General features: G+C 72.8%; 96 protein-coding genes, 3 tRNA genes and 2 pseudogenes (1 of these 101 running past the window's edge). 21 read left to right on the top strand and 80 right to left on the bottom strand.

Annotation, left to right across the window (positions count from 1 at the left end):
- The 4 genes and pseudogenes from I6A81_RS43060 to I6A81_RS07405 all read right to left on the bottom strand — a co-directional run.
- Window positions 1-429, bottom strand: a pseudogene (locus tag I6A81_RS43060) (MaoC family dehydratase N-terminal domain-containing protein); its annotated part reaches 21 nt to the left of the window's first position; the annotation flags it as partial.
- 287 nt (window positions 430-716) lie between these two features.
- Complete coding sequence (gene rpmG, locus I6A81_RS07415) at window positions 717-848, bottom strand: 50S ribosomal protein L33 (protein WP_238428982.1); 132 nt, start codon at window positions 846-848, stop codon at window positions 717-719.
- 315 nt (window positions 849-1,163) lie between these two features.
- Window positions 1,164-1,237 (bottom strand) — tRNA-Met (locus tag I6A81_RS07410).
- Between the two features lie 123 nt (window positions 1,238-1,360).
- Window positions 1,361-1,433 (bottom strand) — tRNA-Thr (locus tag I6A81_RS07405).
- A 418-nt stretch (window positions 1,434-1,851) separates the two neighbouring features.
- Between I6A81_RS07405 and I6A81_RS07400 the strand changes: the two genes are divergently transcribed.
- Window positions 1,852-3,495 carry a GH25 family lysozyme gene (locus I6A81_RS07400; RefSeq protein WP_238428978.1) on the top strand — a complete coding sequence of 548 codons (1,644 nt, stop codon included), beginning with the start codon at window positions 1,852-1,854 and terminating at the stop codon, window positions 3,493-3,495.
- A 166-nt stretch (window positions 3,496-3,661) separates the two neighbouring features.
- On the opposite strand, the gene I6A81_RS07395 is transcribed toward I6A81_RS07400, so the two are convergent.
- The 4 genes from I6A81_RS07395 to I6A81_RS07380 form a co-directional block, all read right to left on the bottom strand.
- Window positions 3,662-4,207, bottom strand: a complete 546-nt coding sequence (locus I6A81_RS07395; protein WP_238428979.1) for a gamma-glutamylcyclotransferase family protein — start codon at window positions 4,205-4,207, stop codon at window positions 3,662-3,664.
- A 137-nt stretch (window positions 4,208-4,344) separates the two neighbouring features.
- Window positions 4,345-5,157, bottom strand: a complete 813-nt coding sequence (locus I6A81_RS07390) for a TIGR01458 family HAD-type hydrolase (protein ID WP_203002722.1) — start codon at window positions 5,155-5,157, stop codon at window positions 4,345-4,347.
- Between the two features lie 82 nt (window positions 5,158-5,239).
- The gene (gene pyrE, locus I6A81_RS07385) at window positions 5,240-5,782 is read right to left on the bottom strand and encodes an orotate phosphoribosyltransferase (RefSeq protein ID WP_307874520.1); all 543 of its coding nucleotides are present in this window, start codon (window positions 5,780-5,782) and stop codon (window positions 5,240-5,242) included.
- A gap of 285 nt (window positions 5,783-6,067) precedes the next feature.
- A tRNA-Tyr gene (locus I6A81_RS07380) sits at window positions 6,068-6,152 on the bottom strand.
- A 127-nt stretch (window positions 6,153-6,279) separates the two neighbouring features.
- On the opposite strand from I6A81_RS07380, the gene I6A81_RS07375 reads away from it, so the two are divergent.
- Window positions 6,280-6,768, top strand: coding sequence for a YajQ family cyclic di-GMP-binding protein (locus I6A81_RS07375; RefSeq protein ID WP_203002723.1), 489 nt, complete (start codon window positions 6,280-6,282; stop codon window positions 6,766-6,768).
- Between the two features lie 311 nt (window positions 6,769-7,079).
- On the opposite strand, the gene htpX is transcribed toward I6A81_RS07375, so the two are convergent.
- Both htpX and I6A81_RS07365 read right to left on the bottom strand, forming a co-directional pair.
- A complete protein-coding gene (htpX, locus tag I6A81_RS07370) occupies window positions 7,080-7,943 on the bottom strand; it encodes a zinc metalloprotease HtpX (protein ID WP_203002724.1) in 864 nt (287 codons plus the stop codon).
- Between the two features lie 389 nt (window positions 7,944-8,332).
- Window positions 8,333-9,277, bottom strand: coding sequence for a Rossmann-like and DUF2520 domain-containing protein (locus tag I6A81_RS07365; RefSeq protein ID WP_203002725.1), 945 nt, complete (start codon window positions 9,275-9,277; stop codon window positions 8,333-8,335).
- 677 nt (window positions 9,278-9,954) lie between these two features.
- Between I6A81_RS07365 and I6A81_RS07360 the strand changes: the two genes are divergently transcribed.
- From I6A81_RS07360 to I6A81_RS07345, 4 genes are all read left to right on the top strand, one after another.
- On the top strand, window positions 9,955-11,853 hold the full coding sequence (locus I6A81_RS07360; RefSeq protein WP_203002726.1) for a 2-oxoacid:acceptor oxidoreductase subunit alpha: 1,899 nt from the start codon (window positions 9,955-9,957) through the stop codon (window positions 11,851-11,853).
- Complete coding sequence (locus I6A81_RS07355; protein ID WP_203002727.1) at window positions 11,850-12,923, top strand: 2-oxoacid:ferredoxin oxidoreductase subunit beta; 1,074 nt, start codon at window positions 11,850-11,852, stop codon at window positions 12,921-12,923. Before I6A81_RS07360 ends, I6A81_RS07355 begins: the two co-directional genes overlap by 4 nt.
- 464 nt (window positions 12,924-13,387) lie before the next feature.
- The gene (locus I6A81_RS07350; protein WP_203002728.1) at window positions 13,388-15,028 is read left to right on the top strand and encodes a hypothetical protein; all 1,641 of its coding nucleotides are present in this window, start codon (window positions 13,388-13,390) and stop codon (window positions 15,026-15,028) included.
- Window positions 15,029-15,286: 258 nt separating this feature from the next.
- Window positions 15,287-16,897, top strand: coding sequence for a hypothetical protein (locus tag I6A81_RS07345; RefSeq protein ID WP_203010135.1), 1,611 nt, complete (start codon window positions 15,287-15,289; stop codon window positions 16,895-16,897).
- Between the two features lie 316 nt (window positions 16,898-17,213).
- Here the strand turns inward: I6A81_RS07345 and I6A81_RS07340 are convergent, their stop codons facing one another.
- From I6A81_RS07340 to I6A81_RS07315, 6 genes are all read right to left on the bottom strand, one after another.
- Window positions 17,214-18,572, bottom strand: coding sequence for a glycosyltransferase family 87 protein (locus I6A81_RS07340; protein WP_307874519.1), 1,359 nt, complete (start codon window positions 18,570-18,572; stop codon window positions 17,214-17,216).
- A 477-nt stretch (window positions 18,573-19,049) separates the two neighbouring features.
- Window positions 19,050-20,102: a WD40 repeat domain-containing protein gene (locus tag I6A81_RS07335; protein WP_203002731.1), complete on the bottom strand. Its 1,053-nt coding sequence runs from the start codon at window positions 20,100-20,102 to the stop codon at window positions 19,050-19,052.
- A gap of 65 nt (window positions 20,103-20,167) precedes the next feature.
- The gene (locus I6A81_RS07330) at window positions 20,168-21,298 is read right to left on the bottom strand and encodes a SecDF P1 head subdomain-containing protein (RefSeq protein ID WP_203010133.1); all 1,131 of its coding nucleotides are present in this window, start codon (window positions 21,296-21,298) and stop codon (window positions 20,168-20,170) included.
- 461 nt (window positions 21,299-21,759) lie between these two features.
- Complete coding sequence (locus tag I6A81_RS07325; protein ID WP_203002733.1) at window positions 21,760-22,203, bottom strand: hypothetical protein; 444 nt, start codon at window positions 22,201-22,203, stop codon at window positions 21,760-21,762.
- Between the two features lie 296 nt (window positions 22,204-22,499).
- Entirely contained in the window at window positions 22,500-23,453 is a 954-nt protein-coding gene (locus I6A81_RS07320) for a hypothetical protein (protein ID WP_203002734.1), read from the bottom strand.
- Between the two features lies 1 nt (window position 23,454).
- The gene (locus I6A81_RS07315; protein WP_203002735.1) at window positions 23,455-25,335 is read right to left on the bottom strand and encodes a protein kinase domain-containing protein; all 1,881 of its coding nucleotides are present in this window, start codon (window positions 25,333-25,335) and stop codon (window positions 23,455-23,457) included.
- A 332-nt stretch (window positions 25,336-25,667) separates the two neighbouring features.
- Here I6A81_RS07315 and I6A81_RS07310 point away from each other — a divergent pair, with 332 nt between their 5' ends.
- Window positions 25,668-26,654: a hypothetical protein gene (locus I6A81_RS07310; RefSeq protein WP_203002736.1), complete on the top strand. Its 987-nt coding sequence runs from the start codon at window positions 25,668-25,670 to the stop codon at window positions 26,652-26,654.
- A gap of 67 nt (window positions 26,655-26,721) precedes the next feature.
- Here the strand turns inward: I6A81_RS07310 and I6A81_RS07305 are convergent, their stop codons facing one another.
- The 20 genes from I6A81_RS07305 to I6A81_RS07210 all read right to left on the bottom strand — a co-directional run bounded on the left by I6A81_RS07305 (window position 26,722) and on the right by I6A81_RS07210 (window position 50,877).
- Window positions 26,722-27,723 (bottom strand): polyprenyl synthetase family protein, encoded by a 1,002-nt coding sequence (locus tag I6A81_RS07305; RefSeq protein WP_203002737.1) that lies wholly within the window; start codon window positions 27,721-27,723, stop codon window positions 26,722-26,724.
- Window positions 27,724-27,730: 7 nt separating this feature from the next.
- Window positions 27,731-29,305, bottom strand: coding sequence for an NADH-quinone oxidoreductase subunit NuoN (gene nuoN / locus I6A81_RS07300; RefSeq protein ID WP_203002738.1), 1,575 nt, complete (start codon window positions 29,303-29,305; stop codon window positions 27,731-27,733).
- Window positions 29,302-30,855 carry an NADH-quinone oxidoreductase subunit M gene (locus I6A81_RS07295; RefSeq protein ID WP_203002739.1) on the bottom strand — a complete coding sequence of 518 codons (1,554 nt, stop codon included), beginning with the start codon at window positions 30,853-30,855 and terminating at the stop codon, window positions 29,302-29,304. The genes nuoN and I6A81_RS07295 overlap by 4 nt, the downstream gene beginning before the upstream one ends.
- Before the next feature lies 1 nt (window position 30,856).
- Window positions 30,857-32,887: an NADH-quinone oxidoreductase subunit L gene (gene nuoL, locus I6A81_RS07290; RefSeq protein WP_203002740.1), complete on the bottom strand. Its 2,031-nt coding sequence runs from the start codon at window positions 32,885-32,887 to the stop codon at window positions 30,857-30,859.
- Window positions 32,888-33,079: 192 nt separating this feature from the next.
- Window positions 33,080-33,379, bottom strand: a complete 300-nt coding sequence (gene nuoK, locus I6A81_RS07285) for an NADH-quinone oxidoreductase subunit NuoK (RefSeq protein ID WP_203002741.1) — start codon at window positions 33,377-33,379, stop codon at window positions 33,080-33,082.
- Window positions 33,376-34,230 (bottom strand): NADH-quinone oxidoreductase subunit J, encoded by an 855-nt coding sequence (locus I6A81_RS07280; RefSeq protein WP_203002742.1) that lies wholly within the window; start codon window positions 34,228-34,230, stop codon window positions 33,376-33,378. The genes nuoK and I6A81_RS07280 overlap by 4 nt, the downstream gene beginning before the upstream one ends.
- Complete coding sequence (gene nuoI / locus I6A81_RS07275; RefSeq protein WP_203002743.1) at window positions 34,230-34,787, bottom strand: NADH-quinone oxidoreductase subunit NuoI; 558 nt, start codon at window positions 34,785-34,787, stop codon at window positions 34,230-34,232. Before nuoI ends, I6A81_RS07280 begins: the two co-directional genes overlap by 1 nt.
- A gap of 3 nt (window positions 34,788-34,790) precedes the next feature.
- The gene (gene nuoH / locus I6A81_RS07270) at window positions 34,791-36,107 is read right to left on the bottom strand and encodes an NADH-quinone oxidoreductase subunit NuoH (protein ID WP_203002744.1); all 1,317 of its coding nucleotides are present in this window, start codon (window positions 36,105-36,107) and stop codon (window positions 34,791-34,793) included.
- The gene (locus I6A81_RS07265; RefSeq protein WP_203010132.1) at window positions 36,104-38,632 is read right to left on the bottom strand and encodes an NADH-quinone oxidoreductase subunit G; all 2,529 of its coding nucleotides are present in this window, start codon (window positions 38,630-38,632) and stop codon (window positions 36,104-36,106) included. Before I6A81_RS07265 ends, nuoH begins: the two co-directional genes overlap by 4 nt.
- 40 nt (window positions 38,633-38,672) lie before the next feature.
- A complete protein-coding gene (gene nuoF, locus I6A81_RS07260) occupies window positions 38,673-39,998 on the bottom strand; it encodes an NADH-quinone oxidoreductase subunit NuoF (protein WP_203006893.1) in 1,326 nt (441 codons plus the stop codon).
- Window positions 39,999-40,000: 2 nt separating this feature from the next.
- Window positions 40,001-40,894: an NADH-quinone oxidoreductase subunit NuoE gene (gene nuoE / locus I6A81_RS07255; RefSeq protein ID WP_203010131.1), complete on the bottom strand. Its 894-nt coding sequence runs from the start codon at window positions 40,892-40,894 to the stop codon at window positions 40,001-40,003.
- Window positions 40,894-42,255 carry an NADH-quinone oxidoreductase subunit D gene (locus I6A81_RS07250; RefSeq protein WP_203006886.1) on the bottom strand — a complete coding sequence of 454 codons (1,362 nt, stop codon included), beginning with the start codon at window positions 42,253-42,255 and terminating at the stop codon, window positions 40,894-40,896. Before I6A81_RS07250 ends, nuoE begins: the two co-directional genes overlap by 1 nt.
- A 130-nt stretch (window positions 42,256-42,385) precedes the next feature.
- On the bottom strand, window positions 42,386-43,057 hold the full coding sequence (locus I6A81_RS07245) for an NADH-quinone oxidoreductase subunit C (RefSeq protein WP_203006887.1): 672 nt from the start codon (window positions 43,055-43,057) through the stop codon (window positions 42,386-42,388).
- Complete coding sequence (locus I6A81_RS46110) at window positions 43,054-43,824, bottom strand: NuoB/complex I 20 kDa subunit family protein (RefSeq protein ID WP_203006888.1); 771 nt, start codon at window positions 43,822-43,824, stop codon at window positions 43,054-43,056. Before I6A81_RS46110 ends, I6A81_RS07245 begins: the two co-directional genes overlap by 4 nt.
- Window positions 43,815-44,177 carry an NADH-quinone oxidoreductase subunit A gene (locus tag I6A81_RS07235; protein ID WP_203006889.1) on the bottom strand — a complete coding sequence of 121 codons (363 nt, stop codon included), beginning with the start codon at window positions 44,175-44,177 and terminating at the stop codon, window positions 43,815-43,817. The genes I6A81_RS46110 and I6A81_RS07235 overlap by 10 nt, the downstream gene beginning before the upstream one ends.
- Window positions 44,178-44,570: 393 nt before the next feature.
- Window positions 44,571-46,007: a geranylgeranyl reductase family protein gene (locus I6A81_RS07230; protein ID WP_203006890.1), complete on the bottom strand. Its 1,437-nt coding sequence runs from the start codon at window positions 46,005-46,007 to the stop codon at window positions 44,571-44,573.
- A gap of 772 nt (window positions 46,008-46,779) precedes the next feature.
- Window positions 46,780-47,499: a demethylmenaquinone methyltransferase gene (locus I6A81_RS07225; protein WP_203006894.1), complete on the bottom strand. Its 720-nt coding sequence runs from the start codon at window positions 47,497-47,499 to the stop codon at window positions 46,780-46,782.
- Window positions 47,500-47,573: 74 nt separating this feature from the next.
- A complete protein-coding gene (mqnC, locus tag I6A81_RS07220; RefSeq protein ID WP_203006891.1) occupies window positions 47,574-48,728 on the bottom strand; it encodes a cyclic dehypoxanthinyl futalosine synthase in 1,155 nt (384 codons plus the stop codon).
- 204 nt (window positions 48,729-48,932) lie between these two features.
- On the bottom strand, window positions 48,933-49,130 hold the full coding sequence (locus tag I6A81_RS07215; RefSeq protein WP_238430754.1) for a hypothetical protein: 198 nt from the start codon (window positions 49,128-49,130) through the stop codon (window positions 48,933-48,935).
- Window positions 49,131-49,215: 85 nt separating this feature from the next.
- A complete protein-coding gene (locus I6A81_RS07210) occupies window positions 49,216-50,877 on the bottom strand; it encodes a serine/threonine-protein kinase (RefSeq protein WP_407661268.1) in 1,662 nt (553 codons plus the stop codon).
- Between the two features lie 659 nt (window positions 50,878-51,536).
- On the opposite strand from I6A81_RS07210, the gene I6A81_RS07205 reads away from it, so the two are divergent.
- Window positions 51,537-52,538, top strand: a complete 1,002-nt coding sequence (locus tag I6A81_RS07205; protein WP_203003466.1) for an NAD(P)/FAD-dependent oxidoreductase — start codon at window positions 51,537-51,539, stop codon at window positions 52,536-52,538.
- A gap of 66 nt (window positions 52,539-52,604) precedes the next feature.
- Window positions 52,605-53,024, top strand: coding sequence for a sirohydrochlorin chelatase (locus tag I6A81_RS07200; protein ID WP_203003467.1), 420 nt, complete (start codon window positions 52,605-52,607; stop codon window positions 53,022-53,024).
- 91 nt (window positions 53,025-53,115) lie between these two features.
- On the opposite strand, the gene cobA is transcribed toward I6A81_RS07200, so the two are convergent.
- The 6 genes from cobA to I6A81_RS07175 form a co-directional block, all read right to left on the bottom strand.
- Window positions 53,116-54,912, bottom strand: coding sequence for a uroporphyrinogen-III C-methyltransferase (gene cobA, locus I6A81_RS07195; protein WP_203003468.1), 1,797 nt, complete (start codon window positions 54,910-54,912; stop codon window positions 53,116-53,118).
- 138 nt (window positions 54,913-55,050) lie between these two features.
- Window positions 55,051-55,722 carry a phosphoadenylyl-sulfate reductase gene (locus I6A81_RS07190; RefSeq protein WP_203003469.1) on the bottom strand — a complete coding sequence of 224 codons (672 nt, stop codon included), beginning with the start codon at window positions 55,720-55,722 and terminating at the stop codon, window positions 55,051-55,053.
- Complete coding sequence (locus tag I6A81_RS07185; RefSeq protein ID WP_203003470.1) at window positions 55,722-55,949, bottom strand: transposase; 228 nt, start codon at window positions 55,947-55,949, stop codon at window positions 55,722-55,724. The genes I6A81_RS07190 and I6A81_RS07185 overlap by 1 nt, the downstream gene beginning before the upstream one ends.
- Window positions 55,946-57,652 (bottom strand): nitrite/sulfite reductase, encoded by a 1,707-nt coding sequence (locus tag I6A81_RS07180; protein WP_203003471.1) that lies wholly within the window; start codon window positions 57,650-57,652, stop codon window positions 55,946-55,948. The genes I6A81_RS07185 and I6A81_RS07180 overlap by 4 nt, the downstream gene beginning before the upstream one ends.
- A 60-nt stretch (window positions 57,653-57,712) precedes the next feature.
- A complete protein-coding gene (locus tag I6A81_RS46010) occupies window positions 57,713-57,877 on the bottom strand; it encodes a putative leader peptide (RefSeq protein ID WP_311445648.1) in 165 nt (54 codons plus the stop codon).
- A 141-nt stretch (window positions 57,878-58,018) separates the two neighbouring features.
- On the bottom strand, window positions 58,019-58,474 hold the full coding sequence (locus I6A81_RS07175) for a response regulator transcription factor (RefSeq protein WP_307874517.1): 456 nt from the start codon (window positions 58,472-58,474) through the stop codon (window positions 58,019-58,021).
- A gap of 311 nt (window positions 58,475-58,785) precedes the next feature.
- Between I6A81_RS07175 and I6A81_RS07170 the strand changes: the two genes are divergently transcribed.
- A complete protein-coding gene (locus I6A81_RS07170) occupies window positions 58,786-59,928 on the top strand; it encodes a helix-turn-helix domain-containing protein (RefSeq protein WP_203003488.1) in 1,143 nt (380 codons plus the stop codon).
- Between the two features lie 15 nt (window positions 59,929-59,943).
- Here the strand turns inward: I6A81_RS07170 and I6A81_RS07165 are convergent, their stop codons facing one another.
- From I6A81_RS07165 to I6A81_RS07130, 8 genes are all read right to left on the bottom strand, one after another.
- On the bottom strand, window positions 59,944-60,795 hold the full coding sequence (locus I6A81_RS07165) for a menaquinone biosynthetic enzyme MqnA/MqnD family protein (RefSeq protein WP_203003489.1): 852 nt from the start codon (window positions 60,793-60,795) through the stop codon (window positions 59,944-59,946).
- Window positions 60,796-60,887: 92 nt separating this feature from the next.
- The gene (locus I6A81_RS07160) at window positions 60,888-61,157 is read right to left on the bottom strand and encodes a hypothetical protein (protein ID WP_203003472.1); all 270 of its coding nucleotides are present in this window, start codon (window positions 61,155-61,157) and stop codon (window positions 60,888-60,890) included.
- A 26-nt stretch (window positions 61,158-61,183) separates the two neighbouring features.
- Window positions 61,184-61,486 carry a hypothetical protein gene (locus I6A81_RS07155; protein WP_238429240.1) on the bottom strand — a complete coding sequence of 101 codons (303 nt, stop codon included), beginning with the start codon at window positions 61,484-61,486 and terminating at the stop codon, window positions 61,184-61,186.
- Between the two features lie 102 nt (window positions 61,487-61,588).
- Window positions 61,589-62,737: an aminofutalosine synthase MqnE gene (gene mqnE, locus I6A81_RS07150; protein ID WP_203003473.1), complete on the bottom strand. Its 1,149-nt coding sequence runs from the start codon at window positions 62,735-62,737 to the stop codon at window positions 61,589-61,591.
- A gap of 114 nt (window positions 62,738-62,851) precedes the next feature.
- Window positions 62,852-63,214, bottom strand: a complete 363-nt coding sequence (locus I6A81_RS07145; protein WP_203029735.1) for a hypothetical protein — start codon at window positions 63,212-63,214, stop codon at window positions 62,852-62,854.
- Window positions 63,215-63,409: 195 nt separating this feature from the next.
- Window positions 63,410-64,096 carry a UbiX family flavin prenyltransferase gene (locus tag I6A81_RS07140; RefSeq protein ID WP_238429246.1) on the bottom strand — a complete coding sequence of 229 codons (687 nt, stop codon included), beginning with the start codon at window positions 64,094-64,096 and terminating at the stop codon, window positions 63,410-63,412.
- 128 nt (window positions 64,097-64,224) lie between these two features.
- Window positions 64,225-65,124: a menaquinone biosynthesis prenyltransferase MqnP gene (gene mqnP / locus I6A81_RS07135; protein WP_203003475.1), complete on the bottom strand. Its 900-nt coding sequence runs from the start codon at window positions 65,122-65,124 to the stop codon at window positions 64,225-64,227.
- Between the two features lie 278 nt (window positions 65,125-65,402).
- Window positions 65,403-66,872, bottom strand: coding sequence for a menaquinone biosynthesis decarboxylase (locus I6A81_RS07130; protein WP_203003476.1), 1,470 nt, complete (start codon window positions 66,870-66,872; stop codon window positions 65,403-65,405).
- A 420-nt stretch (window positions 66,873-67,292) separates the two neighbouring features.
- On the opposite strand from I6A81_RS07130, the gene I6A81_RS07125 reads away from it, so the two are divergent.
- Window positions 67,293-67,703 (top strand): PLD nuclease N-terminal domain-containing protein, encoded by a 411-nt coding sequence (locus tag I6A81_RS07125; protein ID WP_203003477.1) that lies wholly within the window; start codon window positions 67,293-67,295, stop codon window positions 67,701-67,703.
- A 484-nt stretch (window positions 67,704-68,187) separates the two neighbouring features.
- Here the strand turns inward: I6A81_RS07125 and ccsB are convergent, their stop codons facing one another.
- Genes ccsB through I6A81_RS07100 form a run of 5 tightly spaced genes read right to left on the bottom strand, consistent with a single transcriptional unit; the run spans window position 68,188 to window position 73,334 of the window.
- Window positions 68,188-69,372: a c-type cytochrome biogenesis protein CcsB gene (gene ccsB / locus I6A81_RS07120; RefSeq protein ID WP_203003478.1), complete on the bottom strand. Its 1,185-nt coding sequence runs from the start codon at window positions 69,370-69,372 to the stop codon at window positions 68,188-68,190.
- Window positions 69,372-71,486, bottom strand: a complete 2,115-nt coding sequence (locus I6A81_RS07115) for a cytochrome c biogenesis protein ResB (protein WP_307874516.1) — start codon at window positions 71,484-71,486, stop codon at window positions 69,372-69,374. The genes ccsB and I6A81_RS07115 overlap by 1 nt, the downstream gene beginning before the upstream one ends.
- Window positions 71,483-72,505 (bottom strand): cytochrome c biogenesis CcdA family protein, encoded by a 1,023-nt coding sequence (locus tag I6A81_RS07110; protein ID WP_203003479.1) that lies wholly within the window; start codon window positions 72,503-72,505, stop codon window positions 71,483-71,485. Before I6A81_RS07110 ends, I6A81_RS07115 begins: the two co-directional genes overlap by 4 nt.
- Window positions 72,502-72,711 (bottom strand): hypothetical protein, encoded by a 210-nt coding sequence (locus I6A81_RS07105; RefSeq protein WP_203003480.1) that lies wholly within the window; start codon window positions 72,709-72,711, stop codon window positions 72,502-72,504. The genes I6A81_RS07110 and I6A81_RS07105 overlap by 4 nt, the downstream gene beginning before the upstream one ends.
- Complete coding sequence (locus tag I6A81_RS07100) at window positions 72,708-73,334, bottom strand: TlpA family protein disulfide reductase (protein WP_203003481.1); 627 nt, start codon at window positions 73,332-73,334, stop codon at window positions 72,708-72,710. Before I6A81_RS07100 ends, I6A81_RS07105 begins: the two co-directional genes overlap by 4 nt.
- Before the next feature lie 512 nt (window positions 73,335-73,846).
- Between I6A81_RS07100 and I6A81_RS07095 the strand changes: the two genes are divergently transcribed.
- The 4 genes from I6A81_RS07095 to I6A81_RS07080 all read left to right on the top strand — a co-directional run bounded on the left by I6A81_RS07095 (window position 73,847) and on the right by I6A81_RS07080 (window position 78,170).
- Window positions 73,847-74,890, top strand: a complete 1,044-nt coding sequence (locus I6A81_RS07095) for an ABC transporter ATP-binding protein (RefSeq protein ID WP_238429241.1) — start codon at window positions 73,847-73,849, stop codon at window positions 74,888-74,890.
- Window positions 74,887-75,741, top strand: a complete 855-nt coding sequence (locus tag I6A81_RS07090) for an ABC transporter permease (protein WP_203003482.1) — start codon at window positions 74,887-74,889, stop codon at window positions 75,739-75,741. Before I6A81_RS07095 ends, I6A81_RS07090 begins: the two co-directional genes overlap by 4 nt.
- Before the next feature lie 95 nt (window positions 75,742-75,836).
- Window positions 75,837-77,240 carry a sensor histidine kinase gene (locus I6A81_RS07085; protein WP_307874515.1) on the top strand — a complete coding sequence of 468 codons (1,404 nt, stop codon included), beginning with the start codon at window positions 75,837-75,839 and terminating at the stop codon, window positions 77,238-77,240.
- Window positions 77,241-77,504: 264 nt separating this feature from the next.
- On the top strand, window positions 77,505-78,170 hold the full coding sequence (locus I6A81_RS07080; RefSeq protein WP_203003483.1) for a response regulator transcription factor: 666 nt from the start codon (window positions 77,505-77,507) through the stop codon (window positions 78,168-78,170).
- 99 nt (window positions 78,171-78,269) lie between these two features.
- On the opposite strand, the gene I6A81_RS07075 is transcribed toward I6A81_RS07080, so the two are convergent.
- Together I6A81_RS07075 and hemL are read right to left on the bottom strand one after the other, a co-directional pair.
- The gene (locus I6A81_RS07075) at window positions 78,270-78,887 is read right to left on the bottom strand and encodes a histidine phosphatase family protein (RefSeq protein ID WP_203003494.1); all 618 of its coding nucleotides are present in this window, start codon (window positions 78,885-78,887) and stop codon (window positions 78,270-78,272) included.
- Window positions 78,888-79,024: 137 nt separating this feature from the next.
- Window positions 79,025-80,407 carry a glutamate-1-semialdehyde 2,1-aminomutase gene (hemL, locus tag I6A81_RS07070; RefSeq protein ID WP_203003484.1) on the bottom strand — a complete coding sequence of 461 codons (1,383 nt, stop codon included), beginning with the start codon at window positions 80,405-80,407 and terminating at the stop codon, window positions 79,025-79,027.
- Between the two features lie 195 nt (window positions 80,408-80,602).
- Here hemL and I6A81_RS07065 point away from each other — a divergent pair, with 195 nt between their 5' ends.
- On the top strand, window positions 80,603-81,523 hold the full coding sequence (locus I6A81_RS07065) for a TIGR03564 family F420-dependent LLM class oxidoreductase (protein ID WP_203003485.1): 921 nt from the start codon (window positions 80,603-80,605) through the stop codon (window positions 81,521-81,523).
- A 175-nt stretch (window positions 81,524-81,698) separates the two neighbouring features.
- On the opposite strand, the gene I6A81_RS07060 is transcribed toward I6A81_RS07065, so the two are convergent.
- The 7 genes from I6A81_RS07060 to I6A81_RS07030 form a co-directional block, all read right to left on the bottom strand.
- Window positions 81,699-83,024, bottom strand: a complete 1,326-nt coding sequence (locus I6A81_RS07060) for a glycosyltransferase (RefSeq protein WP_203003486.1) — start codon at window positions 83,022-83,024, stop codon at window positions 81,699-81,701.
- Window positions 83,025-83,099: 75 nt separating this feature from the next.
- The gene (hemB, locus tag I6A81_RS07055) at window positions 83,100-84,110 is read right to left on the bottom strand and encodes a porphobilinogen synthase (RefSeq protein WP_203003495.1); all 1,011 of its coding nucleotides are present in this window, start codon (window positions 84,108-84,110) and stop codon (window positions 83,100-83,102) included.
- A gap of 128 nt (window positions 84,111-84,238) precedes the next feature.
- Complete coding sequence (locus I6A81_RS07050) at window positions 84,239-86,089, bottom strand: bifunctional uroporphyrinogen-III C-methyltransferase/uroporphyrinogen-III synthase (protein WP_203010129.1); 1,851 nt, start codon at window positions 86,087-86,089, stop codon at window positions 84,239-84,241.
- Window positions 86,090-86,093: 4 nt separating this feature from the next.
- Window positions 86,094-87,164, bottom strand: a complete 1,071-nt coding sequence (gene hemC, locus I6A81_RS07045) for a hydroxymethylbilane synthase (protein WP_407661269.1) — start codon at window positions 87,162-87,164, stop codon at window positions 86,094-86,096.
- 164 nt (window positions 87,165-87,328) lie between these two features.
- Complete coding sequence (locus tag I6A81_RS07040; RefSeq protein WP_203006525.1) at window positions 87,329-88,771, bottom strand: glutamyl-tRNA reductase; 1,443 nt, start codon at window positions 88,769-88,771, stop codon at window positions 87,329-87,331.
- Window positions 88,768-89,715: a redox-sensing transcriptional repressor Rex gene (locus I6A81_RS07035; RefSeq protein WP_203006526.1), complete on the bottom strand. Its 948-nt coding sequence runs from the start codon at window positions 89,713-89,715 to the stop codon at window positions 88,768-88,770. Before I6A81_RS07035 ends, I6A81_RS07040 begins: the two co-directional genes overlap by 4 nt.
- A gap of 481 nt (window positions 89,716-90,196) precedes the next feature.
- The gene (locus tag I6A81_RS07030) at window positions 90,197-90,502 is read right to left on the bottom strand and encodes a glutaredoxin family protein (protein WP_203006527.1); all 306 of its coding nucleotides are present in this window, start codon (window positions 90,500-90,502) and stop codon (window positions 90,197-90,199) included.
- A 336-nt stretch (window positions 90,503-90,838) separates the two neighbouring features.
- Here I6A81_RS07030 and I6A81_RS07025 point away from each other — a divergent pair, with 336 nt between their 5' ends.
- Complete coding sequence (locus tag I6A81_RS07025; protein WP_203006528.1) at window positions 90,839-91,726, top strand: HAD family hydrolase; 888 nt, start codon at window positions 90,839-90,841, stop codon at window positions 91,724-91,726.
- A gap of 65 nt (window positions 91,727-91,791) precedes the next feature.
- Here the strand turns inward: I6A81_RS07025 and I6A81_RS07020 are convergent, their stop codons facing one another.
- The 14 genes from I6A81_RS07020 to I6A81_RS06955 form a co-directional block, all read right to left on the bottom strand.
- The gene (locus I6A81_RS07020; protein WP_203006529.1) at window positions 91,792-92,109 is read right to left on the bottom strand and encodes a hypothetical protein; all 318 of its coding nucleotides are present in this window, start codon (window positions 92,107-92,109) and stop codon (window positions 91,792-91,794) included.
- A gap of 579 nt (window positions 92,110-92,688) precedes the next feature.
- Entirely contained in the window at window positions 92,689-93,300 is a 612-nt protein-coding gene (locus I6A81_RS07015; protein WP_203006530.1) for a hypothetical protein, read from the bottom strand.
- A 149-nt stretch (window positions 93,301-93,449) separates the two neighbouring features.
- Window positions 93,450-96,137, bottom strand: coding sequence for a WD40 repeat domain-containing protein (locus tag I6A81_RS07010; protein ID WP_203006531.1), 2,688 nt, complete (start codon window positions 96,135-96,137; stop codon window positions 93,450-93,452).
- A 782-nt stretch (window positions 96,138-96,919) separates the two neighbouring features.
- Entirely contained in the window at window positions 96,920-97,885 is a 966-nt protein-coding gene (locus I6A81_RS07005; protein ID WP_203010128.1) for a CATRA system-associated protein, read from the bottom strand.
- Between the two features lie 88 nt (window positions 97,886-97,973).
- Window positions 97,974-99,425 (bottom strand): CATRA conflict system CASPASE/TPR repeat-associated protein, encoded by a 1,452-nt coding sequence (locus I6A81_RS07000; RefSeq protein WP_203006533.1) that lies wholly within the window; start codon window positions 99,423-99,425, stop codon window positions 97,974-97,976.
- 15 nt (window positions 99,426-99,440) lie between these two features.
- On the bottom strand, window positions 99,441-101,006 hold the full coding sequence (locus tag I6A81_RS43050) for a lysophospholipid acyltransferase family protein (protein WP_238438396.1): 1,566 nt from the start codon (window positions 101,004-101,006) through the stop codon (window positions 99,441-99,443).
- Window positions 101,003-102,043 (bottom strand): NAD-dependent epimerase/dehydratase family protein, encoded by a 1,041-nt coding sequence (locus tag I6A81_RS06990; protein WP_203006599.1) that lies wholly within the window; start codon window positions 102,041-102,043, stop codon window positions 101,003-101,005. Before I6A81_RS06990 ends, I6A81_RS43050 begins: the two co-directional genes overlap by 4 nt.
- Window positions 102,044-102,339: 296 nt before the next feature.
- Window positions 102,340-102,438: a 30S ribosomal protein bS22 gene (locus I6A81_RS06985; protein ID WP_003948845.1), complete on the bottom strand. Its 99-nt coding sequence runs from the start codon at window positions 102,436-102,438 to the stop codon at window positions 102,340-102,342.
- 309 nt (window positions 102,439-102,747) lie between these two features.
- Window positions 102,748-103,575, bottom strand: coding sequence for a pyrroline-5-carboxylate reductase (gene proC, locus I6A81_RS06980; protein ID WP_407661267.1), 828 nt, complete (start codon window positions 103,573-103,575; stop codon window positions 102,748-102,750).
- 169 nt (window positions 103,576-103,744) lie between these two features.
- Window positions 103,745-104,494: a class I SAM-dependent methyltransferase gene (locus I6A81_RS06975; RefSeq protein ID WP_203006601.1), complete on the bottom strand. Its 750-nt coding sequence runs from the start codon at window positions 104,492-104,494 to the stop codon at window positions 103,745-103,747.
- Between the two features lie 33 nt (window positions 104,495-104,527).
- Window positions 104,528-105,382 (bottom strand): sugar phosphate isomerase/epimerase family protein, encoded by an 855-nt coding sequence (locus I6A81_RS06970; protein WP_238430647.1) that lies wholly within the window; start codon window positions 105,380-105,382, stop codon window positions 104,528-104,530.
- A 518-nt stretch (window positions 105,383-105,900) separates the two neighbouring features.
- Window positions 105,901-107,139 (bottom strand): Ppx/GppA phosphatase family protein, encoded by a 1,239-nt coding sequence (locus tag I6A81_RS06965; protein ID WP_203006602.1) that lies wholly within the window; start codon window positions 107,137-107,139, stop codon window positions 105,901-105,903.
- A gap of 292 nt (window positions 107,140-107,431) precedes the next feature.
- Window positions 107,432-108,115 (bottom strand): response regulator transcription factor, encoded by a 684-nt coding sequence (locus tag I6A81_RS06960; protein ID WP_203006603.1) that lies wholly within the window; start codon window positions 108,113-108,115, stop codon window positions 107,432-107,434.
- 43 nt (window positions 108,116-108,158) lie between these two features.
- The gene (locus tag I6A81_RS06955; RefSeq protein ID WP_203006604.1) at window positions 108,159-109,412 is read right to left on the bottom strand and encodes a sensor histidine kinase; all 1,254 of its coding nucleotides are present in this window, start codon (window positions 109,410-109,412) and stop codon (window positions 108,159-108,161) included.
- 376 nt (window positions 109,413-109,788) lie between these two features.
- Between I6A81_RS06955 and phoU the strand changes: the two genes are divergently transcribed.
- A complete protein-coding gene (gene phoU, locus I6A81_RS06950) occupies window positions 109,789-110,427 on the top strand; it encodes a phosphate signaling complex protein PhoU (protein WP_203006605.1) in 639 nt (212 codons plus the stop codon).
- A gap of 300 nt (window positions 110,428-110,727) precedes the next feature.
- Here the strand turns inward: phoU and I6A81_RS06945 are convergent, their stop codons facing one another.
- Complete coding sequence (locus I6A81_RS06945; protein WP_203006606.1) at window positions 110,728-111,465, bottom strand: phosphoglyceromutase; 738 nt, start codon at window positions 111,463-111,465, stop codon at window positions 110,728-110,730.
- 433 nt (window positions 111,466-111,898) lie between these two features.
- Window positions 111,899-112,897: an aminotransferase class IV gene (locus I6A81_RS06940; protein WP_203006607.1), complete on the bottom strand. Its 999-nt coding sequence runs from the start codon at window positions 112,895-112,897 to the stop codon at window positions 111,899-111,901.
- Window positions 112,898-112,994: 97 nt separating this feature from the next.
- On the opposite strand from I6A81_RS06940, the gene I6A81_RS06935 reads away from it, so the two are divergent.
- The 3 genes and pseudogenes from I6A81_RS06935 to I6A81_RS06925 form a co-directional block, all read left to right on the top strand.
- On the top strand, window positions 112,995-113,468 hold the full coding sequence (locus I6A81_RS06935) for a Fur family transcriptional regulator (protein ID WP_203006608.1): 474 nt from the start codon (window positions 112,995-112,997) through the stop codon (window positions 113,466-113,468).
- Window positions 113,469-113,476: 8 nt separating this feature from the next.
- Window positions 113,477-114,655 carry a CAF17-like 4Fe-4S cluster assembly/insertion protein YgfZ gene (ygfZ, locus tag I6A81_RS06930; RefSeq protein WP_203006609.1) on the top strand — a complete coding sequence of 393 codons (1,179 nt, stop codon included), beginning with the start codon at window positions 113,477-113,479 and terminating at the stop codon, window positions 114,653-114,655.
- Between the two features lie 548 nt (window positions 114,656-115,203).
- Window positions 115,204-115,343, top strand: a pseudogene (locus I6A81_RS06925) (transcriptional regulator); the annotation flags it as partial.

Below are 115,343 nucleotides of genomic sequence, written 5' to 3'. Positions count from 1 at the left end.
GACCAGGCCGCACAGCCCGGTCGCCACCGGTTCGCCGGTGGTCGTCCGGAAGTCATAGCCCGCCGTCAGGACCTCGTTGGTCGCGACCGTGCGCAGGCCGGTGAGCGTGGTCACCGCGGTCAGCTCGTCGCCGGCGACTACCGGGCGCAGCAGGGTGAAGCGCTGCTCACCGTGCACGATCAGCGAGAAGTCCATGCCGAAGTCCGGGTCGTCGACGGGCAGCCCGAGCTGGCCCGGGATCGCCGCGACGAGGAACGTCGGCGGCGCCACCAGGTCCGGGTAGCCGGCAGTCCTGGCAGCCTCGAGGTCGTGGTACAGCGGGTTGGGGTCCCCGATCGCGCGCGCGAACTGCCGGATGTGCTCACGTCCGACCAGGAACGGCCTGGTGGCGACGATCTCGCGCCCGACGAACGCCTGGTTCAGCGGCATGCACGGCTCCGATCCCTAAAGCGCCCCGCCTGACCGGGCTCCGCCATCCTTACCACTACCACGGGACCCCACCCGGCGGCCCCGGGCCGCCGCGGCGCGTCCACGGGCGGACGACCCACGTGGGGCGTCGGGATCCGGAGCCCGGTGCCGCGGGGCCGGACAGCGACCGGATTCAGGAAACACGACAAGGCCGACGACTTCACGTCGTCGGCCTAGCCGCGGTAAGAAAGAGTGCCGATCGAGCAGGTCTCGACCGCGAGGAGGCCGCCCTGACGGCGGCCTCGGGACTAGCGAGTCTCGCGGTGGTCCGTGTGCTTCCGGCAGTTCGGGCAGAACTTCTTCAGATCGAGACGGTCCGGGTCGTTGCGCCGGTTCTTCCGCGTGATGTAGTTCCGGTGCTTGCACACCTGACACGCCATAGTGATCTTCGGACGAACGTCGGTGGCGGCCACGGCGTGAGCCTCTTCCTCTATCGGTTACTAAACGGGCAAGCGCCGCGAAGCCGTACGGTTCCCTCTTCCAGCGGAACCCCACCGCTCCACGGCCGGCCACCCGACGGTGACCCCCCAGCCCAAGAGGCCAGGACCCCCACCCCAGCCGATACGCGAAGCGCGAGCCACCCGGGGGGTGTCGGGGGGCGAAGCCCCCTGACACGGGGGTTCCAGGGGGTCGCCCCCCTGGGCAGACATCAAGTCAACGGGAAGCTGCCCGAAGGGCAGCGAACAGGTTGACCGTAGCGGTGGCCGGACTTGAACCGGCGACACAGCGATTATGAGCCGCTTGCTCTGCCAGACTGAGCTACACCGCCTTGGACCGCCACGTACGGCGGGCGTTCCGACCGACAGCGTACCGGCTGGGTACGGCACGCGGCACCGAAATGATCAACGATCTAGAGATCGCGACCAGTCGCCCGGTGACGGCCGGACCGTCGAGCCCCTTTACGGAATCGAACCGTAGACCTTCTCCTTACCATGGAGACGCTCTGCCGACTGAGCTAAAGGGGCGTGCTCTCGTGCTCGCGCGGGACACACGTTACACGATGACAGGGCAGGAGTGGGAAGCGGGTTCACCTGAACCCGAGATGCATCCCACAGCGGGTTAAAGATCGCGATCGAGACCGCGAGCCGCTCCGGGCCGGCCACGCTCGCCACGCCGACGGGGCTCCCGAACTGGAGACGATGGCACGTCGGTGGGCGCGAGGCCGCCCGCCGCGTCGGGAAACGTCGCGACATTCCGAGTGGCCGCGACTGGGGACGTCGACAAACTCGCCGCGACCCGCGAACCGATTGCGCTGTGTAGCCATGGTGACGCTTAGCGTAGTCGTCGGCCGTCGCTGCCTGCCGACGCACGTGATCCGGGCAGCACGGCCGCGCTCCTCAGTGAGCAGACCTGAGCCGAACCCGCGAGCAGCGAGGGTTGCCCATGCGCCTCACGCACCACCCCGGCCGGCACCACCAGGACCTCGCCGCCGCCGGCGCGGCGGACCCGCTGCTACCAGGCGCCGGCCTCTCGTGGGCCGAGGACGGCGGCATCCAGGTGCCCGCCGGCACACCACTACCGTCCGGCACACCACTACCGCCTGGCGCGGCCCTCGCCTCCCACCCGGACGCCATCCCCCACCAGCGTCGCGCGCCCGTCCGAGGACTGCCACCCGCGCGGCTTCCCGCGGGCGACCGCCGGCCGGGCGACCGCCGGCCGGGACGCCGTCCACCTGGGCACCGTCCGCCGGCGCACGAGCGGGCCGCCCGGCCGCTGAAGGCCCCGGCCGCCGCCCGCGGCGCGGGAGGAGCCGCCGCGCCAGCCGACGAGGCCGGGCCGGCGGTCCGGCGCCTCCCCCGGGTGGCACTGGTAGCCATGACGGCGCTCGCGCTGTCCACGACGGCCACGGTGGCGACGGCCGCGCCGAACCCGGCGTGGCCCCGCGGTGTCGACGTGTCCTCCTGGCAGCACCAGAACGGCGCCTCGATCGACTGGAATGCGGTGAAGGCGGCGGGCAACTCGTTCGCCGTGATCAAGGCGACCGAGGGCACGACCTACACCAACCCGCACTTCGTCGCCGACCGGGCCGGAGCCCAGGCGGCCGGACTGGTGGTCGGGGCCTACCACTACGCCAAGCCCGCGTTGCCGATCTCCACCGCCGTCGACCAGGCTCGCCACTTCCTCTCGAAGGTGGGCGACACGAAGACGCCCGGCCAGCTCGCGCCCGTGCTCGACCTGGAGATCACCGGCGGTCTCAGCCCGGCCGACCTGACCGCGTGGGCGCAGGCGTTCCTGCGCGAGGTCGAGAGCCTGACCGGACGGCCACCGATCCTCTACACCTACCGGTCCTTCTGGACCGACAAGATCGCCAACACCTCCGCGCTCGCCAAGTACCCGCTGTGGTTCGCGATCTACAACGAGAACCCCGACCCGGGCTGGCTCCCCGGCGGCTGGCAGAAGTGGCTGATCTGGCAGTACACCTCCAGCGGCTCGGTCCCCGGCATCAGCGGGCGGGCGGACGTCAACGCGTTCTGCTGCGGCCCCGCGGATCTCGCCGCGAGCGCCGACGGCACCCGCGACGAGATCGCCGCCCGGTACGCGGCCGAGCCGCTGCTGCACCTCTCGCTCGGGGCACCCGTCCGGGCGGAGGGGCCAGCCGGCGGTGGCGGCCGGTGGCAGCCCTTCACGAACGGCCTGATGTTCTGGTCGGTCGACACGGGGACCAGGGCGCTGTTCGGCGCGATCGCGCAGAAGTACCTGGCCTACGGGGGCAGCAACGGCTCGCTGCGCCGGCCGCTGGAGGACATCTCGTGGACGTCCGCGCCCGAGGGCCTGCAGGCCGTCTTCGAGGGCGGGCGGATCTACTGGCACCCGGCGCTCGGCGCGTGGGTCGTGCGCGGCGAGATCCTCAACAGGTACCTGGCGCTCGGCGGCTCCGGCGCCTGGCTCGGGCTGCCGGTCAGCGACGAGTACGACGTGCCGGGCGGGCGGGAGAGCGCCTTCCAGCACGGCAAGCTCCGCTGGAGCTCCACGACGAACCAGGTCACGGAGATCCGGGAGCCCGCTCCCCCGCCCGCCGTTCCCTGAGCGCCGCGTCAGCCAGGGTTCGCCCGGTCTCGGACCCGTACGCCGGCGCCCCGCGCGTACGCCGGTGCCCCGCGCCCGTCGGCCCTCCTGGCCGGGTGGGCAGCGGGACGGGCGGGGCGGGCGCGTGGCCGCCCCGCCCCGTCTCGGCGGCCAACCCGCCCTGTCGTCAGTCGTCCCACAGGCGGGCGGTGTAGCGGCTGAGCCAGTGGGTGGTGAACCAGTTGGGATCCCAGTCCTCGTCCTCGACGTCGGCCAGGTTCCGCCAGGTGTAGGTCAGCGCGACCGAGGCGGGCCGCTCCCCGGCGTCGAGGACCGGACCGCCGACGCCGCTGGCGCCGGTCCCAGCACCGGGGACGGGAGCAGGCACCCGGACGGGATCAGGACCAGCTCCGGACACCTCGACAGCGACCGTGCGCAGCAGGTATGAGTCGCCCTCGAACGCGTCGAGGACGGACCACTCGGCCGGGGTCAGCCCGGACAGCACCAGGCCCAGGGCCCGCCCGCCGGCCGCCGGCACAAGTCCCGGGTACACGCGCCCGGGCAGCCGAGCCGCCCGCCACCCCGCCGCCACAGCCGGGGCCGTGGGCAGCCGCCGCCCGACGAGCCCCTCGACCACCGCCTCGAACATCAACGTGCCGTAGGCGAACAGCCCAAGCCCCGCGCGCTCGCCGACCGGGGCCTGCCCGCCGGCCGCGCCCATCACGTCGCTCATCCGTTCCGCTTCGCCGCGCCCGCGCCGTCGTCCCGGCTCATCCGTCCCCGCCCATTGGTCTCCTGCTTCGCCACCGCCCCGCTTCGCCCGGCCCGCCGATCCGTCCCCGCTTCGCCCGGCCCGCTCGGCGGACCCTCTCAACCACCAGACCATTCGGCCGCGGTGTCGGCCGCGGCAGGGACGAGAAGCGCGGGGACGTCGGCGACCGAGTCGACGACGTGGTCCGGGGCGGCGTCAGCGGCGGCGAGTGTCTCCTCGCGGAACTTGCCGGTGCGGACCAGGACGCCGGTCAGGCCCATCGCCTGCGCGCCCAGCACGTCGTGCGCCACGTCGTCACCCACCATCACCGCCTCGCCGGGCTCGACGCCGACGAGCTCGAGCGCCGCGCGGAAGAACTCGGGCGCGGGCTTGCCGACCACGCTCGCCCGAACGCCGGCCGCCTGCTCCAGGCCGGCCAGATAGGCCCCGGTGTCCAGGGCCAGCCCGTCGTCGGTCGCCCAGTAGAGGTTGCGGTGCAGGGCGACGAGCGCCGCGCCGTCGAGCACGTGCCGGAACGCCTCGGTCAGGGCCTCATGGGTGAACTCGGGTCCGGCCCCACCGAGGACGACCGCGTCCGGGCGCTCCCCGGGACCCGCGATCGGCACTCCGTCGAGATCCGGCGCGACGTCGCCGCTGTTGAGCAGGTGCACCCGGCCGCCGGGGTGCCGCCGGCGCAGGTAGGCGGCGCCGATCACGGCCGCGGTGATGATCTCGTCGTCCGCGACGCCGACGCCGACCGACCGCAGCGCCGCGCCGATCGAAGCCCTGGACCGCGAGGTGGTGTTCGTCAGGAAGGCCACCGCCAGCCCGGCCTCCCGGATCCGGCGCACCGCGTCCGCCGCCCCTGGCAGGGCCTTCCACGAGACGGTCAACACCCCGTCGATGTCGAAGAACACCGCCCGGCATGCCATGCCCGCACCGTAGCCCCCGCCACGCCCGCGGGAACCCGGACGCCAACCCCGGAACCCAGCCGTAACACCTGAGCGGAACCTGCTAGGCCGCGGCGTCGAGTTGGGCCCGCGTCAGGGTGGGGTGCAGGGTCAGTCCGAGGGCGGCCAAGCGGTCGGCGCCCCCCTCCTGGCGATCGATGACACAGACGACGTGCTCGACGATCGCGCCCTGCTCGCGCAGCACCTTCGTCGCGTCCAGCACCGCGCCACCGCTGGTGACGACGTCTTCGACGAGGACGACGTGACGACCCGCGAAATCGCCGCCCTCAGCGATCTGCCGGGTGCCGTACTCCTTGGCCTTCTTGCGGACGAAACGGGCCGGCAGGCCGGTGCGAGCCGAAAGCAGGGTGGCGAGGGGCACGCCGCCGAGCTCCAGCCCGGCGAGCAGCTCAGCGTCCGCGGGCACCAGAGGGGCCATGGCGGCGACGATGTCGGCGAGCAGCACCGGGTCCGCCTCGAAGCGGTACTTGTCGAAGTATTCGGTGCTTGTCTTCCCCGATCGGAGCACGAAGCTGCCGGTCAGCAGGGCCGCCGCCCGAACCCGGGCGGCCAGCGTCGCGGTGTCTGTCAAGGAATCGTCGGCCACGCCTGCCGACTGTAGCGATCGGCCGTCCTCACCCGCGTCCGCTCGACACCCGCGTCCGCGCGACCCGCGAAAGATCACGTCGGGCGCCGTGTTCGAGGTACGCCGGACGGCTGGACGATCGGGCGACCATGGCGGCGAGGACGCGGCGGGCCCGAGGACGCGGCGGGCCGGTGGCGGCGGTGACCGGCCGGGACCGACCATGGGCGGAGAACGACCGTGGGCATGGAAAAGGCCCCGGTGATCGTTCCGGGGCCTTGGACCTGCTGCATCACAATTGCTGGGGGGTGGTGGCAGGTGTTGGGTTCGAACCAACGTAGGCTGAGCCGGCGGTTTTACAGACCGCTCCCTTTGGCCACTCGGGCAACCTGCCGTGTCCTCGGAGAGCATACCGGGCCAGGCGGGGGTAGTGCGCCGGTGAGGTCCCCCACGCGGGGACACAGCCCGGGGAGCGGCGGTCCGCGCCCCTCAGACCGACTCCCGACAGGAGGCTCCTCGCCGTGGCGGACCCCTCGTTCGACATCGTCAGCAAGGTGGACACCCAAGAGGTTGACAACGCGGTCAACCAGACCGCCAAGGAGATCAAGACTCGCTTCGACTTCCGGGACACCGGAGCCTCGGCGACGCACTCCGGCGACTCGATTTCGCTCGCCGCGAACAGCGAGGAGCGGGTCAAGGCCGTGCTCGACGTGCTGCAGGAGAAGTTCGTCAAGCGCGGCATCTCGCTGAAGGCGCTGCAGTATGACGAGCCGAAGCAGACCGGCAAGGAGTACCGCCTCGCGGTCACCGTGTCCCAGGGCATCGCCGACGACAAGGCCAAGGCGATCGCGAAGAAGATCCGCTCCGAGGGCCCGAAGGGCGTCCAGGCGCAGATCCAGGGCGACCAGCTGCGCGTCACCGGCAAGAAGCGCGACGATCTGCAGGCCGTGATCCAGATGCTCAAGGCCGAGGACTTCGACGTCGCGCTCCAGTTCGTCAACTACCGCTGACGCCGACGGGCCCAGCCAGTCCAGGGCTTGTCCCCCGGTTCCTGGTCGGGCTCCTCCTGGAGCGCCCCGCCAGCGCGCCCACGAGAGTCGCCCCCTGGCGGCGTCCCGGGCTTCGGCGAAGCCGCTCGAAGACCAGCGAGCGGGACCCGAAGGCCAGCGCCCCGCCCGCCTCGGCCGGCGCACCCCGCCCGTGGGGGTAGCGGGCGGGGTGCTCGGCGGGACCGCGGGGGATTCGGTTCCGCCGGGTCATGCCGGCGCCTATCCAGAGTTCCCCAAAATGAGCCGCCTATTCGCGCTATGGCGACCTTCTTCTATCGATAGGGGTTCAGCCGGGCCATCTCCTCGAGGCGGGCGATCCGCTGGTCCATCGGTGGATGGGTAGAGAAGAGCTGGACGACGCCGCTCGAGCGGAACGGGTTGGCGATCATCAGCGACGAGACCGGGGCGAGGCGTGAGCTCGGGGCGAGCGGCCGGACCGCGGTACCGGCCTCGAGTTTGCGCAGGGCGTTCGCCAGGCCGATCGGGTCGCCGGTGAGCGTGGCGCCGGACTCGTCGGCCTGGTACTCGCGGGCCCGGCTGATGGCCAGTTGGATGATCGTCGCCGCGATCGGGCCGAGAATGATCAGCAGCAGCAGCTCGAACATGCCGGGGCCGTCCTCGTTGCGGCCACCGAAGATCGCCGCGAACTGCGCCATGTTGGCCAGGTAGACGATCACGCTGGCCAGCGCGCCCGCCACCGACGCGATGAGGATGTCGCGGTTGTGGACGTGGCTGAGCTCGTGGCCGAGCACGCCGCGCAACTCGCGGTCGTCCATCAGCTCCAGAATGCCCTCGGTGCAGCAGACCGCGGCGTTCTTCGGGTTGCGGCCGGTCGCGAACGCGTTGGGCGCGCTGGTAGGGCTCAGGTACAGGCGTGGCATTGGCATCCTGGCCCGCGTCGCCAGGTCGCGGACGATCGCGTAGAGGCGTGGCTGCTCGACCTGGCTCACCGGGTAGGCCCGCATGGCACGCAGCGCCAGCTTGTCGGAGAAGAAGTACGAGACGCCGTTCAGCAGGACGGCGATGACAAGCGCGATGACGAGGCCGCTACGGCCGAAGATGGATCCCACCGCCAGGATCGCGGCCGACAGCACTCCGAGTAGCAGTGCGGTCTTGAGACCGTTGAGATGAGACATGGCGTCCCGTTGTCCTGTCGTGTCAGAAGATTCCACCCAGCTCAACGCCGGACGCGTCGCCCGGCGTTCCCGTCCGCGCCGTAACGTCCCCGGCGCCCGGCTTGCGCGGGTCGCCCGGCTCGCGGAACCCGCCCACGGCGCCGGGCCGCTCCGGCTCGCCGCCGCCCGGCGGTCCCGCCGCCCGGCCGACGGGTGCCGGCCAGGTCGGTGGGCGTCGGTGTACCCGCCGGCCTCCGTTTTCATCCTGCGCATGGCCGGCCTCACCCGCAGCTCGGACCCCGCGGACGGTTCGGCTTCGCTTGCCGCTCACCCCGCCAGCCGCTCGTCGCTCACTCCGCCCACCACTCGCCTCGCCCCCGCTCGCCTCGCCCGCCACGGCCAGGGCGCGGTCAGGCCTCGCCGGTGACATCGAGGGCGGCGCGGACGGCGGTGGTGGACGGGGCGGGCAGCAGCCCGGCCGCTTCCAGGCGGCCGACGGCGAGGCGGGCCAGGGCCACGTAGGCGGGGATGACGCCGGGATCGGTCACGCGCAGGGCCGCGAGGTGGGCGGCGACCGTGCCGGCGTCGCCACGGCGCACCGGGCCGGTCGTGGCCGCGTCACCATCACGAAGCGCGTTGTCCAGTGAGACCCGCAGCAGCGGGGCGAGCGCCGCCCGCGCGTCGGTGACCCCGGCGGCGGCGAGCAGGTCGGCCGAGGCGCCGGCGAGCGCGGCCAGGTAGTTCGCGCCGAGCACCATCGCCGCGTGGTACAGGGTCCGGGCCTCGTCCGCGACCTCGACGGGCCGGCCGCCCACGTCCGCGACGAGCCGCAGGGCAGCGGGCAGCGCGGCTGGGTCGGCGGTCACGCCGAACGTGGTGCCCCGCAGGTGGGCGGCGTCGGCGGCCGGGTCCAGACCGGCCAGGCTCATGATCGGATGGATGGCCGCGCGCCCGGCCGCGCGCGCCGTCACCGGGGCGAGCGGCGCGAGGCCGTGGCGTCCGCTCAGGTGGACGACGACGGTCCCGGGGCGCGGGCCCTCCGGGTCGGCGGCGGAGGCGACGGCGGTGGCGACTGCGGCCAGCGCGTCGTCGGGGACCGCGAGGACGAGCACGTCGACGCGGGCCGCGAGCTCGGTCGCGGGCAGCGGGGCGGCGGCGGGGAGGTGGCGGCGCGCACGCGTGGCCGCGGCCGCCGAGCGCGTCGCCACACCGACGATCCGGTGGCCCGCGTCGGCGAGCGCGACGGCGAGCGCCGCCCCGGCTCGGCCAAAGCCGACGAATCCAATGTCGAGCGGGTCCGCGCCGGCCGAACCGGTGGCCGACGCGCTCGCCCCGGCGGGGTTGTCCGCGTCCATCGACCGATTCTCCCGCTGGTCGTGTCCGCTCGCGGATCGGTCGCCCGGGAGTTCACCGATGCGTCGCGGAGTTCACCGTCGGGCCACGAGTTCACCGGCGGGCCATGGAGTTCGCCGACGGATCGCGCATCGGCGACAGCGGGCCGTGGCGCGGCGTGTCATGCCGTGGCGCGGGGCGTCGGCGCGGGTGCCGCCGCGGGTCTGTCCGGGCGTCTCCCGGAGGGTGCCGCCCGGTCCGCTTGTGGGGTGTAGTTGGCCGTCCCGACGGACTGAAGAGACGAATCCCACACTGTGGGCAATGTCATCCCGATGAACCATGGTTGAGACACCGTGAATGGCTCTGGGTGGCTTGCGCCGAGAAGTGGTCGCGCCGAACCAGTCAGTGACAAATACCCGACACTGGAGGCATCCGCAGGGACGACTTGCGCGATTTCGCGGAGCCCGTGGCCATGCCAGCCAGCGGGAGGGAGCCGGGAACGCGCCACGATGAGGCGACCATGCCCCAGTCCTAGGGCACGCGGGCACCACACCAGCACGTAGAGTGATAACCGTACCGGCGAGCGGGGGCCATCCGGACGTGGCGGACGGCACGCGCGCCTGTGGACCGGGCGCCGCGATCCGCGCGCCCAAAAGGGCCGACAGGTAGGCTGGTCCGGTACCTGAGGAGGTTACTGACGGTGTCTGAGCAGGTCCGCGAGCAGGTCAGGGAGAGGGAGACCCGCCGGCTCGACCGAGTCGTCGTGCGGTTCGCCGGCGACTCCGGTGACGGTATGCAGCTCACCGGTGAGCAGTTCACGAGCGAGACAGCGGCGTTTGGCAACGACCTATCGACGCTCCCGGACTTTCCCGCCGAGATTCGCGCCCCAGCCGGTACGCCGGCCGGGGTCTCCGGTTTCCAGCTGCATTTTTCCGACCACGACATCATGACGCCCGGTGATGCGCCGGATGTCCTGGTCGCGATGAACCCGGCCGCCTTGAAGGCTTACCTGAAGGACCTTCCGCCGGGCGCTGACCTGATTGTGAACACAGATGCCTTCACGGGTGGGAACCTGAAGAAGGCCGGTTATACGGCGGACCCGCTCACCGACGGCACGCTGGACAAGTACCGCGTTCACAAGGTCCCGCTGACCTCGATGACCATCAATGCGGTGAATGCCGCCGACGGCGTCGCCGGCGCGGTCAACAAGAAGGAGGCCGAGCGCGCGAAGAACATGTTCGCGCTCGGCCTGATGAGCTGGCTGTACCACCGGCCGACCACCGGCACGGAGGACTTCCTCCGGCAGAAGTTCGCCAAGCGCCCGGAGATCGCCACCGCGAACATCGCGGCCTTCCGCGCGGGGTTCAACTACGGCGAGACGACCGAGTCGTTCTCGGTGACCTACGAGGTCGCGCCGGCCCGGATGAAGGCCGGCCATTACCGCCGTGTGTCCGGGAACCTGGCGCTGTCCTACGGCCTGGTCGCCGCCGGCGAGCTGTCCGGCCTGCCGGTCTTCCTCGGCAGCTACCCGATCACCCCGGCCTCGGACATCCTGCACGAGCTGAGCAAGCACAAGCAGTTCGGTGTCCGGACCTTCCAGGCAGAGGACGAGATCGCCGGCATCGGCGCCGCGCTCGGCGCGTCGTTCGGCGGCGCGCTCGGCGTGACGACGACCTCCGGTCCCGGCGTGGCGCTCAAGTCCGAGACGATCGGTCTCGCCGTCAGCCTCGAGCTGCCGCTGCTCGTCATCGACATCCAGCGCGGCGGCCCGTCGACGGGCCTGCCGACCAAGACCGAGCAGGCGGACCTGCTGCAGGCGATGTTCGGCCGCAACGGCGAGGCGCCGGTGCCGATCATCGCCCCGCGCTCGCCGGCGGACTGCTTCGACGCGGCGATCGAGGCGGCCCGGATCGCGACCAAGTACCGCACCCCGGTGTTCCTGCTCTCGGACGGCTACCTGGCCAACGGCTCCGAGCCGTGGCTGCTGCCGCTCCGGGAGTCGCTGCCGGAGTTCAGCGTCGAGTTCGCCACCGCGCCGAACCACGACGGCCCGAAGGGGCCGGAGTTCTGGCCCTACCTGCGCGACCCGCAGACGCTGGCGCGCCCGTGGGCGATCCCCGGCACCCCGGGGCTGGAGCACCGGATCGGCGGCATCGAGAAGGCCGACGGCTCCGGCAACATCTCGTACGACCCGGCCAACCACGACAGGATGGTCCGGCTGCGGCAGGCGAAGGTCGACGGCATCGCCGCCGACATCCCGCCGCTGGAGGTCGACGACCCGTCCGGTTCCGCCCGGGTGCTCGTGCTCGGCTGGGGCTCGACCTACGGCCCGATCACGGCGGGTGTCCGCCGGGTCCGGGCCAAGGGCCTGCAGGTGGCCCAGGCTCACCTGCGCCACCTCAACCCGTTCCCCGCCAACACTGGCGAGGTGCTGCGGTCCTACGACCGGGTGCTGGTGCCCGAGATGAACCTCGGTCAGCTGCGCACCCTGGTCCGGTCCGAGTTCCTCGTCGACGCGATCGGTTACAACCAGGTCCGGGGCATGCCGTTCAAGGCGGCGGAGCTGGCGGGCGTCTTGGAGGATGTGATCAACCAGTGACCGTCACCACCAACGGCAAGGTTGCCGCCGGGCGGGTGACCAACCGGCTGCTGGACCTGGTCCCCGCCGCCGCGGCCCCGCAGACCCGCAAGGAATTCACGTCGGACCAGGAGGTCCGCTGGTGCCCCGGCTGCGGTGACTACGCCATCCTCGCGACCGTCCAGGGCTTCCTGCCGGAGCTCGGGATCGCCCGCGAGAACGTCGTCTTCATCTCGGGCATCGGCTGCTCCTCACGCTTCCCGTACTACCTGAACACGTACGGCATGCACTCGATCCACGGCCGCGCGCCGGCGATCGCGACAGGCCTGGCCACCTCGCGGCCGGACCTGTCGGTGTGGGTCATCACCGGCGACGGCGACTCGCTGTCGATCGGCGGCAACCACCTGCTGCACGCGCTGCGCCGGAACGTGAACATCAAGATCCTGATGTTCAACAACCGGATCTACGGCCTGACCAAGGGCCAGTACTCGCCGACCTCCGAGGTCGGCAAGATCACGAAGTCCACCCCGCACGGCTCGCTGGACCGGCCGTACAACCCGACGTCGCTGACGCTCGGCGCGGAGGCGACCTTCGTCGCCCGTTCGGTCGACTCGGACCGCCAGCACCTCACCTCGGTGCTGCGCGCCGCCGCGGAACACCCCGGCGCAGCCTTCGTCGAGATCTTCCAGAACTGCAACATCTTCAACGATGGCGCGTTCGACAGCCTCAAGGACCGCGACACTCGCGACGACGTCACGCTGCGGCTGGAGCACGGCCAGCCGCTCGCGTTCGGCGCCGACAGCGGCAAGGCGGTGCGCCGGGGCGCGGACGGCGGTCTGGAGATCTGCGCGGCCACCGACGCGGGCGTGCTCGTCCACGACGCGCACGCCGTCGACCCGAGCCAGCAGTTCGCCCTGTCCCGGCTGACCGGTGACACCCACGGCGTCACCCCGATCGGCGTCTTCCGGGACGTCGACGTGCCCAGCTACGACGAGGAGCTGAACGCTCAGATCGAGCGGGCCCAGCAGCGCCAGGGCAAGGGCGACCTGATGTCCCTGATCGCCGGCAAGGAGACCTGGACCATCGCCTGACCGTGAACTGAGAGAACCTCCGGCGACGGCCGGGGTCGGCGCACCCGCCGGCCCCGGCCGTCGCCGTCTCAGCCGTCCTCGTCTCGGCCGTGGCCGGCCCGGCCGTCGCCGTCTCCGCCGTCGCCCGCTGGGTCGCCACCGTCCCGGCCGCGCCGGGCCGGCGCGGTCCGCGAAACGCGACTCGCGAACCACGCGATCCCACCGGCCACCCGATTCATGGCGCGGCGGCACGCCGACTACGGGGAGGCCACGGACATCACGCACAACTCGCCCGTAGTGTCAAGGTCGCGTCGCTCCGGACGAACTAAGGTCGTAGTGGACCCGTCACGAGGCGACGGTGTCCCGGTCCACGGCGCAGCGCCGGGAATCGCCGCGACGGCGGGAACCGGCCCTTCTTCCGAAGGGTCTCGCGGCCTGTCCTGGTCCGGTCTTCTTCGGCGCGGGGACGCGGAGGCTTGCCGGTGATGAACGCCAACCCGGCCGACCCCATCGGCCCGGACGACGCCGATCCCGAGAACGACACGATCTGGAACGCCTCGGCCCGGCCCCCGTTGGCCGGCGGCTGGCCCGTTCCGCCTCGTTATCCGCCGGGCGCCGCCCTGCCCCGGGATCCCTCCCGGATCGGCGACCGGGCTCCCGGCGGATCCGGGGTTCCCGCCCAACCGGCCTCGCCGGCCGAGCAGGGCTGGAACCCGATCCCGACGGTGGGCGGTCCGGCAGGCCCGGACGGGTTCACCCCGAGCGACACCAGCCCTATCCCGATCGGCCCGCTGTACCTGCACACCCCCTACCGGGAACGGGCGGACGAGTCGCCGGCCCCGGTCGACCGGGCCCCCAGGCCGAGGGCCGACGCCGAGGTCCCACCCGGGCGCGCGGCGCCCGAGCACCCGGGCCCGCCTCAGCCACAGCCCAGGCCCTGGTCGTGGTTCCGACCCGCCGAGACCGCGCACGCGCCGCCGGAGAGCGCGCCACCCCCGCACCCGTCCCGCCCGGAGCCGATGAGTCCTCCTGGCGCGCCGTACCCGGGTGCCCAGGCACCCGCCCCGGCCAGTCCCTTCCCGGCCGGTCAGCCGGGCTATTACCCGGCGCCGGTCTACCAGCCGGTCTACTTCCAGCCGGTGTACCTCCCGCCGCCGCCGACTGTCGGTTTCGTGCCGACCGATACTGGGTCTATCCCGATCCCACCGTTTCCGGAGACCCCGCAGGCAGTGACGCCCTATCCGGGCCAAGCACCAGGCACGCCGTATCAGCAGCCGCCACCGAGCCTTCCCGACGGGTCAGGCCCGTTCTATTCCGGCCAGTCGACCGGCGGCCCGCACTACCCGGCCCCGGGTCATCAGCCGCCCTTCGGGGCCTACCAGTCGGCGGCGCACCAACCGCCGCGAGGGGGTGACATGGCGTTTCCGGATGAGCCCACCGCGCCGACCGGCGGTCTGCCGATCCCCCTCCCGCCGCCGTCCCCCGGCCCTGGCGGTCACGGGTCCTGGCCCGCCAGCCCGGGTGGCCACCCAGGCGCGCCGGCCGTACCGGCGCCGCCAGCCTCGGGGCAGGCACCGACTCCCAGCCAACCGCCGACTCCCAGCCAACCGTCGGTTCCAGGCCAACCGTCGGCTTCCGGTCAGCCGCCGGCGGTAGCGGGGTCGCCGGGCGCGCCGGCGGACGGCGCCGACGGCTCGCCGTCCATCGGCCCAGCCCCGGCGCCGGCCCTGGCGGCGGGCTCGACGGCGCCCGCCAACAGCGCGCCGGGCGACGCGGCGGGTGACGCGGCGGGCGGCACTGCCTCGCCGGGCGGCGGGGCGGCCACAGCCCAGGACAACGGCGAGGACGAGCGGCAGTGGCGCCGGCAGCGCGTCGCGCTGCTCGCGGCGGGCCTTGTCGCCGCCGCCGTGATCGTCGCGACCCTCGTGCTGACCCTGCTCATGGGCGGGGACGATGTGGATCCACGGACGCCGCCCCCCGGGCAGCCGAGCGCGACGAAGAGCTATCCCTTCCCGGTCTTCGATCTGACCCGCCGCGACGCCCCCGCGCCCCGGGCGGGCGGCGGCGCCTCCACGGCCGCGCCAGTGCCGGGCGCTCCGGGAGCCCCGCCCGCGCAGGGAGGATGACCCCCCTCGCGCGTCGCGCGGCGGTTATTCGGCTGGCGGCATCCAATGACCGAAGGGGGGTACGTCCGGTTGATCCGGATCCGGTATGGTCATGGTGCGCGTGGGGGTACGCGCGGTGTCGCCCGGGGGGGTACACACCATAGGCCGGAGGCTCCGTGCTTAGTCGCAGCTGGCACAGTCAGAACGTCCGACACCATGGGTCCTCGGATGGGCGTCGTATGGCGTCCGACCGTGGCACCGCGTCCGCCGGGATCCGCCGTGGCTAACCGCGGCTGGCAGCCGTGGCCCGAGGCCCGCGATGCCTACTCGGCCAGCCATGAAGGCTGGTCCTCCGCCGCCCTTCAGGAGAGCACCGTGACCGGGGTGCTGACCCCTCCGGGCATGCGGATCCCGCCGCCACCACCGGTGCTCCCGCCTGGCGAGCTGGACACGGTGACCGGCCCGATCTCGATGAGCGGCTCGGCGTACCGCCTCGACGGGCCTCCCGCCCCGGCCGGCGACCACCATGGTTACGGCGATCATCATGGCCACGGCGGCCACTACGGCTACAGCTACGAGGACTACCTCGGCTACGCCGGCCCCGCCGCCCACGGCTACCAGGACCCGGCCGTCGACCAGCACCCGGCGGACGGCGGCTACCCGGACTACGACTACGACTTCACGGGCCTGGACGACGCGCCCTACGACGACGAGCCGGATGGTGGGACCCCCTCCGCCCCGGCCGGCGGCCAGTTCATCGCCGCGACGCCGGCCGCGCGCGCCTCGCTCAGCGCGGCCGTCGGCAACCAGGCGATCCGGGACGCGCGGCTGCCCGGCGACCGGAGCCGCGAACCGCACGCCAAGGGCGACGACGCCCGCCGGGCGAACGGGGGGCAGCGCCCGCCCGGCGCGCACCGGGCCCCGGCGGGCCGCCCAGGGACCGCCCGCAACCGGCTCGCGATCATGAGCACGGCGTCGCTCGCGGGGCTGTCCGCGCTCGTCGGCACCGCGGTGCTGTCGACCGACACCGGGCCGCTCACCATCCCGACCGATCCCGGCGGCACGACGACCGACCAGTGGCCGTCCGCGCGGGCGACCGGCAGCCTGGACTCGTCGGCCACAAGTCCGACGCCGGTCAAGCCGGCGCTCGCCCCGGCCGCGCCCGACCAGTCCCCGGCCGGTGACCGGGACCAGCCGTCCACCACGGCCGGCGACCGCTCGTCCTTCGCTGACGACGACTTCGATTCGACCGGTTCCGGGTCGACCGCCGAGCGGACCTACCTGCCCGACGGCACCCCGATCCCGATCGTGCCGCTCCTCCCCCGGGACTCCGCGGCCGCCGAGGTGCCCGTGGACCTCACGGCCTCGCCCACGGCGCCGCAGGCGGCCCCGTCGAGCACGCCGAGCGACGACCAGGCCTACACCAGCTTCGACTGGTTCGGGCTTGGGAGCCTGGTCGACGAGGCCGAGGAGGAGCCCGCCACGACGGCTCCGTCCCAGCCGCCGACGACCGGGCAGGGGCAGCCGAGCGCCCCGACGAGCACGCCGACGACCGCGCCGCCCGCCGATCCCGGCACGCAGACCACCCCTGGCGCGCAGGCGACCCCCACCGCTCAGGCCCCCGCGGGGGCGCAGGCCGACACGGGCGCCCAGGCGGCCGGGAACGGCTCGGTGGCGAGCCAGCCGGCCGCGGAGCAGGACGAGGTCCAGGGACAGCCGCAGGGCTCGACGGCGGCCACGACCGAGCCGGCCACGACCGAGCCGGCGACCACGGAACCGACCGCGGCCGGCTCGCCGCCGCCGCCCGCGGACCCGTTCGTCGTGACCAGCCCGGACCCGGCGTCGGAGGACACGTCCCCCGACGCCGCGGTGCTCGACTGGATCTACTAGCTCCCAGACAGGCGAAGGCCCGGTCCCGCTCGCGGGGCCGGGCCTTACGCCTTTTCGGGCCGTTCTTACTGGCCGGACTGTCCGGGGGTTCCTCGCCGGTCACGCCACGCGGGCCGCGCCGGTGATGACGCGCGCCCGTGGGCGTCTGCGCGCGGCCCGGGCGGCCGGGCCCTGGTCAGCCGGTGCGGGCGATGACGATGTCGGCGAGGCTTCCAGCGCGGTCTGGGCCAAGTCGCCGGCCATCGACTCGCGCGGCCGGTCAGTGCGTCACGGCTGCGCCGCCAAGGCAACGGGCCGCCCGTCCGTGGCCGAGGTCCTAATCGCCAACCGGCTGACCTGCCCGACCGCGATGGTCCGGGTCGCCGACTGGGCCGCGGCGCGGGCGTCCGTGCTTCTCCGTTCCTGATCGGTATGTCTCGCCGGAGGCTCGGTGCGCGGCCCACCCAAGCAGGGCGAGGGCGGCGAGCAGCGTAAGGTGGGCGCCGGTCACCCGGCCTTCGGCGTCGCGGGCCCGCGACGCCGCCCAGAACGCTGCCCAGCCGGCGGCCGTGGCCAGGACCGCCCCCGCGCCCACGGCCAGGGCGCGCCACGACGGCCGGCTGGAGGCCACCCCTCGCGTCGTTGCCGCCAGCGGTTCGGCGGTGAGTGCGGCGAGGACCGCGACTGTGACGGCCAGGCGGGCCGCGGTGGTCAGGTGCGGTGTCACCAGGAGCCAGCTCGCGATGGTGGCGACCGCGGCGGCGGCGTCACCGCCGGGGTTGAGCACCAGCAGCGGGGCCGCGAGCAGGAGCAGGTAGTGGCTCCATACGATCGGCGAGGCCAGCAGCGCCGCCGCCACCGTCGCTGCGAACATCAGCCGCTCGTCCCCGGGCCACGAGGCCGCCGCACCTCCCGGCCCGTCCCGGCCGTCGTCGTCACCGCCCGGAGCCGCGGTCGGCCGCGCCGACCGGAGAAGGCAGGCGACCAGCAGGCCGCCCGCGACCGCGCGAGCGGCCCAGGAGGCCGCCGGGCCGAGGCCCGCGTTCAGGAGAAGCCCGGTGAGGGCCAGGCCATCGGGCGCCTCCTCTCGGGCCAGCGCGTCGAGCATGCCTACATAGGTGCCGAGACCGACCGGGCTGACCAGCTCGGTCACCGCGAACAGGACGACGAGCGCCGCCCCGCAGGTCGCCGTCGCCCGGTATCGGCCCGTGACCAGCAGCCACAGGGCCACCGGGAGGAGGAACAGCTTGCTGTAGGCGAGCAGCGCCGCGACCAGGCCCGCGGGCACGGGCTGGTCCCGTAGCCGCCACAGCATGGCCGACCCGGCGAACAGCAGCGGGCTGAGCGTCCCGTGCTGCAGGCCGGTGATCGCGCATGAGGCCACCGGCACGAGGGCGTAGACGCGCCATGAGCGCGCGCCGGCCAACCCGCAGCCCGCGAGAACGGCCAGCGTCGACAAGCCGACGAACAGCTCCGGCCCGCCGCTCGGGAGCAGGGCCAGCGGAACGAACAGCACGGCCATCAGATACGGGTAGACGAACGCGGAGCCCGAGTAGACCTCCTCCGTGCCCGGCGTTGGGTACGGGTCGCGGCCGCCCAGGACCGCGTCACCCGCCCGGAGGAAGACGTTGACGTCGTAGTGGGCCTGCGGGTCCACGTACACGAGCCAGTTCGCCACAAGCAGCGCACCGACCACCGGCACACCGTGGACGGGCCACCCGGCCGGCACCAGCCGGCCCAGGCGACGCGCCCACCCCATCAACGCCAGGAATGGTCCTACCGATATCACTGTCGTGGGTCAGCGCTCAGTCGCAGCCCCGCCACCGCAACCGGCTGCGAGGCCGACCCAGACCAGCCCGACGGCGACCAGGAGCACCCTGAGAGCCCGATTCCGGGTATGCGTCATCGACATTCTAGACCCCCCTTACTTTCTCTGGAATGTCACCCGACCGCGATCGGCGCGACCCCGGCCAGTAATTTCGCTCTTTATGATCACGGGCGGGTCGGGGCCAGTGCCCGGCCAGGTATTCCGGTTGTCAAGCCCCGGGGGATATTCCCTGGGCTTCTGCCGCGGGCGGCCGGATAGCTGCCTGGTGGGCGAATCAAAAGCGCACGGAGCTAGCCCCAGGTACCCCAAGGGCGTTCGTCTTGCGATTCCTCGGCCCGAGCCCGGTCAGCCGACGGTCGTGAGACGCACCTTGCCGTCTTCGCCACCACTGACGAGGGTGCGGCCGTCTGGTGTGTACGCCACCGAGGCCACGAATCCCTTGTGACCGGGGGCCGTGTCGCCGAGCCGCCGGCCGAACACCGGGTCGGTGACATTCCACAGCTCCACCATCCCGTCTTGGCTCGCACCCGCGAGAGTATGACCATTGTGGGTGAAGGCAAGGGAGTAGATCACGCCGTGCTGGCCGGCGGGGAGTGAGCCAAGCAGGCGAGGAGCTTCCGGAGCCGCGACATCCCAGAGCTGCACGACGTTCTCGCCGCCAACCGTGGCCAGAACATGACCCACGGGCGCGAATGCCATCACGCCACCGGGCACGGAGGAGCCCAACGGCCGGGCGTCGGCCGGGTCTGTGACATCCCACAGCCGCACCCCGTCGCGGTCCCGAACCGCGAGAAGGCGCCCATCTGGCGCAAACGCCACCATCGCGGTTCCGTTGGCATCGCTCGCCAGGGGAGAGCCGAGCTGCCGAGGGGCGGCTGGGTCCGCCAGGTCCCACAGTCTCGCGCCCCCGGCCCTGTCGCCGCTGGCAAGCATGCGGCCATCTGGCGCAAACGCAACCCACTCGATGCCACCCGAGCTACCGGTGAGAGCGGAGCCGAGCAACCGCGGAGCCGCCGGGGCCGTGACATCCCATAGCGTCACCGCACCCGTTCCCGTCGCGCCGTCAGAGCCGCCTGCGGCGAGAACCTGGCGGCCCGGCGCGAACGCAACCGACGACACATCAGGGATCTCCAGAGGCGAGCCGAGTTGACGGATGTCTCGTGGGTCGCTGGCGGCCCAAAGCCGCACCGCATTCTCGTAGTAGCTGGTGCTCGCGACGAGACCACCGTCGGACGAGACCGCCACCGACCACACCGGGCCGACCGTGGAGCCCCCTCCTCGAAGGCGCACGACCAGGACGACGAGCAGAACGACTATGGCGACGATCGTCGCCAGAAGTTGCAGGACGGCACGCGGCAGGCGCCGACGAGGAAGCACCTCTTCTTCGTTAACAATCATCAAGGATCCAGACCTGAGTAACAACGACTGTCACCGCGCCCTCCGATTCCTGGTAATTTCTGTCTTCAGGTTCCGAACCCGGAGGGCGCGGTGGTGGCCGGCGGGCCGGCCACCAGGTCGACGGCCAGGGCTCCCGCGTTCAGGACAGCGGCCAGATCGCGGGCCTCGGACTCGGTGAAGCTCCCGCTGATCTGGGCACTGCCGGGGATGCGGTCGTTCGTCGTCGGCGCCGACTGGACGACGCCGTCCAAGACGATCGCCGTCTGCTTACCGATGGTGTCCTCGGTCAGCTGGGTGAACTTCTTCTGGCCGGACCCGGTGAACTCGACGTTGACAACCCACTGACCGGTGTTGATGTTGGCGCCACCCGCGCTGGTCTGCGGCTGGCCGGCCGACGCGGACTTCACGTCGGCCCCGACCACCGCCGCCGGCTTGAGCAGATACGTGACCGCGCCGTCCTTGTCGCAGGCGACCGTCCAGTCCTGGGCCTCGGCCGGGCCGACGTTCGGCGCGGCGTCGCAGCTCAGGGCGCCGAACGCGTACATCACGTCGGCGGGCGGCGTCGCGTCGGCCGACAGGCTGGTGCTGGCAGTCGGCGTGGGCGTCGGCCAAGCCATCGCGGCCCGCGTAGGTGTGGCGGTCGGCGCCAGGGTGGCGATGGGCGTCGGTATCGGCACCGCTGCCGGCGATGGCACCGCGGGCGCCGCTGTCGGCTGCGGCCCCGGCTCCGCCAGGCCCGATGTGTACACCTCCCGGAACTCAAGCCGACCGGGCGCTGTCAGCGTGGCGATGAGTCCGACGTCGGCGGCAGGCAGGCCGAGCAGAAGGCTCTTACCGTCCGCCGCGGCCCGGACCTCGACATCGTCGATGCCCAGCCCAGCAGCCCGGTCCTCGAGCAGATCGATCGTCCCCCCGAGCCCCTGAGCCGTCAGCTCTCGCTGAGGTGTGAGGACCACATAGCGCATGTCGGCCGCGCCCCGGTTCCCAACGAGAACCCGGTTGACGAGGAGGAGAGGAATCGTCACTGCCAACGCGACGATGACGACCGCGGCCGGGAGCAGCCAGGCCAGCCGGCGCCTGGCACGGCGCCTGTCGGCGAGCACGCGGGCCGCCGGCGAGCGGCCCGCCACCGCCGACACAGCGGCGCCGGCTGGCGTGGCCTCCGTCAGTGGACTCGCCGCGGCGACCGACGACACCCGCGTGACGGCTGCTCCCGGCAGGGGAGCCCCAGCAGGGGCATCGCCCTGTATCCGCGGCCCTGCCGGCAGTGCCACGGCATCGCCGGCGGCCGGAGGCGCCGGGGTGCCGGGCATTGGTGGCTGGTCGGTCGGCCCGGCGATACCCAGCCCGGCCGGAACGGCGACCGTTGCTGTGCCGCCGGCGCTGACCGGACTCGTGTTGGCCGGCGCCAGGGCGGCGCCGCATTCGCCGCAGAAACGGTGCCGCTCCGCTGCCGGTGCGCCGCAGGACGTACAGAAACGCGCCATGAGCTCCCCCGTGCCGACCATTCGGATTCAAGTAATCAACTCACAGCGCCGGGGTACAGGACCTTCCCCGTCGGGAGAATTCCATCGTCAACACATCCGCCGACGCGGCGCGACCAGCAAGGATGCGATACGTCCACGGCCACGACGGCGAACCGCTCCGGGTCCACGCCTCAGCGGCGGACGAACTCACAGGGCACGTCGCCGTCCAGGGGGTCGAGCGTGAATGCGTCACTCGCCACGAACCGGTAGCCGAAGACCCGCTCGTTCCGGATCACCTGGAACCTGATCCGCCGCCCGTCGAGGACGGCATAGAACCCAGGGCTGCCGTCCCAGTAGATAGTCCCGTCCCACTCCTCCTCGCCGGGGAGAAGTCCGCCCTCCTCGAAGGTTATTGAAACGTCCTCGGCGCACCCCCTGCCGGCCCAGCTCCCGGCGAAGTCGCTGGCCGACGCGTCTCGGCCGGCCGGCGCGCTCGATGCCTGGGGCGACGACACTCCCACCGGCGGCTGGAACACCAACGACTCGTCGGAGCCACCGCAGCCCGCAGCGGTCGTCGCCAACATCCCCGCCAGGCCGGCGACGGCGACTGCCCGCGAAATTCGCAGGTATCTCACTGCAACCCTCATTTCCAGCTCCGGTTTCCGATGACGGTGAGGTCAATGATTGCGCGCTAGTCACGTCTGTTCGGTTCGTCGGCGGCCGGAATGGCTGCCGCCCCCTGTACGGCAGCCATTCCGACCTGGTCCTCGGCTTTCGGTACGGGCGACAGTTTTCGGCGCGGTGGCGCGGAGCCGGGGCGCCTGCTCCGGAATCCGGGACTTTCCTCCCGTACACGTCTACTCGGTTTCCATGCATTTCACGAAAGCACCGTCCCAGCGGGTCGGGGAAGCGCACGGGGCACGCTGGGGGGTCAGCCCCCCGGTTTCAGCCGAGGCTGGAGCAGCGGGCCGGGCCGGGGTAATTTCACCGTTTCCTGAGTCTCACCGCTGTCCCCGGCGCGCCTCGGTGCGGCGCCGCGCGCTGGCGGCGGCAGCCGGGCGGTGACTGGCGCGTCCAATTCCCGTAGGGAGTCGGCGAGGAGCGGGTGGTGGGCGACCACGTACTCGATGAACGGTGGAGTTCCCGCCTCGCCCGCGAGGTCAGCGCCCAGCCGCTCGCCCGCGTCCTTCTTCAGCCGTTTGAGCTGCTTGTCCAGCCACTTCAGGTTGGGCTGGTTCGCCGGCCGCCCCAGGATCAGCAGGGTCTGGGCCCGCCGCTCGCGCGGCCGGGGCAGGAGCCCGTTCAGCTCGGGGTAGCAGTAGGCGGCCAGCGTCCGCCGGTCCCCGTCGGTCCAGGCCGGCGGGTCGGCCGTGCTGGTCGACGGCGCGCCGGCCTCCCAGTCGCCCGTGCCCCAGTGCACCGAGGGCGCTCCATCGCCGCCAGCCGCGGGTCGGCGCCACCGGATGACCAGGTGGAAGCGGTGCTCGACGTTCCCGCCGCGGGAGCGCAGCGTCACCAGCTGCCAGTCCCGGACGAGTACCTCGGGCGGACTCTCCCTGGTGATCTCGCGGTACAGCCCCGGCGCGGTCAGGAAAAGCTTCGTGTTCCTGGTGGCGCAGTTCGTCAGTGCCCACCGGCCGCCCAGAACGGTGACCCGCCCGGCGAGCCGTGGGAGGGACGGGTCGGACTCACCGTCCTCAAACGTCAGCCGGACCGGGATGTCGACGCCGGCCACGGCGCGCCCGAAGCCGAGGGACCGCTCCGGTGGTACCAGCCAGCGGTCGTCGATCCGGACGATGTTGGCCCGGGGGTCGGACTCCGTGTCCAGCCCGGTGGCGCGCCGGTACAGGACCAGCAGCGGCAGTACGGTCGGCGACGCGGACATCTCACGACCCGGCTGGGGCGCCGGTGAGAACGGGATCACCCCACACCGCCCTGCTCTGCGCGCAGCCGTCGGTTGCCTGGCGCAGCACCTCCAGCCGAAGGCGCAGCCCGCCGGTGACGTCGAGGTCCAGGCGCGCGGTCTCCCCCAGCCGCAGGGAACGCACGTCGAGCGGCCGGCCGTCCAGGAACACCTTGAACTCGGTGTACAGCTGGGCGGTCTCGCTCTTGTCGTCGATCCCGGCCGTCAGGGTGAGCCTCTGATAGTCGCGGCTCAGGTTGAACTCGACGAACCACGGGTCGTCGTTGCAGTTGTAGTCGAAGATCAGCGACTTCGGGTGGGACTGGCCGTTGAGCTCCGCCTGCCGTGGCACGGACGCCCCGGCAGCCGCATCCAGATCGGCGAGGAAGACCTGGACGGGCCGTCTCTCGACGGTAAGGATGATCTCCTGACCGGGGGTGAGCCGGGCACCGACCGGAGGGGCCTGGGCGACGACGCGGTTGTCGCCCGCGGCGTCTACCACCAGGTCCGTCTCGACGGTGACCTCGAAGCCGGCGGCCACGAGGTTCTGCTGCGCCACGTCCACATCGACGTCGATGAGCTGGGGCATCCGGTCCAGCGTGGTCGGGCTCGGCGTCGCGGGGCTGGTGGGGGTCCGCCCTGGCGACCCGGCCGTACCGGTTACCCCGGCGGTGGGGAGGGACGGGTTGAGCGTGGCGTCGCCTCCGCCGCCGGGTTCAGGACCGAACAGTGCCCAGGCGCCGGCCCCGCCGAGGACCACGAGCACGGCGACAACGGCCACGACGACGAGACCGCGGCGCGCCGGCCGGCCGTCCGGCGCCGCGGGATCGGGCATCGGACCCGTGGCTGGCATGGTGGGCCGGGCGGCGGGAGCGGGCGCGGGGATGTGGGACGGTCCCGGGGGCCCGACCGTGCCGGACGTCTCCGTCGTCGAGCCGACGTCGGAAAGCCATCGGCTGAGCGACCGCGGGCGCTGGCCGGGGTCCGCGGCCAGGCCCGCGAGCACCAGGTCGGCGAGGAAGGGCAGGTGCACCAGCAGCGGGCTGCGGGCGAGCGCCTGACGGGTAGCCTCCCGGTCTACGTCGACCGGCCTGCCGGCGCCGTCCGCGATCTGCGCCGGTGCCTGGCCTGTCAGCAGGTAGACGATCATCGCGGCGAACGCGAACCTGTCGCTGTCGGGACTCGGCCGGGCGTCCGGTCCGGCCGCCAGCAGTTCAGGGGCCATGTAGCCGTAGGTCCCCATGCCGAGTCGGCCGGTGCCATCGGCGAGGTTGGCGAGGCCGAAGTCGACGAGCACGACGGTGCCATCGTCCTTGACCAGGACGTTGGCCGGCTTGATGTCCCCGTGAGCCACCGGCACGCCGTTCGTGTCGCTGCCGCTGTGCAGATAGTCGAGGGCTGAGGCGACCTGCCGGGCAAGCCGGAACCGCTCCTTGAGGCCCGCTGCCGGGTTGTCGTTGCACCACTGCGACAGCGACCGCGCATCGATGTGGCTCATGACCAGGTACCGGCGCGGGGTGCCGGTCGGGGGCGTCTCGCCGTACCAGTGGGGCGCCGGGGCGACAAAACCATCTAATACCCGGACGATATGCGTATGCTGCAGCGCCTGTAACAAGGAAACATGCCGCGACCAGGAAACCTCGAGACCCTGGTCGGCGGTCCCGGGGCCGTCCGCGCCCGAAAGGGCCACTGACGCGCGCACCGGGCCGAAATCCTTGACCGCCACCGTGCTGCGGCTCCGGCCCGCCTCAGACAGGGGACGGACCGCCCGCCACACTTCGCCTTCTCCGCCGCCGCCCAGTGATTCCACCAGCTGGTAGCGGTCCGACTCATTCGCGGGACCTACCCAAAGACCGTCGCTCATCGGCTTTCCCCCGTGCCAACCCGTCGCTGGCGCCGAATCCTACGCCCGAATCGGACGGATCGGGTGGTACCGCGGGGCGGGTTCGACAACCCCATTCCCACCGGGCCTTGGGCATCGCCCGTGCTCCTCGCCGCCACCGCCGCCGTCCCCCACCTGTCCGTCCCAGCCATCCTGGTTTGGGCACGGACCACGCGGAATACCCTGGGGAGAGTTGTCCCGTTTCTGTCACCCGACGGACAGGCTGTCCCTGGCCCCCGCGCCCTCGTTCTGGCACGATCTCCCCCTGATCAGACCGGCCGGGAGACAGGAACGAAGGACGGTGGCGGCCCGCGATGGACAGCGACGTGTCGGAGGCCGTCGCCGAGTTACGGGAACTGCGGCGGGGGCGCGGGCTGCTGGCCGACGATGTACATCGGCGCGTCGGGCCACGACTTCGCATTTTCTGCGGTATCGACGCCTCGGATCCCCCCGCCGCGATCCGACGAAAGCTGGTGCTCGCGCTCACCGAGCAATGTCGCCGGCTGCCCAGCGATCTGCGGCTTGCCGTGCAGGTCGCGCTCGCCTTGCATGAGACCGCCGACCACAAGTTTCTGCACGAGCGGCTGGAGTGGCTGGCCAGCCAGTTCGACCGGGACCCCCGCACCGCGCGCCGCCGGATCGACGAGGGACTGCGCATCCTCGCCGAGTCCGTCGTCGACCCGCGGGACGCCGCCCCGGCGGCCACACCGACCCCGTTCGCCGCGGACGGGTGGTTCGTCGCGTCGATGCGCGCGACGTTGCGGTTCGACGTCGACCCGCCTCGGCTGATCGAGGAGCGGCTGGTGGTGGCGACGGCCGACGACCTTGACGAGGTGGTCAGCTCGCTGAGCATCCCCCGTCGGCCCGGCCCGCCGGCGCCGTCGCCGAGCGGCCTGATGGCGACCATGCTCTACGGCGGTGAGATCGTCGAGACCCGGCGGCCGTCGCGCGGGCACGCCCGGTTCGTCGTCCGCCTGCCCCGGCCGCTGAACCTCGGGGAGCAGCACGAGTTCAGCATCGAGTACGTCGCGTACCCCCGCGCGCAGCTGCCGCCGTACTACGCCGTGGTGCCGCTGCGCCGCTACGACCACGTCCAGACCCGCGTCAGGTTTGGCACCGACCGACTACCCGCCAAGATCTGGCGGCTCAGCGGCGTTCACCCACGCGTCGTCGACGAGTTCACCCCCGGACCGGAGCGGGTGGCCATCGACTCGATCGGTGAGGTCCGCGTGGAGTTCTTCAACCTCCGCCAGGGCCTGAGCTACGGCCTTCAGTGGGAGCCGTCCAGCGAACCACCCTGACCGGCGAGGCGCGGGCCGGTGTTCCGTAAGGTCCGCTCCTGGCCCGGCCAGGCCCACCAGAACCGGGTCAGCCGGTGCGGACGACGATGAAGTCGGCGAGGCTTTCCAGCGCGGTCTTCGCGGGGCCGTCCGGGAGCGGGGCGAGGCACTCGCGGGCGCCGGACACCCAGGCGCGCAACTCGGCGCGGGCCTCACCCATTCCCGGATGGCCGCGCAGCAGCTCCAGCGCCTCGTCGACGGCCGCGTCCGTCGAGAAGCCGGCCGCCATCAGCTCGCGCAGCCGCTCCGCGGCCGCGTCGCGGGCCCGCAACGTGTAGAGCACGGGCAGCGTGCTCACCCCCGCCCGCAGGTCGGTGCCGGGGGTCTTGCCGGAGGCGACACTGTCCGAGGCGACGTCGATGATGTCGTCCGAAAGCTGGAAGGCGACCCCGAAACGTTCGCCGAAGGTGGCGAGGATGTCCGCCGTCACCGGGTCCGCGCCGGCCATCATCGCGCCGAGCCGGCCGGAGGCGGCGATCAGTGACGCGGTCTTGCCGCTGATCACCCGCAGGTAGTGCTCGATCGGGTCGTCGTCCGGCATCGGGCCCACGGTCTCGCGGATCTGGCCCTCGCACAGCGTCGCGATCGTCTGCGCGAGGATCCTGGTCGCCTCGGGGCCGAGGTCGGCGGTGATCTCCGAGGCCCGCGCGAACAGGTAGTCGCCGACGAGGATCGCCACCGTGTTCGTCCACCGGGCGTTGGCGGACGCGGCCCCGCGTCGCAGCGGGGCCTCGTCCATCACGTCGTCGTGGTACAGCGTCGACAGGTGGGTCAGCTCGATGGCGGTCGCCGCTTTGATCACCTCCGGCGCCGCCGGGTCGGCGAACTGCGCCGCGAGCAGCACCACCATGGGGCGGAAGCGTTTCCCGCCCGCGTCGGTGAGATGTCGCGACGCCTCCGTCACGAACGCGAACTCGCTGCGGACCGCGTCGCGCAGCAGCTTCTCGACGTCGTCGAGGCCCGCGCGCACAGCGGATTCGAGATCAGGGTCGGCCCTGATCCCCATGGTGTCCAGCCCGGTTCTGCTCATACCGCCATCAGCGTACGAAGCCTGAGGCCGCCGCGTGACTAGCGAGGTCCAACAAGGGCTGTGGCACGACGCCCAGGAGCAATGTCACAATCGCGCCGACTCCCGCGGTCGCGTAGGTCAGGCTCGGCTGGGTGACCACGACCGGGCCGTCGGCCGGCGGGTCGGAGAAGAACATCAGCACGATCACCCGGACGTAGAAGAACGCGGCGACGGCGCTGCACACCAGCGCGACGACCACGAGCGGGGTGGCGTCCCCGGAGATCGCCGCCTGGAACACCGCGAACTTGCCGGTGAAGCCGCTGGTGAGCGGGATCCCGGCGAGCGCGAGCAGCAGGAACGCGAAGATGCCGGCCAGCATCGGCGAGGTCCGGCCGAGGCCCTGCCACTGGGACAGGTCGCTGGCCTCCCCGTCGCCGGTACGCACCAGCGAGACGACGGCGAACGCCGCGATCGTGGTGAAGCCGTACGTGACCAGGTAGAACATCGAGCCCGACAGGCCGTCGGCGTTGGTGCCGGCGAGCCCGACGAGCAGGAAGCCCGCGTGCGCGATCGCGGAGTAGGCGAGCATCCGCTTGATGTCGCGCTGGGTGAGCGCGAGCACCGCGCCGACGATCATCGTGAGGATCGCCACGCCCCAGATGACCGGCCGCCAGTCCCAGCGCAGGCCGCCCAAGGCGACGTAGAAGACCCGCAGCAACGCGCCGAACGCGGCGACCTTGGTGCCGGCCGCCATGAACGCCGTGATCGGGGTCGGGGCACCCTGGTAGACGTCGGGGGTCCAGGAGTGGAACGGCGCGGCGCCGATCTTGAAGAAGAACCCGACGGCGAGCAGGGCGACGCCGAGGTAGAGGTAAAGGTCGTTCTCGCCGACGGTGCCCGTCGCGTCCGCGATCTCGCCGAGGCGGACGGTGCCGGCGAAGCCGTAGATCATGGCCACGCCGTACAGGAAGAACGCCGAGGAGAAGGCGCCGAGCAGGAAGTACTTCAGCGCCGCCTCCTGCGAGAGCAGGCGCCGGCGCCGGGCCAGGCCGCACAGCAGGTAGAGCGGCAGCGAGAGGATCTCGAGCGCGATGAACATCACGAGCAGATCGTTCGACCCGACGAACAGCAGCATCCCGGCGACCGAGAAGGCCATCAGCGGGTAGACCTCGGTCTGCATCGCCTTCGAGGTCTGCATCGCGGTCGATCCGGGCTCACCAGGGGTGATGGCCGCGGCCGCGACGATCGCGCCGCCGGAGGAGTCGAGCCGGCGTTCGGCGACCAGCATCACCGCGAGCACCGCGAACAGCAGGATCGTGCCCTGCATGAACAGGGTCGGGCCGTCGATCGCGAGCGCCCCCGAGACCAGCGTGGCCCGGCGGGAATGCAGCAGCACGACGGCGACGAATGCCGCGACGAAGCCGAGGACGGCCAGCACGGGCTGGATCGCCCGGCGGGCGGACGATGCCGCGAACGCCTCGACCAGGATGCCGACGAACGCGAGCCCGAGCACGATGAGGATCGGGCTGATCGAGGAGTACTCGACCGGCGGGGTCTGCGGCGGTGGGAGGGTCGCGGCGAGGACGACGGGAGCGGCGCTCACGAGTGGCCTCCGTTGTGGGCGACCTCGGCGGTCGGCGCCGGGTCGTGGTGGCCAACGTCGCTGAACGTGGCCGTGACCGACGGGCGGATGATGTCGATCAACGGCTTCGGGTAGATCCCGAGCGCGATGATCAGTGCGACGACCGGCGCGACCACGAGCTTCTCGCGGACGGACAGGTCGACGACCAGCTTGTTCTCCTCGTGGACGATCGGGCCCGTCATCGTCCGCTTGTACAGCTGCAGCACGTAGATGGCCGCCAGCACGATGCCGCAGGTAGCGACGATCGCGAGCGCCCGGTACTCGGTGAACGTGCCGACCAGGACGAGGAACTCGGAGACGAAGCTGTTCAGACCGGGCAGCGCGAGCGAGGAGAGCCCGGCGATCAGGAACACCCCGGCCAGCACCGGGGTGACCTTCGCCATGCCGCCGTAGGCGTCGACGTCCCGGCTGCCCCGGCGGGCGACCAGGAAACCGACCACCAGGAACAGCAGGCCGGTCGACAGGCCGTGGTTGACCATGTAGAGCACCGCGCCGGTGCCGGCCTGTGAGGTGAAGGCGAAGCAGCCCAGGGCGATGAACCCGAAGTGCGCGAGCGAGGTGTAGGAGACCAGCCGCTTCATGTCACGCTGCCCGATCGCGAGCAGCGCGCCGTAGAAGATGCCGATGACCGCGAGCGCGAGCACCAGTGGGGCGAAGTAGTCCGCCGCGTCCGGGAACAGCGGGATGCAGTAGCGGATCAGGCCGAAGGTGCCGACCTTGTCGAGCACGCCGACGAGCAGCACCGCGCCGCCGGTCGGCGCCTGGGCACCGGCGTCCGGCAGCCAGGTGTGGAACGGGAACAGCGGCGCCTTGATGGCGAAGGCGAGGAAGAAGCCGAGGAACAGCCACTTCTGGGTGTCCTCGTCGATGTCCATCTGCCGCAGCGCCGCGAAGTCGAACGTGCCGGTGCCCAGCGCGTTCGCCGAGACGACGTAGAGGCCGATGACCGCGGCGAGCATCAGCAGCCCGCCGAACAGGCTGTAGAGCAGGAACTTGACCGCGGCGTACGACCGCTGCTTCTGCTCGTTCGGCGACCCGTAGCTCCCGATCAGGAAGTACATCGGGATGAGCATCGCCTCGAAGAACACGTAGAACAGGAAGACGTCGGTGGCGGCGAACACGCCGACCATGCCGGCTTCCAGCGCGAGCAGCAGCGCGAAGAACGCGGGGACGCTGCGCTTGCCCTGCTCGGACTCGTGCCAGGAGGCCAGCACGACGACCGGCACCAGCAGCGTGGCCAGCAGGATCAGCACGATCGAGATGCCGTCCGCGCCGACCGAGTACGAGACGCCGAACTGCTTGATCCAGTCGTAGCTCTGGGCGAACTGGAAGCCGGGTGTCTCCGGCTCGTAGGCGATCGTGGCGAGCACCGCGATCACGAGCTCGGCGATCGTGATGGCCAGCGTCGCCTGCTTGGCGAGCAGGCCCGCCCGCTTGGGCAGCAGCGCCACCACGATCGCGCCCGCGATGGGCACGATCAGCAGGATCGTCAGCCAGGGAGCGGTGTTCACGTCAGCCCACCCTCACCAGCAGCAGGGCCCCGATCACGAGGATCGTGCCTCCCAACATCGACAGTGCGTAGGTCCGGACGTAGCCGGTCTGGGTGCGGCGCAGCCGGCCGGACAGGCCGCCGATGGCCGCCGCGGTCCCGCCCACCAGGCCGTCGACGATGATCTTGTCGAACCAGACGAGGAACCGGGTCAGGTAGTTGCCCGGGATCATGAACGCGGCCTCGTTGAAGGTGTTCGCGTACAGGTCGTGCCGGGCGGCGACGGTCAGCGGGCTGACCTCCGCGTCCGTCGGGGCGACCGCCGCCACGGGGCGCACCTGGTAGCGCAGGAACGCGCCGGCGAGGCCGCCGACGCTGACCACCAGCGTGAGCAGGGTGACGACCCACGGGTCGAGCCCGTGGTGCTCGCCGGCGTGGTGGCCGAGCACCGGGGCGAGGAAGTCCGACAGGGTGCCGCCGACGATGAACAGCGCGCCGGCGGCGACCGAGCCGACCGCGAGCACGATCATCGGGAGCGTCATCGTGGCCGGCGACTCGTGCGGGTGCTGGGCGTTCTCGCCCTCCGGGGTCCCTGCCGGATCGGCGGAGCCGATCCGGGAGGTCGACTCCCAGCGCGGCTTGCCGTGGAAGGTCATCAGGAACAGCCGGGTCATGTAGAACGCGGTGATCCCGGCGCCGAGCAGCGCCACGAGGCCGTAGATGGTGCCGGACGTCCCGCCCTTGGCGAACGCCGTCTCGATGATCTTGTCCTTGGTGAAGAACCCGGAGAACGGCGGGAGGCCGATGATGGCCAGGTAGCCGAGCCCGAAGGTCACCCAGGTGACCTTCATGTACTTCCAGAGGCCGCCGTACTTGCGCATGTCCTGCTCGTCCTTCATCGCGTGGATGACCGAGCCGGAGCCGAGGAACAGGCCAGCCTTGAAGAAGCCGTGCGCGAGCAGATGGGCGATACCGAGGGCGTAGCCCGCCGGCCCGAGCCCGACGGCGAGGAACATGTAGCCGATCTGGCTGACCGTCGAGTAGGCGAGCACCTTCTTGATGTCGTCGTACGCGCAGCCGATGACGCACCCGATCACCAGCGTGACCGCGCCGATGATGAGGACCACCGTGCGGGCGGCCTGCGTCTCGTTGAAGATCGGGGCCGCCCGGGCGATCAGGTAGACGCCGGCGGTGACCATCGTCGCCGCGTGGATCAGCGCCGAGATCGGGGTCGGGCCCTCCATCGCGTCCGGGAGCCAGGCCTGCAGCGGGAACTGGCCGGACTTGCCACAGGCGCCGAGCAGCAGGAGCAGCGCGATCGCGGTGAGGATCCCGTAGCCGAGGACGCCGCCGGCGGCCGCCGTGAACACGTCGTCGTAGTTGGTGGAACCCAGGGTGGCGAACATGAACATGATCGCCAGTGCCAGGCCGACGTCGCCGACCCGGTTCATGTAGAACGCCTTGTTCGCGGCCGTGGCCGCCGCCGGCTTGTACTCCCAGAACTTGATGAGCAGGAAGGACGAGAGGCCGACGAGCTCCCACCCGGCGTAAAGAACCAGGAAGTTGTTCCCCAGCACCAGCAGCAGCATGGAGGCGAGGAACAGGTTCATGTAGGCGAAGAACTTCCGCCGGTTCGGGTCGTGCGCCATGTAGCCGATCGAGTAGATGTGGATCAGCGTGCCCACACCCGTGATCAGCAGCACGAAGACGATGGAGAGCTGGTCGACCAGCAGGCCGACGTCCACCTGGAAGTCGTTGACCGGCACCCAGGCGAACAGGTGCTGCGAGAAGGCCCGCTCATCGCCGTTCTTGCCCACCAGGGCGAAGAACACCACTAGGCCGACGACGAAGCTCGCCGCGGCCGCCAGGGTGCCCACGATGTGGCCGAAGCGGTCGGTGCGGCGGCCACCGAGCAGCAGCACCGCCGCGCCGGCCAGCGGCAGCACGATCAGCAGCCACGTCAGCGAGAACGCACCGCTGGCGGCGGCGTAGTGGACCGGGCCACCGTGCTCCGGGGTCGCGGCGGCCAGCACCGTGGGAAGGCCCGCGCTCATCGCGCACCGGCCAACAGGTAGGACACCACGGCGCCGTCGGTGGGCGGGTCCATCGGCGGGTCCAGTGGCGTCGCCATCGCGTGCGGCGGCGTCGCGCTCGCTTCCAGCGTCACTGCAGTGTCGTCCGTTCTCGCTAGCGGGCCGGCGCTCTGGCCGTCAGGCAGCCATGCGTCCATCGGCCCGTGAGGCGTCTCAGTACTTCAGCAGGTTCACGTCGTCGATCGACGCGGAGCGACGGGTCCGGAAGATCGTCAAGATGATCGCCAGGCCGATGACGACCTCGGCGGCCGCCACCACCATCACGAAGAACGCGATGACCTGGCCCTCGAGGTTGCCGTGGATCCGGGAGAAGGTGACCAGCGACAGGTTCACCGCGTTGAGCATCAGCTCGACGCACATGAACACGACGATCGCGTTGCGCCGGACCAGCACCCCGACCGAGCCGATCGCGAACAGCAGCCCGGACAGCACCAGGTAGTTCGCCGGGTTCACAGCCCGCTCCCCTTCCCGGCGCCGACCGGCGCCGATCCGTCCGTCGCGCCGGGCGGGTCGTCGCCGTCGGCGTCACCGGTCTCGCCAGCGCCGTCACCCGCGGGCGACCCGCCACCCGGCTCCAGCGGCGCCGGGGCGCCGCCCGTGAGGCCGCGGCCCGCGCCGGGCAGCGCCGGCTGCTGGTCGGCAGAGTCGGCTCGCGCGTACACACCGGGGCCGGGCAGCGGGGTGAGCACCCCGCCGTCGGCGATCCGCTTGCGCAGGGTCTCCTTCTGCGACGGCTTCGGCCCGGTCCGCTCGCGGTGGCCGAGGACCATCGCGCCGACCGCCGCGATGACCAGCAGCGCGGACACGGCCTCGAACGCGAAGACATAGTCCGTGAACAGCAGCCGGGCGATGGAGTGGATGTTGCCGCCGCCGGCCTGGTTCACCGCCTCCAGGCCCGCCGCCGGCTGGTCCTTGATGACCTTCCCGAGCGGGAAGACCAGCAGGCCGGCGAACCCGAGGCCGAGCACCGCCGCCGCGAGCCGCTGCCCGCGCAGCGTCTCGACCAGCGACTCGGTCGAGTCGACGCCGATCAGCATCAGCACGAACAGGAACAGCACCATGATCGCGCCGGTGTAGACCACGATCTGCACGAAGCCGAGGAACGGGGCGTCCTGGAGCAGGTAGCAGACGGCCACACAGAAAAGGTTGGCGACCAGCATGAGCGCACCGTGCACGGCGCTGCGCGCCAGCACCATGCCGAGCGCGCCGATCACCGCGATCGGGGCGATGATCCAGAAGGTCAGCGCCTCGCCGGTGGACGTGCTGGTGATCGGCGCGGTCGCCGCGAGCAGAAGCGGGTCCATCAGTGCTCCGAACCGGACCCGCCGCCGCGCGCCAGCTCCTGGAAGGCGGGCAGCGGGGTGTTCGGGTCCCAGCGGTAGTAGTCCGTCTCCGTCTCGCCGAGGAACATCTGGTGGGGCGGGGCCACCATCCCCTCCTTCAGCGGCGCGAGCAGCTGCTCCTTGGTGAAGATCAGGTCCGCGCGGCTGTCGTCGGCGAGCTCGTACTCGTTCGACATCGTCAGCGCCCTGGTCGGGCACGCCTCGATGCACAGCCCGCACAGGATGCAGCGCAGGTAGTTGATCTGGTAGACGCTGCCGTAGCGCTCCCCGGGCGAGAAGCGCTCCTCCTCGGTGTTGTCCGCGCCCTCGACGTAGATCGCGTCCGCCGGACACGCCCAGGCGCACAGCTCACAGCCGATGCACTTCTCCAGCCCGTCCGGGTGCCGGTTGAGCTGGTGCCGGCCGTGGAAACGCGGCGCGGTCGGCTTCTTCTCTTCCGGGTACGACTCGGTGACCGGCTTGCGGAACATGTTGCCGAAGGTGAGGCCGAAGCCCTTGAAGAAATCGAAGGCTCCCATGGTTCAGCTCTCCTGACGCTGACGTGGGCCGGCCGGGATGACCGCCGGGTTGGCCGCGCCCGACTCCGCCGGCGGCGGCCACGGGATGCGGTCGAGGCTCGGCGGCGCCTGGGCGTACGGATCGTCCTCGTCGTCCTCGTCGTCCGTGGAGCGGCGGCCCCCCAGCGCGAACTCCGCGACGACGAACAGGCCGAGGATGACGGCGATGCCGATCAGCCAGGGCCGCAGACCGGCGGTGTCGTTGTCCCGCATGGTCCGCAGCGCGGCGATGAACAGCACCCAGACCAGGCCGGTGGGGATCAGGATCTTCCAGCCGAAGCTCATGAACTGGTCGTAGCGCAGCCGCGGCAGGGTGCCCCGCAGCCACACGAAGAAGAACATGACCGCCAGCAGCTTGATCAGGAACCAGATCAGCGGCACCCAGCCGTGGTCCAGCCCGGACAGCCCCGGGATGGGCGGCGGCTGCCAGCCACCGAGGAACAACGTCGTCATGATGGCCGAGACGGTGACCAGGTTGACGTACTCGGCGAGGTAGAAGAAGGCGAACTTGATCGAGCTGTACTCGGTGAGGAAGCCACCGACCAGCTCGCCCTCGGCCTCTGGCAGGTCGAACGGCGTGCGGTTCGTCTCGCCGACCATCGAGATCGCGTAGATCACGAACGACGGGAACAGCGCGATGTACCACCAGTCGGCCTGCGACTCGACGATGCCCGAGGTCGACAGCGTCCCGGAGTACATGAACACCGCGACGAACGCCAGGCCCATCGCGATCTCGTACGAGATGATCTGGGCGGCCGAGCGCAGCGAGCCGAGCAGCGGGTACGTCGACCCGCTCGACCAGCCGGACAGGATCAGCCCGTACACCCCGAGCGAGGCGGCCGACAGCAGGTAGAGCACGCCGACCGGCAGGTCGGCGAGCTGCAGCGTGGTGTGGTGGCCGAAGATCGAGACCTCGGGCCCGAACGGGATGACGGCGAACGCGATGAGCGCTGGGATGACGGACACCAGCGGCGCGAGGAGGAACACCGGCCGGTCGGCCAGCGCCGGGATGATGTCCTCCTTCAGCATCAGCTTGACGCCGTCGAAGAGGCTCTGCAGCCAGCCCTTCGGCCCGTGCCGGTTCGGGCCGAGCCGGACCTGCATCCGGGCGACGACCTTGCGCTCGAACACGATGCCGAACAGCGTCATCACCATCAGGAACGCGAACACCGCGACACCCTTGATGAGGACGAGCCAGAACGGGTCCGAGCCGAACCTGGTCAGGTCGGGGTCGGCGCTGCCCGCGGCGAGCAGCACGGTGGTGCTGGCCGAGCCGGTCATCGCGCACCTCCGGTGGTGGCCTCGGCCGGGGCCGGCGTGGCGGGCGCGGGCACCGGGGCGTCCAGTGCCTGGGCCGCGATCCGGACGAGCCCGCCGGTGGCGCCGGCGAGCGCCCGGCGGACGTGCGAGCCGGGCGAGTGCGTGGGCACCCAGACCACCCGGTCGGGCAGGACGGCGATCTCCAGCGGGAGGGTCACGGTCCCGCGGTCGGTGCTGACGGTCACCAGGCCGCCCTCGACCGCGCCGATCTCGGCGGCGGTGGCCGCCGAGAGCAGCGCCCGCGCCGGGCGGGCGGTGCCGGCGAGGTAGGGCTCGCCGGCCTGCAGCGCGCCGTCGTCGATGAGCTGGTGCCAGCTGGCGAGCAGCGCGTGCCCGGCGGGCGGGGTGACCGGCCCGGTCGCGGCGACCGCCGGGGCCGGCACGCGGGTGACCGCGGCGCCGGCCCGGCCGAGCGCGGCGAGCTCGCGGGCCGCGGCGCCGGCGTCGCCGACGCCCAGGTCGACACCCAGCCGGGCGGCGAGCAGGTGCAGCACGCGCAGGTCCGGCAGCGCGGAGGTCTCCAGCGCCCGCTGGAACGGGCGCAGCCGGCCCTCCCAGTCGACGAACGAGCCCACCTTCTCGGCGACCGGCGCGACCGGGAACACCACGTCGGCCACCTCGGCGATGGCCGAGCGGCGGATCTCCAGGGACACCAGGAACGGCACCGTCGACAGCGCCGCCAGGGCGGCGGCCGGGTCGGGCAGGTCCTCGACGTCGACGCCGGCGACGACCAGGCCGTCGAGGCCCGCGTCCTCCAGCGCCGCGGCGGAGAGGATCTCGGCGGTGCTCCTGCCGGGCGCGCCGGGCAGGCCCGCCCCCCAGACCGCCTCGATCTCGGCGCGGGCCGTGGGGTCCGCGACCGGGCGGCCGCCGGGCAGCAGCGACGGGAAGGCGCCGGCGGCGAGCGCGCCGCGCTCCCCGGCGCGGCGCGGCACCCAGCCGAGCCCGGCGCCGGTCGCCTCCGCGAGCCGCAGCACGGCGGTCAGCGCGCCGGGGGCCTCGGCGGCGCGCTCGCCGACGAGGATGACCGAACCCGGCTTGCGCAGCGCCTCGGCGACGTCGCCGGCCAGTTCGCCGTCGGGGCCGGGGCGCCCGCCGGCGAGCCCGGCGAGCAGGTCGGCCTCGCCGCCCGGCGCGACCGGCAGCAGCGTGCCGGCGAGCTTGCCGAGCGCCCTGGTCGCGACCGGGCCAACCGCGTACACGGCGGTGCCGAGCTTGCGGACCGCCTTGCGCAGCCGCAGGAAGACGATCGGCGACTCCTCCTCCGGCTCGAAGGCGACGAGCAGGACGGTCGGGGCGGCCTCCAGGTCGGCGTAGGTGACGCCGATGCCGGTACCGGCGACCGCGTGCCCGAGGAACGCCTCCTCCTCGGCCGAGTGCGGCCGGGCACGGAAGTCGATGTCGTTGGTGCGCAGGGCCAGCCGGGCGAACTTCGCGTAGGCGTAGGCGTCCTCCCTGGTGAGCCGCCCGCCGGCGAGCACCCCGACGCCGTACCGGTCGCGGGTCTCCGCCAGGCCCCTGGCGGCGTACTCGAGCGCCTCGTTCCAGCTCGCCTCGACCAGCTCACCGGTCGCGTCGTCGCGGATGAGCGGGGTGGTCAGCCGGTCGGGCTGGCGCGCGTAGGTGAAAGCGAACCGGCCCTTGTCGCAGTTCCACTCCTCGTTCACCGCGCCGTCGTCGCCGGCCAGGCGGCGCATCACGGTGCCGCGCCGGTGGTCGGTGCGCAGCGAGCAGCCCGACGCGCAGTGCTCGCAGGCCGTCGGCGTGGAGACCAGGTCGAACGGGCGGGCGCGGAACCGGTAGGCGGCGCTGGTGAGCGCGCCGACCGGGCAGATCTGCACCGTGTTGCCGGAGAAGTAGGACGAGAACGGCTCGTCGGCCGCCACGCCGACCTGCTGGTCGTTGCCCCGCTCGAACAGGTCGATGAACGGGTCACCGGCGATCTGCGCCGAGAACCGGGTACAGCGGGCGCACAGGACGCAGCGCTCCCGGTCGAGCAGGATCTCCGAGGAGATGGCGAGCGGCTTCGGGAAGGTCCGCTTCTCCTCCTTGAACCGCGACTCGCTGCCGCCGTTGGCCATCGCCTGGTTCTGCAGCGGGCACTCGCCGCCCTTGTCGCAGACCGGGCAGTCCAGCGGGTGGTTGAGGAGCAGGAACTCCATCGTCCCGGCCTGGGCCTTCTCGGCCACCGGCGACGTGAGCTGCGTCTTCACCACCATGTCGGCGGTGACCGTCGTCGTGCAGGAGGCGACCGGCTTGCGCTGGCCCTCCACCTCGACGATGCACTGCCGGCAGGCACCCACCGGGTCGAGCAGCGGGTGGTCGCAGAACCGCGGGATCTCGATGCCGAGCTGCTCGGCGGCCCGGATGATCAGCGTGCCCTTGGGCACGCTGACCGGCAGGCCGTCGATGGTCAGCGTGACGTGGTCGGGCGGCGGGGCGGGCGGCCCGCCCGGCCCGGCCGCGGCGTCAGTAGCGACAGTCATGATGCTCCGTGCGCTCTCATGATCGTGACGGTTCCCATGGTCAGTGCGCTCCCGCGAGGGCGTTGGTCGAGCTCTTGGCGACGCCGTTGCCCGAGGCGCCGCCGGGCGCGGCGGTGGCCGGGCGCGGCGTGGAGGCCGCGGCGAACTCCTCCGGGAAGTGCTTGATGCCGGACACGATCGGCGAGACCGCGCCGTCGGCCAGCGCGCAGAACGCCCGGCCGAAGATGTTGTCGCAGGCGTCGGTCAGGGTGTTGACGTCGCTCGGGTCGCCCTGGCCGTGCTCCATCCGGGTCAGGATCTGCAGCAGCCAGGTGGTGCCCTCGCGGCACGGGGTGCACTTGCCGCAGGACTCGTGCGCGTAGAACTGGGTGAGCCGGCGGACCACCGGGACGATGTCCACCGTGTCATCCATGATCATCAGCGCGGCCGTGCCGAGCAGCGAGCCGGCGGCCATGACGCTGTCGAAGTCCAGCGGGACGTCGAGGTGGTCGGCGGTCAGCATCGGGGTCGACGAGCCGCCCGGCGTCCAGGCCTTGAGCTGCCGGCCGCCGCGCATGCCGCCGGCCATGTCGAGCAGCTCGCGCAGCGTCGTGCCCATCGGCGCCTCGTACTGGCCGGGCCGGGTGACGTGGCCGGACAGGCTGTAGATCTTCGGGCCCGGCGACTTCTCGGTGCCCAGCGAGCGGAACCACTCGACGCCGTGATTGACGATGAACGGCACCGAGGCGATCGTCTCGACGTTGTTCACGACCGTCGGCGAGTTGTAGAGGCCGTGGGTCGCGGGGAACGGCGGGCGCAGCCGAGGCTGCCCGCGCCGGCCCTCCAGCGAGTCCAGCAGCGCCGTCTCCTCGCCGCAGATGTACGCGCCGGCGCCGGAGTGGATCACCAGGTCGAGGTCGAACCCGCTGCCGAGGATGTCCTTGCCGAGGTAGCCGGCGCGGTAGGCCTCGGCGGTCGCGTTGCGCAGCCGGCGGGCGGCGTGGATCAGCTCGCCGCGCAGGTACACGAAGGCACGGTTCGCGCGCACCGCGTAGGAGGCGACGATGATGCCCTCGATCAGCGAGTGCGGGTCGGTCATCATCAGCGGGGCGTCCTTGCAGGTGCCCGGCTCGCCCTCGTCGGCGTTGATGACCAGGTAGTGCGGCTTGCCGTCGCCCTGCGGGATGAAGCTCCACTTCATCCCGGTCGGGAAGCCGGCCCCGCCACGCCCGCGCAGGCCGGAGTCCTTGACCATCTTGATCAGGTCATCGGGGCTCGTGTTCAGCGCCGTGCGCACGGAGCGGTACCCGTCGTGGCGCTCGTAGGTCTCCAGGGACCAGATGCCGGGGATCTTCCAGCGGCTGGTGAGGACCGGGGTGACAGGCACGGTCACGCCCCCTTTGTCGGCGAAGCGGCAGGACCGGCCGGTGTCGCCGAAGCGGCGGGACCGGCCGGTGTGCTGGTCGGGGCGCCAGCGGCCGGGCTGGCGCCGGACCGGGCGCCGTCCGCGGGCGTCGTGTCCGGCAGCACGTCCCCCACGGGCGCCGGGCCGGCCGGGCCGCCGGCCGCCTGGGCGCCCGCGACCCCGCCGTCCCAGCCCGCCTGCTCGGCGACCGTGAGACCGGCCACCGACGGCTCCAGGAAGCCGGTCCCCGCGATGCCCTCGGGCCGCGGGTCCTCGAAGCCGGCCAGCTGCCGGGAGATCTCGGCGAACGTGCACAGCGGGCCACCGCGGGTCGGGGTGGGCCGCTCGCCGCGCCCGAGCGCGTCGACGATCTCCTCGGCCGCGCCCGGGTCCACGCCGTCGTAGAACTCGTAGTTGACGGTCATCACCGGGGCGTAGTCGCAGGCCGCCAGGCACTCGGCGTGCTCGAGGGTGATCGAGCCGTCGGCGGTCGTCTGGTCGTGCCCGACGCCGAGCTTCTTGGAGAGCCGGTCGTACACCTCGTCGCCGCCGAGCAGCCGGCACGACAGGTTCGTGCACACCGAGACCAGCCAGTCACCCACCGGGTGCCGCTTGTACATCGTGTAGAAGGTCGCGACCGCGCTGACCTCCGCCGCCGTGAGGCCGAGCTCCCTGGCGCAGAAGTCGACGCCCTCGGTGGTGACGCAGCCCTGCGCGGACTGGACCAGGTGCAGCATCGGCAGCAGCGCCGAGCGCTCCCGGCCCACCGGGTAGCGGGCGACGATCTCGCGGGCCGCGGCCCGGATCTCCTCCGTGAACGGCCCGCTGCCGGCCTCAGGAGAGGCCGGCCCGTACCTGGCCTCAGGAGAAACAGTCATCAACGATCAACTCCCCCGAGCACCGGGTCGACCGAGGCGACCGCGACGATCACGTCGCCGACCTGCCCGCCCTCGGTCATCGCGGGCACGGCCTGCAGGTTGACGAAGCTTGGGTCGCGCAGGTGCACCCGGAACGGCTTGGTCCCGCCGTCGCTGACGACGTGGCAGCCGAGCTCGCCGCGCGGGGCCTCGACGGCCGTGTAGACCTGCCCCGGCGGCACCCGGAAGCCCTCGGTGACCAGCTTGAAGTGGTGGATCAGGGCCTCCATCGAGGTGCCCATGATCTTGCGGATGTGGTCGAGCGAGTTGCCCATGCCGTCCGAGCCGACAGACAGCTGCGCCGGCCAGGCGATCTTCTTGTCCGCGACCATGACCGGGCCGGGGCCGAGCTTCGCCAGCTTGTCCAGGCACTGCTCGACGATCTTCAGGGACTCGCCCATCTCCTCCAGCCGCACCAGGTAGCGGGCGAAGGAGTCGGCCTCGGTCGCGGTCGGGACGTCGAACTCGTACGTCTCGTAGCCGCAGTACGGCATCGTCTTGCGCAGGTCCCAGGGCAGGCCAGCGGCCCGCAGGATCGGGCCGGTGACGCCCAGGGCGAGGCAGGAGGCCGCGTCCAGGTAGTTGACGTCGATCAGCCGGTTCTTCCAGATCGGCTGGCCGGTCAGCAGCCGGTGGTACTCCTTGATCCGCCCGGGCATGTCGGCCAGGAACTCCATGATCGCCTTCTCGGCGCCGTCAGGGAGGTCCTGGGCGAGCCCGCCGGGGCGGACGTAGGCGTGGTTCATCCGCAGGCCGGTGATCAGCTCGAGCAGGTCGAGGATCTTCTCGCGCTCGCGGAAACCGACGATCATCGCCGTGGTGGCGCCGAGCTCCATGCCCGAGGTGGCCAGACCCACCAGGTGCGAGGAGATCCGCTGCAGCTCCATCACGAGCACCCGGATGACCGTCGCCCGCTCGGGAACCTGGTCGGTGATGCCCAGCAGCCGCTCCACCGACAGGCAGAAGGCCGTCTCGGAGTACAGCGGCGAGAGGTAGTCGGCCCTGGTCAGGTAGGTGACCGCCTGCGTCCAGGTGCGGAACTCGCAGCTCTTCTCGATCCCGGTGTGCAGGTAGCCGATGACCAGCCTGGTCTGGAGGACCGTCTCGCCCTCGATGTCGAGGACGAGACGCAGCACGCCGTGGGTGGACGGGTGCTGCGGGCCCATGTTGACGACGATCCGCTCGGCGCCCTCCTCACCGGCGCCAAGCACCTGCTCCCAGTCGCCACCGGTGACGGTGTAGACCCGGTTCGCGCCGGACTCGGTGAAGCCGGCCTCGTACGGGCCGGGGCCTGAAGGCTGGGTGCGCGTGTCGGTGCTCATGCTGCGTCCCTAGTTCGCTCCGTCGCTTCGCTCACTCCGCGGGCGTCCTCGTACCTCGGACGACCACTCCGCTCGCTCACTCCTGCGCTCACGGTGTCCCTAGTTCGCTCCGTCGCTTCGCGCCGGGTCCTCATGAGTAGCTCCGGCGCTTCTCGGGCGGGGGCACCTGGGCGCCCTTGTAGTCGACCGGAATGCCGCCGAGCGGGTAGTCCTTGCGCTGGGGGTAGCCCTCCCAGTCGTCCGGCATCATGATCCGGGTCAGCGCGTGGTGGCCCTCGTAGATGATCCCGAAGAAGTCGTAGGTCTCCCGCTCGTGCCAGTCGGCGGTCGGCCAGACCGGGGTGAGGCTCGGCATCACCGGGTCCTCGGCCGACACGGACACCTCGACGCGGATCCGGCGCCGGTACGTGAGCGACGCCAGGTGGACGACGGAGTGCAGCCGGCGTCCGCTCGGGTCGTCCAGGTAGTCCGCCCCGGACAGCGAGGACAGCAGCTCGAAGCGCAGCGCCGGGTCGTCGCGCAGGGTGCGCGCGACGGCGAGCAGGTGCTCGCGCCGCACGTGCAGGGTCAGCTCGCCCCGGTCGAAGACGACCCGCTCGATCGCCTCCTCGAGCCCGGGGAACGCCCGCTCGAGCGCGTCGTAGACGGTGTCGGCCTGCTCGTCGCCGAACGGCCGCTCGCTGGACGTGAGCACGGGCGGCGGGGCGACCAGGCCGCCGAAGCCGGAGGTGTCACCGCTGCCCGACGCGCCGAAGGCGTCCCGTCGGCGGCCAGCGGCCCCGTTCGGTACCAGCTCGCTCATGGTTCCTGGACCTCGTTGGTTTCTGACTTTTCGACCTTCTCGACGACCGGCAGCAGCTTGCGGCCGAACACCGACGGCGGGGTGACGGCGGCCGGGCGGCGGGCGTCGAGCGACGCCGGCTCGACCGCGCCGCGGCCGACCGGCAGCGGGGCGTCGGCGGGCATCTTGAAGCGCTTGCGGTCGTTGACCGACAGCGTCCGGGTGTCGAGGCTGCCCTCGGGCAGCGCCGACTGGGCGGTGGCGACCTCGATCGGCTTCGGGTACGGGGAGTTGCCGATCTCGGTGCGGTCGAGCTTGCCGGACACCGGGCCCGTCTGGATCTTCCGGTGCAGCTTCATGATCGCGTCCATCAGCATCTCCGGCCGCGGCGGGCAGCCGGGGAGGTACATGTCGACCGGGACGATGTGGTCGACTCCCTGCACGATGGCGTAGTTGTTGAACATGCCGCCGCTGGAGGCGCAGACCCCCATGGCCAGCACCCACTTGGGCTCGGCCATCTGGTCGTAGATCTGCCGCAGCACCGGGGCCATCTTCTGGCTCACCCGGCCGGCGACGATCATCAGGTCGGCCTGGCGGGGGCTGGCCCGGAAGACCTCCATGCCGAACCGGGCAAGGTCGTACCGCGCGGCGCCGGTGCCCATCATCTCGATGGCGCAGCAGGCAAGGCCGAAGGTCACCGGCCACAGCGACGACTTGCGGCCCAGGCCCGCGAGCTTCTCGACACTGGCGAGAAGCACGCCGCTGGGCAGCTTCTCCTCTAGTCCCATTCCAGGCCTCCCCGCCGCCAGACGTAGGCGTAGGCGACGAACACCGTAGCCACGAACAGCACCATCTCGACGAGCCCGAATACGCCCAGGCCGCCGAAGGCAACCGCCCACGGGTACAGGAAGATGATCTCGATGTCGAAGATGATGAAGAGCATCGCGATGAGATAGAACTTCACCGGAAAACGGCGTGGCCCAGCCGGCACCGGCTCCGGCTCGATGCCGCACTCATAGGCGTCGAGCTTGGCCCGGTTGAACCGCTTCGGCCCGACCAGCATGCTGATCACGATCGATCCGGCCGCGAACGCCGTGGCGATCGCGACCAGGACGAGGATCGGCACGTAGTTGGAGAGCATGCCGATCTCCTCTCTCCAGAGAATGTGTGGCCGGCCCTGCGCCGGACTGCCTGCCCCGCCGCGGCTGGACGCTGCGCTTTCGCGCCGCCGCGAGCCTGTCCTGACCTCTGGCCGCCCGGCGCGCCGGTGATTTCCCGGCACGGCTGGGTGGGCCGTTTTCCTTGGTACCGCTTGCTGCACTCACGCACGCTTCCGGGCGTCAGCACCGCCGTGCCGCGGCTCGCCAAGCCGCCCCATCGAGCCAGCGCGCAGCGCAGCTTACGCCCCTGCGCATGCTGCCCTTCCACGGGTTTCCCCCGGTCGGCGCCAAACGTTTCCGTCGGCGCCCTGGCCCGGGCACGTCCTCGTCACCGGCGCGTACTGGCCGGGCACGAATGGTCCCGGCGGTGGTGCTTACGCGCTCGGCGCGAGCCGGCACAGCGCATTGATCATCCGGTCGTGCGCATCACCTCCCCGTGGGTCGGTAAGGTTTGCCATGATCTTCAACATGAACCGCATCAGCACCGGGTGCGGCAGGCCGTACTTCGTGGCCAGCCGCATCACGGTCGGATTGCCGATGAGGTTCACGAAGACGCGGCCGAGGGTGTAGTAGCCGCCGTAGCGGGCCCGCACCGCCTCGGGGTACTGGCGCAGCGCCCGCTCCCTGGCCGGGTCCGCCCGGCGGGCCAGCGCCTGGACGACGACGTCGGCCGCGATCTCGCCCGACTCCATCGCGTAGGCGATGCCCTCGCCGTTGAACGGGTTGACCATCCCGCCGGCGTCACCGACGAGCAGCACGCCGTCGGAGTAGTGCGGGGTCCGGTTGAAGCCCATCGGCAGCGCGCTGCCGCGCACCGGGCCGGTGGCGTTGTCCTCGGTGTAGCCCCACTCGGGCGGCAGCGCGGCGAGCCAACGGCGCAGCAGGTCCCGGTAGTCGGTGTTGCCGAAGGCCGGGGTGGTGTTGAGGATACCGAGACCGACGTTGCTGGTGCCGTCGCCCATCCCGAAGATCCAGCCGTAGCCGGGCAGCAGCCGGCTCGCGCCGGGCTTGCCCTCCCAGAGCTCCAGGTGGGACTCGAGGTAGTCGTCGTGGGTACGTGGGCTGCGGTAGTACCGGCGGACCGCGACCCCGAGCGGCCGGTCGTCGCGGCGGCGGATGCCCATCGACAGCGCGAGCCGCGCGCTGTTGCCGTCGGCGGCGACCACGACCGGCGCCCGGTAGGTCACCGGCTCCCGATCGCCGCCCGCCCGGGCGGTCACACCGACCACCCGGCCGGTGCGCTCGTCGCGCAGCGGGCCGGCGACCGTGGTGCCCTCACGCAGCCGGGCGCCCGCCTTCTCTGCGGTGCGGGCCAGCAGCTCGTCGAAGTCGGAACGCGGGCGGACCAGGCCGTAGTCGGGGAAGCTCGCCAGCTCCGGCCAGGGCAGCTCCAGCCGCAGCCCGCCGCCGATGATCCGCAGGCCCTTGTTGCGCGCCCAGCCGCTCGCGATGCCGGGCTGGGGGTCCGCGGCGGCGTGCGGCTTCGCCATCGTCACGCCGTCTCCGGCCAGGCCGGGCTGGGGGTCTCCGGCGGCGCGCGGCTGCGCCATCGTCACGCCGCCCGCGGCCGAGTCGGTGGCGATGCCCATCTTGACCAGGCTCGCCACGGCACGCGGGGTAAGCCCGTCGCCGCACACCTTGTCCCGCGGGAAATGGGACTTCTCCAGCAGCAACACGTCCAGGCCCGAGCTGGCCAGGTGGTAGGCGGCAGCGGAGCCCGCCGGACCGGCGCCGACGACGATCACGTCGGCATCGGCCTCGGCGCTCGCCGCGCCATCTGGCCGCGCTTCCCGCGCCGTCTCCTTCGTCACCAAATGCTCCGGTTCGTCCACCGCACGACCAGCGTCCACCACGCCCCCACCCAGGGGGCGCGCGGTTCGCCGGCCGTTGCCCGACAGTTCCGCGAGGCGCTCGTGAATTTCTTCACGAGCTTCCCGCTACGGCCGAGTGTAGGGGCTCACACGGCCAATGGCACCAACCAGGATGCTTCTGAGCGCTGACGAGCCCGGCCAGCCTCCCAACCCGCCACCAAGGGTGATAGAGCTGCCACCAGCAGCGGGCAATGATCGCGACGCTTCACCACAAGACCCCCACGACGGCACCAATCCAGCCACATGGCCGAGCGATCCCGGAACCGCCAATGGGCTGTTTGTCGGACATCGCCCGAGCGGAAACGCGCAGGTGGAGCGCTCAGCGCGATGGCCGGCCGCCCGCAGGGCGTGGTGACGGCTCCCGGCCGACCGCACAGCGACCGGGCCGGCACGGAGGCGACCCACACCGGTGGTGCCAGCGACCCGTGAAGGCGGTTCGACGACCCCACGATCCCGGCCACTGTGGAACCGAACACAACCTGTCCAGCACGACCGATCCCGGGATCGAGGGGACCATCTGGCCCGCCTCCGGCCCGGCCAGCACCAAGGGCCCAAGACCCGTCAGACCGACCGCCAGGGGTGCCGACGCACCCACCGGGCACCTCCGGTCACGACCTGTGGGGCACCCGGTCATGATCCCCGAGGTAGTGGTGCCGAGCACGGCGCTTTTCGGCACCACTGCCCCTGGCTCGATCCCAGGAACGGAACGCCGTCAACGGTCGCCGTGGTGCAGGGCGACGATGCCGCCGGTGAGGTTCCGCCAGCCGACGCCGGTCCAGCCGGCCTCGCGCAGGAGGTCGGCGAGCTCGGCCTGGCCGGGCCAGGCCCTGATCGACTCGGCGAGGTAGACGTAGGAGTCGGCGCTGCTGCTGACCGCGCGGGCCACCGCCGGCAGCGCGCGCATCAGGTACTCCAGGTAGACCCGGCGCATCGGCCCCCAGGTCGGCCGGCTGAACTCGCACACGACCAGCCGCCCGCCCGGGCGGGTCACCCGGCGCAGCTCCGCGAGGCAGCGCGGCACGTCCGCGACGTTGCGCAGCCCGAACGAGATCGTCACCCGGTCGAAGGCCTCGTCGGGGAACGGCAGCCGCAGCCCGTCGCCGGCGACGAGATGGACGGAACCGGCGGGCGGGGCCGCCGGCGGCCGGGTCTCGGCCGTCGCCTCGCGCGGCCGGCTGCCCGCCAGCGGTTTGCGGGCGAGCCGCGCCTGCCCGGCGCGCAGCATGCCGACGGAGAAGTCGCAGGCGACCACGTCGGTGCCCCGGGTGGCGAACGCGCGCGACGAGGTGGCGGTGCCGGCGGCGAGGTCGAGCACCCGCAGCCCCGGCTCCAGCCGCAGCGCCTCGGCCGTCGCCCTGCGCCAGCCCCGGTCGCGGCCGGCCGACAGGACAGCGTTGGTCACGTCGTACCGGCGGGCGACCTGGTCGAACATCGCCGCGACCTCGTCCGGCCGCTTGTCCAGCCCGGCGCGCACGCCGCCCCGGCTGGAGGCCTCCGTCGCGGGGCTCACCCCGCCTGGACCAGCGGGAGCGCGGTCGACGAGTAGTGCGAGGCCACCCGGTCGTCGGACGGGTCGTCGGCGGGGTCGCGGTGGACCACCAGATGGTTGTAGAGGGTGTCGCGCTGCGCGGGGATCCGGTCGGCGGCCCGAATCAGGTGGATCAGTTCGGAACGGTTGGTGCGGTGCCGGGCGCCGGCGGAGGAGACGACGTTCTCCTCCAGCATCACGGAGCCCAGGTCGTCCGCGCCGAGGTGCAGGGTGAGCTGCCCGACCTCCTTGCCGGTGGTCAGCCAGGAGCCCTGGAGGTGCGCGACGTTGTCGAAGAACAACCGGGCGACGGCCACGAGCCGCAGGTATTCAAAGATCGTCGCCTGTGTGCGCCCGCGAAGATGGTTGTTCTCCGGCTGGTACGTCCAGGGGATGAACGACCGAAAACCGCCGGTACGGTCCTGAACGTCACGGATCATCCGCATGTGCTCGATGCGCTCAGTGTTGGTCTCGCCGGTGCCCATCATGAACGTCGCGGTCGACTCGACGCCGAGGCCGTGCGCGATCTCCATCACGGACAGCCAGACGTGACCCGGCTCCTTGAGCGGGGCGATCGCGGCCCTCGGCCGCTCGGTGAGGATCTCGGCGCCGGCACCGGCGAAGCTGTCCAGGCCCGCGTCACGCAGCCGGATGATGACCTGCTCGTGGGTCAGCCCCGAGACGCGAGCGATGTGCACGACCTCGCTCGCGCCCAGCGAGTGCAGCGCCAGCCGCGGGTGGGCCCGCTTGATGGCCGAGAAGGCGGCCTCGTACCACTCGATGCCGAAGTCCGGGTGGTGGCCGCCCTGCAGCATGATCTGGGTGGCGCCCAGCTCGACCGCCTCGCCGCATTTGGCGACGATGTCGTCGACGTCGCGGACCCAGCCCTCCTGGTGCTTCGGCGCCCGGTAGAACGCGCAGAACCTGCAGGCCGTCACGCAGACGTTGGTGTAGTTGATGTTGCGGTCGATGATGTAGGTCGCGATGCCGTCCGGGAAGCGCCGCCGACGCACGGCGTCCGCCGCCAGCCCGAGCGCGTGCAGCGGCGCCTGGGTGTAGAGCAGCAGCGCCTCGTCAGGCGTGATCCGGCCGCCGTCGGCGGCCCTGGCCAGCAAGGATCGGATCTCGCTCACCGGCCCGATCCTAGTCTCCCGGTCATTGCGCGGGTTTTTCCTGGAGCGCCCAGCCCTGTGGCCTTGACCGCGATGTCGCCGATCGCGGCGCCGTCGGCCCCTGCGTGGAGCCCGCCCGGTCGGGATCCGTGCCTGCTGGCCGCTGCCCCGGCGCGCGGCGCGCCGAGGCAGCGATGGTGCGTGTGGTGGCCGACCAACTGGCGGTCAGTAGCCGGTACCGGGGCCGGTGCCGGGGCCACTACGGCTGGACGAGGACGAGGCCCGGTGGCGCAGCTTGTCCGCGAACTGCTGGATCTTCGCCTTGTTCTCCGGCTTGTTCGTCTGCGCCTTGACCTTGTTGATCATCTCCTGGGTCTTCGGGTTGTGCAGCATCTCCGAGACCCGCTGCGCGAAGTTCGCCATGACGGGGTTGTACCTGCCAGGCGCCTTCATCATGCACCCAGAACACGATCCGTCCAGGATCCGGTCACCCGCCGTGGGTGAGGACTCAGGGAGCTTGACCCGGTCCCGGCCCGCCTGTGGCCGGCCTGTCGTTGATCCGGTCGCCGATCTCATCCGTGAGCTGCCCGGGGACGTCGTTGACGGCGTCGCCCGCCTGGCCACGCCACTCGTCGATCTGCTGTTCCACCCGGTCGACGAGCCGGTTCCAGAGCGCCTCGCGCTTCTCGTTGACCGCGCTCGCGATCTGGTCGGCGGCCGACAGCAGCAGCAGAACCATCAGGACGAACAGGATCGTCTTCTTGAACGGGATCCGGAACCGGCGCCGGCGCCGGGCCCGGGGCGCGCGCTCGGGGCGCGGCGCCGGGGCCGGCGGTGGCGGTGGCGGTGGCGGCGCCGGGCGAGCCGCTGCCGGCGGAGCCGGCTGGTACGGCGGCCGGTAGGACGCCTGGTCCCGGCCCGCGGCCCGTCGCGGCGCGGGCGCGGGCGCTGGCTCCTCGAAGCGGATGTAGCCGCCGCCGCGCTGCCGGCGGCCCGCGTCCTGCCCGGCCCGGCCCGCGGCGCCGCCCTGGTAGCCGGCGCTCCTGCCGTAGCCGGCGTCGTAGCCGGCGTCGGCGCCCTGGGCGGGCCGGTCACCTCGGTAGTCGTTCCCGTAGCCGCCGGCCTGGCGCGAGCCCTGCCCACCCCGGTAGGCCGCCTCGCCGCCGCCGTGGCCAGCCCCGCCGCCGTGGTGCCCGGGGGCGGCCGTCGGCCCGCCGAGGCGGGTCGGGTCCAGGGCGCCCCCGCCCTGGCGGACACCCGGCCAGGTGCCGTCGATCACCCGGGTGGCGGCCGCCCGCACGTTGCCCCGCCCGGTCTCGCCGAGCAGGGTGAGCAGGATCTGCTCCGCGGACGGGCGCAGCCGCGGGTCGCGGCCCAGCGTGGCGGCGACGACCGGGCGCAGGTCGGCGGGGATGCCGGACAGGTCGGGGCTGCCCGTCAGGACCCGCTCGGAGATCTCGTAGAAGCTGCCCTCGCCATACGGGTGGACGCCGGTGGCCGCGTAGCCGATCAGCAGGCCCCACGCGAAGATGTCGGTGGCGGGCCCGACCGGGCTGCCCTCCATCTGCTCGGGCGCCATCCAGCCGAGCGACCCGAGCACGATGCCCGAGCGGGTGCGGCCGGCGACCGCGTCGAGCGCGCGGGCGATCCCGAAGTCGATCACTCGGGGCCCGGAGTACGACAGCATGACGTTGCTCGGCTTGAGGTCGCGGTGCACGATCCCGGCGCCGTGGATCGCGGTCAGCGCCGACGCGACGCCGACGGCGACCCCCTGCAGGGTCGACTTGCCGAGCGGCCCCGACTCCTCGACGGCCGTGTCCAGCCGCTTGCCCTCGATGAACTCGGTGACCAGGTAGGGGTTGTGGGCGTGCGGGTCGGCGTCGAGCACCTCGGCGGTGCAGAACGGCGCCACCCGCCGGGCCGCCGTCACCTCGTCGCCGAACCGCGCCCGGAACTCCTCGTCGTTCGCCAGCTCGCCGCGGATCACCTTGACCGCGACCCGGCGGCCGCTCGGGTCCTTGGCGAGGTAGACGGCACCCATCCCGCCGGCGCCGAGGCGGCTGAGCACCTCGTAGCGGCCGATCATGCGTGGGTCGGAGGAGCGCAGCGGCTCGCCGGGGACCGGCGGGCCAGCCGCCGAGCGCTCCGTCCAGACCGATCGTTCCGACACTGCCACCCCGCTCGTCGACCTCACCCTAATTGTCCCAGCGACCGGCATGTTGATCCAGGCCGCATCGTGATCCAGGCCGTTCCACCCACGACGCCTCGTGAGGCCGGCAAGACCGTATCCAGGAGGCCGCGGGTGGTCCTCGGCATGGGCCGGCTACCGGCGACGGTAACCCGCCGCGCGAGCGGGTCGGCTTCCTTGTCGAAGTTCTGACGGAAACCACAGTCGACCGGACGGCGCAGACCGGACGGCCGCCCGGCCGTCGCCGGCCGCCGCCGGCCGGCGGCGGCCACAGTCGGCCATGGCCGACCAATTCGACCACCAGTGTGTCATCGCCCCGTCGGGGAGGCCGCCGGCTCGGCGAAGACGGCGCCGGGCCGCGCCGCGCACCGGTAGGCGATGAAACACACGACGCTCCGACAACTCGGATCAGGGCACGTGACCCCGGCTTCCGGCAGTATGGAGTTCCAGGAGTACTCCAGTGGCATCGGACGGGAAGCCTGGGTCTTGACAGCCGTAGTCGACGCTGTCGGAGGAAGCTACCTGGTGCACGCCCCCACGGGGCACCGTCGGGCCATCGGCAGTACAGGCCCAGACGGGCCGACAGTGATCCAGGGTCAGGCCGGAGGGCCTCCGGGTGCCAGCGGATGGAGAAGAACACCATGGGTGACACGTCCATCGACCACTCGGTCGACATGCTCATCGTCGGCGCGGGCCCGGCCGGCCTGTTCGGCGCCTACTACGCGGGGTTTCGCGGCATGTCGGTCGCGCTCATGGACTCGCTGCCCGAGCCCGGCGGCCAGGTGACCGCCATGTACCCCGAGAAGGTCATCTACGACATCGCCGGCTTCCCGGCGGTGCGCGGCCGAGACCTGGTCAACGCGCTGGTCGAGCAGGTGGCACCGTTCAACCCGGCCTACCTGCTCGGCCACCAGGCCGCCGAGATCACCCACGAGCCGGACGCGATCCTGGTGACGAGCGCGCAGGGCCTGCGGGTACGCGCCAAGGTGATCGTGATCACCGGCGGCCTCGGCACGTTCACCCCCCGGCCGCTGCCGACCGGCACCGAGCACCTGGGCCGCGGCCTGGTGTACTTCGTGCCGCGGCTGGACGACTACCGCGACCTGGACATCGTGGTCGTCGGCGGCGGTGACAGCGCGTTCGACTGGGCGCTGGCGCTGGAGCCGCTCGCGAAGTCCGTCACCGTGGTGCACCGCCGGGACAAGTTCCGCGCCCACCAGCACACCGTCGACCGGGTGCTCGCCTCCTCCTGCGAGGTCCTCACCTTCACCGAGGTCGCCGCGATCAGCGGCGACGAGCGGATCGAGAAGGTCGAGCTGGTGCACAGCAAGTCCGGCGAGCGGCAGGTCCGGCCGGCGCAGGCGGTCGTCGCCGCGCTCGGCTTCACCGCCGACCTCGGCCCGCTGACCCGGTGGGGCCTGAACATCGACAAGCGGCACATCGTGGTCGACACGACGATGTTCACCGGCGTCGAGCGGATCTTCGCCGCGGGCGACATCACCGAGTACCCGGGCAAGGTTCGCCTGATCGCCACCGGCTTCGGCGAGGTCGCCACCGCGGTCAACAACGCCGCCCCGGTCGTCGACCCCTCCGCCAAGGTCTTCCCCGGCCACAGCTCCGACGACGGCACCCCGGCCGCCTGACCCGGCCGGCGAGGCGCCGCCAACGCCGCGCGCCGGGCGGCAGCCAGCCAGGCACACACTGGAGGCATGCGAGGTCTGCTGATCATCGGCCACGGGTCCCAGCGGGACGCGGCCAACGCGACCGTCCGGACGCTGGCCGCGGAGCTGGCGGCGGAGCCCACGGTGAACACCGGTACACCACCGGCGTGGGGCGCGGTGGAGCCGGCCTTCCTGGACGTGCTGCGGCCGAACATCGAGGACGGGTACGCGGCGCTCGCGGCGGCCGGCTGCACGGAGATCGTCGCGCATCCCTTCTTCCTGTTCGAGGGGAAGCACACGGCACGGGACATCCCCCGGGCGCTCGCCGCCGCGCAGGCAGCGCACCCGCACACCACCTGGTCGGTGACCGAGCCGCTCGGGCTGCATCCCGGCGTGGTCGCCACCGTCCGCGCTCGCATCGCCGACCGGCTGCCCGGCCCGCCGGGCAACCAGCCCAGCGCCGGCTGACGCCGCGCCCACGCGGGCAGCCCGGCGGATCTCGTGGGGACGACGCGCCGCGGAACGTGAAGATCCTCCAGCCGTCCGCGGCCCGCGGTCGTCAGCCGGACGGGTCGACGAGACGGCCCGGGGCCACCAGCTGACACAGTGCCGCGACGAGACCGGCGATACCCGGCTCCGCGGCGACCGCGTCGACCCGGATACCGGCCTCGCGGCAGGCGGCGACGGTGCGCCGGCCGATCGCGGCGACCAGCAGGCCGGCCGGGAGCGGGCTGTAGACGTGAGCGGTCATCCGGGCGGCGGTCGACGAGGCGAACGCGGCGGCGTGCAGGGCGCCGCGGCGCAGGTCGTCAGCGACAGCCGCGTCGGGGTCGGCGGGGATGTCGGTCTGCAGGGTGATCCGGCGGACGGTGCGCACCCCCATCGGGGGCGCGGCGGCGGCGCAGACGGCCACCCGCAGGCCGGTCACCGGGATCTCGGTGACGACGACGTGGGCGACCCGTACCTCGGCCGACGAGCGGACCGTGGCCAGGCCCAGCGCGTCGAGGGCGGCCGCGGCCGACTCGGACGCGGACACCAGGGTGAGGCCGGCCAGCGCGCGCACGTCGCGCCCCGACCCGCGCAGCAGCGTGACGACGGCCGCGACCTCATCCGCGTCGGCGAGCACCAGCGCGTCCGCGCCGGGCAGCGCCTCCAGGAGCTGGCCGGCGTCCGGAACCGGGGCGAGCGTCGACACGATCGTCTCGACGACCTCGGCGCCCTGGCGGCGCAGGTCACGCGCGAGCAGGCTCGGCCGGGCCCGGGTGCGCGGCACCAACACCCGCACCCCGGCCAGCGGCCCGCCGGCCACCGCGGGCCGAGGCGGGAGCGCCATCCGGTCCATCCGGGCATCCTCCTGGTCGGGCTGGCGAGGCGTGGGCGGGCCGGGGGCGGGCGGGGCACCCTCCCTCACGCCGTCGTCGCGGCGCCCGTCGTTCCCGCGCTCGCCGTCCTGCCCGGGGGCCTGGCCAGCGACCCACCTGGCGCCCCGGTCGGCGGCCGGCGGCCGGATCTGCCCCGGCGGCCCGGCTGGCGCCGGCCCCGGCGGTGACAGCCGGGGGCGCGCCGCGGCGCCTCGGCTGGGCGAGGCGGCGCCGCGGGCGTCGATGCGCGCCGCGACGTCGCCGACCACGATCACGGCCGGCGAGCGCACGCCGGTCTCGACGGCGTCCGCGCCCAACGACTCCAGCGTGGTGCGCAGCACCCGCTGGGCGGGGGTGGTCGCCCGCTCCACCACCGCGACCGGGGTGCCCGGCTCCCGGCCGGCGGCGAGCAGCGCGTCCGCGATCGCGACCAGGTGGGCGACCCCCATCATGATCACGACCGTCAGCGTGGGCGAGGCGAGCGCCGCCCAGTCGACGGTCGAGTCCGGGTGGTCCGGCGGCAGGTGGCCGGCGACGATCACGACGTCCTGGGCGAGCCCTCGGTGGGTGACCGGGATGCCCGCGTACGCCGGGCCGGCGAGCGCGGCCGACACCCCGGGCACCACCGTCACGGCCACGCCGGCGGCGGCGCACGCCTCGGCCTCCTCGCCGCCGCGGCCCAGCAGGTAGGGGTCACCGACCTTGAGCCGCACCACCCGGGCACCGGACAGCGCCCGGTCGACCAGCAGGGCGTTGGTCTCGTCCTGGCCCCGGATCTCACCATCCGGGCCGACCCGGACGATCTCGGCGCCGGCGCGGGCGTGGCCGTGCAGCGCCGCGTCCGGAGCAAGGTCGCTGACGATCACGTCGGCGCTGGCGACCAGCTCGGCACCGCGCACGGTGATCAGCCCGGGGTCGCCGGGACCGGCGCCCACCAGCCAGACATGGCCGCGGCGCGACGCCGCTCCGGGGCCACCCCGCCGCCCGATCGCCACCTACGGAACGTTACTGGCATAACGCCCGACAGCCGGCAACAGCCGGCACGGCAACGGGCAGGCGGCCCGCCGAGCGGCCCGTTCGGACTACACCGTGTGCCGAAGGGCATTGCTTCTGACTGACCACCGGCGGGGGAGCTAGTGGATGCCGCACTCCGTCTTCGTGCTGCCGGCCCAGCGGCCGGCCCGGCCGGCACCGCGCTGGGTGCACGGCCAGCAGCCGACGGAGTTGTAGCCGTCGGACAGCAGCGGGTTGACCAGCACGTTGTGCTCGGCGACGTAGCGGTCGACGTCCTCGTCGGTCCACGTGGCCAGCGGGTGGATCTTCACCTTGCCGCGCCGCTCGTCCCAGGCGACGACCGGCAGCTCACGGCGGCTGTCCGACTCGGCCCGCCGCGAGCCGGCCGCCCACGCCTTGTACGGGGCGAGCGCCCGGTCCAGGGGCACGACCTTGCGCATCCGGCAGCACAGGTCCGGGTCGCGCGCGTACAGGTCCTTGCCGTGGACGGCGTCCTGGCCGGCGACGGTCAGCTGCGGCCGGACGCTGATCAGCGGCAGGTTGTAGGTGGCGGCCACCGCGTCTCGGGTGCCGATCGTCTCCGCGAAGTGGTAGCCGGTGTCGATGAAGACGACCGGCACGTCCGAACGGATGCTCGCGAGCATGTCGACGAGGACGGCCTCCGCCATCGAGGCGGCGACGACCAGCTTGGTGCCGAACTCCTCGACCGCCCAGCGCAGCACCTCCTCGGCGGGCGCCTCGGCCAGGTCCCGGCCGGCCCGCAGGGCGCGGGTCTTCAACGCGGCGTCCATCAGGGGGTCTCCTCCGGAGTGGTCGGGACTGGCCCGTGGTTCGTCGGGGTGGTGGCCGTGCTGGCGCTGGCGAGCGCGGTGAGGCTCAGCCGGAACGCGCGCCGGCAGGAACGGCAGGCCCAGTGCCCGTGGCCCTCGCCGGTCGCGCCGGCCGGAACCTCGGGCACGAGGTCCTCCTCGCCGCAGTAGGGGCAGTAGAAGGGGACCGCGCGGCCCGTCGTACTCACAGCCGTGCCATGACCGCGTCGTGGGTCAGCGCTGCCTCGTCGGCCCGCTCCACCCAGTCGGCGAACGCCTCGCCGACGGCGCGGTCGGCCTGGTAGGCCTTCAGCAGGCCGACGACGTAGTCCACCAGCTCATCGGAGGTGATCTTGAGGCCGCGGGACTTGCGGCCCAGGCGCGACCGGCCGCCGAGGTGGCCGCCCAGGTGTAGCTGGAAGCCCTCGACCATCTCGCCGGCTGGCCCGGGCACGAGCGAGCCCTTCAGGCCGATGTCGGCGACCTGGAACCGGGCGCAGGCGTTCGGGCAGCCGTTGACGTTGATGCCGATCGGCTCGTCGAAGTCCGGGAGCCGCCGCTCCAGCTCCTCGATCAGCTTCGCGGCGTTGGCCTTGGTCTCGACGATCGCGAGCTTGCAGAACTCGATGCCGGTGCAGGCCATCGTGCCCCGGCGGAAGACGCTCGGGCGCACGACCAGGTCGAGCTCGGCGAGCGCGGCCTCCAGCGCCGGCACGTCGGCCTCGGTGACGTCGAGGATGACGAGCTTCTGCGACGTGGTCGCGCGGATCCGGCCCTGGCCGTACTGGTCGGCGAGGTTCGCGACGGCGGTCAGCGTCGTCCCGGTGAGCCGGCCGGCGCGCGGCGCGAAGCCGACCGCGAAGTTGCCGTCGGCCTGGCGGTGCGCGCCGACGTGGTCGCGGCCCTCGGAGCGCGGCGGCGCCGGCGGCGGGCCGTCCGGCAGCGGCGCCTCCAGGTACTCCTTCTCCAGGGTCGCCCGCACCCACTCGACGCCCATGTCGGCGACCAGGAACTTCAGGCGGGCGCGCGTGCGCATCCGGCGGTAGCCGTAGTCACGGAACAGCTGCGCGACGCCGTGCCAGACCTCGGCGACGCGCTCCGGCGTCACGAACGTGCCGAGGCGCACGCCGAGCTTCGGGTTCGTCGACAGGCCGCCGCCGACCCACAGGTCGTAGCCGGCGCCGAGCTCCGGGTGGACGACGCCGACGAAGGCGATGTCGTTGATCTCGTGCAGCGTGCAGTGGTCGGCGCAGCCGGACATCGCCGACTTGAACTTGCGCGGCAGGTTCGCCAGCGACGGGTCGCCGACGAAGCGGCGCACGGTCTCGTCGATCACCGGGGTGGCGTCGATGATCTCGTCGCCGTCGACGCCGGCGAGCGGGCAGCCGAGCATGACCCGCGGGGTGTCGCCGCAGGACTCCTGGGTGGTCATGCCGTTGGCCTCGAGCGCGCCCCAGATCGCCGGGACGTCCTCGATCCGGATCCAGTGCAGCTGGATGTTCTGCCGGTCGGTGACGTCGGCGACGTCCCGGCCGTAGCGGGTCGAGATGTCGCCGATGACCCGCAGCTGGTCGGAGGTCATCCGGCCGCCGTCGAGCCGGATCCGCTGCATGAAGTAGGAGTCCTCGATCTCCTCGGGCTCCAGGATCGCGGTGCGCCCGCCGTCGATGCCGGGCTTGCGCTGGGTGTAGAGGCCCCACCAGCGGAACCGGCCGCGCAGGTCCTGCGGGTCGATGCTGTCGAAACCGGTGTAGGGGTAGCGGTTGAGGATCCGGTCCCGGACCTCGAGGCCGCCCTGGTCCTTCTTCATCCGCTCGTTGGCGTTGAGCGGCTCGGAGTAGCCGAGCGCCCACTGTCCCTGGCCCTTCGGGCGAGCGGGGCGCGCGGAACGGGGCCGTGCTGGAGAAGTCATGTGCTCTCTCGCGACGCTGGAAATGCGGAGCGCCGCCGAGGCGACGGCGCAGGGCTGAGATCAGCGAGCGCGGCGACAGCCGGCGCTGGCCACCCGGAGCAGGTCGACGTGCAGTCGCGCGACCAGAAGAAGCTCCGGGACGCCCTCGGCGCCGGCGGCAAAGAGATCCACCGGGCGGACGCCAACGCCACCCCGAGGGGCGGGCGTCTGGCGGGGCGCGGTCATGCGGCCCATCGTTTCACAGATGTGACCGTGACGCCGGAGTTGTGGCGCAATCGATTCTCGGCACTCGGAGCTGCGTCGTGCTCGGTGCCATCACGTTAAGTCGACTATACCAGTCGAGATAGGGAGAGTTTGCCATCCGGGTCAGCCGGCGGGAGCCTGGCGCTGGCACACCGCGCGCAGCCGGGCGACCAGCGGCCCGGAGCCGACGCCCTTCTCCAGCACGTCGTCGGCGCCGAGGGCCAGAGCCTCGTCGCGCACCGTGTGCGCGGAGAACCCGGTGAAGATGACGACCCGGGCGGACGGGGCCAGCCTGCGAACGCGCGGCAGCGCGGCGATCCCGTCGAGCACGGGCATCGCGACGTCCAGGAGGACGAGGTCGGGGCCGGTCTCGGCGACCAGGTCGACCGCCTCGGCGCCGTTGGCCGCCCGGCCGACGACGGTGAAGTCCGGCTCCAGATCCAGCAGCAGGCAGATCAGCTCGCGCACGCCGTCGGCGTCGTCCGCGACGACCACGCGCAGCGGAGCCGAGCCCGCGCCGTTCGACGACCCAGGCCCACCAGCGACACCCAGGTCGTCGATGCGGCGGTCCACTCGCACCGTTCTACCGGAGCACGCAGGGTATGCCCATCGTCATTCGGGGTGGTATTCACGGATGACCCGGGCGAGCCCAACGCTCCGAAGGAGTCAGGAATGACGACCGGTCGAGGAAGGGATCGGCCTAGATACGGGCAGTTATTTGGGTAACCGTGCGCGTATAGGACCTTTGACCTCTAGCGGAGAAGGCCGCTCGACGCAATATTCTGACCACGAACAGTTACATGCGCGCGGGTCGTCGCACGATCGGCCGGTCAGCACGATCGGCTTCTCGGGCGACAGGATGACACGCCGCCGGGATCAGTGGGGTGCAGATGCGGCATTCGGGCGGCCGGCAGAGCAGCCGTGGCCCGGAAGAGACGGCCACCGCGGAGGAGGTCTTCCACCAGGAGGTCCGACGCCGCCGGTGCGCCCGCGGGCTCTCCCGCGATGACGTGGCCCAGTTGACCGGGTACAGCCGTCAGTACGTGAGCCAGTTGGAGCAGCCCAGCAGAGGGGTCCCGCCGCGGCCGGTGGTCATCGCCGTCGACGCGGCGCTGCGCGCCGACGGGGTGCTGATCGCGCTGCGCGACGAGGCCGCGGCCGCGCGGGACGCGCGGCTGCGCCGCCCACGCGACCCGGAGCGCGAGTCCCGCCGCCGGGTGCACGACCTGCTGCACAACCGGCGCTGCGACACCGACCTCGACTACCTCGACCGGATGGTCGGGGAACTGATCGCGATGGCCGACAGCCTCAGCCCGCGCGACATCACGGACCGGGTGCTCGACCAGCAGGAGTTCGTCGACGGCCTGCTGCGCACCCCCATGCTGCCGCACCAGCAGTTCCGGCTCTACATGATCGCCGGGCACCTGGCTGGCCTGTTGGCGATCGCGCTGCTCGACCAGGGTGAGCTGGCCGGCGCGGGCACCTGCTGCCTGGAGGCGGCGGTGTTCACCGAGCTCACCGGCCACGAGGGCCTGCGAGCCTGGACGCTCGCGGTCAACCGGCTGGTCGACGAGGCCATGCGGCACGCGGAGCTCGTCGCCCGCCACCACGCCGGCGCGCCCGGCGACCCGCTTCCCGCCGACGCGCCGCCGTCCCACGGCCCGCCGGGCCTCGCCGAGCCCGGCCCGCTGGTCCTCGCCGACGGCTACCCGGCCGACGGCCACTCTGCGGGCACGACCGGCGCGACCGGCACCACCGGCGCCGAAGGGTCCTCCGACCCGATCGTGCGGCGCGCCGACGAGCTGGCCGCCGGCCGGCTGGCGACGACGCAGGAACGGCCGACGGTCGACACCGAGCCGGCGAGCCCGCCGTGGCATGGCCTCGCGGACCTGATGACGGCCCCCGGCGGGCGGGCGAGCACCCCCCGCCTCGTCGCGCTGGTCAAGGGCCGGTTCGCCCGGTACGCCACCACCAGCGGCCGCCCCCACCGGCCCCCGTCCGGCCTCTCCCGCGCCTTCCACCCCCCGGTCTGACCTGGGGCGTCGGGGTCAGACGTCCGCGAAGGCGACCTCGGTCAGGGGCGGGACCGCGCCACGGGCCGCGGCTCGCCTGGCGAACTCGGTGAGTCCCGCCAACTGACGGGGGCCGAGGCGGAAGTCGAGAGTGGTGAAGTAGCGAACCAGGGAGGCCTGGTCGAAGACCTCCCAGCGCGACGCGCGGGCGGCAACCGTCTCCACGTCGGAAAGCGCGAGGTCGAGGCTGGCGCGGAACGCGCCGTGGACCTCCTTGACCAGCCCGGGGTGTGCCCGCGCGAACGAGCGGCGGGCCGCCCACACCGCGAAGACCATCGGCAGGCCGGTCCACTCCCGCCAGGCGGCGCCGAGGTCGAGCACCGTCGGCGACGGCGACTGCCCGCCCTGCTCGTACTCGTAGTAGGCCCGCAGGGCCACGTCGCCGATCGTCACCGCGGCGTCGGCCTCGCGCAGCATCATCGGCACGTCCGGCGGCATCGTGACGTACTCGGGCCGCGTCCCGAGGCGTTCCTCGAGCAGCATCCGGGCCAGCAGCACACTGGTGCGCGAGGTGGAGCCGAGCGCCACCGAGCGGATCTCACGGAGCGGCACCTGGGTGCTCAGCACCACCGACAGGACCGGCCCGTCGGAGCCGACCGCGAGGTCGGGCAGCAGAACCAGGTCCTCGGCGTGCCGCAGGTACTCGACCAGGCTGATCGGGCCGATGTCGAGATCGCCGGCGACGAGAGCCTCGCTGAGGCGGTCCGGGGTGTCCTTGAACAGGTTGAGGTCCAACAGCGCTCCGGAGTGGATCAGACCCCAGTAGAGCGGCAGACAGTTCAGGAACTGGATATGCCCGACCCGCGGCCGGGTGGGCGCGTAACCCAGTTCGGCGCCGCCGAGGGCGCCCTCTCCCCGGCCGGCGGGGCCGACCGGCTCGGTATGTGGACCGTCGGCGCCGTCGGGCCCCGCCAGGGCCGTCACATCCGGCCCTTGCGGATCTCGAACGCCCGCTGCGCGGCCTGGCGCTGACGCAGCGCCAGCGGGAAGCTCATGAGCCCGCTGACGACGACCGCGAGGAAGAAGGCGAGTACGCCGTTCATTCCGAGGAGGAGGACCGCGGTCAGCACCGCGCCGAACAGCACGGCCCGCAACGCGAAGTAGCGCAGGTTGATGGCGAGCAGCCCCGGTGGCTCCTTCGTCGGGGCGACCAGACCGGTCTCGGGGTTCGGCGGCATCGACTTGGCCATGGGTCCTCCGTCTTCGCTTCTTCCCGTTATCGCTTCTTCCGCGGCCGGCGGCGCACCCAGCCCAGGCGGACCAGCACGCTCGGGTACAGCGCCAGACAGACGATGACCGTCAGCAGCCCCAGCAGGGTGGACGGCGCGAGCCCAAGACCGAGTGCGTGCGTCACCAGGTACATCGCGATCCCGGGCACCAGGATCACCAGGAACGCCAGCACGAAGATCGACCCGATGCCTGCTCGGCCGGTCGGCCCGCCCGCTGGCCGTGAGTCGACGGGCGGACGGTCGGCGTCGGGCCGCGGTTCGGTCACCTTGGTGCCCTCGCTCGCTGTCACTGGTTCGCTCCCGGGGTTCCTCCCGGATCAGCTTGCCGACTTGGGAGGTTCGGTTCAATCATCGCTCCCGCCGACCACGGCCGCGGCCGGCGGGAACCGCGCTCACGCGTCGATTGGCTGGGGGATGTCGCGACGGGCCGGGTCCGGGCCGTCGTAAGTCCGGATCACGCGGTAACGGGTGTCGCGCTCGACGGGCTGGAAGCCGGCGTCACGGATCACCTCGAGCAGGTCCTCGCGGGTCATCGTGTTCGGCGTGCCAAACCGGTCCGCGTCGTGAGTGATCTTGTATTCGACCACGGAGCCGTCCAGGTCGTCCGCGCCGAAGTTCAGCGCGAGCTGAGCGGTGGTGAGGCCGTGCATCACCCAGAAGCACTTGATGTGGTCGACGTTGTCGAACAGCAGCCGGGAGACCGCGAACGTCTTGAGTGCCTCGGCGCCCGTCGCCATCGGCTGGTTCATCAGGCGGTTGCGCGGATCGCCGGCCGCGTCGTGCTGGAACCGCAGCGGGATGAAGACGGCGAAGCCACCCGTCTCGTCCTGCAGTTCCCGCAGCCGCAGCACGTGGTCGACGCGGTGCCGGGGCTCCTCGACGTGGCCGTAGAGCATCGTGCACGGCGTGCGCAGGCCCTTGGAATGCGCCAGCCGGTGGATGCGCGACCAGTCCTCCCAGTGGGTCTCATGGCCGACGATCTGCTGGCGGACCTCCCAGTCGAAGATCTCCGCGCCGCCGCCGGTCAGCGACTCCAGGCCCGCGTCGATCAGCTCGTCGAGGATCTCGTCAGCGGTCAGGCCGCTGATCTTCTCGAACCAGTGGATCTCGGTGGCGGTGAACGCCTTCAGCGCCACCCCGGGCAGCGCGGCGCGCAGCTCGCGCAGCGAGCGCGGGTAGTACCGCCAGGGCAGCGTCGGGTGCAGGCCGTTGACGATGTGCAGCTCGGTGATGCCGGCCGGCTCCATGTCCTTCGCCAGCCGGACGGCCTCCTCGATGCGCATCGTGTAGGCGTCGGCCTCGCCGGGCTTGCGCTGGAACGAGCAGTAGGCGCAGGACGCCGAGCAGACGTTCGTCAGGTTGAGGTGCCGGTTGACGTTGAAGAACGTCTGGTTCCCGTTCTTGCGGGTCCGCACCTCGTGCGCGAGGCTGCCCAGCCAGGCCAGGTCGTCGCTGGCGTAGAGCGCCTCGCCGTCGGCCCGGTCCAGCCGCTCCCCGGCGTGGACCTTCTCCTCGATCTCCCGCTTTCGACCGGCATCCATAGACCAGAAGCGTAGTCCCACCGACCCGGTGATCATCAACAACGGGATCGGCGCCACAGGGCCGCGAGCGGCCCACGGGAGCGCTCGCCACGCGGCGAGCGCGCCACCTACCCGTTACTTGCCTGGCTTGGCGGGCTTCGCGGGCTTGGCGGCCTTGTCTGGCTTGGCGGCGGCTGGCGTGTCGCCCTGACGGCGGGAGACGCGCTTCTGGATGCGGGCGATCGGGTAGGTCACCACCGCCGCCGCGGCCATCCCGAACAGCAGCGACCAGATGACGTTCACGCCGACGGCGATCAACACCATGGTGAGCACGACGAAGACCGCGATCCGGACGAGGAAGTACGGCAGCGCGGCTTTCAGGTCGGGCGGCTCTATTTCCGGCTTGCGCGCCTTCGCGGCGCTCTTCGCCGGGGTGGCGGCGACCTTCGGCTTGGCCGGCTGACCCTTCGGCTGGGCCGGCGTCTTCGGCTTGGCCACCCCGTTTCCACGCCCGCGTGCCATCGTCGCGTTCTCCCCGTTTCTTGGTCCGCAGTTCGTTGGTTCACAGATCTTTGGTTCACGGTTCGGTGGTCGGCCGCCGCCGTGATCCAGGAGGCCTCCGCTCCAGACAGGCCTCTGATCCGGCTAGGCCGGCCACGTCCGCGCCGTTCGCGCGCCACGCGCCGTTCTCGTCTACTGTGCCAGGCCCGGTCGATCCGCACGAGCCGCGCCCAGTTCGCCCGTCCAGCGCCGGAACAGGGTGTTCGCCACACCGGCCGCGTCGAGCACCCGCCCGGCGACGAAGTCGACGAGCGCCTGGGCGTCCACGGCGCCGGCGTAGAAGCCGGGGCTCGCCGCCGCCACCACGGCGCCCGCCGCGTGCAGGTCGACCAGGTGGCGCAGGGTGGCGCCGGTGAACGGCATCTCCCGCGGCACGACGACCAGCCGGCGGCCCTCCTTGAGCGTGACGTCCGCGGCACGCTGCAGCAGGTCCTTCGACAGGCCGAGCGCGATCCCGGCGATCGACGCGGTGCTGGCCGGGACGACGATCATTCCCCGGGTGGGGTAGGAGCCGCTGCTCGGTCCGGCGGCCAGGTTGTCGGCGCCGTGGACCCGCGCGAGCTCGGCGATCCGGGCCGTGATCTGGTCCCGGTCGGGCCGCCGGTCGCCGGCGAGCGTCGCGCCCAGCCAGTCGGCGAGCGCGCCCGGCCAGGCGCCGGCGCCGTCCCGCCAGGCGATCCCGGTCTCGTCGAGCAGGGTAAGCCGGGCGGCGCGGGAGACCACCAGGTCCACCGGCAGGCCGGCGGCGAGCAGCCCGCGCAGCACCGAGGCCGCGTACGGCGTTCCGCTCGCGCCGCTCACCCCCACCACCCAGGGCAGCCGGCGCGCCCCCTCGCCGTCCCGGCCGACGTCGGCATCGGCGTCCCAGCCGGCATCGCCGCCCCAGCTGGCACCGCTGTCCGAGCCAGGATCGCCGTCCCGGCCGGCGTCGGCGGCGCCGGGAGGGGTCACCAGGTCAGGCCGCGGGCGATCAGGTCGACGAGCGCGAAGCCGAACAGCGCGATGCCGACGAACCCGTTCGCGGTGAAGAACGCCCGGTTGACCCGGGACAGGTCGCTCGGAGTGACGATCGCGTGCTCGTAGCCGAACGCGACGGCCGTGAGCCCGAGCCCCACCCACCAGTAGGCGCCGAAGCCCTCGGCCAGCCCGAACAGCACGAACAGCACGAAGGTGACGACGTGGGTGACCCCGGAGGCGACGAGCGCGGCACGTACCCCGAACCGGGCCGGCACCGAGCGCACGCCGATCCGACGGTCGACCTCGGCGTCCTGGCAGGCGTAGATCAGGTCGAAGCCACCGATCCAGGTACCGACCGCCAGACCGAGCAGGACCGCCGACCAGGACCAGTGCCCGGTGATCGCGATCCAGGCGCCGATCGGCGCGACCGTCTGCGCGATCCCGAGGATGACCTGCGGGAAGTCGGTGAACCGCTTGGCGTAGGGGTAGACGACCAGCGGAGCCACCGCCGCCGGCGCGAGCGCCAGACACAGCCAGCCCAGCGCCGCCGCCGCGCCGAGGAACACGGCCAGCGCCACCGCCGCGCCGACGACCGCGGTACGCACCCCGACGGCGCCGGTGACCAGCTCGCGCCGCGCCGTGCGCGGGTTCCGGGCGTCGATCTCCCGGTCGATGATCCGGTTCGCCGCCATCGCGAACGTGCGGGCGGCGACCATGGCGACCGTGACCAGGGCCAGGTCGGCCCAGTGCACCGACTTCGACACCTCGAACCCGGCCGCGAGCGCCGCGACGTAGGCGAACGGCAGCGCGAACACCGAGTGCTCGATCATCACCAGCCGCAGGAACGCCCGCGGCCGCGCCATCGGCCTGGGCAACGCCGCCTCGGTCACAGCTTCATCCTCCGCTCCTAGTCATCCACTCCCCATCACCCGCTCCGCTCCCCGTCACCCGCTCCGCGCCACCCGCCCGCCCCTCAACGGGACGCAACCCGCCAACCCAACCCCCGCCTGCCCCTCAACAGGACGCAACCCGCCAGACCAACCCCCGCCCGCCCTCAACGGGACGCAACCCGCCAGACCAACCCGACCCCGACCGTTCTGAACCCGGCCCCGAGACCAACCCTGGGAGGGCGCTCAGCGCCCGACGGCAGGGCGGTGGGGAGGCGCCTCTAAGGCGCCGATTCCACCGCAATGCCGTATTCCTTCCACCGGGCCGTCACCAGGTCACGGGTCGCGGCGTCCATCACGCATTCCGCCGGCCAGCCGCCGTCCCGGCGGTAACCCTCGGTGGGCAGCTTGCGAGTGGCGTCGACGCCGGCCTTGCCACCCCAGAACTGCTCATAGGACGAGTGGTCCAGATGGTCGACGGGGCCGGTCGTGGTGACCAGGTCGTGGGCGTAGTCGACGTTGCCGAACGCCCGCCAGGCGACCTCGGCGTAGTCGTGCACGTCACAGTCGGCGTCGACGACGATCACGAGTTTGGACAGTGACAGCAGCCCGGCGCCCCAGACCGCGTGCATCACCTTCTGCGCCTGCTTCGGGTAGCGCTTCTCGATCGACACGATCGCGCAGTTGTGGAAGACGCCGGCCTCTGGCAGGTCGTAGTCGACGATCTCCGGGATCAGCATCTTGATGAGCGGCAGGAAGATGCGTTCCGTCGCCTTGCCCATCGGCCCGTCCTCCTGCGGCGGGCGGCCGACGACGATCGTCTGGTAGATCGGGTCCCGGCGCATCGTCATCACGTCGATGTGCAGCGCCGGGAACGGCTCAACGGGGGTGTAGAAGCCGGTGTGGTCGCCGAATGGCCCCTCCGGCAGGCGCTCCCCGGGCTCCAGCCAGCCTTCCAGCACGATCTGCGCGTTCGCCGGGACCTGCAGCGGCACGCTCAGGCAGTCGACCAGCTCGACTCGCTCGCTCCGTAGGAAGCCGGCGAACAGGTACTCGTCGATGTCGGCCGGCAGCGGCGCGGAGGCCGCGTAGGTGACCGCCGGGTCGCAGCCGAAGGCGATCGCGACCGGCAGCCGCTCGCCGCGCCGCTCGGCGACCGCGTGGTGCGCGTTGGAGTCCTTGTGGATCTGCCAGTGCATCCCGACGGTCCGGGAGTCATGCCGCTGCAACCGGTACATGCCGAGATTGCGGGCGCCGGTCTCCGGGTGACGCGTGTGGGTGAGCCCCAGGTTGAGGAACGCCCCGCCGTCTCCAGGCCAGGAGGTGACGGCCGGCAGCCGGAACAGGTCGACCTCGTCGCCCTTGTAGACGACCTCCTGGCAAGGGGCCGTCCTGACCTTCTTCGGCGGCATGTTCGTCAGCCGGGCGGCCTTGCCGAGCGCCTCCCGCATCCCGGAGAAGCCGTGCGGCAGCTCCGGTCGCAGCATGTCGGCGATCCGGTCGCCGAGCTCGTCGAGCCGTTCCACGCCGAGCGCCCTGGCCATGCGCTTCTCGGTGCCGAAGACGTTGATGGCCAGGGGCATGTCCGAGCCGGCCGGGTTCTCGAACAGCAGCGCCGGGCCACCGGCGCGCACGACCCGCTGGACGATCTCGGTCATCTCGAGCCGAGGGTCCACCGTCGCCTTGACTCGCCGCAGCTCACCGCGCTTCTCGAGATCGCTCAGAAACGCCCGCAGATCCGCCCATGCCATGGCGCCATCCTCGCAGTGCCTCCGCCTGGGCGTCGCCGTCTCCCCCGCCGTCCGCCTCCCCCGCCGTCCGCCTCCCCCGCCGTCCGCCTCCCCCGCCGTCCGCGCCGCGCGCTTCGAGCGCCGTCAACGGATCGTCGGCGTCGCCGGGTTGACATGTGTGGGTCTTGCCACCTTCAGGACGGCGCGGGTAACCAAGGAGCACACTGGCTGCTAGTGGGCGCTCCGGTCGGGGTGCTTGACGAACTGCCAGGTCATGGTCGCGGGGCGCGGCCGGGGGCGGTTTCGTCGGGACGTAGGGTGAATGTCAACGGTCCGGACCGCGACGGCGCGGTGACCGGCCAGCGTGACCGGGACCAGCCGCGACGGCGACCGGCCAGGGCGCGACGGCGGGCCGCGGGCACGATAGGAGGCGGCGAACCAGTGGGGCTCCTGCTCTTCCTCGTGATCATCGCGATGACGGTCTGGGGAGTCCTGGACGTCGCGCGTACTCCCCCGGAAGACGTGCGGCTGCTGCCGAAGTTCTTCTGGATCCCGCTCATCGTGGTCTTCACCACAGTCGGCTGCCTGCTCTGGCTCCTGTTCGGCCGGCCGAGGTCACCGATCGGCCTCGACCGCGGCCAGTCGGCGCGCCGCCAGCACCCGGCCTACGGCGGCCGTGGCGAATGGGGCGCGCCGTCCTTCGCCCGCGGCCCCGGTTCGACGCTCGGCCGGTTCCGCCGCTGGGACCAGCCGGAGGGCCCGAAGGGCCCCGACGACGACCCGGAGTTCCTGCGCGAGCTCTCCGAGCGCCTGCGCCGCCAGGACCCGGACGGCCCCGCGTCCCACGCCTGACGACGTCCGGCCTCGTTCTGGCGTCGTTCATTTCTTCCGCGAGTCTTCCGCGAGGCGCGAGCGCCGGCGAGCGCACGATCGCCGAACAGCGCACACAACCGAGGATCTCCGGTCCGTCCCGGCACTGACCGCCGTACAGATCGCCAGATCCGTACGGAATTCAGGGACGAAACGGACGGAAATCGCCGAACAGCGCACAGGTCTGGCGATCAGCACGTCCTTCCCACCTATCGGCCGCCCCTGATCACCAGATGCGTACGCACACCGGCGGTCGGGTCGGGCCGGAGCACGGATCCTGGCGCGGAAAACCGATCAACTCCCACGGCAGCCAGGTCCGTACCGGGACCGAACCAGAAATCAGCCCCAGAACATGGAACTGCACATCTAAAAAAACGACCGGCGCCGGGCATGGCTCGAAATCCGATCAGATGCTGTCCCGACGCGAATCCGGGCTCAGGGTCCGCAATCGCCATCAGGATGGCGATCAGACGCCGGCGTAGGAGTGCAGGCCGGAGACGACCAGGTTGACCAGGTAGTAGTCGACGAACAGGGCGCTGAAGGCCACCAGCGAGACGACCGCGGCCTTACGGCCGCGCCAGCCGGCTGTTGCCCGGGCATGCAGGTAGGCGGCGTAGCCGACCCAGGTGATGAACGACCAGGTCTCCTTGGGGTCCCAGCCCCAGTAACGGCCCCAGGCGGCCTCGGCCCAGATCGCGCCGGCGATGACGGCGAACGTCCAGATCGGGAACCCGAACGCGATCAGCCGGTAGGTGAGCGTGTCCAGCGCGCCCGACGACGGCAGCTTGGTGACAATGCCGCCCCGGTTGCGCATCGCGCCCGACACCTCGGCCCGGCCGGCGGCGACCTCCGCGAGCCGCTGCTCCCACCGGTCCCGGACCAGGTACAGCACGGTCGTCACCGCGGACACCAGGAAGATGCCGCTGGACAGGATCGCGGCGGCCACGTGGATCTTCAGCCAGTACGAGTTCAGCGCCGGCACCAGTGGCCCGGCGGGGGTGTACAGCACCGTGCCGGCGAACCCGAGGGACAGCAGCACCGGCAGGGTGACGAACACCCCGAGCCAGCGGACCGGGTAGCGGGTCAGCAACACCAAGAACGCCGTGATCGCGATGAGGCAGATCATCGACGAGAACTCGTACATGTTGCCCCACGGCACCCGGTCGGCGGCCAGGCCACGGGTCACCACGGAGCCGACGTGCAACGCCCAGGCGACGACCGTGAACCCGACCGCCGCCCGGCCGATCAGCCGCGCCCGGCCGGGGGGCGCCTCCCCGGCCTCCCCGGCCAGCCCGCCGTGGGCCGGCCTCACCGAGGCCACGCCGGTCGAGGCCACGCCCGGGGCGGCCGTGCCCGGGGCCGCCGCGGACCCGGATCCGGTACCCGTGGACACGTCCGCCGTGCCGGCGCCAGGGGCGGCCTCCGTGGCGAGGCCGGAGGCCCCGACGCCGGCGAGCGCCGGCTGGCGGGCCTTCTCGACGGTCGTCGCCTGGGTGGCCTTCTCCCGTTCCGCCGCGTCGACGGTGGCCGTGCGACCGAAGCGGTTGAACGCGAACTCGGCGGCGAAGGCGAGCATCGCGGCCGAGTACACCGCCAACCCGCCGTTGAACAGGTTGTCGGATAGTTGGGCGAGGCCCTCGTCGACGGCCATCAGGGCTCCCGTCTCGCACTGGAGGGGTTCGGGTCTTCGGGCTCGTCGGCCGTCGCCGGACCGCCGCTGTCGGCGGCGGGCGGCGTGACGGTGTCGGGCGGCGTGACGGTGTCGGCGGGGGCGGCGGCCGGACTGGCAACGGCCGGCTCCGGCCCGGAAGCCGCACCGGTGGCGGGGCCGGCGGGGCCAGAGCCGGCGGCGGACTCCGCGGAGCCGGACGGCGGTTCGGCGGGCCCGGCCGCGCCCTCGCCGGGCGTCGCCCGCTGGGACGGCGTGGACTTCTCCGGGCCGGGCTTCTCAATCTTGGACTTCTCGACCGCGGCCTGCTCGACCGCGGCCTGCTCGGTCGCGGCGCGGACCCGGCCGGTGAGGGCGGCGAGCTCGGCGGCGAAGCCCTCCGCGTCCGAGCGGGACAGGCCGCCGATCTCGACGGTGCTGCCGGCGGCGGCCGGGCGGGCGCGAACCCAGACCCGGCGGCGGCGGACCCTCAGGCTCGTCACCAGACCAATGATGAGTGCGACCGCCGCCCAGAGCACCAGCCCCTTGTACGGGTCGGACTTCGTCTGGAAGACGGCGTACTCGCGCACCTCGTCGACCTCCAGGCTCAGGCCGCCGGGCAGGCCGGTCATCGTGCGGTTCTTCGGGTCGGCCACGTCGAGCTTCTGGCGGATCATCCCGTCGCCGCTCGGACCGTTGGTGGTGACCTGCTTGAGGTCCTTCATGTCGAGCTTGAAGACGTTCTGTGGCTTGCCCTCGTCAAGGTGCAGGTTGCCGACGAAGCTGGTGATGAACACGCCGGGCGCGATCGCCTTCGGGAAGATCGATATGGGGCCGCCCGTGGGATCGACGACGGCGGTCGGAGCGAAGATCGCTATGAAGCCCAGCTGCTGCGGCGTCCGGAGCGGGCCCGTCGCCGGAAGACCGGTGTCGGGGATCTTGACCACGCAGTCCGAAGTCAGGTTGTTGTCCCGCCGCTCGCACTGGGAGTATGCCTCCCAGATGACCTTGCCGTCCTTGTCACGCAGGACGAAATGCGGCGCGTAGCCGTAGCTGAGCAGGTAGACCTTGTCGCCGCCGATCTCCAGTGGGTGGTTGACCCGGATCTCGGCCTGCTTCGTCGGACCGTCCAGGTCCTCCTCGTAGGACACGTGGGCGGCGAACTCCCTGGCCTGGCCGTTTTCCAGGTAGCTGGCCTCGAAGTCGTCGAGCTTGATCGAATAGGGCCGCAGCTCGGAGGTGTCGACCAGCTGGCCGGGACTGAACTGGTCATAGGAGATCAGCGTGTTCGTGTAGCCGTCCCCCTCGGTCACCATGACCTTGCCCTCGTAGCCGTTCCAGGCGCCGAGGCCGACCCCGAGCAGCACCGCGACCAGCGCGAGGTGGAAGACCAGGTTGCCGGTCTCCCGCAGGTAGCCCTTCTCCGCGGCGGCCGAGTGGTCGGGGGCGCCGTCCGGCCGGGTCGCGCCGGGCCTCGCCGCCGCGACCCGGAACCGCCGGCCGCGCAGCACCCTGGCCGCCGCCGCGACGGCCTCGTCCGGCGGCAGCGTGCTCGCCCACGACGAGCCGCCGGCCAGCCGCCCGGGCCGGGCCGGCGCCGACGGCGGGCGCCCCACCAGCGCCTTGGCGTGCCAGAGCACCCGCGACCACAGGCAGCCGATGAGCGAGATGAACAGCAGCAGGTAGACCGCCGCGAACCACGGCGCGGCGAAGACATCGAAACCCGACAGCTTGTTGAGGATCGGCGCCCACGTCGGGTGCTCGAGGTAGTAGTTCTGGACCTTGATCGGGTCGATGTCGCGCTGCGGGAAGTACGAACCAGGGATCGCGGCCAGCGCGAGCAGGAAGAGCAGGATCAGCGCGGTCCGCATGCTGGTGAGCACGCGCCACGCCCGCCGGACCGGGTCGAACGCGCGGGCCAGTTCGCTACGCCCGCCCACGCGCCGGGGCCCGTCGCCGCCGGTCGCGACCGACCGCGCACCGCTGGCCGCCGCGTCCTTCAGGGCTGGCTCGGGGGCGGCGAACTCGTCGGGCTGGGCGATGACCTCGCCGGGGGACGCCTCCGGAATGGTCGCGGCCGGCGCCGCCGGCACGGAGGTCGTCGAGGGTGGTGTCACAGCGGCGTCTCCACGAATCCGGGGGCGTAGGGGCGCAGCGTCGTGACCAGGTCCGCCCACTGGCCGGTCACCTGCAGGACCCCGACGGCGACGAGCAGCGCGCCACCCGCCATGGTCAGCAGCCGGGCGTGGGCGCGGACCGCCCGCAGCGCGCCGGCGGCCCGGCGGAAGGCGACGCCGACGACGATGAACGGCACTCCGAGGCCAAGGCAGTACACAGCCGACAGGAACGCGCCGCGGCCGGCGGTCGCGCTCTGCAGCGAGAGCCCGAGCACAGCCGCCAGGGTGGGGCCGAGGCAGGGCGTCCAGCCCAGGCCGAACATCGCGCCGAGCACCGGCGCGCCGAGCAGCCCGGGCGCGGGCAGCCGATGGAACCGGAACTCCCGGTTGGCCCAGGAGAACCGGGAGAACACCCCGGCGAACAGCAGGCCCATGACGATCGTGAGGGCACCCATCACCTGGGCGACCCCGGCACTGTGGATCTTGAGCCAGGTCCCCAGCCCGCCGACCGCGACGCCGTACAACACGAACACGGCCGTGAACCCGAGCACGAACAACCCGGTCCCGACGGTCACCCGTCCCACCCGGCGCAGCCTGCCCAACCCGCGCCAGGCCGACCCCGCGGCCCTGCCCGCCGGGAGCGCGCCCGGCTGGGCGCCGCCCCGCTGGGCACCGCCCGTCGGCGGGCGATCCCCGTGGCCGGCCGCGGCCAGCTCCCCGGAACCGGCCGAGCCGGCGCCCACCGCGACCAGAACCGTACCCGCGGGCATCGCCGCCGCGCCCCCGGCGGGCTCGGCGGGCGCCAGCTCGGCGGCCGCGGCCTTGGCCGGCCCCGCCGAGGCTCGCCGGGGCCGGGACTCCCCCTCCAGCTCGGCGCCGGACAGGCCGGTGACGTACGAGAGATAACCCGGAACCAGCGGCAGCACGCAGGGAGAGAAGAACGACAGCAGCCCGGCCGCGGCCGCGACCGGCGCCGCCAGCAGCAGCGGCCCGTCGGTGACCAGCTCGGTGACGCTCACGGCGCCACTGCCACGCCCGCGACCGCCGCGACCGCGCGGGTCGGCCAGACCGTCGAGATCGGCCAGACCGTCGAGGCCGGCCGGATCAGGTCAGACAGCCCGCGCCGCGCCACGCGCCGTGGCATCGTCGACGACCCGGAGCGCACCGGCGCGCCAGGCTCGGCGCCGCGCGCGCAGGGCACGCCCGCGCTGGTCGGGAGCGTCACGTCTCGGCCGTCACGCGGTCGAGCACGGGGGCGAGTTCCGCCTCGGTGACCCCGCCGGTGAACCGGGCCGCGATCCGGCCCTCCGGGTCGAGCACGACCGTCGACGGCAGGCCGACCGAGATCGGCCAGTGCGCGGTCAGCTTGCCGACCTCGTCGAAGAGGCTGGGAAAGGTGACCCCGAAGGTGCGGACGAATGCCCGGGCTGGGGAGACATCGTCCCTGGAGTTGACGCCGACGAACGCGATCTCCGGTCGCTCACCGGCCAGCTTGACCAGGGCGGGGGTCTCCGCGCGGCAGGGGGCGCACCAGGATGCCCAGAAGTTGATGACGACGACCTTGCCGCGCAGCGAGGCGACGTCGAGGTCCTCGTCGGTGAGGGTCTTGCCGGACAGGGCCGGCGCGGCCTTGCGGTCGCCAGGCGCCGCGTAGTCCTGGCCCGGGGCCTGCTGCACGAACCCGAAGTTGCCGCCACCGGTCGCGTCCACCGCGTCGGAGCCCCCGGAGCACCCGGTGAGCGCCAGCCCGACCGCCAGCGCCAGCGCCGGCAGCGCGAACCGCCGGCCGGGCCCGGCCACACCACGCGCCGCGCCGGCCGAACCCCGCCGCCGCCGCGTCCACCGCATGGCACCCAGTATGTGCGTCACTCTCGGCACCCCGACACCCCATCTACGACTGGTCGTAGAACTTCCCCTCCACAGTAAGCCGACCCGGCCGGCACGCGTCGCCCAGGGCCCCGGTAGCACTCTGCGGCCCACCCCATCCACAAACACGCACGGTATGGCCGACGCCGCCACGCCCAGTCCCGGCCTCCACATCTACCCGCCGAACACGCCCCGAGCGGGTCCGCCGACGTCGTGGTTCCCGTCACGATGCCCACCGACGGCGGGCCGGGACGCCGAGTACAGCCACACCGCCGGACAGCCATCGCGAATCCCGCCGGACGCGGCGGGCGCGCCGCCGGCGGAGCCGAGCCCGCGCGGGCGACGACAGCGCGCCGCCCGGCCGCGCGGGCACCGGCCCGCGCGATCAGGGAATCGACGATGGGTGGACCCGGCCTGGGTCCACCGATCGGTGGACCACCGGTACCACCGCGCGGTGGTTCCGGGCGGCAGCCGGCGGCGGAGATCATGCTGGCATGCCAGCGATTGAGATATCGGCACTGCGCAAGACCTACGACGGACGGGCCGTCGTACACGACCTCGACCTGACCATCGAGGCCGGTGAGTGCTTCGCCCTGCTCGGCCCGAACGGCGCGGGCAAGACGACCACCATCGAGATCCTGGAGGGCTTCCGCTCCCGGGACGGCGGCCAGGTCCGCGTGCTCGGGCACGACCCGGCCAAGGCCAACCGGCGGTGGCGCTCGCGGATCGGCGTGGTCGCGCAGTCGACCGGCGCGGCGCTCGACCTCAGCGTCGCCGAGGCCGTCCGGCACTTCGCCGCCTACCACGCGGCGCCGCGGCCGACCGACGAACTGATCGAGGCCGTCGGGCTCACCGGGAAGGCGGGCACCCGCATCGCCAACCTGTCCGGGGGCCAGCGGCGCCGGCTCGACGTCGCGCTCGGCGTGCAGGGCCACCCGGAGCTGCTCTTCCTCGACGAGCCGACCACCGGCCTCGACCCGCAGGCCCGCCGCCAGCTGTGGGAGCTGGTCGGCCAGCTGCGCGCCGAGGGCACGACGATCCTGCTCACCACCCACTACCTCGACGAGGCGGCGCAGCTGGCCGACCGGGTCGGGGTGATCGCGGGCGGGCGGCTGCTGCAGGTCGCCCCGACGGCCGAGTTCGGCGGCGAGCTGCGCGGCGGCGCGACCGTCCGCTGGCGCGCCGGCGCCCTGGTCCGGGAGGTCGTCACGCGGACCCCGACGGCCCTCGCGCGCCAGTTGCTGGCCGAGACGCCCGACGGCGAGATCGAGGACCTGGAGATCCGCCGCCCCACGCTCGAGGACATCTACCTCGAGCTGCTGGCCACCGCGAGCCCCGAGACCGCCGGAACCGCCGCCGGCGACGACACTGCCGGCGACGACACCGCCACCGACGACGCGGCCGCCGGCCGGGACGCGCGCGACGCCACGCCCGGCGGCGCGGCCGGATCCACCGCGCGAGCCGACGGCCCAGCCAACCGGTCTTCCGAACCCGAGCCGCCGCGCCAGCCGCGCGCCGTCACCAGGAGTGGGTCATGACCACCGCCACCGAACCAGCCACGAGCGCCACCGGACCAGCCACGAGGTCGGTCCCGGCGCCGCCTAGCGCGGCGCGGATCGCCCGCGCGCGCGCCGTGCTCGAGCTGCGGCTCTACGTGCGCGCGCGCCAGGCGATGATCTTCTCTTTCTTCTACCCGATCATCATGCTGGTGATCTTCGGATCGATCAGCCCGGCCGACACGGTCGAGGGCGGTGTCACCTACGTCCAGTACTTCACCGCCGGGATCGCGGCGACCGGCATCATCCTCAACACGTTCCAGCAGCTGGGGATCCGGATCGCGAACGAGCGCGACGCCGGCGAGCTCGCCCGGCTCCAGGCCCTCGGCACGCCGGCGATCTCCTACCTGGCCGGCAAGGCGGCGCAGGTGCTGGTCACGACCGTCGCCCAGCTGGCCCTGCTCGTCATGGTCGCGCGCTTCGCCTTCGACGTTCCTTTGCCGGTGGACGCGGCGCACTGGCTGACGTTCGCCTGGGTGACGTTGCTGGGCACGCTGGCCGGGACGGCGCTTGGCTTCGCCGTGTCGCTGCTGCCGAAGTCGGCGAAGAACGCCGACACGGTCATCGTCCCGATCGCGCTCATCCTGCAGTTCTTCTCCGGGGTGTTCTTCGTCTACAGCAGCCTGCCCGGCTGGATGCAGGCAATCGCGAGCGTCTTCCCGTTGAAGTGGCTGACCCAGGGGATGCGCTCGGTGTTCCTGCCCGACGCGGCCGCCAGCGCGGAGGTGGCCGGCAGCTGGGAGCACGGCCTGACGGCGCTCATCCTCGCTGCCTGGGTGGTCGTCGGTGTCGCCGTCTGCGCCCGGCGCTTCCGCTGGCGGCGCCCGGCGTGACGACCACCACCGACAGGACGCCGCCGCGGGAGGCACACTTCCCGCGGCGGTAGTTCACGAGAGGCACGCTTTCCCACCCGGACGAAGGACGGATCGTGGCGGTGAGTTCGCAGGCACCGGTGGCGGCGGGGACGACGGCGACGGCGGCACAGCCGTCGACGACACCAGTGACGACGGCCGTGACCGCCGGGCGCGCGGAACCCGCGACGGCGCGCTGGCGGCGGATCGCCGCCTCGTCCCTGCTGGCCGACCGGTCGGACTACGACGAGGCGCCCCTGGGGGCGCAGATCTGGCATCGGGTACTCGTCGGCCTGCACCTGGCCTTCGCGCTCCTCATGGCCCTCGCCGCGCTCGCGGTGCTGACCACCGAGAAGTCGGAGAGCTGGGCGCGGCCGGTGGCGCTCGGCGCGATCGGCGCGATCGCGGTCGCGTACGCCGTCGCCGGACGCGTCGGGATGGAGTCCGACGGGCGCTCGCGCCGCGCGTCCTACCTCGCGACGGCGTACCTGGTGGTGCTCGTCGCGGGCCTCGGGGTGCTGGCGAGGGCGGTACCGGACGCGCTGTTCATCCTGTTCATCGCCTACCCGCAGGTGTGGTCCCTCGTCGGCCGGCGCCTCCCCGGCGTCGTCTGGACCCTGCTGGTGCTCGCCACGAGCCTCGGCGGGCTCATCCTGCACCAGGTCCAGGCGCGCGAGTCGGTCGTCCAGGTGATCGGCGGCCAGCTGACCGGGGTCGCGTTCAGCCTCCTCATCGGCCTCTGGATCAACGTCCTGTTCGACCGGAGCCGGGTACAGGCCCGCCTCATCGAACAGCTCGAACGGGCGAAGGCCGAGGTCACGACGCTGGAGCGGGAGCGCGGCGCGCAGGCGGAACGCGAGCGGCTGGCCCGCGACGTCCACGACACCCTCGCGCAGGGCTACACCAGCATCCTCATGCTGGCCCGCACCGCGATGGCCCAGCTCGCGACGGACCCGGCGGCGGCGCGCGAACGCCTCGAGCTGGTCGAGGAGGTCGCCGGCGAGAACCTCGCGCAGGCGCGGGCACTGGTCGCCGCGCAGTCACCGGTGGAGCTGGACGGCACCAGCCTGCGCGACGCGCTCGCCCAGCTCGCCGCCCGGTTCACCCGCGAGACGGGCATCGAGGTCGACCTGTCCCTCACCGGCCCGGCGCAGGACGGCGATCCGCCGGCCGACGGCGGGCAGCTGGGGCTGCGCCCGGCCGAGGAGCTGGTGCTGCTGCGCGCCGCCCAGGAGGCGCTCACCAACGCCCGCCGGCACGCCTCCCCGCGCCGGGTGAGCCTCACGCTGGCGACCACGCGGCCCGGCGAGGTGACGATGCGCATCGTCGACGACGGGGTCGGCTTCGCCGTCGGCGCCGCGACGGGCAGCGGCCTGACCGGCCTGCGCCGCCGCGTCGAGGAGGCCGGTGGCGAGCTGGTGGTGACGTCGACCCCCGGCGCCGGCACCCAGGTCGTGGCCCGCGTGGTCAGCGGCCAGTGACCGGCGCCGCGGGCACCGGCCACTGGCGCGCGCCGGGCGGGCGGCATCGGGCAGGCGGACGGCGACGGGCGGCAGCCGACGTGGCGGCGACTGGCGGCCGACGGCTGGACCCGTGCGCGGACGGGCTCGCGGATCGTGGCGGCATCGATTGGCCGACGATTGGAGCTGGACCCGTGCGCGGACGGGCTCGCGGGCGCGAACGGCCCACGACACGAACGGTTCGAGCACGCCAAGGGCTCGAGCGCACGAGGAGGAGCGCGGACGGTGGCGGCGGTGGACGAGCGGGCGACGATCGGCGTGCTGGTGGCCGACGACCACCCGGTGGTGCGGTCCGGCCTGGTCGGGATGCTCGCCGGCGAGCCCGACCTGCGGGTCGTCGGCACCGCGGCGGACGGTGAGCAGGCCGTCGCCCAGGTCGGCGAGCTGCGCCCCGACGTCGTGCTGATGGACCTGCGGATGCCGCGGCTGGACGGCGTGGCGGCGATCGAGCGGATCAGCGCCGCCCATCCGGACGTCGCCGTGCTGGTGCTGACCACCTATGACGGCGACGCCGACATCGTCCGCGCCGTCGCCGCCGGAGCGGCCGGCTACCTGCTCAAGGACGCCCCGCTCGACGCGCTCGCCGAGGCGATCCGCGCGGCGGCGCGCGGCGAGACCGTGCTCGCGCCGCCCGTCGCCGCCCGGCTGGCCTCCCGGCTGCGCGCGCCCGAGCCGGTCGCGCTGACCCGCCGCGAGACCGAGGTGCTCGCGGCGGTCGCCCGCGGCGGGACCAACGCCGAGATCGCCCGCGAGCTGTTCATCGGCGAGGCCACCGTCAAGACCCACCTGCTGCGGATCTTCGCCAAGCTCCAGGTCGACGACCGCACCCGCGCCGTCACCGTCGCCCTCGAGCGCGGCCTCCTCCCGCCCATCACGCCCCGTTCCCAGTAGCTGGAACATCCGGGGCATGGGCGCATACCTCGTGGTCGTGGTCCGCCCGGATTCCGCGACCACGAGGTATGCGGCGACGCCGGCGCCCAGGCCTGGTGGTCAGGCTCCGACGGAGCCGGCGCCGCTGGCGGTGGGGCCGTTGGGCTCGGCGTAGTCGACGCGCAGGAGGGCGTCCCCGGCGCTGTAGACGGCCGAGGTGACGCTCGCCAGCGCGCACTGGCGCCGGTCGGGCCGATGGAAGAGCCGCTCGCGTTGGAGGGCGCGCCGCGCGGTCCAGACCGGCAGCTGGTGGCTGACCAGCACGACGTGCCGGCCGGGGTGCGCGTCGCGCCAGTCGGCGGCGGCGCGCAGCATCCGCTCGGCGATCTCGGTGTAGGGCTCACCCCAGGACGGGCGCAGCGGATTGCGCAGCACCGCCCACATCTTCGGGTCGCGCAGCAGCCGGGGGCTCGCCTCGAAGGTCCGGCCCTCGAAGTAGTTGCGGCTCTCGATCAGCCGGTGGTCGACGAGCACCGGCAGCCTGTGGGCGGCGGCGATCGGCGCGGCGGTCTGCTGGGCGCGCAGCAGCGGGCTCGCGACCACGGCGGCGACGTCGAACTCGGCGAGGAACTCCGCGGTGACCTTTGCCTGCCGCTGGCCGGCGTCGGACAGGCGGTAGTTCGGCAGCCGGCCGTAGAGGATCTTCTCCGGGTTGAACACCTCACCGTGGCGCACCAGGTGGACGGTGGTCGTCCCGGGCTCGGTGGCCGTCTCCGGTCTGGTGGTCGTCCCGGGCTCGGTGTCCGCCGCCGTCCGCCCGTCCCGTTCATCCGCCGTCTGGACGTCCCGCTCGGGCGCGGGGACCTCGCTCGCGTTCACGGCGTCAGCGCTCCGCCCGCGCCGGCGGCGCTCGGTGGATCGGCGACCGCGGCGGCGGCGCGGGCCGCGGCGGGGGCGGCCGCGGCGATCCGCTCGACGGCCTCGTCGTCGTGGGCCGCGGAGACGAACCAGGCCTCGAAGGCGGACGGCGGCAGGTAGATGCCGGCGTCGAGCATGCTGTGGAAGAACGCCCCGTACTGGGCCGCGTTCTGCGCGGTCGCGCCGGCGTAGTCGATGACGGCGGCGGCCTCGGTGAAGAAGAAGCTGAACAGGTTGCCCGCGCTCGACGGCAGATGGGCCACCCCCGCCTCGGTCAGCGCGGTGGAGACGATGCCCGCGACGTCCGCGGCGCGGGCGTCGACGGTGGCGTACACCTCCTCGGTGCAGGCCTTCAGCGTGGCGAGGCCGGCGGCCACGGCCAGCGGGTTCCCGGACAGCGTCCCCGCCTGGTAGACCGGCCCGGCCGGCGCCAGCCGGGACATGATCTCCGCCCGGCCGCCGAACGCGGCGGCCGGCAGGCCGCCGCCCATCACCTTGCCGAAGGTGAACAGGTCTGGCGCCCAGCCCTCCGCGACGCCCTCGATCTCCCACCAGCCGGCCCGCGACACCCGGAAGCCGGTCATCACCTCGTCGAAGACGAACAGCGCCCCGTGCTGGTCGCAGAGCCGCCGCAGCCCGGCGTTGAATCCCGGCAGCGGCGGGACGACCCCCATGTTCGCCGCGACGGCCTCGGTGATGACCGCGGCGATCTGGTCGCCCTGCTCGGAGAACACCGCGTCGACGAGGGCGAGGTCGTTGTACGGCAGGACGATCGTGTCGGCGGTCGCCGCGCCGGTCACGCCCGGCGTGTCCGGCAGGCCCAGCGTCGCGATCCCCGAGCCGGCCGACGCGAGCAGCGCGTCGACGTGGCCGTGGTAGCAGCCGGCGAACTTGACGATCTTCGATCGTCCGGTGAAGCCGCGGGCCAGGCGTACAGCGCTCATCGTCGCCTCGGTGCCGGAGTTGACCAGCCGCACCTGCTCCAGCGGGCCGACCCGGTTCACCAGCGCCTCCGCCAGCTCCACCTCGCCCGGCGTGGGCGTGCCGAAGCTGGTGCCGCTCGCCGCCGCGGCACGCAGCGCGTCGACGACGTCCGGGTGCGCGTGGCCGAGGATCATCGGCCCCCAGGAGCAGACCAGATCGACGTAGCGGCGCCCGTCCGCGTCGGTCAGGTAGGCGCCCTTCCCGGACACCATGAACCGCGGCACCCCCCCGACCGCCCGGAACGCCCGGACCGGGGAGTTGACGCCGCCGGGCGTGACCCTCCTGGCGCGGGCATAAAGGTGCTCGGAGGCCGGGGCCGCGGACGGGCCCACCGTGCCGGCTGCGGGAAGGTGCATGCCCCCGATCCTCGCAGGTTGGTCGGGCTCCACTCGCGACCCAGTGGCGCTCTTTACCCCGAGGAGGGCCGTGAGCCAACTCACAGAAGCGCCTCTGGGCGCACGGGCCCGCTCCTGACGACCCGTCAGCCAGAGCCGTGATAGTGACAGTCATCACGACAAGTTGTCACAAACTGCCGAACGATCGGAGTCGTCATGCGTATTGGGACGGTGCTGCCGGATCCCGGCGGCCAGGACGCGCTCGCGCGGGTGCGCGACGCGCTCGCCCGTGCCGCCGACGACGGGCTCGCGTCCGCGTGGATGACCAACATCTTCGGCCTGGACGCGCTGACCACGCTGGCCGTCGTCGGCGGCCAGGTGCCCGGGATCGAGGTCGGCACCGCGGTGGTGCCCACCTACCCCCGCCATCCGGTGGTGCTGGCGCAGCAGACACTGACGGCGGCGCTCGCCACCGGTGGCCGGCTCACGCTCGGCATCGGGCTGTCGCACCGGCTGGTGATCGAGGACATGCTGGGTTACAGCTTCGAGCGCCCGGCGCGGCACATGGCGGAGTACCTCTCGGCGCTGCTGCCGCTGCTCGACGGTCAGCCGGTGGACGTCAAGGGCGAGACGCTGCGGGCGGCGGCCGGCCTCACGACCCCCCGGCTGGGGCGGGTCCCGGTGCTGGTCGCGGCGCTCGGGCCGACGATGCTGAAGCTCGCGGGCCAGCGGGCCGACGGCACCGTGCTGTGGATGACCGGAACGGCGACCATCCGCGACCACATCGCGCCGACGATCCGGGCGGCGGCCGAGGCGGCCGGCAAGCCGGAGCCCCGGGTGGTCGCCGCGCTTCCGCTCTGCGTCACCAGCGACGCCGCCGCCGCGCACGCCCTGGCGAGCCAGACCTTCGCGGTCTACGGCCATCTGCCGTCGTACCGGGCGATGCTCGACCGGGAGGGCGCCGCCGGCCCGGCCGACGTGGCGATCATCGGCGACGAGCACGCGTGCGCGGCCAGGATCGCCGCCCTCGGGGTCGCCGGCGCCACCGACTTCGTGGCCGTCCCGTTCGCCAAGGCTGGCAGCGCCGAGGAGGAGCGCACGGGCGCCCTGCTGCGCACCCTGGCGCGCGGCGCCTGACCGGGCCGCGGGCCCGCGTCCTGCCCGGCGCCGCGCGCCCGGACGCCGGGCCGCCCGCAATGCCGGGCGTCCTGCGTGCCGGACTTTCTGCATGCCGGGCCTACTGGCCCGGCTACCCTCGCGCGGGCATTTGAAGGTGTTTTCGGGGGTCCCCGGTCGGTCCGGCTGACGACCCCTACCCGCGGGTGCCCGTCCCGGACGGCCGCGCTAGCGGGTCGTCGTCGGCCGGGCTCCGCGGCCCGGCCACGGCGGCGCCGGCGCCCTCGGCGTCGGTGGCACCGCTGGTGATCAGCGTGCGGTAGGTACGGCCCTTCCCGGTGGCGCCTCGGCCGGCGAAGTGGCGGCGGGCCGAGTCGACGATCATCCCCAGGTAGAACATCGCCGTGATCGGCAGCAGCAGCGCGGCCGGCAGCGGCTGGCGGTAGTAACGGATCATCGGGACGTAGCTGGCCGTGAGCAACAGCCAGCCGGCCCCGCCGAGCACGGCGAGCAGCGGCGCGCCGGCCGCGAGCCCGGTCACCGTGGCCGCCACCGGGACGGCGAACAGCAGCACCAAACCGGCGGCGGCCGCGGCGAGCAGCGGCCTGGAGTGCCGCGGCTGGGTGTAGGCGCCGCGGGCGACCATGTTCCACAGGTCGGCGAGCCTCGGGTAAGGCCGCACGCTGTCCACCCGGTCGGCCAGCCCCAGCCAGGTCTGCCCGCCGGCCTTCTTGACCAGCCGGGCGATCGCCACGTCGTCGATCACGGCGCCGCGCACGGCGGCGAGCCCGCCGGCCTCGAGCAGCACCCGCCGGCGGACCATGGAGCAGCCGCCTGCGGCCGCCGCGACCGCCGACCGCGGCCGGTTGGACCAGCGGAACGGGTACAGCATCGCGAAGAAGTACCCGAACGCCGGGACGATGAGCCGCTCCCAGCGGGTGGAGATGTTCAGCCGCGCCACCTGGGAGACCATGTCGAGCCGGTGCGTCGTCGCCGACTCGACGAGCGCCCGCAGCGAGCCGGGCCGGTGGGCGATGTCGGCGTCGGTGAGCAGCACGAACTCGGCCTCGCCGGCGAACTCCACGCCATGCTGCAGCGCCCAGAGCTTCCCGGTCCAGCCGGGCGGTGGCGAGGTGGACGACAGCACGGTGAGCCCGACGCCGCCGAGCGCGGCGGAGTCACCGGCGTCCCGGGCGGCGGCCCGGCGGGCGAGTTCCTGGGCGGCCAGGTCACGGGCGACCTCGGCGGTGCCGTCGGTGCTGCCGTCGTCGACGAGCACCAGCGTCACCGGGCCGGGATAGTCCTGGGTGAGCAGGGACGGCAGGGTCAGCGGCAGCACGTCGGCCTCGTCCCTGGCGGGGACGACGACCGCGACCGCCGGCCACCCGGCCGGCGCGCGGCGCGCCGGCAGCCGCTGGTCGGTCCGCCAGTAGCCGCCCCAGCAGGCGACCAGCCACACCCAGCCGGCGAGCGCGACGCCCGCCACGATCGTCAGCGCCGTCAGCGCTATCTGGCCCGTCACTCTCAGTAGCCTGCCACGGCGGCCGACTGGTGGCGCGCGCCGCCACGGCACGGCGGACGGGCGGACGGCTCCTGGTCAGCCGCGGGCGAGCCGGGTGGCGACCTCGGTGGCCCAGTAGGTGAGGATGATGTCGGCGCCGGCTCGGCGGATCGCCGTCAGCGTCTCGTCGATCACCCGTTCGCGGTCGACCCAGCCAGCGGCGGCCGCGGCCTCCACCATCGCGTACTCGCCGGAGACCTGGTAGGCGGCCACCGGGACGTCGACGGCGTCGGCGACCGCGCGCAGCACGTCCAGGTAGGCCAGTGCCGGCTTGACCATCACCGCGTCCGCGCCCTCGGCCAGGTCCAGCGCGACCTCGCGCAGCGCCTCCGCCGCCGAGCGCGCGGGGTCCTGCTGGTAGCCCGCCCGGTCGCCGAACTGGGGAGCGCACTCCGCGGCGTCCCGGAAGGGGCCGTAGAACGCCGACGCGTACTTCGCCGAGTAGGCCAGCACCGGCAGGTCGGTGAACCCGGCGCCGTCGAGGGCGGCCCGGATCGCCCCGACCTGGCCGTCCATCATCCCGCTCGGCGCGACCACCTGGACGCCGGCGCGCGCCTGCGCCAGCGCGATGCTCGCGTACCGCTCGAGCGTCGCGTCGTTGTCGACGTCGCCCGACTCGGTCAGCAGGCCGCAGTGCCCGTGGTCGGTGTACTCGTCCAGGCACAGGTCGGCCATCACGACGACGTCGCCGCCGACCTCGGCCACCAGATCGGCGATCGCGAGCTGCACGATCCCGTCCGGGTCGTCGGCGGACGAGCCACGCGCGTCCTTGACCGCGGGGACGCCGAACAGGATGATCCCGCCGACTCCCGCCTCGGCCGCCGCCGCGGCGGCCTTGCGCAGCGAGTCCCTGGTGTGCTGCGCGACGCCCGGCATCGAGGCCACCGGCACCGGCTCGGGCACGCCCTCCTTGACGAACATCGGCAGCACCAGGTCCGCCGGGTGCGGCCGCACGTCCGCGACCAGGCGGCGCAGCGCCGGCGTGCGCCGCAGCCGCCGCGGCCGCGCCAGCGGGAAGCCGGCGGCCGGGCGCGGGCCGGTGGCCATTACCGTGTCTCGGGTTCGCTCCGTCGCCGCACTCACTCCGCGGCCGTCCTCCGGGGTCCCTGCCGGATCGGCGAAGCCGATCTGGGAGGTCCGCCTCGGACGACCACTCCGCTCACTTGCTCCTGCGCTCACCGGCGGCCTCGGCGCGGCTTGGGCAGGCGGGCGGCCAGCGGGCCGACCTTGCCGAGCTCCTCGCGGTGCTCGGCGGCGAACTCGGCGAGCGCGGTGACCAGCGCGGGGATCGTCGCCTCCGACGCCTGCACGTCGACCCGCAGGCCCAGCTCCTGGGCGGTGGCGGCGGTCGCCGGGCCGATGCAGGCGATCACGGTCGTCTCGTGCGGCTTGCCCGCGATGCCGACCAGGTTGCGCACGGTCGAGGAGGAGGTGAACACGACGGCGTCGACCCGGCCGCCCTTGAGCGCCTCGCGGATCGGGGCGGGCGGCGGCGCGGCGCGCACCGTGCGGTACGCGGTGACGTCGTCGACCTGCCAGCCACGCTCCTTGAGCCCGGCCTCCAGCGTCTCGGTGGCGATGTCGGCGCGCGGCAGCAGCACCCGGTCAAGCAGGTCGAGCGAGCTGTCATACGGCGGCCAGTCGGCGAGCAGGCCCTCGCTGGACTGCTGCCCCGTGGGTACCAGGTCGGGCCGGATGCCGAACGTGCGCAGCGCCTCGGCTGTCGCCTCGCCGATCGCGGCGACCTTCACGCCGGCGAACGAGCGGGCGTCCAGGCTGCGCTCCTCGACCTTCTCCTGCACCGCCTTGACGGCGTTGACGGAGGTGAACGCGACCCACTGGTAGCGCCCCGAGACCAGGCCGGTGATCGCCCGCTCCATCGGGGCGGCGGTGCGCGGCGGCTCGACGGCGATCGTCGGCACCTCGAGCGGGCTCGCGCCGTGCGAGCGCAGCAGGTCGGACAGGATCGCGGCCTGCTCCTTGGTCCTGGGCACGAGCACGGTCCAGCCGAACAGCGCCCGGGTCTCCCACCAGGACAGCTTGGCGCGGGTCGCGACCACCGGGCCGATCGACAGGACCACCTGGGCGACCGGCTGGCTGGAGTTGGCCAGCAGCGGGGCGCAGTCCCCCTCGACCCGGTCGAGGGTGGAGCTGACGGTGCGCTGGTCGGTGGTGGTGCCGTCGACGGTCACGGCGGTCGGCGTGTCGCCGGGCCGGCCGTGCTCGACCAGCGCCGTGGCGACCTTGCCGATCTCGTTCGGCGCGGCCGTGATCACCAGTGTGCCCGGGGTCTGGGCGAGGCCCGCCCAGTCCAGGTCGGACACGCCCGCGACCGTGCCGCTGCCCAACCCCCCGAACCCGCCGCCCAGGCCGAGGCCGCCGCCGAGGCCACCCCCGAGACCGCCCAGCCCGCCGCCCCCGAGACCGCCGCCCAGGCCACCCCCGAGACCGCCGCCCAGGGTGCCGCCGAGCGGGCGGCCGATCAGCCGGTTCGACCCGAACGGCGACGAGCCGAGGCCGACCGCGTCGGGGCCGAACGGGGAGGCCGCGGGCAGCTCGCCGCTGGCGGAGAACACGCCGGTGGTGCTGGCGTAGGTCACGGGCAGGCCGGGAGCCACACCCGCGTAGGTGGCGACGGCGGCGCCGGTGGCCACACCGGGGATGACCTTGTAGGGGATCTTGGCCTTCGCGAGCGACTGGGCGTCGTTCGCGCCGATCCGGGTCAGCCACGGGTCGGAGGAGTACAGCCGCACGACCTTCTCACCGGCGCGCGCGCGACTGACCACGGCGGCCGTCGCGCTCTCCGCGTCGCGGATCGGCTTCGGCGCGTCCAGGTCGCCGATCTTGAGCACCTCGGCGGACAGTGGCTCGAGGATGGCGGGGGCCACGTCGGGGTCGGCGACGACGACGTCGGCGGCCTTGAGGGTCTCGACGGCCAGCACGGTCAGCAGGCCGGGGTCACGGGGCCCGGCGCCCACCAGGGCGACCGGGGACACGGGCTTCTTGGTTCGTCGAGGAGTGGCCATGACGTCAGCGGGTTCCCATCAGCGTGTGTGCTCCGGCGGACAGCAGGTCGTCCGCGAGGCGCTTGCCCAGCGCCTCCGGATCAGCGGTCGGACCGGTGAGCTCGCGGCGCAGGACGGTCCGGCCATCCGGCGACGCGACCACCGCGCGCAGGCGAAGCTCGCCCGCGCCGACAGCGACGCCGCCCGGGCCAGCCAGGTCCTGGTCAGCCGAGTCCACGTCATGGCGTCGCGATCGTTCGCCGACAGAGTTCTGTCCACGAGCGGCCGCGGCGCCACCGGCAACGGGCGTGAGCCGCGCCAAGGCGCCGACCGGGGCGGTGCATCCCGCCTCGATCGCCGCCAGGAAGGCACGTTCGGCCCTGACCGCCACGGACGACGGTGCGTCGTCGAGCACAAACCGTAGCAGCTCGGCAAGCGGAGCCCCAACTCCGCTTCCCCCGGTAGCCGCCCCGCCGACTCCCGTGACATTCCCGTCCGGGACCACCGGGCAGCCCGTCGTCAGCCCCGCCGGGGCCGTCGCCGCGGCCAGGCACTCGATGGCGAGCGCGCCCTGTCCCGGCGCCGGAAGCATCACCTCCGGCTCCAGGATCTCGGTCACCGCGTCGAGCCGGTCAAGACGGGCGAGCCCCGCGCGGGCAAGCACGACGGCGTCCACCTCGCCGTCGATCGCCTTCTTGATCCGGGTGTCCACGTTGCCGCGGATCGGCACCACTTCCAGGCCAAGGCCGAGGGCGAGCAGCTGCGCGGCCCGCCGCGGCGAGCCGGTGCCGACCCGGGCCCCGGGGCCGAGCTCGGCGAGCGTGCGGCCGGTCGGCGAGACCAGCACGTCCCGGACGTCCTCACGCGGCGGGACCGCGGCCAGCGCGATCCCGGCCGGAGCGGCGGTGGGCAGGTCCTTGAGCGAGTGCACCGCGAGGTCGATCTCGCCGGCGAGCAGCGCGTCGCGCAACGCGCTGACGAACACCCCGGTGCCGCCGATCTGGCTGAGGGCGGCCCGGTTCCGGTCGCCCTCGGTCACGACGTGCACCAGCTCGACCTCGACGCCGAGCCGGGCACGCAGCTCGTCGGCCATCATCCCGGACTGGGCGAGCGCCAGCGCGGAGCGGCGGGTCCCCAGCCGCAGGCGGGCGCGCCGCGCGCCGGGCACCGGGCCCGGCGCGGCCAGGGCCAGCTCCCCGGCGGCGAGGGACGCGAACGACAGGGGCGCCGGCCCGAACTTGGCCCCAGAGGACACAGACGTCACGGTTGCTCCAACAGATCGGGGGCCGACACCACGGCCGGGACCTCTCTGGGCAGGTCGAAGAGCTCTCGCAGCGCCTCGGCGTAGGAATCCCCGCCGGGTCCGTTCGCGAGCTGCTGAACGCGCACGGTCGGGGCATGCAGCAGCTTGTCGACGACCCGCCGCACGGTGCCCGTCACCATTTCCCACTCGCGCGCGTCGAGCCCTGGCAGCCGCCCACGCAGCCGGTCCAGCTCGTCGGAGGCGATGGCCGCGGCCTGGGCCCGCAGCGCCACGACCGTGGGCGCCACCCGGACCGCGCCGCGCCGCGCCAGGAACCCGGTCACCTCGGCGGAGACCAGCGCGCGCACCGCCTCCATGTCATGCGAGACCTGCGCGCCCTCGAGCGCGACCCGCAGCGACTCCAGGTCGACGAGGACGACGCCGGGCAGCTCGCGCACGGCCGGGTCGATGTCGTGCGGCAGCGCCAGGTCGAGGAACACCAGCGGGCGCCCGGACCGGGCGGCCAGTGCCTGCTCGACCATCTCGTAGGCGACCACCAGCCCGGTCGCTCCCGTGGAGGAGACCACGAGGTCGGCCAGGCCGATCTCACGCGCCAGGTCGGCCAGGCCGACGACGCGGGCGCCGTGGTTGTCGGCGATCGCGGCCGCGCGCGCCGGGGTGCGGTTGGCGACCGCCAGCTCGCGGGCGCCGGCCCGCCGGACGGTCGCCGCCGTCAGGCCGCCGACCGCGCCGGCACCGATGATCAGCACCCGGCAGCCGTCCAGCGGCAGGTCGGCGGACGGGTCCAGCGGGGCCGCGCTCGCCCCGGGAGACGGCGTCACGTCGGCCAGCGCCGTCGCGTCGCCCAGGACCGTCGCGTCGCCCAGCGCCGTCACGTCGGCGGAGAGCCGCTCCGGGCGGCGGACGTCCAGGCTCCCGGCGGCGATCTGCAGGCCGACGGAGACGATCGAGGCGCCGGCGGCGTCGATCGACGTCTCGGTGTGCGCCCGCTTGCCCACGCGCAGCGCGGTCTGGAACAGCGCGGCGAGCGCGCCGCCGGCCGCGCCGGCGGCCTGGGCGCCGCGGAACGCCGCGCGGACCTGCCCGAGGATCTGGCTCTCGCCGACCAGCATCGAGTCCAGCCCGCAGACGACGGCGAACAGGTGCCCGACGGCGCGCGCCTCGTGGTGCACGTACAGGTGGGGCGACAGCTCGGACAGCTCGACCCCGCAGACCCGGGCCAGCTGGTCGGAGATGTCGGCGAGGCCACCGTGGAAGGTGTCGACCTCGGCGTAGATCTCGGTGCGATTGCACGTGGACAGCACAACGGCCTCGACGATGTGGTCGGCCTGGACCAGGTCACCGAGCACCTTGGGGGCATCGTCACCCGACACCGCGGCGAGCTCCAGTAACGAGTTCGACGCCGTCCGATGGTTCAGCCCGACCGCCAGCAGGCTCACGAGGCCTCACTTCCTGTGCCGGCCGCTGTGATGTGTCGCATGCGTACGATCCCATCCATCTGGCCGCCTGTGCCGGCGTCCACGATCTCGCCGTCCGCGGCCCCGGCGATCGCGGGGCCGGCGTCCACCATGCGCACGCCGTCCGGGCCGACGCCAGCAGTCGCCGCGTCCACCCCGGTGACCTGGGCCGGTGCCGCCGTCTCGAGCCCGCCGGACCCGGCGGCCTCTGAGGGCAGCGTGCCCGGGGGGACCGGTCGGACACGCGCGCCGCCGACCCGGGCCGGGCGCTTACGCGCCTCGTGGAACGACAGGATCTGGAGCTCGACCGCCAGATCGACCTTACGCACGTCGACCTCTTTGGGGACGGTGAGCACCACCGGCGCGAAGTTGAGGATGCTGGTGACCCCCGCCGCGACCAGCCGGTCGCAGACCTGCTGCGCCGCCCCGGCCGGGGTACAGATCACACCGATCGTCACCTGACAGTCCTCGATCAGCCTTTCCAGGTCCTCCACCGGCCGGACCGCGATGCCGCCGACGACCTCACCGGCGCGAGCCGGATCCGCGTCGACGAGCGCGACGATCCGGAACCCGCGGGCTGGGAACCCGCCGTAGCGCGCGAGCGCGTGCCCGAGGTTACCCACCCCGACGAGCATCACGGCCCGGTCCTCGGTCAGCCCGAGGCGGGTCGAGATGCGGTCCAGCAGGACGTCGACGTCGTAGCCGACCCCTCTCGTTCCATAGGAACCCAGGTACGACAGGTCCTTGCGCACCTTCGCGGGAGTCACTCCCGCGGCGGCGGCGAGCGTGTCCGACGACACGGTCTCGACGCCCTCGTCACCGAGCGAGGTGAGCACCCGCAGGTAGAGCGGCAGCCGGGCGACGGTCGCCTCCGGAACCGCCGCGCGGGCCCGGTTTTCCCGGGCCGTGCGCCGGGACTGGCTCATGACGCGCGGCTCCTGGGGACGGTCCTGGCCGCGAGAAGGCGTCGCCTGCGCGGGTGGGAACGTGGGTGGGAAGTGGTCGTGGCGTCCACTGTCTGTCCGGGTGGGCTCCGTCCGGTGGCGCTGGGTCCGGGCGGCCGGCCGCCGGCGCGACGCCGGCCGTGAGTGTTCGAACAGTCTACGACTTCGTGAAAGGCTTCACAAAGTCTCGCGCGTCCCATCTTTCCTGTCTCCGGCTGGACCACGGAACGCGACAGGTCGGGACGTAAGCCGCATGCCAGAGGGCCGAACAGCCGATCAGCCAGGGCCTAGGGTCCCGGCACCACCAGGCGCCCCGGCGGGATCCACGCGAGCGCCCGGTGGCGGCGCGCCCGGTGGCGGCGTGCCCGCGAACGTCACCACGGCCGGCGTCGACGAGCCGGCATCAGCCAGCCAGCATCGCGGTGGCCACCGTCTTGGTGGCCACTGTCGTGGTGGGCCGGCGTCAGCGCAGGGACCAGCGGCGGCCGGCCAGCGCGTCGCGCAGCCGGGCCTCCTCGACCCGCCAGTAGCCGTGCTCCTTGCCGTCGACCAGGATCACCGGGACCCGGTCGCCGTACTCGTCGGCCCTGGCCGGGTCCGCGTCCACGTCCAGCTCCCGCCATGAGGCGCCGGTCTCGCCCGCCACCCTGGCGACCGCCGCGCGCGCGTCGTCGCACAGGTGGCAGCCGACCCTGGTCAGCAGCGTGATCCGCGCCGCGTCCGCGGCGCCCTCGCCGCCCGTCGCCCCGGCCGCCCCAGCCGCGCCCATCCGCCCACCCCGCTCGCGCCACGTCCCGGGACGCTGACGCGCCCCGCCGCCGACCCTACCTAGCGTGCGCCACCCCACTGTCCCGGGTGAGCGGGCCTGCCACGCGCACCGCCGGGAGAGCCGTAGGCTCTGATGCGCGTGTCGGTCAGACGACAGCGCCGGCGTAACCACTGGCCAGCCGGAACTGCCGCCGTACCTCGCTGGCACGCCCGAGCGGCCGGAACGGGCCATGCCACACGCCGAGAGGTCGCGCGGCGCCGCGCGACCTCCGAACCCGCGACGTGCGTGGTTACCCGCTCCCCGGTCGCCGCGCGCCGTGGACAGCCAGGAGATGAGATGTGGTTGCGACCGCGTAAGGACGAGCCGACCGACGCGGACGCCGCGGCCGACGCCGCGGCGACGGCCGCGCTGAAGGTCGCGGCCCAGATATCGCCCAAGGCGCCACCCGACCCGACGGCGGCCGCCTTCTTCGACGTGGACAACACCATGATGGCGGGCGCGTCGATCTTCTACTTCGCGCGGGGCCTGGCCGCCCGTGACTTCTTCGACTCCCGGGACCTGCTGAAGTTCGGCTGGCAGCACGTCTCCTACCGGCTGCGCGGCCTGGAGGACCCGAACGGCATGCACAACGCCAAGGAGGCGGCGCTCGCCTTCGTGGCCGGCCGGGAGGTCGACGAGATCGTCCGCTACGGCGAGGAGATCTACGACGAGCGGATGGCGGAGCAGATCTACTCGGGCACGCTGGCGCTCGCGCAGCAGCATCTCGACGCGGGGCACCGAGTGTGGCTGGTCACGGCGACCCCGGTGGAGCTGGCGTCGATCATCGCTCGCCGGCTGGGGCTGACCGGGGCGCTCGGCACCGTCTCCGAGGTGGTCGACGGCCGCTACACGGGCCACCTGGTCGGCGACCCGCTGCACGGCCCGGGCAAGGCTGCGGCGGTGCGCGCGCTCGCCGATCGCGAGCACCTCGACCTGACCCGCTGCTGGGCCTACTCGGACTCGATCAACGACCTGCCGATGCTGTCGATGGTCGGCAATCCGGTCGCGGTCAACCCCGACCCGGACCTGAAGACCGCGGCCAAGGAACGCGACTGGTCGATCAAGGACTTCCGCACGGCCCGGAAGGCCGCCAAGGTCGGCATCCCGACCGCCGCCGGCCTCGGGGCGCTCGCCGGCGGCGTCGCGGCCGGCATGGCCCTGCGCCGCCGCTACGGCGAGATCTGAGCCCGGTGCGCGCACGGCCACGCGGCCACGGGAGCGGCCGCCACCGGCTCGGCCTGGGGCATTGACTACTGCCGGCTCAGTTTGTCCCTCAGTTGTCGCACGATGCCGCGTTCCAGCGCCGGGTCGGGTACCGAGTCCAACTGTATAAGGGTGACCCGCGCCTCGACTCGCCCTAGGAAAACAAAGATCACATCGCAGAACACCACACGACTGCGTTGGCCGGCTTGGACGCGCATCTGAAAACGGACCGCCGCCGTGACATCCGGCAACCCGCTCAGAGTCTTGCCGGTCTCGATGTCGACCGTGGTGCCTTCCTGCGAGGTTATCTTGAGATTCTGCCGTAAGCAGTCCGGGAGTTGGGACTGCTGCAGATATCCAGCCATGACCCGGACGCTGTCTGGATCACGTATGTCGGCCGTCGACTCGATCGACGTCCCGTGCGTGGAGTCATGGAGTTCCGGACCCGTCGCCGAGTCAGTCGCCTCGCGCCCCTCGGTCCCCGGAACCACACCCATGCACGACCGAAATGCTGTCGATTCCGGTTCTTCTGAGGTAGTGGCCGCCGACGTCGGCTCTGGCGTCCGTGTATCGAAGGACTCCGTCTCGGGTCCCCTGGTGAGGACATAGTCGGCCGCGCGCAGCGGGGCGGGCGCCGATGTGGGCCGCGGCTCCGCGTCCGGTGTCCGGCCGGCCGCCGGGGTGCCCTCGCCGAAGTCGCATGACATCACCGCGAGGCTCAGCAGGACCGCGACGACAAGGACGACGCGACCAGCCGGTCGAGGCCCCCGCGACGGCGCAGCACCGGCCTCGACACAGCCGGGCCGGCCGCGTCCGGCTCCCAGCGCCGGGCGAGGCCGTTCGCCTCGCGCTCCCGGGCCGAGCGGTCGCGGCCAGTGGCGGGACGCCGAGAACAGGTTCAACGCGGTCACCTTCCGGCGCGCCCAGGAAGCGGGTCGGGACATCTACTGACGGGCGGCCTTGCTGGCCAGATGCTTTACCAGGTCACGCTCGAAATCCGGATCGGGCTCGGCGCCCGCCCGTAGGACGAGGAGAGTCGACTCGACCCTGCCGACGTTGACGGAGAAAATGTCGAGATATATCGCGTCCCCTCCGTCCTCGGCCGGTTCCCGAACGGCGAGCCGTAGACCGGACGTGGCACCTGGAAATCCCGTCAGACTCTTTGTCTCGGACACGTCCGCCACCCGGCCCGGCTGATCCGGAGAACCTGCCGCCAGCTGGGCGAGCATCCCCTCGCGCATGCATTCGGCCAGGCCCGGCTGCGTCAGCCAGAGCGCGCCGCGGCGAACGTCATCCGGCGTGTGTATCTCCGCGTGCGAGCGAACGGCGATCAGGTCGTCGCGACTGACGAGGAGCGGCCCGTCAGCCGAGTCCGATGGCTCTCCCTGAGCCACGGAGGGCTCGAGGTCGACACACGATCCGATCGTGTTCCAGTCGGGCACCCCCGAGGATGGGCTCGGCGAGGAACTCGGCGATCCCGTGGCCGTGGCGGAGGACAGGGGCGTCTCATCCACGAGATTCCCCGTGTCGGGGCCCTTGGTGAGGACGTAGTTCACGGCGAAGAGCGTCGGCGGCGCTGGTGACGGTGGCGGCGGGCCGCCGTCGGAGCATGCCGTCAGGGTCAGGACCGCGACCAGCAGGAGGCCTTGGCCCGGCCCTCGGAGCGGCCGCGGCGCTCTGCGCCCGCCACGGGACCATGGCCCGATCACGCCTCGCACACCTCCCGGTAGCGGATCGGGGAGGCGTATCGATCCCACAAGGACGCGCCGAGACCGCCGCCGCCGCGCCCGCAGGCGTATGGCAGCGGGTCTCGGAGAAGCCGGTCCAGCTCGGCCATATCCCATAAGGTGCCACCAACCGCCATCGTCAGCCCGTCACGTGACAGGAATATCCCGCCCCCGAGCTCCGGGAGTTGGACCAGTTCACGGGCCACATCCTGGTCGGCAAGCGTCCACAGTCCGGTCGTGCCGTCGTCGCCTGAGGCGACGACGTACTCCCCGCTCGGCGAGATGGCGACGTCACCCACCACGAAGCTCGTTCTGATAACGGTCCGCTGGTATGGCTCGCCGGGTCTCCTGATGTCCACGAGGAAGACCTCACCCCCGCCCCCCATGGGGAGCCCGGCCATCGCGAGTGTGTTCGTTTCCGGCGAAAAGGAGAGGGAGGTCAGGGCTCCCGACGTCGCGACCCTGATGGTCCCGGTCAACTGACCGAAATCCGCGCCTTCCCAGATCTCCACCCTGCCGTCAGGATGTGCCGTCACGAGCTTTTCTCCGTGGCCCGAGAAGGCTACCAGCATGGATTCGTTCTCGTCCTTGCCATCGGACGGCATCCGCGCGATCAGGAACGGTGTCATCCGGGGATCGGAGACGTCCCAGACGGTGACACCGTCTCCTCCGATGGCGAGAAGGTCTCCATCGGCCGAGAAATCGGCTGACCGTATACCGCTCACAGGAATCGAGAGTCCCATCGCCCCCCGGGACGACGACCGGTCGTCGAGAACCCAGATGATGGCGGTCGAGTTTTCCGCCGCCCGTGTGACCAGGCTTCGCCCGTCCGGCGAGAACTCGAATATCTCGTTCGCTCCGACCAGCACATCCAGTGCTCGTGGCTTGGCCGGGTCCGCGATGTCCCAGACCACGACCTTGTCTCCGTCAGCCGTCGTGGCCAACAGTCGGCCATCCGCGGACAGCACTCCTCCTCCGGGAGGGATACTTCCGACTCGCACCGGGAGACCCGCCCCGCTCAGGTCCCAGAGGACTATCGACTTGTCGTAGCTCGCGCTGGCCACGGTTTTCCCGTCCGGCGAGAAGGCGATGGCCTTTATCTCGCCCCCGTGACCCGCCAGTGGCATGCTCAGCTGCCGCGGCTCCGCCTCGTCCATGACATCCCAGAGATAGACCGAGTTGTTTCCCTCGGAGATCGGGACGTACGTGGACGAGTTCCCGCCCGCCGCGGCGAGGACCTGGCCGTCCGGTGAGTACGCCACCGATTTCGGCGAGGCCTCCGGGATCACCAGATCCGGTTCCAGGCGCCGCGGCTCGCCTGACTCCGGAAGGGACCATCGCAGGACGTTCTTGGCCGCCACGGCCAAGGTCCCCCCGTCCGGCGCGAACGCCAGCGCGCGTACCTGCCCCGGGATGTCCGTCAGGGCCTTTCCCCGCATCACCGGAGCCGCGGCGTCGGTGACGTCCCAGAACCTGATCGAGTCGATGGACGCGGCGGCCACAGTACGCCCGTCCGGAGCGAACGCGACATCGCTGACGTCGTCCGCCGACTCCACGGGTCCACCGATCAGGTATCCGACAGGCCGAGGATCATCGGCGTCGATCACGTTCCAGAGCGTGTTGCCCACCAGCAGCGTCTGCCCGTCCGGAGAGAAGTCGAGCACGCCCCTGCCAGCTATGTGGGCGACGGTGGTGGGCTTGTCGGCCCTCGAGACGTCGACTAGGAAAACGTCTTCCGAGGTCCCGACGGCTAGCAGTGGGCGCCCTGTGGCGAAATCGACTTTCTCGATGTAGTCCGGCTTGTCCAGTGGGTACCGCCCGACCTGCGTCGGCGGCTTCCGGCCGAGGTCCCACAGGAGCACCACGTCGTCAAAGCCGCCGGAGGCGAGGACCCGTCCGTCGGATGAGATCGCGACGGCGTTCAAGAAGGAGGTGTGACCTGTGAGCGCGCCCTTGTATCGGGTCGAGCTGAGAATGCTGGCGAGGCTCGACCGGGACTTGGCATCGTGAAACGTGCCGTAGGACGACGTGCTCAGCCGCATGGCCGACGAGAGGTCCGGCGAGTCGTTCTGACGGCTCGTGTCGGCCGCTGTGACCAGGCGCCCAATGGCCTGGTCACGTTGTTCGCGCTCGACGGCGCGCTCCCCGAGGGAAACGGCGACACCAGTACCGGCAAGTAGGGTCGCCAGGACGAGCATGAGGGCGACGAAGGCGGGGTTGGGCCTCCTCCGGGCGCGTTGGACTGCTTGCGACACGGTCGCGGCGGGGACCACGCGGACGGGGCTCGCCGGAAAGTCGGACCGCTCGTACGAGGACGCCGGGACAACGACCCGGCGTAGCCGGGCCGCCCGCGCGGCCTCGAGCTTCTGCTGGTAGCCGGCTACCGCCACCAGTTGCTCGGCTCGCTCGTCGACCGCCGCGGTGACCGCGCAGTGGGGGTCGAGGCGGCGCGGGCTGACCCGCGCCAGACGCCGACGCAGGCGGTGCAGCTCGTGGAGCCCGACGGCGAAGGCGGCCCCGGCGGAACCGTGCCGAATGTCCACGCAGGGTGCTTCGCCGTTGAGGATGGACCATGTCACGCATGTCCTGGTATGCGAGATCGGGGAGTTCACCCAGGCGCGGCGTACCCCCTCGTGGAATTCTCGGTCACCGACGAAGAAGGACATCGTGGCCGGATCGGGGTGAAGTCCCGCCGGTCCGGCCGGGTGGATGCTGAGACGCAGGAGGCCGGTGTCGCCGCCGATGTGCCGGTCAAAGAGCACCGGCAGGGCCACCGACCGTCCTGCTGGAAGCGGAAGCCCCACCAGATGGCGCACGAACAACGCCTGGAATCCCCGGAAGGGGCCACGGCTGGCGGCGACACGACCGAGGGCCTCCTGACTGGCGTCGTCCGTGCCCTCGTAGAGGTCCGCCGAGAATCGCCGTCCGGCGTCGAAGGCGGGCAGGCGCGCGCGTTCCCAATGCGCCGCGACGTCCCGTAGGTGGTGGGCGGCGTTCGCTCCGTCGCACACCGCGAGGGCGAGCGCGGCGACGGCGCGGGCCGCGGCGAGGTCCGGGGCGTCGTCCGCGGCCTCGTCGTCGAGCCCTATCGGAAACGACACGCCGGTGTGCTCCGCGCGCGCGTCACGGAGCGGGCCAGAGTTTCCCGCCTTTTCGTTCAGGAGGTTGAAGCCGGTCCCCGGCCCGCTCGGGGCGGGTCGCGCGCGCGCCGCGCCGGAGAAGCCCGCCGACCTCGCGTCCCCGGTATCCGCTGGCCAGCGCCGGCTCGATTCGGCGAGGGCCGGCCAGTAGGGGCCGGCCGGATCCAGCAGCGCGCGGACGGCCGCCGGTCCGTCCGCGCCCGCGGCGGCGCAGAGCGTGAGCCAGCGCTGGGCTGGCCCCGCGAGTTCCTGGCCGAGGCGGCGCAGGCCCACGATCGACGCGGGTAGACCCGCCGAGCCGATGCCAGTCATCGCAGTCCCTCGGCGATGGCCGCGCGTACGGCGTCGTCCGGACGCGACCGGGCGATGGCCCGCCAGGCGTTACGACCAGAGCGCGTCGTGACCGAACACGATCGGCCTATCGCGGGAATGTCGTCATCGGTCAGCGACGAGGCTGGAAACGGAAAGGACACGGACATGCCGACCCGGGCGGCGCGCGTGGGCAGCTCAAGGCCACCCACGAGGTTCCCGCCGGGATCTCGCCACAACGGCATTAAATAGGCGATGCCTTTCTCCTCGGGGCCGAGGGTGGCAGCGACGACATCGCCGTCGCCGCCAGCCGCGCCGACGATGAGAAGGACGTCGACCGAGGAGGGACCCATCGTTCGACGCACAATGCGCATACCGTCCAGCGCGACCTCGTCGACGTCGTCCTCGCCCCCGCGGTCCGGGTCCGTGGCGGCGAAGGCGATCCGGCCTCGCGTGAACAGCGGCAGTACGTGAAGGCGGCGCTCACCTCGCGTCGAGGCCATCCCCTCCGCCGAGCGGGCCGCCGGTCCATCGCCTCCGGTGGCCCAAGTCGGCGACGCGTCTTCGCGGGTCCGCGCGTCGTCCAGGTCATCCGCGTCCGGAGCGACGCCACCCAGCTCGTGGATCAGTACGTTGACAAGCTGGCGGACAGGTGGCGGCGCCGGGCGGCCCTGCGGGTCCTGGTCGCCCCCAAAGCGCCGCGCGTACGCGACGGCGGCTCTCGCGAGGTCCGTCGCCGCGCCGTCGACGGCCGCCGGGTTTCCCGCCGCCAAGGCCGCGCGCAGGCGGACGACCAAGATGCCGACCTGATCCCAGTCCTCGGCGGATAGCGTCCACCGAGAGACCGACAGCAGAAGACTCCGAATCGCGGCGTCGGCTACTCCGGCCGACGACTCCGACTCCGGTGACACGGCGTCACCACCCCCCGGCTCCCGTGTCCGGAATAGTACCCGTACGGCAAACACGCACGTTCGGAGCCCACAGCTTCGTCGCGTATCGGCGACGGCAGTCGCACAGGCTCACAAGTGGCGGGGAGTACGGATTCCGTTTAGGTCAGTTGGGCGCAGGGCGATCGTTCAGGCGGTGCTTCCCGGCGAGAGCACCGAAGACCCGATTGTATGGGTATCCCCGGAGTGCGGCGCCCAGAATCCAGCGATATGGGTCAGCTATCGCTCCACGTTCGAGATCCCGCAGTGTCTCGTCCCACCAGCTCCGCGGGCTCAGCCCGACCGGGCTGACGTGGCGGGTTCTCGGGAACCCAACCTGTTCGAGGAGCTGGCTGGCCGTGGGTCCGCTGCCGAAGATCTCGGCGAGCTCGTCACAAAGCTGCTGCCTGTCACCGGGGGTGAGGCGGACGTCTCCCCCCTCCGTAGCCGCCGACGCTGACCGGCCGCGTGACTCGTCGGCGTGGGCTATGGCCGCTCTGGCACGATCAGCCGCTGCGGCGACAAATACCGCGTCCGCTTCCAGCTGCGCGGTCATGTGTTCGGCGAAGGCAAGGTCGTCGCCGAACGGATCGTCACGACGGGTGATGGTCCGGTCGGCGTCCAGAATCTTGCTCATGTTCGCGGTCGCGATGATGACGCTCTGCCGCATCGCCACCAGCCGGGATGACATCGTGCTCAGGTCGAGCAGGTCACGCCGCAGGTCGTCGACCACGGCGGCGTTCGCTCCGGCGCCACGCGGCCGGTCGCCACGGTCGGCGGCGCCGGAACGGCCAACGTCATCGTTGGGGCCGCCGGTCAGGCGGCGCAACCGGGCCTCGGCGCGGGCATGCAGCGCGCGTACCGGCTCGCCGCCCTCCCATATCCGCCACTGATAGCGGACCTTTGCCGCATGTCCGAGGTAGCTCGGCAGGGTGGGCAGGACGTCATCATCGCGAGTCCAGGTCCAGGTGCTCAGGTCCCAGTCGCTGGCGGCGCCCGCGATCACGACGAAACGGCGCTCCAGCCGATCGTCCCGGCGGTCGCCGACCTCCCACACGGCGAGACCGGACCCGGTGGTCACCCCGTGGTGGCCCCAGGCGCCGGCGCGGAGGTCCTCCGGTAACGCTGCCGCGAACGCGGGGGCGCGGTCTGGTGACGATCCCGATGACTCGTCCGTCTCGTCCAGACGCCCCTGATAGACCCGCGCGGCACCGACCAGCGACGGCGGCGGTTCCCCCGCCGTCGCGAGCCACGCGGCGTCCAACGCCGCCCAGTCCCAGACGGGCGCCATGGCGGGCGGCGCGAGCATGACCGACAGGCAGAGCAGGTCGTGCTCCCGGCGCAGGACGGCCTGGAAGATGCCTTCGGCGGGGCTCTCCTGCGCGGCCAGCACCCGCCGGTGCCCCAGCCCGGACAACGCCGGCAGCGTCGCGGGCGTGTCCGTACCGCGCACCGCCCGTGTCATGTCGAGACGTTCGCGGCAGGCCGTCCAGACGGCTCTCAGGTGGTCGTACGCGCCCTCGGCGCGCGGACCGTCCACCGGCGCGAACAGGTACGCCACCAGCTCGAAGCCGGACAACACCGGTCCGCGCGCCTAGAAGAACACCGAGCGGCGCTGCATGAGCAGGCCGTAGAGGGTGTGTTGGATGGTCTCGCGGATGCGGTCGGTGAGCTCGAAGACGAGCATCGGGTCCTCGGCCGCGGCCGGGGTCAGGTGCGTGGTCGACACCGGCTCGCCGAACTCGATCAGCCACTTCGACGGCAGCGGGACCATCCCGAAGACACCGAGCCAGGGGAACGTCGGCGTCAGCGGGAAGTAGGGCAGGCCGAGCAGCCGGGCCACGGTCTTGGCGTTGCCGAGCATCGGGTAGATCTCCTCAGCCCCGACGATCGTGCACGGGATGATCGGAGCCCCGGTGCGCAGCGCCGCGGAGACGAAGCCGCCACGGCCGAAGCGCTGCAGCTTGTAGCGCTCGCTGAACGGCTTGCCAACGCCCTTGAAGCCCTCCGGCCAGACGCCGACCAGCTCGCCCTTGGCGAGCAGCCGCTCGGCGTCGGGCTGGCAGGCGAGCGTGTTGCCGGTCTTGCGGGCGAGCGGCGCGAGGAACGGCAGCGAGAACACCAGGTCCGCGGCGAGCATCCGCAGGTAGCGGTGCGCCGGATGGTGGTCGAGCAGCGCGACCGCCGTCATCAGCGCGTCGATCGGCAGCGTTCCGGAGTGGTTCGCGACGATCAGCGCGCCGCCGGTGTCGGGCACGTTCTCCAGGCCGCGGGTCTCGACCCGGAAGTAGTTGCGGTAGACGGGCCGCAGCAGCGGGGCGACGACCTGCTCGGTCAGGTCCGCGTCGAAGCCGAACTCGTCGACCTCGTAGTCGCCGGTGATGCGCCGTCGCAGGAAGGCGAGCATCCCGGCGAGCGCGCGCTCCAGGCCAGCTGGCTCCGCCATCGGCGACTCGCCGGCATCCAGCCCGTCACCGAGGCCGCCAGGCCCGGCGGCGTCGTCCCGGAGACCGCCGCCCATCCCGGCGTCACCGGCCGCGGCCGCGCCGGTCCCGGCCGGGGCCGGCGTCCGCCCGGTGCCGCTCTCGGCGGGCTTCGTGGCCGCCCGGGTGGAGCGCGCCCGGCCGGTGACGCCGGCGCGCGCCGCGCCGGCGGCCTGGTCCGCGCTCGGCCGAGCGGGGGTCGCCGGCTGGGCGGCTGACTGCGCGGCCGGCTTCGCGGCTGTGGGCCTGGCCGCGGCCCTCCCGGCCGGCGCGCTGGCGGTGGCGTCCGCGCCGCCGTCCGTCCGCGCCGTGTCCGGCTCGGCCGCCCGGCGGGCGGAACCGGCCCGCGCGGCCCGGGTGCGCGCCGGCTTCGCCTGCCCGTTCGCGAGGTCCCCGTCCGAGGCCCGGCCGCCGGTTCCCCGCCCGTTCGGCGTCCGCCCGTTCGGGACCGGGCCGCCGGGGGCCGGGCCGGCCGTCCGCGCCCTGCTCGCCGGGGGCGCGCCCTCGGACGTGTGCTCCGGATCGGCGGGCGGCGCCCCGTCACGCTGGGTACCGTCACGCTGCGTATCGTCGCGCGACGTACCGGCGGCGGGACGAGCACGAGGGCCGCTCCGACGGGCCGGCCGGGCCAGCGGGATGATCTGGGCCTCACCCGACGGTGGTTCCGCGGCGGTCATGGCGCGCTTACCAGACGTCGACGGGCCATCAGGTCCAGCAGGCCGCGCTCGACCTGGACCACCCGCTCGGGGTCGATCGTCGGGCGCAGCCCGCGCTCGCGCACGAAGCTGTCGAACGCCGCCGGTGTCGTGTAGCGCGGCGTGTAGCCGAAGACCTCGCGCAGCCGGGTGGTGTCGACCGCGCGGCCGTAGGCCAGGAAACCGATCTGCTCGGCCGGGAAGTCGACGATCCGCAGGCGGCTGGCGAGCCGGGACAGCGAGCTGACCGCCGGGAACGGCACCGGCAGGGGCGGCCGGCCGGCCCGACGGACGGCCTGCGAGAGCAGCAGGATCCCGTCACCCGCGACGTTGAACGTGCCGGCGTGCCCGCCGGCGGCGGCCCGCAGCAGCACCGCGAGCGCGTCGCTGGAATGCAACAGCTGGATGCGCGGGTCGAAGCCGAGCACGGTCGGCACGACCGGGAACTCGAAGTAGCGGGCGAGTGGGCTGTCGACCCCGGGGCCGAGGATGTTCGCGAACCGCAGCACGGTCACCGCGATATCCGGCCTACGGCGGCTGAAACCTCGTACGTAGCCCTCGACTTCGACGGCATCCTTGCCGTAGCCGCCCTTCGGCAGCGCGCGCGGCTCCATGTCCTCGGTGAACAGCGCCGGGTCACGCGACGACGAGCCGTAGATCGTCGTCGTCGAGCGCACGACGAGCCGGGACACCGTCTCCGACTTCTGGCAGGCGGCGAGCAGCTGCATCGTGCCGATGACGTTGATCTCCTTCATCGCCGTGCGGCCGCCGGCGGCGACCGGGTTGGCGATGAGGTTCAGGTGCAGCACCGTGTCGATCGCGGCCGTGCCGATCACTTTCGCGATCAGCGGGTTACGGATGTCCGCGCGGACGAACCTGGTACGGCCGAGGTCGTCGCTCGGCGGAACCGTGTCGACCCCGATCACGGTCTCGACACTCGGGCTCGCGGCGAGGGCTCGGGCCACGTCGGCTCCGAGCGGACGGGACACACCGGTGACAAGCACGCGGCGTGGTCTCATGTGGGCTCCCGGGACGCCGGTCGGCTGCGATCCGTGCGTCATGGTACGCCTATCCCCGTTCGCTTCCACTGCGCAGCGTCACCAGATCTCAACCGGACGCCCCGGCGTTACCCGGTGGAAACCCGCAGGTAGCGAAGCCTCGACGCGGCGTTGTCGGCACCCGCCAGCGCCCGCCAAGAGGCCCCTCCGGAGGGCCGGATGCGCGTCGAACGCTCGGCCACGCATCCCGGCCGCTCAAGAACCGACCCCCGGGTCGCGGCGCGACATCGGGGGTCCGGAAGGGGGCGATCCCCTGGTTACTTCTTGTTGCGACGCTGGACGCGGGTGCGCTTGAGCAGCTTGCGGTGCTTCTTCTTGGCCATCCGCTTGCGACGCTTCTTGATAACAGAACCCACGAATACAACCGATCTGTGTGGAGGAAAGCTACCGGGTGAGCCTACCGCCCCGCGCGGGCCGGCTCGGTGGGGCGATCGTCCGGAAGGGCGCTGGCGCGTCCGACGGACGCTCCCGGACCTACCAGATCGCCGACTCCCGGATCGGCGAAGCCGATCCGGAGGAACCCCGTCGCCGATCCGGCGGGCACCCCGGTCGGGCGCCGGGGCGCCCGACCCGGCGTGATCCCGGGGCGGCGACGACTGCCCGGGGGCGACGGTCGTCTTGGGCCGAAAGCATAGCCCGCTCTCGCCCGGCGGAGCGCCAACCGGCTACCGGGGGCGGCCGAGCTCGACGGAACGGTCACGGGCGGCGGTGAGCGCGTCGAGGATGGCGCCACGCACCGCCCGGCGGTCGAGCTCGGCCAGCGCGGCGGCCGTGGTGCCGGCCGGCGAGGTCACCGCCTCGCGCAGGAGCGCCGGGTGCTCGCCGGACTCGCGCAGCATCCGGGCCGAGCCCAGCGCCGTCTGCACCATCAGCTCGGTCGCCAGGGCGCGCGGCACCCCGAGCAGCACCCCCGCCTCGATCATCGCGTCGATGAGGTAGAAGAAGTACGCCGGACCGCTGCCGGACAGCGCCGTCGCGGCGTCCAGCTGCGACTCCGGCACCCGCACGACCCGGCCGACGGAACCCAGGAGCGCCTCCGCCCGCTCCAGCTGCTCCTCGCCGACGTGCCCGCCGGCGCTGAGGGCGGACATCGCCTCGCCGACCAGCAGCGGGGTGTTGGGCATCACCCGTACGACGGGGGTACCCGCCGGCAGGTGGGACTGGAGGAAGTCGAGCGTGATGCCGGCCGCCAGCGACACCACCAGCGCCGCCGGCTCCAGCGCCGGCCCGATTTCGGCCAGCAGCGACGCCATGTCCTGCGGCTTCACCGCGATGACCAGCAGCTCGGCACCGGCCGCCGCGTCCTTCGGGGTGGTCGCCCGCACGCCGTGCTGGGTCGACACGGCCGCCGCCCTGGCCGAGTCCTTCTCGGCGACGACGATCCCCGCGGGATCGAAGCCGGACTTCAACAGACCCGCGAGGAGCGCCTCTCCGATCCGCCCAGCGCCAATGATCGCGACCGTCATGCCTGCTCCCTCAACCTGCGCGCGCACCCGCCGCCTCCGCGGGCGCGAAACACGGACATTCTTCGCGCCTCCTTCGGCCGTGCCCGATCCGTTCCCGGCCAGCAACGCTACGGCGCGCGGACCAGCGCGCCGCCGCCGGGCCACCGCGAGATTTCCCATGCCCGGCGGCCTCGAGGCGACCGCCTAGGGAAGCGCCCTAAGGCCGGCGGGCAACCACCAGCAACGTGCGGAACGGCTCCTCGACGATTCCGTCGGGGAAGGTGCGCAGCATCGAGCGGCGCTCCGCGTCGAGGAAGTCCTCCTGACGGTCGCCGATCGCGGCGACGTAGGACTTCGAGCGAAGCCAGGTCAGGTACGTGTCGATGTCCAACCTGCGCCGCCAGCGGCCGCCGAGTGTGAGGACCTCGGCGAAGTGGCCGGTCCAGCGCAGTTCCTCGGCGTACGGGCGCGTCCGGTACTCCCGCCGGTAACCGGGGCTCATCGCCTCCAGGCGTTCCTGCTGGCGCCGCCACCAGCGCTCGTCCTCGGCGTCGACGTCGTTCCACCAGACGGCGAGCGAACCACCGGGCCGCAGCACCCGGGCGACCTCGGCCGCGGCGACCGGCACCCGCACCCAGTGCCAGGCCTGCGCGAAGCACACCAGGTCGGCTACGCCGGACCGCAGCGGCAGCGCCTCCGCGTCGCCGAGCACCGCCGGGATCCCCGGGGTGCGCTCCCGCAGCCGGGTGAGCATCGCCGCGCCCAGGTCGACGGGGACGACCCGGGCGCCCAGGTCGAGCAGCCGCCGGGTCGCGATGCCGGTGCCGGCGCCGACCTCGACGACGTCCGCGCCGGCGACCGGCCGCCCGGCCAGCCGCTCCAGGTCGGCGAAGAGCCGGTCCGGGTACGTGGGCCGCGCCGCGTCATAGGCGTCAACCAGCGCGTCGAACGGCGAACGTGAACCCATACCGCGATCGTGGCACCGCCGCTCCCCGTCCGGCTACGGGCTGGCCGCCGCCGCCGGGGCCGCGAGGTTGAGGCGGGTGAAGGCGAGCGCCTCGGCGAGGTCGGCCTCCCGCTGCGCCCGCGTCTCGGCGCGACGGGTGTTGATCTCGACGACGACCGTGCCGTCGAAGCCGCTCACAGCCAGACGCTCGAGCAGCTGGGCACAGGGCTGGTTGCCCCGGCCGGGCACGAGGTGCTCGTCCTTGGCCGAGCCCGAGCCGTCGGCCAGGTGGACGTGCGCGAGCCGGTCGCCCAGCGCGTCGGCCATCGCCAGCGCGTCGGAGCGGGAGACGCTGGTGTGCGACAGGTCCAGCGTCACGTGCCGGTAGCCGTCCTCGACGGGCGACCAGTCCGGCGCGTAGGCCGAGACCTCCCGCCCCCGCGCGCGCAACGGGAACATGTTCTCCACCGCGAAGCGCACGTCGGTCTCCTGCGCCATCCGCTCGATGCCGGCGATGAACTCCCGGCCGTAGTCGCGTTGCCACCGAAACGGCGGATGCACGACCACGGTCGGCGCCTCGAGCGTCTCGGCGGCGGCGCGGGCACGCACGAGCTTGCCCCACGGGTCGGTCCCCCAGACCCGCTGCGTCAGCAGGAGGCAGGGCGAGTGGATCGCGAGCACCGGGATGCCGTGGTAGTCGACGAGGCGGCGCAGCGCCTGCGGGTCCTGGCTGACCGGGTCCGTCCAGACCATGATCTCGACGCCGTCGTAGCCGAGCCGCGCGGCCATCTCGAAGGCGGCGGGAGTGGACTCCGGATAGGTCGACGCGGTCGACAGGGCGATCTTCGCGGCCGGGATGCGCGCGGTCCGGTCGGTCGAAAGGGCCGCCAGCGGCCAGGCGCGCGCCATGTCCGCGGCCAGCGCGTCCACGACGGCGGCGCCGTCGCCTCCCCTGGCGCCGTCGCTCTCCCCGGCCCGGCCGCCCGTCCTCGCGCCAGCCCGGCGGCCGTTGCCTCGGGGGCCACCGTTGCCTCGGGGGCCACCGTCACCCGGGAGGGCGCCGTCCTCCCGGGGGCCGTCGCGGGCGGGCGCCGCGGCGCCGGCTCGCGCCCGAGCCAGTCGGTCGAGTTCGCCGCTCATGCGCACGCGAACACCTCTTCCGCCTCCCCTCAAGCCCGAGGCCGCGTTGCGCCGTCGAGCGTTCAGGTCGCCGCGCCGCGCCATCGTGGAATGGAGCCACGCTGCGCGACTCGGCCCAGTGCCAGGCTAGGCCATCCACCCACCGTGCACCGGCGACCGAAACGGACGTAGCCGACCTCATCCGTCGGCTGTCACGCAAAGCACATACCCGGGCGAGCGCTTCGGACGCGGCGGCGAGGGGATCCGGTTGGCCCGGCACCCGGCGCCGGGCCCCGCGCGAACCGGCGTCAGCCGAAGTTCAGGGTGTCCAGGCGGCGCAGGATGATGCCCTCGCGCAGGGCCCACGGGCAGATCTCGACCTCCTCGACGGAGAGCAGGTCCAGCGTCTCGACGGCGACCACCGCGCCGGCGGCGAGCTGCGCGGCGCGCGACGCGGACACCCCCGGAAGCGAGACCCGGCCGGACGAGGGCATCCGGCAGACCAGCTTCGCCGCCGACTCCAGGTCGGACCGGCGCAGCACCCGGCGCACGTAGGGGCCGCGGCTGTACGGCTCGGCGCCGGCGATCCTGGCCAACGAGCGGAACGTCTTCGAGGTCGCGACCGCCCTGGTCGGCTCGCCGACGTGGTACAGCCTGCCGACCACCGGGGCGATCTGGGCGCGGACATAGCGGCGCAGCGCGGTCAGCTGGCGCTGGCTCGGCGGGTCGGTGGACAGCCAGTCCCTCGTGAGCCGGCTCGCGCCCAGCGGCAGCGAGGCGACGACGTCGGGCTCCTCGTCCATGCCCGCGCCGATCTCCAGCGAGCCGCCGCCGATGTCCATCGCCAGCAGCCGCCCGGCGCTCCAGCCGAACCAGCGGCGCACCGCGAGGAACGTGAGCCGCGCCTCGTCCTCCCCGGGCAGCACCTCGACCGCGACGCCGGTGACGGTACGCAGCCGGGCGAGGACCTCGTCGCTGTTCGTGGCGTCACGCAGCGCCGAGGTGGCGAACGCCACCAGGTCGTAGACGGCCAGTTCCTCGGCCTGCCGGCGCAGGTCCAGGATGCAGTCGATGAGCGCGTGCTCGCCCGCGGCGGACAGCGCCCCCGCGTCGTCGAGCAGCTCGACGAGCCGCAGCGGCACCCGCGCGCTGGCCGCCGGCCGCGGCGCCGCGCCATGGTGCGCGTCCACGACCAGCAGATGCACGGTGTTTGAGCCGATGTCGATGACGCCGAGCCGCCGCGGCTGGGCGGGCGGAGCCGGCAGGGCCACCGCCGTGACGCGCTCCTGACCGGAAAGGATCGCCGACCGCTCCTGGGTGGACAGGGCCACCACCGAGCCCTTGCCCGCCGCGGGCCGGCCGTCCGGCGCCATCGCGCCGGACGATCCCAGTGGCGGAGCCGAGGTCGCGAGCGCCGCCACCGCGACGGCCTCCGCCCGGGGCGGCACGACCACACCGGGCACCACCCGGGGCTGGCCGTCGGGGCCGTCCACCCCCGCCCGTTCCTTGTCGGCCGGCTTGGCCGACGGCGAGAACCTCAGCCGCATCGTTCGTCTCCTCGTCGCGCACCGTGCCGCCCGGCGGGCCTCCGGGCGCGCGAGGCTTCGCCATGATCGCGCACCCTTCGGCCAGACCGCCCGCCGCCCCCAGGCCAGCCGGCCAGAGCGCGCGCCGGGGGTACGCGACCACCAGCGATCACGTACCCCGGCCAGGAGCGGGCAAAAGCCGCACCGTCCCCGCCCGGCCGTCCATCTCCGCGAACCGGGCGACGTACGACGCTACGCGCCGCCCGCGGGCGTGGCGAAGCACGGTATGGCGCGCGACATGCGCCGCGGTCCGTCAGGGCTCGAACTTGTACCCCAGACCTCGGACGGTCACCAGGTGCCGAGGGTTGCCCGGCTCGGCCTCGATCTTGGCGCGCAGCCGCTTGACGTGGACGTCGAGCGTCTTGGTGTCGCCGACGTAGTCCGCCCCCCAGACCCGCTCGATCAGCTGCCCGCGGGTGAGTACCCGGCCGGTGTTGCGCAGGAACAGCTCCAGCAGCTCGAACTCCTTCAGCGGCAGGGCGACTGGCGCGCCATGCACGGTCACGACGTGCCGGTCGACGTCCATCCGCACGCCGCCGGCCTCCAGCGTCGCCGCCGCGGCCTCCTCCGGCTCCCCGCCCCGGCGGCGCAGCACCGCCCGGATCCTGGCGACCAGCTCGCGCGCGGAGAACGGCTTGGTGACGTAGTCGTCGGCGCCGAGCTCCAGGCCGAGCACCTTGTCGATCTCGCTGTCGCGGGCCGTGAGCATGATCACAGGAACCGACGACTTCTGCCGCAGCGCCCGGCACACCTCCGTGCCGGACAGCCCGGGCAACATGACGTCGAGCAGCACCAGGTCCGCCCCGTGCCGCTCGAACTCCGCCAGCGCGGAATGCCCGTCCGCCGCCACCGCGACGTCGAAGCCCTCGCGCTCCAACATGAAGGACAGCGCCTCCGAGAAGGACGACTCGTCCTCGACCACGAGCAGGCGGGTCACCCGGTCACTCTTCCTTTCACGAATCGTCGAGAGTCTGGTCGTCTCACGAACCGGCGGGAGTCTGGCCGTCGCGCGCCATCGGCCACGCGCCCGTGCCAGGGATGCCCTCCCCTGGATCGGCCCCCTCCACGTCAGGGTCCGGCGGCTCTGCCTGCTCTCCAGGGTCCTCCCAGTAGGCCGGCAGGCGCAGGGTGAAGGTCGAGCCGGCACCCTCCGAGCTCCACACCCCGACCGAGCCGCCGTGGTTGGTCACGATGTGCTTGACGATCGCGAGCCCGAGCCCCGTGCCACCGGTCTGCCGGGAGCGGGCCGGGTCGGCCCGGTAGAAACGCTCGAAGACCCGCTCGAGGTCCTTCTCCGCGATGCCGATGCCCTCGTCGGTGACCGAGATCTCCACCGTGTCGCCGACTCCGCGCACCCCCAGCCCGACCCGCGTGCCGCGTGGCGAGTAGTTCACCGCGTTCTCGAGCAGGTTGGCCACGGCGGTCACCAGCTGGGACTCGTCGCCGAGGACACCGGCGTCGGTGTTCCCGATCACCGCCACCGAGATGCCGGCCGCCTGCGCCGCCAGCCGGTTACGGTCGACCGCCTCGGCCAGCACGTTGCCCACCGGGACGGGCCGCGGCAGCGGCCGCGGCTCGGCTCCCTGCAGCCGGGACAGATGGATGATCTCCTGGACCAGCCGGGCCAGCCGGGCGGACTCGTGGGTCATCCGGTCGGCGAACCGCCGGACCGCGACCGGGTCGTCGCTTGCCGCCTGCACGGCCTCGGCGAGCACGTGCAGCGCGCCGACCGGCGTCTTGAGCTCGTGGCTCACGTTGGCGACGAAGTCACGCCGGACGGCCTCGACCCGGCGCGACTCGGTGACGTCGTCCAGGATCACGGCGACGAGGCCACCCGCGCCCAGCGGCCGGGTCCTGGCCCGAACCGCGAGGACCTCCTGGTCGGGGCGCGGCCGGGTGAGCGGCGCCACCGGCACCGGCGGCAGGTCCAGCTCACCGTCCAGGCTGACGCCGGCCTCCCTGGTGCGCCGGGCAAGGTCCAGCACGGCCTGGACGGTGACCTCTCGGCCCGCGACCAGCCCCATCGCCCGCGCGGCCGGGTTGGCGAGCGTCACCTCGTCGTCCGCGGTCAGCACCAGCACACCGGACGGCAGCGCGGACACCAGCCGGCGCAGGTGCTTCGCGGGCAACGACAGCCCGGTCTCGTCCGACTGGGCGACGGAGGGCCGCCGCCACGACCGCCGCTGCTCCGCCGTCCGCGCCGGCTCGGCCGGCGAGGCGTCCGGGTTGCTCATCCGGGCACCGCCGCCGGTGGGCCCGCGCTCGCGGCGGCAGGGCAGGCCAGGATGAACGAAACTGCGCGCCGTAGCATCCTTGTCACGTCATTCACCGACCTGTCGCCCACGCGCCGAATGCTAGGTGTCTTCCAGCCGGCCGCGGGTCGGCTAGCGGGTCTACTCCGACGTTCGTCGCCAGGTGTTCATCCCCACTAACGTCTCCGTTCACCAGTGCGCGAAGGGGTCACCGCATCGTCGATCCATCCAAAGACCAGCACTCTAGGGTCGGAGGATCCCAGGGCCGGGCCTCATGACGGCCAGGACGTCTCAGCCAACGGTGGCGAGGCGCCGGGACCAGCTTGGCCACAACGGCACACAGAACAGGAGTCCGCCCGTGCGGGAAGTCTTCCACGAGGAGCTCGACGGCATCACGGCTTCTCTCGTCGAGATGACCAGCCTGGTCGCCTCGGCCATGGCCCGGGCGACGACAGCGCTGCTCGACGCCGACCTTCAGCTCGCCGAGCAGGTCATCACCGGCGACGCGACCGTCGACCTGCTGCGCGACGAGATCGAGGAGCGCGCCTTCGACGTCCTGACGCGGCAGTCGCCGGTCGCGACCGACGCGCGCGTCATCGTCACGACCCTGCGGATCGTGGCCGACCTCGAGCGGATGGGCGACCTCGCCCTGCACGTCGCGAAGGTTGCCCGCCGCCGCTACCCAGGCAAGGCCGTCCCGCCGGAGCTGACCGGCACCCTGACGGAGATGGGCCAGGTGGCGCAGCGGATCGTCGCCAAGGCCGGCTCGGTGGTCGCGAGCCGGGACACCGAGCTCGCCTCCGAGATCGAGGCCGACGACGACGCGATGGACCACCTGCACCGGCAGCTGTTCCGCGTCCTGCTGGAGAAGCCCTGGTCGCACGGCATGGAGGCCGCGATCGACATCACCCTGTGCGGCCGCTACTACGAGCGCTACGCCGACCACGCCGTCTCGGTCGCCCGCCGCGTCATCTACCTCGTCACGGGCGAAAAATAAGGACGGACCGCTCGAAGGCGCGCTGAGCGCGCCGCTCGCGGTCCGTCCGTCGGGCGCTGAGCGCCCGACATCTCTGGTGCCGGGCTGGCCCCGAAGTCCGGGGCCGGCCCCATCCGAGGCCAGGATCATGGCCGGGTTCGCGGAAAAAGGCACCCGTTCTGGGCCCAGGCACGCTGAGAGCGCCTCACCACCGGCCGTCGGACGCTGGGCGCCCGACGTTGCCGGGCCCGGCTCCGGAGGTCCGGGGCCGGGCCTGCCCGATCTCGGGGCCGGGCTCACGCCCCAGCCCGCCGGCCGCTCCTATTTCTTCTTGCCCTGGGCGGCTACGGCCGCGGCGGCGAGTTCGGCGGCGTCGGGGTCGAGGTAGGCGGAGGAGATGACCCTCAGGTCGTCGTCGAGCTCGTAGCGCAGCGGGATGCCGGTGGGGATGTTGAGACCCGCGATGTCGGCGTCACTGATGCCGTCGAGGTGCTTGACCAGCGCGCGCAGCGAGTTGCCGTGCGCGGCGACCAGCACGGTGCGCCCGGCCCGCAGGTCCGGCACGATCGCGTCGTACCAGTACGGCAGCATCCGGACGACGACGTCCTTGAGGCACTCGGTCTTCGGGATCAGGTCGGGCGCGAGGTCGGCGTAGCGCTCGTCGACCCCGCTCTCCTGGCCCTCGGCGATCTCCGGCGGCGGGGTGTCGTAGGAGCGGCGCCAGAGCATGAACTGCTCCTCGCCGTATTTCTGCAGCGTCTCGGCCTTGTCCAGGCCCTGTAGGCCGCCATAGTGCCGCTCGTTGAGCCGCCAGTTGCGCCGCACCGGGATCCAGATCCGCCCGGCGGCGTCGAGGGCCAGCAGGGACGTGCGGATCGCCCGGGTCATCAGGGACGTGTGCACGACGTCCGGGAGGACGCCGGCCTCGCGCAGCAGCTCGCCGCCGCGGGTGGCCTCCTTGACGCCCTTCTCGGACAGGTCGACGTCCACCCAGCCGGTGAACAGGTTCTTCTGGTTCCAGGTGCTTTCGCCGTGGCGGAGCAGGACGAGGGTGGGCATGCCCCGATCCTGTCACGGGTGAGCCGGCGTCTGGGCCACTCGGCGGAGCCGGTGGATCGATCCCCGCTCGCGCTCCGCGGAGCCGCCCGATCGCGTCCGGAAACTAGAAACCCCCGGGCACTTCCACGCCTCCGTGAGACGTGGGCCGTCGGGACTTACGACGGCGCCCGGGGGACCGGTGACTGCCTGGTACTCGCCGGCCAGTGCCCCGCAGGGGACACCCGGAGGTGGTACCACGGAGACCGGCTCTAGCTGACAGTCACCTCACGAGTCCAATCACTACACAACTTTGGACCACCTCCCTTCTCGTGTACCGACGACGCTACGCGCGCCCGGCCCGGGACGGCAACGGGTTTTTGCGACTCACCGTCGGCGCGGTCACGAACACGCTGTCCCACAGGCGATGTGACCCCGTTCGCGCGGGTCGGGCCGGTCAGTCCAGGCCGCCGCGGTGCACGGCCTGTTCGAACAGGTCGCGCAGGGCGGCGCCGAGCGGGCCGACGGCGCCGGTGCCGAGTGGGGCGCCGTCGAGCCGGACGAGCGGCGCCACTCCACGGATGCTGGAGACGAACATGGCCTCGTCGGCGGCGCGCAGCTCGTCGGCGCCGAGCCGCCGTTCGCCGATGCCGCCGGGGACGCCCGCCTTCTCGGCCAGCCGGGCAAGCGCCGCCACCGTCGTGCCGGCGAGCAGGCCCAGCTCGGCCGTCGGCGGCGTGTAGGCCCGGCCGTCGAGCACCACGACCAGCGACGACGTCGCGCCCTCCAGCACCTCGCCCTCGGTCGACACCCACAGCGCCTCGCCGGCGCCGGCGGCCTCGGCGAACCGCTGCGCCGCCATCGGCACCGCGTAGGACAGGTGCTTGGCGCCGGGGAGCAGCCAGGGCGCGTCGCCGCGGCCGGCGGCCGTCACGCCGAGGGAGAGCGACAACGCGTCGACGCCGCGCGCCCGGGCCGCCTCGACGCTGGCCGGCACCGGCTCCAGGAGCGCGTACGCGACCGGCGCGCCCCCGGCCGGGCCACGGGTAGCGGTGAGCCGCAGCCGGCCGTCCCAGCAGCTGGCACCAGCACCGGCCTTGGCACCGCCACCAGCACTGGCATCGTCACCACCACTGGCATCGCCACCGGCGTCGCGCGAGCCGGCATCCCGGGCGCCGGTCTTCGCCTGGCCCGCGTGGAACAGCTCGGCCGCCGTGGTCGCCAGCTCACGCCAGGCCCGCGCCGGCGGCACCGCGAGCGCGAGCGCGGCGGCCGAGCGGGCCAGCCGGGTGAGGTGCTCGTCGAGCAGGAACACCCGGCCGTCGTGGACGCGCAGCGTCTCGAAGACCCCGTCGCCGCGCAGCACGGCACCGTCGTCGGCCCGTAGCAGCGGGGCGGCCGGGTCGTGCGGCACGGCACGGTCCCCGTCCCAGACGACCACCACCGAGTCCCCCACCGGCCGCCTCCCGACTGATCCGGGCCCGGCGCGGGCGCCACGCCCGGGCGGGCAAGATCATGCACTGTGAGTGAAATCGCTTGCCTAGACTGACCGTATGACGGCGGACGTCCACGAGCCTCGGACCGTCCCCACGGGGACGGGCGAACGGCAGGGCTGGCAGTCCCGGCTGCGCGACCGGGGCTACCGACTGACGCCGCAGCGCCAGCTGGTCCTGGAGGCGGTGGATCGGCTCGGGCACGCGACCCCGGAGGCGATCGTCACCGAGGTGCGCCGGACCGCGACGGGCGTGAACATCTCGACCGTCTACCGCACGCTCGACCTGCTCGAGGAGCTCGGGCTGGTCTCGCACGCCCACCTCTCCCACGGCGCGCCGACCTACCACATCACCGGCGGGGACCGGCACATCCACCTGGTCTGCGGCGGCTGCGGGTCGATCAGCGAGATCTCTCCCGACCGGCTCGCGGCCGTGGTCGACGCGCTGCGCGAGGAGCTGGGATTCACGGTGAACGTCGACCACGTCGCGCTCGCCGGCCGCTGCGCGGACTGTTCCGCGCGTTCCGAGGGTTGACTGTGCACATGAGCGCCTCCGCTTCCGCCGACAGCACGGTCCCCGCCGACGCGCCGGTCCCGGGCTACCGGTCGCCGCTGCTGGACCTGCCCGGCGCGGTCCCCGCCGAGGGGCCGGACGCCGGCGTGGCCGCGCACTACGGCGACCCGCTGCGCGAGCAGCGCCGGGCCGCCGCCGGCGCGGCCGTGGTGGACCGCTCGCACCGGGGCGTCGCGCGGGTCGGCGGCCCCGACCGGCTGAGCTGGCTGCACAACCTGGCCTCGCAGCACCTGAGCGCGCTGCGCCCGATGCGCGGCACCGAGGCGCTGCTGCTGTCCCCGCACGGCCACGTCGAGCACCACCTGGTGATCGCCGACGACGGCGCGGCCACGTGGATCGACGTCGAGCCGGGTGGCGCGGCGGGGCTCGTCGCCTTCCTGGAGTCGATGCGTTTCCTGCTGCGCGTCGAGCCGGCCGACGTGACGGCGACCACCGCCGTGCTGTCGGTCCTCGGGCCGCGCGCCGCCGAGGCGGTCGCGGACGCGCTCGGCGGCGGGGCGGACGAGGTGCCGGCCGGCTGGTCCGCGCCGCCGGCGGAGGCCGCGGGCGGCCTGCCGGAGGAGGCCGGGCGCTACCCGCTGGCCCGGCTCGACCCGGCGGTGCTGGCCCGGCGGATGCCCTACGGCGTGGACCTGCTGGTCGAGCGGGCGCGGCTGTCCACCGTCGTCGACCGGCTGCGCGTCGCCGGCGTCGAGCCCGCGGGCATCGACGCCTTCGAGGCCGACCGGATCGCCGCCCACCGCCCCCGGCTCGGAGCCGACACCGACCACCGGACGATCCCGCACGAGGTCGGCTGGCTCACCGCCGCGGTGCACCTGGACAAGGGCTGCTACCGCGGCCAGGAGACCGTCGCCCGGGTGCACAACCTGGGGCGCCCGCCGCGCCGGCTGGTGCTGCTGCACCTGGACGGGGCGGTTGCCGCGCCTGGCTCGCCGGTGACGGCCGCCGGCCGCCAGGTCGGCTTCGTCGGCTCGTCACGGATGCACGCCGAACTCGGCCCCATCGCGCTGGCGATGCTCAAGCGCGCGGTGCCGGACGATGCCGCTCTCGTCACCGCGGACCTGGACGGTCACGAGGTCGCCGCCCGGATCGACCCCGATTCCGGGCCGGTCCGCCCCGATCGCCCGGCGGGCCGTCTCCTGCGGTAACCCTCCCGCGGTAACCGGCCGGCTCTCGCGATCGATGAGGGCCGGAGGCGCCATGGTGGCTCCTTCGTGGTCCACCAGCGCCGGTCGCGCGGAACCCACGGTCAAGGCGGTCTTTCGACCCTGTGCGATCGGGACCATCGACCGCACGCCCCCCGCGGGTTCACCGACTCCGCGCCGAGGCCGCCGGCCACGCCGCTGTTCTGCCTGGTCAACCCATGCATGGTGGGTTCCAGGAGGTTTCGGGCGCCTGGTCCCCGATGACGCGCGGGATGTGCAATCACGCCCTTGAGTGGTCACCCCGTGCCGCGAATGCACGCATCGCACGACGCTCAGCGCTATCGATAGCAGATGTCGCGACATAGCGTTGCCATGCGCCTACGAAACGTCCATCGGGCGGCAGGCAGCGACCGTCGGCGGTCTTGGGGGCTCGCGGGTCCGGAGTCCTGAGCGGCGGGTGGTCGCGGAGCGGACAGGCCAAGGATGCCCTGCCCGTTCCGGTGGCCAGACCGCTCTCGCGGATACGTGCACGCGAACCGAGGAGATCGTCGATGCTGACGGAGAACGCTCAGGCCTGCACCCACCCCTTGGCCTTCGTCCGCGCCCAGCGGGGTTGGTCGTACCAGAAGCTCGCCAGAGTGGTCGCGAAGCGGGCTCGCGACCTGGGCGTGGCGAACATGGCCGCCGAGCG

The organism is Frankia nepalensis (assembly GCF_016786325.1).
Lineage (GTDB): Bacteria > Actinomycetota > Actinomycetes > Frankiales > Frankiaceae > Pseudofrankia > Pseudofrankia nepalensis.
The sequence above is the reverse complement of the archived record's forward strand: the minus strand, read 5'-3'. Positions and strand labels throughout refer to the sequence as shown.

What these genes read in the sequence shown, in the direction of transcription:
- I6A81_RS07020 (WP_203006529.1), bottom strand. Translation starts at nt 92,109, where the DNA reads ATGGCTGGATATCTGCAGCAGTCCCAACTCCCGGACTGCTTACGGCAG.
- I6A81_RS07025 (WP_203006528.1), top strand. Translation starts at nt 90,839, where the DNA reads ATGTGGTTGCGACCGCGTAAGGACGAGCCGACCGACGCGGACGCCGCG.
- I6A81_RS06955 (WP_203006604.1), bottom strand. Translation starts at nt 109,412, where the DNA reads ATGAGCAACCCGGACGCCTCGCCGGCCGAGCCGGCGCGGACGGCGGAG.
- I6A81_RS06935 (WP_203006608.1), top strand. Translation starts at nt 112,995, where the DNA reads ATGACGGCGGACGTCCACGAGCCTCGGACCGTCCCCACGGGGACGGGC.
- hemB (WP_203003495.1), bottom strand. Translation starts at nt 84,110, where the DNA reads ATGGCCACCGGCCCGCGCCCGGCCGCCGGCTTCCCGCTGGCGCGGCCG.
- I6A81_RS07010 (WP_203006531.1), bottom strand. Translation starts at nt 96,137, where the DNA reads ATGTCCTTCTTCGTCGGTGACCGAGAATTCCACGAGGGGGTACGCCGC.
- I6A81_RS07250 (WP_203006886.1), bottom strand. Translation starts at nt 42,255, where the DNA reads ATGAGCACCGACACGCGCACCCAGCCTTCAGGCCCCGGCCCGTACGAG.
- ccsB (WP_203003478.1), bottom strand. Translation starts at nt 69,372, where the DNA reads ATGGCCGTCGACGAGGGCCTCGCCCAACTATCCGACAACCTGTTCAAC.
- I6A81_RS07235 (WP_203006889.1), bottom strand. Translation starts at nt 44,177, where the DNA reads ATGCTCTCCAACTACGTGCCGATCCTCGTCCTGGTCGCGATCGCCACG.
- I6A81_RS07265 (WP_203010132.1), bottom strand. Translation starts at nt 38,632, where the DNA reads ATGACTGTCGCTACTGACGCCGCGGCCGGGCCGGGCGGGCCGCCCGCC.
- hemL (WP_203003484.1), bottom strand. Translation starts at nt 80,407, where the DNA reads ATGCACCTTCCCGCAGCCGGCACGGTGGGCCCGTCCGCGGCCCCGGCC.
- I6A81_RS07065 (WP_203003485.1), top strand. Translation starts at nt 80,603, where the DNA reads ATGCGTATTGGGACGGTGCTGCCGGATCCCGGCGGCCAGGACGCGCTC.
- I6A81_RS46010 (WP_311445648.1), bottom strand. Translation starts at nt 57,877, where the DNA reads ATGACCGCGCCCCGCCAGACGCCCGCCCCTCGGGGTGGCGTTGGCGTC.
- I6A81_RS07190 (WP_203003469.1), bottom strand. Translation starts at nt 55,722, where the DNA reads ATGGACGCCGCGTTGAAGACCCGCGCCCTGCGGGCCGGCCGGGACCTG.
- nuoI (WP_203002743.1), bottom strand. Translation starts at nt 34,787, where the DNA reads ATGGGAGCCTTCGATTTCTTCAAGGGCTTCGGCCTCACCTTCGGCAAC.
- I6A81_RS07320 (WP_203002734.1), bottom strand. Translation starts at nt 23,453, where the DNA reads ATGTCCGCGTCGCCGACCGTACTGCCGCTGCTGGTCCTGTACCGGCGC.
- I6A81_RS07030 (WP_203006527.1), bottom strand. Translation starts at nt 90,502, where the DNA reads ATGGGCGCGGCTGGGGCGGCCGGGGCGACGGGCGGCGAGGGCGCCGCG.
- I6A81_RS07095 (WP_238429241.1), top strand. Translation starts at nt 73,847, where the DNA reads ATGCCAGCGATTGAGATATCGGCACTGCGCAAGACCTACGACGGACGG.
- I6A81_RS07365 (WP_203002725.1), bottom strand. Translation starts at nt 9,277, where the DNA reads ATGGACGCGGACAACCCCGCCGGGGCGAGCGCGTCGGCCACCGGTTCG.
- I6A81_RS07225 (WP_203006894.1), bottom strand. Translation starts at nt 47,499, where the DNA reads ATGTTCGACCAGGTCGCCCGCCGGTACGACGTGACCAACGCTGTCCTG.
- I6A81_RS43050 (WP_238438396.1), bottom strand. Translation starts at nt 101,006, where the DNA reads ATGACCGCCGCGGAACCACCGTCGGGTGAGGCCCAGATCATCCCGCTG.
- I6A81_RS07335 (WP_203002731.1), bottom strand. Translation starts at nt 20,102, where the DNA reads ATGATTGTTAACGAAGAAGAGGTGCTTCCTCGTCGGCGCCTGCCGCGT.
- I6A81_RS07280 (WP_203002742.1), bottom strand. Translation starts at nt 34,230, where the DNA reads ATGGACCCGCTTCTGCTCGCGGCGACCGCGCCGATCACCAGCACGTCC.
- htpX (WP_203002724.1), bottom strand. Translation starts at nt 7,943, where the DNA reads ATGTCTCATCTCAACGGTCTCAAGACCGCACTGCTACTCGGAGTGCTG.
- nuoE (WP_203010131.1), bottom strand. Translation starts at nt 40,894, where the DNA reads ATGACTGTTTCTCCTGAGGCCAGGTACGGGCCGGCCTCTCCTGAGGCC.
- I6A81_RS07180 (WP_203003471.1), bottom strand. Translation starts at nt 57,652, where the DNA reads ATGACTTCTCCAGCACGGCCCCGTTCCGCGCGCCCCGCTCGCCCGAAG.
- I6A81_RS07310 (WP_203002736.1), top strand. Translation starts at nt 25,668, where the DNA reads ATGGACAGCGACGTGTCGGAGGCCGTCGCCGAGTTACGGGAACTGCGG.
- I6A81_RS07160 (WP_203003472.1), bottom strand. Translation starts at nt 61,157, where the DNA reads ATGGCCAAGTCGATGCCGCCGAACCCCGAGACCGGTCTGGTCGCCCCG.
- I6A81_RS07390 (WP_203002722.1), bottom strand. Translation starts at nt 5,157, where the DNA reads ATGGCATGCCGGGCGGTGTTCTTCGACATCGACGGGGTGTTGACCGTC.
- I6A81_RS07305 (WP_203002737.1), bottom strand. Translation starts at nt 27,723, where the DNA reads ATGAGCAGAACCGGGCTGGACACCATGGGGATCAGGGCCGACCCTGAT.
- rpmG (WP_238428982.1), bottom strand. Translation starts at nt 848, where the DNA reads ATGGCGTGTCAGGTGTGCAAGCACCGGAACTACATCACGCGGAAGAAC.
- I6A81_RS07100 (WP_203003481.1), bottom strand. Translation starts at nt 73,334, where the DNA reads ATGCGGTGGACGCGGCGGCGGCGGGGTTCGGCCGGCGCGGCGCGTGGT.
- I6A81_RS07130 (WP_203003476.1), bottom strand. Translation starts at nt 66,872, where the DNA reads ATGGCATGGGCGGATCTGCGGGCGTTTCTGAGCGATCTCGAGAAGCGC.
- I6A81_RS06975 (WP_203006601.1), bottom strand. Translation starts at nt 104,494, where the DNA reads ATGGGTTCACGTTCGCCGTTCGACGCGCTGGTTGACGCCTATGACGCG.
- I6A81_RS07170 (WP_203003488.1), top strand. Translation starts at nt 58,786, where the DNA reads ATGCGGCATTCGGGCGGCCGGCAGAGCAGCCGTGGCCCGGAAGAGACG.
- I6A81_RS07395 (WP_238428979.1), bottom strand. Translation starts at nt 4,207, where the DNA reads ATGAGCGACGTGATGGGCGCGGCCGGCGGGCAGGCCCCGGTCGGCGAG.
- nuoL (WP_203002740.1), bottom strand. Translation starts at nt 32,887, where the DNA reads ATGAGCGCGGGCCTTCCCACGGTGCTGGCCGCCGCGACCCCGGAGCAC.
- I6A81_RS06945 (WP_203006606.1), bottom strand. Translation starts at nt 111,465, where the DNA reads ATGCCCACCCTCGTCCTGCTCCGCCACGGCGAAAGCACCTGGAACCAG.
- hemC (WP_407661269.1), bottom strand. Translation starts at nt 87,164, where the DNA reads ATGATGGCCGACGAGCTGCGTGCCCGGCTCGGCGTCGAGGTCGAGCTG.
- I6A81_RS46110 (WP_203006888.1), bottom strand. Translation starts at nt 43,824, where the DNA reads ATGGGACTAGAGGAGAAGCTGCCCAGCGGCGTGCTTCTCGCCAGTGTC.
- I6A81_RS06965 (WP_203006602.1), bottom strand. Translation starts at nt 107,139, where the DNA reads ATGCGGCTGAGGTTCTCGCCGTCGGCCAAGCCGGCCGACAAGGAACGG.
- I6A81_RS06970 (WP_238430647.1), bottom strand. Translation starts at nt 105,382, where the DNA reads ATGGCGCGCGCCTGGCCGCTGGCGGCCCTTTCGACCGACCGGACCGCG.
- I6A81_RS07400 (WP_238428978.1), top strand. Translation starts at nt 1,852, where the DNA reads ATGCGCCTCACGCACCACCCCGGCCGGCACCACCAGGACCTCGCCGCC.
- nuoH (WP_203002744.1), bottom strand. Translation starts at nt 36,107, where the DNA reads ATGACCGGCTCGGCCAGCACCACCGTGCTGCTCGCCGCGGGCAGCGCC.
- ygfZ (WP_203006609.1), top strand. Translation starts at nt 113,477, where the DNA reads ATGAGCGCCTCCGCTTCCGCCGACAGCACGGTCCCCGCCGACGCGCCG.
- mqnE (WP_203003473.1), bottom strand. Translation starts at nt 62,737, where the DNA reads ATGGATGCCGGTCGAAAGCGGGAGATCGAGGAGAAGGTCCACGCCGGG.
- I6A81_RS07205 (WP_203003466.1), top strand. Translation starts at nt 51,537, where the DNA reads ATGGGTGACACGTCCATCGACCACTCGGTCGACATGCTCATCGTCGGC.
- I6A81_RS07200 (WP_203003467.1), top strand. Translation starts at nt 52,605, where the DNA reads ATGCGAGGTCTGCTGATCATCGGCCACGGGTCCCAGCGGGACGCGGCC.
- I6A81_RS07245 (WP_203006887.1), bottom strand. Translation starts at nt 43,057, where the DNA reads ATGAGCGAGCTGGTACCGAACGGGGCCGCTGGCCGCCGACGGGACGCC.
- I6A81_RS06990 (WP_203006599.1), bottom strand. Translation starts at nt 102,043, where the DNA reads ATGAGACCACGCCGCGTGCTTGTCACCGGTGTGTCCCGTCCGCTCGGA.
- I6A81_RS07315 (WP_203002735.1), bottom strand. Translation starts at nt 25,335, where the DNA reads ATGAGCGACGGTCTTTGGGTAGGTCCCGCGAATGAGTCGGACCGCTAC.
- I6A81_RS07090 (WP_203003482.1), top strand. Translation starts at nt 74,887, where the DNA reads ATGACCACCGCCACCGAACCAGCCACGAGCGCCACCGGACCAGCCACG.
- I6A81_RS07350 (WP_203002728.1), top strand. Translation starts at nt 13,388, where the DNA reads ATGAACGCCAACCCGGCCGACCCCATCGGCCCGGACGACGCCGATCCC.
- I6A81_RS07035 (WP_203006526.1), bottom strand. Translation starts at nt 89,715, where the DNA reads ATGAGCCAGTCCCGGCGCACGGCCCGGGAAAACCGGGCCCGCGCGGCG.
- I6A81_RS07050 (WP_203010129.1), bottom strand. Translation starts at nt 86,089, where the DNA reads ATGGCCACTCCTCGACGAACCAAGAAGCCCGTGTCCCCGGTCGCCCTG.
- I6A81_RS07215 (WP_238430754.1), bottom strand. Translation starts at nt 49,130, where the DNA reads ATGGCGAACTTCGCGCAGCGGGTCTCGGAGATGCTGCACAACCCGAAG.